General features: G+C 45.5%; 129 protein-coding genes and 1 tRNA gene (1 of these 130 running past the window's edge). 33 read left to right on the top strand and 97 right to left on the bottom strand.

The genetic code is table 11. From position 1 onward, the window contains the following. Positions 1-24: 24 nt before the first annotated feature. A complete protein-coding gene (locus tag AOC07_RS00940) occupies positions 25-555 on the top strand; it encodes a hypothetical protein (protein ID WP_251369655.1) in 531 nt (176 codons plus the stop codon). A 23-nt stretch (positions 556-578) separates the two neighbouring features. On the opposite strand, the gene lpxC is transcribed toward AOC07_RS00940, so the two are convergent. From lpxC to bioB, 19 genes are all read right to left on the bottom strand, one after another. After that, positions 579-1,493, bottom strand: coding sequence for a UDP-3-O-acyl-N-acetylglucosamine deacetylase (lpxC, locus tag AOC07_RS00935; RefSeq protein WP_215293544.1), 915 nt, complete (start codon positions 1,491-1,493; stop codon positions 579-581). Positions 1,494-1,541: 48 nt separating this feature from the next. Beyond that, positions 1,542-2,042 carry a peroxiredoxin gene (locus tag AOC07_RS00930; RefSeq protein WP_215357771.1) on the bottom strand — a complete coding sequence of 167 codons (501 nt, stop codon included), beginning with the start codon at positions 2,040-2,042 and terminating at the stop codon, positions 1,542-1,544. Positions 2,043-2,153: 111 nt separating this feature from the next. Then, positions 2,154-3,497 carry a cell division protein FtsZ gene (gene ftsZ / locus AOC07_RS00925; protein ID WP_215293542.1) on the bottom strand — a complete coding sequence of 448 codons (1,344 nt, stop codon included), beginning with the start codon at positions 3,495-3,497 and terminating at the stop codon, positions 2,154-2,156. 48 nt (positions 3,498-3,545) lie between these two features. Then, the gene (gene ftsA, locus AOC07_RS00920; protein WP_215293541.1) at positions 3,546-4,775 is read right to left on the bottom strand and encodes a cell division protein FtsA; all 1,230 of its coding nucleotides are present in this window, start codon (positions 4,773-4,775) and stop codon (positions 3,546-3,548) included. Positions 4,776-4,784: 9 nt separating this feature from the next. Next, positions 4,785-5,642, bottom strand: coding sequence for a cell division protein FtsQ/DivIB (locus AOC07_RS00915; protein ID WP_215357770.1), 858 nt, complete (start codon positions 5,640-5,642; stop codon positions 4,785-4,787). Beyond that, positions 5,639-6,625, bottom strand: a complete 987-nt coding sequence (locus AOC07_RS00910; protein ID WP_215358386.1) for a D-alanine--D-alanine ligase — start codon at positions 6,623-6,625, stop codon at positions 5,639-5,641. The genes AOC07_RS00915 and AOC07_RS00910 overlap by 4 nt, the downstream gene beginning before the upstream one ends. Before the next feature lie 19 nt (positions 6,626-6,644). Next, entirely contained in the window at positions 6,645-8,081 is a 1,437-nt protein-coding gene (gene murC, locus AOC07_RS00905) for a UDP-N-acetylmuramate--L-alanine ligase (protein ID WP_215357769.1), read from the bottom strand. Next, on the bottom strand, positions 8,078-9,127 hold the full coding sequence (gene murG / locus AOC07_RS00900) for an undecaprenyldiphospho-muramoylpentapeptide beta-N-acetylglucosaminyltransferase (protein ID WP_215358384.1): 1,050 nt from the start codon (positions 9,125-9,127) through the stop codon (positions 8,078-8,080). Before murG ends, murC begins: the two co-directional genes overlap by 4 nt. 20 nt (positions 9,128-9,147) lie before the next feature. Further along, positions 9,148-10,344 carry a putative lipid II flippase FtsW gene (gene ftsW / locus AOC07_RS00895; RefSeq protein ID WP_251369705.1) on the bottom strand — a complete coding sequence of 399 codons (1,197 nt, stop codon included), beginning with the start codon at positions 10,342-10,344 and terminating at the stop codon, positions 9,148-9,150. Between the two features lie 71 nt (positions 10,345-10,415). After that, on the bottom strand, positions 10,416-12,038 hold the full coding sequence (murD, locus tag AOC07_RS00890; RefSeq protein WP_215357768.1) for a UDP-N-acetylmuramoyl-L-alanine--D-glutamate ligase: 1,623 nt from the start codon (positions 12,036-12,038) through the stop codon (positions 10,416-10,418). A gap of 14 nt (positions 12,039-12,052) precedes the next feature. Beyond that, positions 12,053-13,222: a phospho-N-acetylmuramoyl-pentapeptide-transferase gene (gene mraY, locus AOC07_RS00885; protein WP_215293536.1), complete on the bottom strand. Its 1,170-nt coding sequence runs from the start codon at positions 13,220-13,222 to the stop codon at positions 12,053-12,055. Then, the gene (gene murF / locus AOC07_RS00880; RefSeq protein ID WP_215357766.1) at positions 13,213-14,661 is read right to left on the bottom strand and encodes a UDP-N-acetylmuramoyl-tripeptide--D-alanyl-D-alanine ligase; all 1,449 of its coding nucleotides are present in this window, start codon (positions 14,659-14,661) and stop codon (positions 13,213-13,215) included. The genes mraY and murF overlap by 10 nt, the downstream gene beginning before the upstream one ends. After that, a complete protein-coding gene (locus AOC07_RS00875; protein WP_251371682.1) occupies positions 14,661-16,199 on the bottom strand; it encodes a UDP-N-acetylmuramoyl-L-alanyl-D-glutamate--2,6-diaminopimelate ligase in 1,539 nt (512 codons plus the stop codon). The genes murF and AOC07_RS00875 overlap by 1 nt, the downstream gene beginning before the upstream one ends. Positions 16,200-16,207: 8 nt before the next feature. Beyond that, positions 16,208-17,980, bottom strand: coding sequence for a penicillin-binding protein 2 (locus AOC07_RS00870; RefSeq protein ID WP_215357762.1), 1,773 nt, complete (start codon positions 17,978-17,980; stop codon positions 16,208-16,210). Further along, on the bottom strand, positions 17,977-18,243 hold the full coding sequence (ftsL, locus tag AOC07_RS00865) for a cell division protein FtsL (protein ID WP_215293532.1): 267 nt from the start codon (positions 18,241-18,243) through the stop codon (positions 17,977-17,979). Before ftsL ends, AOC07_RS00870 begins: the two co-directional genes overlap by 4 nt. Next, on the bottom strand, positions 18,240-19,190 hold the full coding sequence (gene rsmH / locus AOC07_RS00860) for a 16S rRNA (cytosine(1402)-N(4))-methyltransferase RsmH (RefSeq protein WP_215293531.1): 951 nt from the start codon (positions 19,188-19,190) through the stop codon (positions 18,240-18,242). Before rsmH ends, ftsL begins: the two co-directional genes overlap by 4 nt. Before the next feature lie 12 nt (positions 19,191-19,202). Further along, complete coding sequence (mraZ, locus tag AOC07_RS00855; protein WP_215358382.1) at positions 19,203-19,631, bottom strand: division/cell wall cluster transcriptional repressor MraZ; 429 nt, start codon at positions 19,629-19,631, stop codon at positions 19,203-19,205. 315 nt (positions 19,632-19,946) lie between these two features. Beyond that, the gene (gene coq7, locus AOC07_RS00850) at positions 19,947-20,576 is read right to left on the bottom strand and encodes a 2-polyprenyl-3-methyl-6-methoxy-1,4-benzoquinone monooxygenase (RefSeq protein WP_215357760.1); all 630 of its coding nucleotides are present in this window, start codon (positions 20,574-20,576) and stop codon (positions 19,947-19,949) included. Positions 20,577-20,587: 11 nt separating this feature from the next. After that, positions 20,588-21,625: a biotin synthase BioB gene (bioB, locus tag AOC07_RS00845; protein WP_215357758.1), complete on the bottom strand. Its 1,038-nt coding sequence runs from the start codon at positions 21,623-21,625 to the stop codon at positions 20,588-20,590. 89 nt (positions 21,626-21,714) lie between these two features. Between bioB and bioA the strand changes: the two genes are divergently transcribed. From bioA to AOC07_RS00825, 4 genes are read left to right on the top strand one after another with little or no spacing between them, the layout of a single operon-like run. Beyond that, entirely contained in the window at positions 21,715-23,061 is a 1,347-nt protein-coding gene (gene bioA, locus AOC07_RS00840; RefSeq protein WP_251371681.1) for an adenosylmethionine--8-amino-7-oxononanoate transaminase, read from the top strand. Further along, the gene (locus AOC07_RS00835) at positions 23,058-24,296 is read left to right on the top strand and encodes an 8-amino-7-oxononanoate synthase (RefSeq protein ID WP_215357755.1); all 1,239 of its coding nucleotides are present in this window, start codon (positions 23,058-23,060) and stop codon (positions 24,294-24,296) included. The genes bioA and AOC07_RS00835 overlap by 4 nt, the downstream gene beginning before the upstream one ends. Beyond that, the gene (gene bioD, locus AOC07_RS00830) at positions 24,289-25,008 is read left to right on the top strand and encodes a dethiobiotin synthase (protein ID WP_215357754.1); all 720 of its coding nucleotides are present in this window, start codon (positions 24,289-24,291) and stop codon (positions 25,006-25,008) included. The genes AOC07_RS00835 and bioD overlap by 8 nt, the downstream gene beginning before the upstream one ends. 57 nt (positions 25,009-25,065) lie before the next feature. Next, entirely contained in the window at positions 25,066-26,262 is a 1,197-nt protein-coding gene (locus AOC07_RS00825; RefSeq protein ID WP_215357753.1) for a M20 aminoacylase family protein, read from the top strand. Positions 26,263-26,284: 22 nt separating this feature from the next. On the opposite strand, the gene AOC07_RS00820 is transcribed toward AOC07_RS00825, so the two are convergent. The 3 genes from AOC07_RS00820 to apaG form a co-directional block, all read right to left on the bottom strand. After that, complete coding sequence (locus AOC07_RS00820; protein ID WP_215357752.1) at positions 26,285-27,061, bottom strand: enoyl-CoA hydratase; 777 nt, start codon at positions 27,059-27,061, stop codon at positions 26,285-26,287. 28 nt (positions 27,062-27,089) lie between these two features. Next, positions 27,090-28,265 (bottom strand): murein transglycosylase A, encoded by a 1,176-nt coding sequence (locus tag AOC07_RS00815; RefSeq protein ID WP_371816719.1) that lies wholly within the window; start codon positions 28,263-28,265, stop codon positions 27,090-27,092. Between the two features lie 83 nt (positions 28,266-28,348). Further along, positions 28,349-28,723, bottom strand: a complete 375-nt coding sequence (gene apaG / locus AOC07_RS00810; protein WP_215293523.1) for a Co2+/Mg2+ efflux protein ApaG — start codon at positions 28,721-28,723, stop codon at positions 28,349-28,351. Positions 28,724-28,772: 49 nt separating this feature from the next. Here apaG and rpe point away from each other — a divergent pair, with 49 nt between their 5' ends. The 6 genes from rpe (at position 28,773) to AOC07_RS00780 (ending at position 33,883) form a co-directional block, all read left to right on the top strand. Further along, the gene (gene rpe / locus AOC07_RS00805; protein WP_215357751.1) at positions 28,773-29,498 is read left to right on the top strand and encodes a ribulose-phosphate 3-epimerase; all 726 of its coding nucleotides are present in this window, start codon (positions 28,773-28,775) and stop codon (positions 29,496-29,498) included. Beyond that, on the top strand, positions 29,498-31,003 hold the full coding sequence (trpE, locus tag AOC07_RS00800; protein ID WP_215357750.1) for an anthranilate synthase component I: 1,506 nt from the start codon (positions 29,498-29,500) through the stop codon (positions 31,001-31,003). The genes rpe and trpE overlap by 1 nt, the downstream gene beginning before the upstream one ends. Then, complete coding sequence (locus tag AOC07_RS00795; protein ID WP_215357748.1) at positions 30,987-31,553, top strand: aminodeoxychorismate/anthranilate synthase component II; 567 nt, start codon at positions 30,987-30,989, stop codon at positions 31,551-31,553. Before trpE ends, AOC07_RS00795 begins: the two co-directional genes overlap by 17 nt. Before the next feature lie 8 nt (positions 31,554-31,561). Beyond that, entirely contained in the window at positions 31,562-32,587 is a 1,026-nt protein-coding gene (trpD, locus tag AOC07_RS00790) for an anthranilate phosphoribosyltransferase (protein WP_215357747.1), read from the top strand. A 5-nt stretch (positions 32,588-32,592) separates the two neighbouring features. Further along, positions 32,593-33,396: an indole-3-glycerol phosphate synthase TrpC gene (trpC, locus tag AOC07_RS00785; protein ID WP_215357746.1), complete on the top strand. Its 804-nt coding sequence runs from the start codon at positions 32,593-32,595 to the stop codon at positions 33,394-33,396. A 136-nt stretch (positions 33,397-33,532) separates the two neighbouring features. Then, a complete protein-coding gene (locus tag AOC07_RS00780; RefSeq protein WP_215357745.1) occupies positions 33,533-33,883 on the top strand; it encodes a hypothetical protein in 351 nt (116 codons plus the stop codon). A 71-nt stretch (positions 33,884-33,954) separates the two neighbouring features. Here the strand turns inward: AOC07_RS00780 and ychF are convergent, their stop codons facing one another. Beyond that, the gene (gene ychF, locus AOC07_RS00775; RefSeq protein WP_215357744.1) at positions 33,955-35,049 is read right to left on the bottom strand and encodes a redox-regulated ATPase YchF; all 1,095 of its coding nucleotides are present in this window, start codon (positions 35,047-35,049) and stop codon (positions 33,955-33,957) included. Positions 35,050-35,089: 40 nt separating this feature from the next. Between ychF and AOC07_RS00770 the strand changes: the two genes are divergently transcribed. The 9 genes from AOC07_RS00770 (at position 35,090) to rmuC (ending at position 44,863) form a co-directional block, all read left to right on the top strand. Next, a complete protein-coding gene (locus AOC07_RS00770) occupies positions 35,090-36,364 on the top strand; it encodes an FAD-dependent monooxygenase (protein WP_215357743.1) in 1,275 nt (424 codons plus the stop codon). Further along, positions 36,357-37,073 (top strand): DsbC family protein, encoded by a 717-nt coding sequence (locus AOC07_RS00765; protein ID WP_215293514.1) that lies wholly within the window; start codon positions 36,357-36,359, stop codon positions 37,071-37,073. Before AOC07_RS00770 ends, AOC07_RS00765 begins: the two co-directional genes overlap by 8 nt. Positions 37,074-37,078: 5 nt before the next feature. Next, positions 37,079-38,860, top strand: a complete 1,782-nt coding sequence (locus tag AOC07_RS00760) for a M61 family metallopeptidase (RefSeq protein ID WP_215357742.1) — start codon at positions 37,079-37,081, stop codon at positions 38,858-38,860. A gap of 8 nt (positions 38,861-38,868) precedes the next feature. Further along, a complete protein-coding gene (locus tag AOC07_RS00755) occupies positions 38,869-39,630 on the top strand; it encodes a uracil-DNA glycosylase (protein WP_215357740.1) in 762 nt (253 codons plus the stop codon). Between the two features lie 280 nt (positions 39,631-39,910). After that, the gene (hemA, locus tag AOC07_RS00750; RefSeq protein WP_215357738.1) at positions 39,911-41,227 is read left to right on the top strand and encodes a glutamyl-tRNA reductase; all 1,317 of its coding nucleotides are present in this window, start codon (positions 39,911-39,913) and stop codon (positions 41,225-41,227) included. After that, entirely contained in the window at positions 41,228-42,307 is a 1,080-nt protein-coding gene (gene prfA / locus AOC07_RS00745; protein ID WP_215357736.1) for a peptide chain release factor 1, read from the top strand. 4 nt (positions 42,308-42,311) lie between these two features. Next, complete coding sequence (prmC, locus tag AOC07_RS00740) at positions 42,312-43,163, top strand: peptide chain release factor N(5)-glutamine methyltransferase (protein ID WP_215357734.1); 852 nt, start codon at positions 42,312-42,314, stop codon at positions 43,161-43,163. Between the two features lie 99 nt (positions 43,164-43,262). Next, the gene (gene grxD / locus AOC07_RS00735) at positions 43,263-43,571 is read left to right on the top strand and encodes a Grx4 family monothiol glutaredoxin (RefSeq protein ID WP_215293508.1); all 309 of its coding nucleotides are present in this window, start codon (positions 43,263-43,265) and stop codon (positions 43,569-43,571) included. A gap of 17 nt (positions 43,572-43,588) precedes the next feature. Then, complete coding sequence (gene rmuC / locus AOC07_RS00730) at positions 43,589-44,863, top strand: DNA recombination protein RmuC (RefSeq protein WP_215357733.1); 1,275 nt, start codon at positions 43,589-43,591, stop codon at positions 44,861-44,863. 78 nt (positions 44,864-44,941) lie between these two features. Here the strand turns inward: rmuC and AOC07_RS00725 are convergent, their stop codons facing one another. Then, complete coding sequence (locus tag AOC07_RS00725) at positions 44,942-45,526, bottom strand: phasin family protein (protein ID WP_215357732.1); 585 nt, start codon at positions 45,524-45,526, stop codon at positions 44,942-44,944. 174 nt (positions 45,527-45,700) lie between these two features. On the opposite strand from AOC07_RS00725, the gene AOC07_RS00720 reads away from it, so the two are divergent. Continuing rightward, positions 45,701-47,050: an MFS transporter gene (locus tag AOC07_RS00720; RefSeq protein WP_215357731.1), complete on the top strand. Its 1,350-nt coding sequence runs from the start codon at positions 45,701-45,703 to the stop codon at positions 47,048-47,050. A 98-nt stretch (positions 47,051-47,148) separates the two neighbouring features. Here the strand turns inward: AOC07_RS00720 and AOC07_RS00715 are convergent, their stop codons facing one another. The 8 genes from AOC07_RS00715 to petA all read right to left on the bottom strand — a co-directional run bounded on the left by AOC07_RS00715 (position 47,149) and on the right by petA (position 54,080). Next, the gene (locus AOC07_RS00715) at positions 47,149-47,826 is read right to left on the bottom strand and encodes a glycosyltransferase (protein WP_251371680.1); all 678 of its coding nucleotides are present in this window, start codon (positions 47,824-47,826) and stop codon (positions 47,149-47,151) included. Further along, the gene (locus AOC07_RS00710; protein WP_215357730.1) at positions 47,819-49,807 is read right to left on the bottom strand and encodes a tetratricopeptide repeat protein; all 1,989 of its coding nucleotides are present in this window, start codon (positions 49,805-49,807) and stop codon (positions 47,819-47,821) included. The genes AOC07_RS00715 and AOC07_RS00710 overlap by 8 nt, the downstream gene beginning before the upstream one ends. Positions 49,808-50,013: 206 nt before the next feature. Further along, a tRNA-Thr gene (locus AOC07_RS00705) sits at positions 50,014-50,089 on the bottom strand. A gap of 17 nt (positions 50,090-50,106) precedes the next feature. After that, a complete protein-coding gene (locus AOC07_RS00700) occupies positions 50,107-50,514 on the bottom strand; it encodes a ClpXP protease specificity-enhancing factor (RefSeq protein WP_215357729.1) in 408 nt (135 codons plus the stop codon). Between the two features lie 28 nt (positions 50,515-50,542). After that, positions 50,543-51,154: a glutathione S-transferase N-terminal domain-containing protein gene (locus AOC07_RS00695; RefSeq protein ID WP_028819209.1), complete on the bottom strand. Its 612-nt coding sequence runs from the start codon at positions 51,152-51,154 to the stop codon at positions 50,543-50,545. A 97-nt stretch (positions 51,155-51,251) separates the two neighbouring features. Beyond that, the gene (locus tag AOC07_RS00690; protein ID WP_371816718.1) at positions 51,252-52,025 is read right to left on the bottom strand and encodes a cytochrome c1; all 774 of its coding nucleotides are present in this window, start codon (positions 52,023-52,025) and stop codon (positions 51,252-51,254) included. A gap of 41 nt (positions 52,026-52,066) precedes the next feature. Continuing rightward, positions 52,067-53,467, bottom strand: a complete 1,401-nt coding sequence (locus AOC07_RS00685) for a cytochrome bc complex cytochrome b subunit (RefSeq protein ID WP_215357728.1) — start codon at positions 53,465-53,467, stop codon at positions 52,067-52,069. Positions 53,468-53,477: 10 nt separating this feature from the next. Further along, entirely contained in the window at positions 53,478-54,080 is a 603-nt protein-coding gene (gene petA, locus AOC07_RS00680) for a ubiquinol-cytochrome c reductase iron-sulfur subunit (protein WP_215293502.1), read from the bottom strand. 126 nt (positions 54,081-54,206) lie between these two features. Here petA and mscL point away from each other — a divergent pair, with 126 nt between their 5' ends. After that, the gene (gene mscL / locus AOC07_RS00675; RefSeq protein WP_215293501.1) at positions 54,207-54,626 is read left to right on the top strand and encodes a large conductance mechanosensitive channel protein MscL; all 420 of its coding nucleotides are present in this window, start codon (positions 54,207-54,209) and stop codon (positions 54,624-54,626) included. Between the two features lie 21 nt (positions 54,627-54,647). Continuing rightward, on the top strand, positions 54,648-55,826 hold the full coding sequence (locus tag AOC07_RS00670; RefSeq protein ID WP_215357726.1) for a trypsin-like peptidase domain-containing protein: 1,179 nt from the start codon (positions 54,648-54,650) through the stop codon (positions 55,824-55,826). 13 nt (positions 55,827-55,839) lie between these two features. Here AOC07_RS00670 and AOC07_RS00665 read toward each other — a convergent pair whose 3' ends face one another. The 6 genes from AOC07_RS00665 to AOC07_RS00640 all read right to left on the bottom strand — a co-directional run bounded on the left by AOC07_RS00665 (position 55,840) and on the right by AOC07_RS00640 (position 62,920). Beyond that, positions 55,840-56,574 (bottom strand): amino acid ABC transporter ATP-binding protein, encoded by a 735-nt coding sequence (locus tag AOC07_RS00665; protein ID WP_215357723.1) that lies wholly within the window; start codon positions 56,572-56,574, stop codon positions 55,840-55,842. A 36-nt stretch (positions 56,575-56,610) separates the two neighbouring features. Beyond that, a complete protein-coding gene (locus AOC07_RS00660; RefSeq protein ID WP_215357722.1) occupies positions 56,611-57,279 on the bottom strand; it encodes an amino acid ABC transporter permease in 669 nt (222 codons plus the stop codon). Positions 57,280-57,290: 11 nt separating this feature from the next. Further along, positions 57,291-58,082 carry an amino acid ABC transporter permease gene (locus AOC07_RS00655; RefSeq protein ID WP_215357721.1) on the bottom strand — a complete coding sequence of 264 codons (792 nt, stop codon included), beginning with the start codon at positions 58,080-58,082 and terminating at the stop codon, positions 57,291-57,293. A 60-nt stretch (positions 58,083-58,142) separates the two neighbouring features. Then, positions 58,143-59,063 carry an amino acid ABC transporter substrate-binding protein gene (locus tag AOC07_RS00650; RefSeq protein WP_215358377.1) on the bottom strand — a complete coding sequence of 307 codons (921 nt, stop codon included), beginning with the start codon at positions 59,061-59,063 and terminating at the stop codon, positions 58,143-58,145. Positions 59,064-59,228: 165 nt separating this feature from the next. Next, positions 59,229-61,517 carry a tetratricopeptide repeat protein gene (locus tag AOC07_RS00645; protein WP_215357720.1) on the bottom strand — a complete coding sequence of 763 codons (2,289 nt, stop codon included), beginning with the start codon at positions 61,515-61,517 and terminating at the stop codon, positions 59,229-59,231. Positions 61,518-61,642: 125 nt separating this feature from the next. Further along, positions 61,643-62,920, bottom strand: a complete 1,278-nt coding sequence (locus AOC07_RS00640; protein ID WP_215357719.1) for a porin — start codon at positions 62,918-62,920, stop codon at positions 61,643-61,645. 207 nt (positions 62,921-63,127) lie between these two features. Here AOC07_RS00640 and AOC07_RS00635 point away from each other — a divergent pair, with 207 nt between their 5' ends. Further along, positions 63,128-64,588 carry a tetratricopeptide repeat protein gene (locus AOC07_RS00635; RefSeq protein ID WP_215357718.1) on the top strand — a complete coding sequence of 487 codons (1,461 nt, stop codon included), beginning with the start codon at positions 63,128-63,130 and terminating at the stop codon, positions 64,586-64,588. Here the strand turns inward: AOC07_RS00635 and tatC are convergent. Genes tatC through hisB form a run of 10 tightly spaced genes read right to left on the bottom strand, consistent with a single transcriptional unit; the run spans position 64,564 to position 70,225 of the window. Next, positions 64,564-65,358, bottom strand: coding sequence for a twin-arginine translocase subunit TatC (gene tatC / locus AOC07_RS00630; protein WP_215293496.1), 795 nt, complete (start codon positions 65,356-65,358; stop codon positions 64,564-64,566). The two genes, AOC07_RS00635 and tatC, sit on opposite strands and share 25 nt — an antisense overlap. 27 nt (positions 65,359-65,385) lie before the next feature. Further along, a complete protein-coding gene (tatB, locus tag AOC07_RS00625) occupies positions 65,386-65,862 on the bottom strand; it encodes a Sec-independent protein translocase protein TatB (protein WP_215293495.1) in 477 nt (158 codons plus the stop codon). 49 nt (positions 65,863-65,911) lie between these two features. Next, complete coding sequence (gene tatA / locus AOC07_RS00620; RefSeq protein WP_215357717.1) at positions 65,912-66,133, bottom strand: Sec-independent protein translocase subunit TatA; 222 nt, start codon at positions 66,131-66,133, stop codon at positions 65,912-65,914. Between the two features lie 16 nt (positions 66,134-66,149). Further along, entirely contained in the window at positions 66,150-66,506 is a 357-nt protein-coding gene (locus tag AOC07_RS00615; protein ID WP_215357716.1) for a histidine triad nucleotide-binding protein, read from the bottom strand. Positions 66,507-66,512: 6 nt separating this feature from the next. Then, positions 66,513-66,914, bottom strand: a complete 402-nt coding sequence (locus AOC07_RS00610) for a phosphoribosyl-ATP diphosphatase (RefSeq protein ID WP_215293492.1) — start codon at positions 66,912-66,914, stop codon at positions 66,513-66,515. Between the two features lie 31 nt (positions 66,915-66,945). Further along, positions 66,946-67,353, bottom strand: a complete 408-nt coding sequence (gene hisI, locus AOC07_RS00605) for a phosphoribosyl-AMP cyclohydrolase (RefSeq protein ID WP_215357715.1) — start codon at positions 67,351-67,353, stop codon at positions 66,946-66,948. 33 nt (positions 67,354-67,386) lie between these two features. After that, on the bottom strand, positions 67,387-68,145 hold the full coding sequence (hisF, locus tag AOC07_RS00600) for an imidazole glycerol phosphate synthase subunit HisF (RefSeq protein WP_215357712.1): 759 nt from the start codon (positions 68,143-68,145) through the stop codon (positions 67,387-67,389). Further along, positions 68,145-68,906 carry a 1-(5-phosphoribosyl)-5-[(5-phosphoribosylamino)methylideneamino]imidazole-4-carboxamide isomerase gene (gene hisA / locus AOC07_RS00595; RefSeq protein WP_215357709.1) on the bottom strand — a complete coding sequence of 254 codons (762 nt, stop codon included), beginning with the start codon at positions 68,904-68,906 and terminating at the stop codon, positions 68,145-68,147. The genes hisF and hisA overlap by 1 nt, the downstream gene beginning before the upstream one ends. An 18-nt stretch (positions 68,907-68,924) precedes the next feature. Beyond that, complete coding sequence (gene hisH, locus AOC07_RS00590) at positions 68,925-69,587, bottom strand: imidazole glycerol phosphate synthase subunit HisH (protein WP_215357707.1); 663 nt, start codon at positions 69,585-69,587, stop codon at positions 68,925-68,927. A gap of 50 nt (positions 69,588-69,637) precedes the next feature. Continuing rightward, on the bottom strand, positions 69,638-70,225 hold the full coding sequence (hisB, locus tag AOC07_RS00585) for an imidazoleglycerol-phosphate dehydratase HisB (protein WP_215357705.1): 588 nt from the start codon (positions 70,223-70,225) through the stop codon (positions 69,638-69,640). 116 nt (positions 70,226-70,341) lie between these two features. Between hisB and hisC the strand changes: the two genes are divergently transcribed. Continuing rightward, positions 70,342-71,409, top strand: a complete 1,068-nt coding sequence (gene hisC, locus AOC07_RS00580) for a histidinol-phosphate transaminase (protein WP_215357703.1) — start codon at positions 70,342-70,344, stop codon at positions 71,407-71,409. Between the two features lie 35 nt (positions 71,410-71,444). Here hisC and hisD read toward each other — a convergent pair whose 3' ends face one another. The 16 genes from hisD to AOC07_RS00500 all read right to left on the bottom strand — a co-directional run bounded on the left by hisD (position 71,445) and on the right by AOC07_RS00500 (position 89,934). Next, complete coding sequence (gene hisD / locus AOC07_RS00575; protein ID WP_371816717.1) at positions 71,445-72,782, bottom strand: histidinol dehydrogenase; 1,338 nt, start codon at positions 72,780-72,782, stop codon at positions 71,445-71,447. A gap of 9 nt (positions 72,783-72,791) precedes the next feature. Further along, positions 72,792-73,418: an ATP phosphoribosyltransferase gene (gene hisG, locus AOC07_RS00570; protein WP_215293484.1), complete on the bottom strand. Its 627-nt coding sequence runs from the start codon at positions 73,416-73,418 to the stop codon at positions 72,792-72,794. A 20-nt stretch (positions 73,419-73,438) separates the two neighbouring features. After that, positions 73,439-74,713, bottom strand: a complete 1,275-nt coding sequence (gene murA / locus AOC07_RS00565) for a UDP-N-acetylglucosamine 1-carboxyvinyltransferase (protein ID WP_215357700.1) — start codon at positions 74,711-74,713, stop codon at positions 73,439-73,441. Positions 74,714-74,757: 44 nt separating this feature from the next. Beyond that, positions 74,758-75,006 (bottom strand): BolA family protein, encoded by a 249-nt coding sequence (locus AOC07_RS00560; RefSeq protein WP_215293482.1) that lies wholly within the window; start codon positions 75,004-75,006, stop codon positions 74,758-74,760. Between the two features lie 35 nt (positions 75,007-75,041). Continuing rightward, positions 75,042-75,830 carry an ABC transporter permease gene (locus AOC07_RS00555; protein WP_215357698.1) on the bottom strand — a complete coding sequence of 263 codons (789 nt, stop codon included), beginning with the start codon at positions 75,828-75,830 and terminating at the stop codon, positions 75,042-75,044. Further along, complete coding sequence (locus AOC07_RS00550; RefSeq protein ID WP_215293480.1) at positions 75,827-76,579, bottom strand: ABC transporter ATP-binding protein; 753 nt, start codon at positions 76,577-76,579, stop codon at positions 75,827-75,829. The genes AOC07_RS00555 and AOC07_RS00550 overlap by 4 nt, the downstream gene beginning before the upstream one ends. A 4-nt stretch (positions 76,580-76,583) precedes the next feature. After that, positions 76,584-76,841, bottom strand: coding sequence for a lipid asymmetry maintenance protein MlaB (locus AOC07_RS00545; protein WP_215293479.1), 258 nt, complete (start codon positions 76,839-76,841; stop codon positions 76,584-76,586). Between the two features lie 27 nt (positions 76,842-76,868). Beyond that, positions 76,869-77,510 carry a phospholipid-binding protein MlaC gene (locus AOC07_RS00540; protein WP_215293478.1) on the bottom strand — a complete coding sequence of 214 codons (642 nt, stop codon included), beginning with the start codon at positions 77,508-77,510 and terminating at the stop codon, positions 76,869-76,871. Positions 77,511-77,528: 18 nt separating this feature from the next. After that, complete coding sequence (locus AOC07_RS00535; protein WP_215357696.1) at positions 77,529-78,290, bottom strand: VacJ family lipoprotein; 762 nt, start codon at positions 78,288-78,290, stop codon at positions 77,529-77,531. Next, positions 78,287-78,769 (bottom strand): outer membrane lipid asymmetry maintenance protein MlaD, encoded by a 483-nt coding sequence (mlaD, locus tag AOC07_RS00530; RefSeq protein WP_215357694.1) that lies wholly within the window; start codon positions 78,767-78,769, stop codon positions 78,287-78,289. The genes AOC07_RS00535 and mlaD overlap by 4 nt, the downstream gene beginning before the upstream one ends. A gap of 21 nt (positions 78,770-78,790) precedes the next feature. After that, positions 78,791-79,588: a lipid asymmetry maintenance ABC transporter permease subunit MlaE gene (mlaE, locus tag AOC07_RS00525; protein WP_215357692.1), complete on the bottom strand. Its 798-nt coding sequence runs from the start codon at positions 79,586-79,588 to the stop codon at positions 78,791-78,793. After that, positions 79,588-80,439 (bottom strand): ABC transporter ATP-binding protein, encoded by an 852-nt coding sequence (locus AOC07_RS00520; RefSeq protein WP_215357690.1) that lies wholly within the window; start codon positions 80,437-80,439, stop codon positions 79,588-79,590. The genes mlaE and AOC07_RS00520 overlap by 1 nt, the downstream gene beginning before the upstream one ends. A gap of 10 nt (positions 80,440-80,449) precedes the next feature. Beyond that, on the bottom strand, positions 80,450-81,913 hold the full coding sequence (locus AOC07_RS00515; protein ID WP_215357689.1) for a glutamate synthase subunit beta: 1,464 nt from the start codon (positions 81,911-81,913) through the stop codon (positions 80,450-80,452). Between the two features lie 38 nt (positions 81,914-81,951). Beyond that, positions 81,952-86,697, bottom strand: coding sequence for a glutamate synthase-related protein (locus tag AOC07_RS00510; RefSeq protein ID WP_215357688.1), 4,746 nt, complete (start codon positions 86,695-86,697; stop codon positions 81,952-81,954). 183 nt (positions 86,698-86,880) lie between these two features. After that, a complete protein-coding gene (locus tag AOC07_RS00505) occupies positions 86,881-87,585 on the bottom strand; it encodes a transposase (protein WP_215293472.1) in 705 nt (234 codons plus the stop codon). A gap of 12 nt (positions 87,586-87,597) precedes the next feature. Continuing rightward, a complete protein-coding gene (locus tag AOC07_RS00500) occupies positions 87,598-89,934 on the bottom strand; it encodes a penicillin-binding protein 1A (RefSeq protein WP_215357687.1) in 2,337 nt (778 codons plus the stop codon). A gap of 135 nt (positions 89,935-90,069) precedes the next feature. Between AOC07_RS00500 and AOC07_RS00495 the strand changes: the two genes are divergently transcribed. From AOC07_RS00495 to aroB, 4 genes are read left to right on the top strand one after another with little or no spacing between them, the layout of a single operon-like run. After that, positions 90,070-90,768: a hypothetical protein gene (locus tag AOC07_RS00495; RefSeq protein ID WP_215357686.1), complete on the top strand. Its 699-nt coding sequence runs from the start codon at positions 90,070-90,072 to the stop codon at positions 90,766-90,768. A gap of 17 nt (positions 90,769-90,785) precedes the next feature. Further along, positions 90,786-91,886, top strand: a complete 1,101-nt coding sequence (locus tag AOC07_RS00490; protein WP_215293469.1) for a secretin and TonB N-terminal domain-containing protein — start codon at positions 90,786-90,788, stop codon at positions 91,884-91,886. Positions 91,887-91,898: 12 nt separating this feature from the next. Next, entirely contained in the window at positions 91,899-92,423 is a 525-nt protein-coding gene (locus tag AOC07_RS00485) for a shikimate kinase (RefSeq protein ID WP_215293468.1), read from the top strand. Positions 92,424-92,431: 8 nt separating this feature from the next. Continuing rightward, complete coding sequence (gene aroB / locus AOC07_RS00480) at positions 92,432-93,514, top strand: 3-dehydroquinate synthase (RefSeq protein WP_215293467.1); 1,083 nt, start codon at positions 92,432-92,434, stop codon at positions 93,512-93,514. On the opposite strand, the gene cyaY is transcribed toward aroB, so the two are convergent. Next, entirely contained in the window at positions 93,511-93,894 is a 384-nt protein-coding gene (cyaY, locus tag AOC07_RS00475) for an iron donor protein CyaY (RefSeq protein ID WP_215357684.1), read from the bottom strand. The genes aroB and cyaY overlap by 4 nt on opposite strands. Positions 93,895-93,941: 47 nt before the next feature. Between cyaY and AOC07_RS09370 the strand changes: the two genes are divergently transcribed. After that, positions 93,942-94,133, top strand: coding sequence for a lipoprotein (locus tag AOC07_RS09370; protein ID WP_215293465.1), 192 nt, complete (start codon positions 93,942-93,944; stop codon positions 94,131-94,133). Next, entirely contained in the window at positions 94,133-95,431 is a 1,299-nt protein-coding gene (gene lysA / locus AOC07_RS00470; protein WP_215357683.1) for a diaminopimelate decarboxylase, read from the top strand. The genes AOC07_RS09370 and lysA overlap by 1 nt, the downstream gene beginning before the upstream one ends. A 69-nt stretch (positions 95,432-95,500) precedes the next feature. On the opposite strand, the gene AOC07_RS00465 is transcribed toward lysA, so the two are convergent. Then, entirely contained in the window at positions 95,501-96,226 is a 726-nt protein-coding gene (locus AOC07_RS00465) for a cytochrome c (protein WP_215293463.1), read from the bottom strand. A 115-nt stretch (positions 96,227-96,341) separates the two neighbouring features. Between AOC07_RS00465 and yihA the strand changes: the two genes are divergently transcribed. Together yihA and hemB are read left to right on the top strand one after the other, a co-directional pair. Further along, positions 96,342-97,007 carry a ribosome biogenesis GTP-binding protein YihA/YsxC gene (gene yihA, locus AOC07_RS00460; RefSeq protein ID WP_215357682.1) on the top strand — a complete coding sequence of 222 codons (666 nt, stop codon included), beginning with the start codon at positions 96,342-96,344 and terminating at the stop codon, positions 97,005-97,007. After that, positions 96,991-98,010 carry a porphobilinogen synthase gene (hemB, locus tag AOC07_RS00455; RefSeq protein ID WP_215294247.1) on the top strand — a complete coding sequence of 340 codons (1,020 nt, stop codon included), beginning with the start codon at positions 96,991-96,993 and terminating at the stop codon, positions 98,008-98,010. The genes yihA and hemB overlap by 17 nt, the downstream gene beginning before the upstream one ends. Here the strand turns inward: hemB and AOC07_RS00450 are convergent. From AOC07_RS00450 to rplC, 31 genes are all read right to left on the bottom strand, one after another. Further along, positions 97,999-98,493 carry an MOSC domain-containing protein gene (locus AOC07_RS00450; RefSeq protein ID WP_251371679.1) on the bottom strand — a complete coding sequence of 165 codons (495 nt, stop codon included), beginning with the start codon at positions 98,491-98,493 and terminating at the stop codon, positions 97,999-98,001. The two genes, hemB and AOC07_RS00450, sit on opposite strands and share 12 nt — an antisense overlap. 5 nt (positions 98,494-98,498) lie before the next feature. Further along, a complete protein-coding gene (gene dsbD, locus AOC07_RS00445) occupies positions 98,499-100,172 on the bottom strand; it encodes a protein-disulfide reductase DsbD (RefSeq protein ID WP_215357679.1) in 1,674 nt (557 codons plus the stop codon). After that, positions 100,172-100,519, bottom strand: coding sequence for a divalent-cation tolerance protein CutA (gene cutA / locus AOC07_RS00440; RefSeq protein ID WP_215293460.1), 348 nt, complete (start codon positions 100,517-100,519; stop codon positions 100,172-100,174). Before cutA ends, dsbD begins: the two co-directional genes overlap by 1 nt. Positions 100,520-100,587: 68 nt before the next feature. Beyond that, the gene (gene rplQ, locus AOC07_RS00435) at positions 100,588-100,980 is read right to left on the bottom strand and encodes a 50S ribosomal protein L17 (RefSeq protein WP_215293459.1); all 393 of its coding nucleotides are present in this window, start codon (positions 100,978-100,980) and stop codon (positions 100,588-100,590) included. Positions 100,981-100,996: 16 nt separating this feature from the next. Next, positions 100,997-101,977, bottom strand: coding sequence for a DNA-directed RNA polymerase subunit alpha (gene rpoA, locus AOC07_RS00430; RefSeq protein ID WP_011901925.1), 981 nt, complete (start codon positions 101,975-101,977; stop codon positions 100,997-100,999). A 23-nt stretch (positions 101,978-102,000) separates the two neighbouring features. Beyond that, positions 102,001-102,624: a 30S ribosomal protein S4 gene (gene rpsD, locus AOC07_RS00425; protein WP_215293458.1), complete on the bottom strand. Its 624-nt coding sequence runs from the start codon at positions 102,622-102,624 to the stop codon at positions 102,001-102,003. 118 nt (positions 102,625-102,742) lie between these two features. Continuing rightward, positions 102,743-103,150, bottom strand: coding sequence for a 30S ribosomal protein S11 (gene rpsK / locus AOC07_RS00420; protein WP_088525623.1), 408 nt, complete (start codon positions 103,148-103,150; stop codon positions 102,743-102,745). 18 nt (positions 103,151-103,168) lie between these two features. Beyond that, complete coding sequence (rpsM, locus tag AOC07_RS00415) at positions 103,169-103,534, bottom strand: 30S ribosomal protein S13 (RefSeq protein WP_071464450.1); 366 nt, start codon at positions 103,532-103,534, stop codon at positions 103,169-103,171. A 24-nt stretch (positions 103,535-103,558) separates the two neighbouring features. Continuing rightward, complete coding sequence (gene rpmJ / locus AOC07_RS00410) at positions 103,559-103,675, bottom strand: 50S ribosomal protein L36 (protein ID WP_012357167.1); 117 nt, start codon at positions 103,673-103,675, stop codon at positions 103,559-103,561. A gap of 34 nt (positions 103,676-103,709) precedes the next feature. Beyond that, positions 103,710-103,928, bottom strand: a complete 219-nt coding sequence (infA, locus tag AOC07_RS00405; RefSeq protein ID WP_112202623.1) for a translation initiation factor IF-1 — start codon at positions 103,926-103,928, stop codon at positions 103,710-103,712. Between the two features lie 4 nt (positions 103,929-103,932). Beyond that, positions 103,933-105,267 (bottom strand): preprotein translocase subunit SecY, encoded by a 1,335-nt coding sequence (gene secY / locus AOC07_RS00400; RefSeq protein WP_215357677.1) that lies wholly within the window; start codon positions 105,265-105,267, stop codon positions 103,933-103,935. A gap of 17 nt (positions 105,268-105,284) precedes the next feature. Beyond that, positions 105,285-105,725 (bottom strand): 50S ribosomal protein L15, encoded by a 441-nt coding sequence (rplO, locus tag AOC07_RS00395; protein WP_215293456.1) that lies wholly within the window; start codon positions 105,723-105,725, stop codon positions 105,285-105,287. A gap of 24 nt (positions 105,726-105,749) precedes the next feature. Then, positions 105,750-105,938, bottom strand: coding sequence for a 50S ribosomal protein L30 (gene rpmD / locus AOC07_RS00390; protein ID WP_215293455.1), 189 nt, complete (start codon positions 105,936-105,938; stop codon positions 105,750-105,752). A gap of 24 nt (positions 105,939-105,962) precedes the next feature. Continuing rightward, the gene (gene rpsE / locus AOC07_RS00385; protein WP_011901917.1) at positions 105,963-106,481 is read right to left on the bottom strand and encodes a 30S ribosomal protein S5; all 519 of its coding nucleotides are present in this window, start codon (positions 106,479-106,481) and stop codon (positions 105,963-105,965) included. Between the two features lie 18 nt (positions 106,482-106,499). Continuing rightward, on the bottom strand, positions 106,500-106,853 hold the full coding sequence (gene rplR / locus AOC07_RS00380; protein WP_215293454.1) for a 50S ribosomal protein L18: 354 nt from the start codon (positions 106,851-106,853) through the stop codon (positions 106,500-106,502). 13 nt (positions 106,854-106,866) lie between these two features. Continuing rightward, positions 106,867-107,400 carry a 50S ribosomal protein L6 gene (rplF, locus tag AOC07_RS00375; protein WP_215293453.1) on the bottom strand — a complete coding sequence of 178 codons (534 nt, stop codon included), beginning with the start codon at positions 107,398-107,400 and terminating at the stop codon, positions 106,867-106,869. A 10-nt stretch (positions 107,401-107,410) separates the two neighbouring features. Beyond that, positions 107,411-107,806 (bottom strand): 30S ribosomal protein S8, encoded by a 396-nt coding sequence (gene rpsH, locus AOC07_RS00370; protein WP_068947700.1) that lies wholly within the window; start codon positions 107,804-107,806, stop codon positions 107,411-107,413. A 24-nt stretch (positions 107,807-107,830) separates the two neighbouring features. Beyond that, positions 107,831-108,136 (bottom strand): 30S ribosomal protein S14, encoded by a 306-nt coding sequence (gene rpsN, locus AOC07_RS00365; protein ID WP_011901913.1) that lies wholly within the window; start codon positions 108,134-108,136, stop codon positions 107,831-107,833. A gap of 9 nt (positions 108,137-108,145) precedes the next feature. Further along, entirely contained in the window at positions 108,146-108,688 is a 543-nt protein-coding gene (gene rplE / locus AOC07_RS00360; protein ID WP_215293452.1) for a 50S ribosomal protein L5, read from the bottom strand. Between the two features lie 16 nt (positions 108,689-108,704). After that, positions 108,705-109,013, bottom strand: coding sequence for a 50S ribosomal protein L24 (gene rplX / locus AOC07_RS00355; protein ID WP_011901911.1), 309 nt, complete (start codon positions 109,011-109,013; stop codon positions 108,705-108,707). Positions 109,014-109,022: 9 nt separating this feature from the next. Next, positions 109,023-109,391: a 50S ribosomal protein L14 gene (gene rplN / locus AOC07_RS00350; RefSeq protein WP_011901910.1), complete on the bottom strand. Its 369-nt coding sequence runs from the start codon at positions 109,389-109,391 to the stop codon at positions 109,023-109,025. A gap of 183 nt (positions 109,392-109,574) precedes the next feature. Then, the gene (rpsQ, locus tag AOC07_RS00345; RefSeq protein ID WP_215293451.1) at positions 109,575-109,844 is read right to left on the bottom strand and encodes a 30S ribosomal protein S17; all 270 of its coding nucleotides are present in this window, start codon (positions 109,842-109,844) and stop codon (positions 109,575-109,577) included. A 12-nt stretch (positions 109,845-109,856) separates the two neighbouring features. Beyond that, positions 109,857-110,051 carry a 50S ribosomal protein L29 gene (rpmC, locus tag AOC07_RS00340; RefSeq protein ID WP_088525613.1) on the bottom strand — a complete coding sequence of 65 codons (195 nt, stop codon included), beginning with the start codon at positions 110,049-110,051 and terminating at the stop codon, positions 109,857-109,859. A 14-nt stretch (positions 110,052-110,065) separates the two neighbouring features. Continuing rightward, complete coding sequence (gene rplP, locus AOC07_RS00335) at positions 110,066-110,479, bottom strand: 50S ribosomal protein L16 (protein WP_071464443.1); 414 nt, start codon at positions 110,477-110,479, stop codon at positions 110,066-110,068. A gap of 2 nt (positions 110,480-110,481) precedes the next feature. After that, entirely contained in the window at positions 110,482-111,309 is an 828-nt protein-coding gene (gene rpsC / locus AOC07_RS00330; protein ID WP_215293449.1) for a 30S ribosomal protein S3, read from the bottom strand. 8 nt (positions 111,310-111,317) lie between these two features. Further along, positions 111,318-111,650, bottom strand: coding sequence for a 50S ribosomal protein L22 (gene rplV, locus AOC07_RS00325; protein ID WP_215358374.1), 333 nt, complete (start codon positions 111,648-111,650; stop codon positions 111,318-111,320). A 7-nt stretch (positions 111,651-111,657) separates the two neighbouring features. Next, the gene (gene rpsS, locus AOC07_RS00320; protein ID WP_088525610.1) at positions 111,658-111,936 is read right to left on the bottom strand and encodes a 30S ribosomal protein S19; all 279 of its coding nucleotides are present in this window, start codon (positions 111,934-111,936) and stop codon (positions 111,658-111,660) included. Between the two features lie 20 nt (positions 111,937-111,956). Further along, complete coding sequence (gene rplB, locus AOC07_RS00315) at positions 111,957-112,787, bottom strand: 50S ribosomal protein L2 (RefSeq protein WP_215293448.1); 831 nt, start codon at positions 112,785-112,787, stop codon at positions 111,957-111,959. Positions 112,788-112,789: 2 nt separating this feature from the next. Further along, positions 112,790-113,104, bottom strand: a complete 315-nt coding sequence (gene rplW / locus AOC07_RS00310) for a 50S ribosomal protein L23 (protein WP_071464440.1) — start codon at positions 113,102-113,104, stop codon at positions 112,790-112,792. After that, entirely contained in the window at positions 113,101-113,721 is a 621-nt protein-coding gene (gene rplD / locus AOC07_RS00305) for a 50S ribosomal protein L4 (RefSeq protein WP_215293447.1), read from the bottom strand. The genes rplW and rplD overlap by 4 nt, the downstream gene beginning before the upstream one ends. An 11-nt stretch (positions 113,722-113,732) precedes the next feature. Then, positions 113,733-113,860: the 3' portion of a 50S ribosomal protein L3 gene (gene rplC / locus AOC07_RS00300; protein WP_215294244.1), read on the bottom strand. The gene runs 529 nt beyond the window's last position; only the last 128 of its 657 coding nucleotides appear in the window; its start codon lies off the right edge, out of view; the stop codon is at positions 113,733-113,735.

Genomic DNA, 113,860 nt, shown 5'->3' with positions numbered 1-113,860 from the left:
GGGATATTGAAGAAAATGAAGTCCTTGAGTTTATCACCCGCAACCCCATTTTTTATGAACTTTGCCCGCAAACCTTCTCGCAATCAAACAGCCCATGACTGGCTTGAATACCTGCGGGAGTCAAATGGTCTTGGGGGCATTTTGGCCAAGACAGAAGATCTGGCCAAAATAAAGGCGAAGCTCCATACGGCCTTGGAATGCCTGGATTTAGGTCACTTGAGTCCAAAAATTGAGGCGGGATGGCGCTCGGGAGCCCAAGATGAGCTTTTTTTACTAGTCAGTAGCGCCAGTATTGCTACCCGCTTACAGCAAACTTTACCTAGTTTAATCAATGAGTTAGGAAATATTGGGCTTCATTGCAAGGTGATTAAAGTCAAAGTTAAACCTGCCAGCCCCGACTGGGAAGTTAAACCAAGACAAAATCCCAAAAATGCAGCTCCTAAAGGTTTAAATGCAGTGGCACAAAAGTCTTGGCAAGACCTCTCAGAAAAACTTCCGCCAGACTCTGAACTGCGTAAGGCGGTTGAACGCCTCCTGCAAAATAAAACCAAATAAGCTGCTGGATTTTTTATGCCGCCCTAGAAAAAGAGGGGTTGGCTTTCTTGAGAATAAGCCCCAGGGGCTTTAGTTTCTGCAAAAGATTCTATTGCATAAGCACTTGGGTCTTCCAGTAGTTTGCGTAAAAGTGCGTTATTAAGAGCGTGGCCAGATTTTTCAGCCACATATGCACCCACAATAGGATGACCCACTAAATATAAATCACCGATGGCATCCAAAATTTTGTGGCGCACAAACTCATCTTCGTAGCGCAACTCTTCATTATTCAAGATGCGGTGCTCATCCAAAACAATTGCATTATCTAAACTACCGCCACGAGCTAGGCCCATTTCACGCAAAGCCTCTACTTCATGCGCAAAACCAAAGGTACGCGCGCGACCAATTTCGCTGCGGTAAGCATGCTCTGCAAAATCCACAATGAAACGTTGTCCAGTCTTATCAACCGCAGGATGTTTAAAGTCGATTGTAAAATCTAACTTGAACCCGAAGAAAGGTTCTAAGCGTGCGAGCTTATCGCCCTCACGCACTTCAACTACCTTCTTAATCACAACAAACTGACGTGGCGCAGCTTGTTCGATAATCCCAGCAGATTCAATTAAAAATAAAAAAGAGGCAGCGCTACCATCCATGATGGGCACTTCTTCGCCATCAAGCTCTATTAATAGGTTATCTAAACCCAAGCCTGCGCAAGCCGATAGTAAATGCTCAACCGTGGAAACTCGCACGCCGTCCTTTTGGATAACGGATGCAAGCCTGGTATCACATACAGCCAAAGCAGTTGCAGGAACAACAGACTGCTCTGGCGTATCAACTCGCACAAACTGAACCCCTGAATTTACTGGCGCCGGCTTAATAGAAATCGTCACCTTACGACCAGAATGCAACCCAATGCCAACAGTTTTCACTGGAGTGGCAATGGTTCTTTGTTTCATCATGGTGATATCTCTAAATTCAGGGGGTATTCGTTGCTTGATTAACTCAAATTACAGTTTTTTCAGAATTGAGGCCGCGTCACTCACCTCAAATTTACCAGGAGCCTCGCGATCCAAAGATTTCACTACACCATCCTCAACAATCATGGCATAGCGGTCTGAGCGCACACCAAAACCACGAGCAGTTAGATCCAACTCTATTCCCATCTTCTTGGTAAATTCTGCACTACCATCACCCATCATACGAATCTTTTTCCCAACTTTTTGATCGCGTCCCCAAGCACCCATTACAAATGGATCATTTACGGATATACACCAAATTTCATCAATGCCTTTTGCTTTAATTGCATCGTAGTGCTCAACATATCCTGGCACGTGCTTTGCAGAACAAGTTGGCGTAAATGCACCAGGCAATGCAAAGATAACAATTTTTTTGCCAGCTACAAGTTTCTCAACTTCAAAGGCATTTGGCCCCAAGGAGCAGCCTTCGCTCTCTTCATCAAAAAATTCATAAAGAGTAGCGTTAGGTAATTTTTGTCCTACAGAAATCATGACATCTCCAATAAGTAATTGTTAGTAAGCATGCCAACGCAAGCGCGGGATTCGTCGTCCGGAGGGGCGCCGCGCTGGCATTTTGCAATTACCTATTGTATTGAGCTTTACTTAGTCTGCTTGCTTACGTAAAAAGGCTGGAATTTCATAGTAATCAGCCCCTTTATCCAACATGGATTTAGCCTGAGGAGAGCTATCTGCACCTAAAGTAGGTGCAGGAGTCGCCTCACGGGAGCTACGAAATACCCGTGGCAAATCATATTGGCTGTAATCAACACTGCTGCTAGCTGCTGGTTGAGCTGCAATCGATGGAGTACTGCCAGATCCAGTCAAGGCCATACCTGAACTAGTGCTGAGAGCAGAATCCAGGCCTACTTTGCTCATGGCAGCAGATGCGCTAGCAGGGGCAAAAGTATTGAGATCTGCCATGGTTGGCATTGCATCACTAGTACCAGTAGCCTGTCTCCAAACCACTTCCGGCTGATTTGCTTTACGGGCTAGAGGATTATTCAAGCCAGTAGCAACCACAGTTACACGCAACGCATCACCTAAGCTCTCGTCATACACGGTACCGAAGATCACGGTTGCATCATCAGCAGCATAGCCACGGATCGCAGCCATTACTTCACGTGTTTCAGATAACTTTAAGGAGCGGCTAGCAGTAATATTTACCAACACGCCACGTGCTCCTGATAAATCAACGCCCTCTAGCAGCGGAGATGCAACTGCAGCTTCAGCAGCTAAACGTGCGCGATCCATGCCGGAAACAGTGGCCGTTCCCATCATGGCTTTACCTTGCTCACCCATAACGGTCTTTACATCCTCAAAGTCAACGTTGATCAAACCTTGAACATTGATAATTTCTGCAATACCAGAGACTGCGTTATGCAATACATCATCTGCACAAGCAAAAGCCTTATCAAACTCGGCATCCTCACCCATCACCTCAAAGAGTTTTTCATTGAGAACCACAATCAATGAATCTACGTAGGACTCGAGTTCGGCCGCTCCATTCTCGGCCACTTTCAAACGCTTCACACCTTCAAAATCAAATGGCTTGCTAATGACGCCTACGGTCAAAATGCCCATTTCTTTTGCTACTTGAGCAATGATGGGGGCTGCCCCCGTGCCAGTACCACCACCCATACCCGCAGTGATGAATACCATATGCGCACCTTGTAATGTATCTGCAATGCGTGCACGCGCTTGCTCAGCAGAGGCTGCGCCGATTTCTGGTTTGGCACCAGCACCTAATCCGCTAGAACCCAGTTGCAAATTCACAGATGCCTCAGAGCGCTGTAAAGCGCCAGCATCGGTGTTCATGCAAATGAACTCTACACCGTTAACGCCACGACGGATCATATGCTGGACAGCATTACCGCCAGCGCCACCGACTCCAACCACTTTAATAATGGTCTTGCCAGCTGTTTCTTGATCTAACATTTCAAATTCCATATACCCTCCTAGGTAAATTACTTACTACATTGACGACGACGAAAAAACTCAAAAATTTCCTGCAAACCATTCCTTCATGCGCGACATGACTCCTTGCAACGCGCCTGATTGAGAAACACGACGACCACGCAAGAACTGTGCTTGACCTTCCATAAGTAAACCAATGCTGGTTGCATACCTGGGGCTACGCAATACTTCATGTAAGTGGCCACGATATTCTGGAGTGCCAATTCGGGCCGGCCTTAAGAAAACCTGCTCGGCTAACTCAACCATCCCTGGCATTAAGGCTGTGCCACCAGTCAGAACAATTCCAGAAGAAACCATATCTTCATAGCCAGAATCACGCACAACCCCTCTAACTAAAGTAAAGAGTTCCTCAACCCTGGGCTCGATCACCGCAGCTAAAGCCTGCTTAGACATTGGACGTGGGTCACGATCACCCATGCCAGGGACGTCTATCATGGCGGTTGGATCGGCCATTTCTTGACGCGCAATTCCATGAGCAATCTTTAAATCTTCGGCATCAATGGTTGGCGTTCGCAATGCCATTGCAATATCGTTAGTAATTTGGTCGCCCGCAATTGGAATCACTGCTGTATGGCGAATCGATCCTTGGCAATAGATAGCAATATCTGTAGTGCCTCCACCAATATCGACCAAGACAACCCCGAGCTCTTTTTCATCATCAGTAAGTACAGCTAAACTTGATGCTAAAGGTTGCAGAATTAAGTCATTCACCTCGAGACCGCAACGGCGCACACACTTCACAATATTTTGCGCCGCACTTACGGCACCAGTCACAATGTGAACCTTTACCTCCAAGCGCAAACCACTCATTCCAATAGGCTCACGCACATCTTCCTGGCCATCGATGATGAATTCTTGAATAAGAATGTGCAAAATTTGTTGGTCTGTTGGAATATTGATCGCTTTAGCAGTCTCCAGCACACGCTCAACGTCACCAGCGCTCACCTCTTTATCGCGGATGGCAACCATACCGCTCGAGTTGAAACTCACAATGTGATTTCCAGCAATCCCTGTAAAAACCTGAACAATCTGACGGTCAGCCATCACTTCAGCCTCTTCCAAAGCCTTTTGAATTGACTGGACAGTTGCCTCAATGTTAACGACGACACCCTTCTTTAGCCCCTTAGATGCCGTTTGGCCAACGCCAACCACATTGAATTGCCCGTCAGGACCTAGCTCTGCAACCAAGGCTACTACCTTGGATGTGCCAATGTCTAAACCTACCAGTAGGTCGCGATTATCTTTACTCATTCACATTCCTCATTGCTTCAGCTCACTTTTTTTGCCGTCTACATCACTCTTCTTCAAACTTGCAGATGCAAGATGAACTGCAAAACCATTTGCATAACGTAGATCGACTGCATCGACTCGGTTAGCCCATTTCTCTTGCACTTGCGGCCAATACTTAAATAGACGTGCCACACGTTCTTCCGTTAAATTCCTATCAGAGCTCTCTTCATCGCGTCCAAATTCCACCTTCATGCCGTTCGACAGCTTGACATGCCATGCATAGCGCTCAGTCAAGGCCAAACTCACCACCTCAGTATTCCAGGGCTTAAACCAGTTATTTGCTTTTTCGTAAAGACTCATCACCTCTTTACTAGCATCATCAGGGCCCGAAAAATCTAACAAGCGCTTGTCGTCAACCAACTCCGAAACGCGACCAGCAAATAGCTCACCATGTGTATTCACCAAGGTATTACTACCATCGCCGCCCCAAGTAGCAAATGGCTTTTGCTCTTCAATATTTACAACCAAACCATTAGGCCAAACTCGACGAACATTAGCGTGGCGTACCCACGGCATACTCTCAAAGCCACGTTTTACATCCTCTAAACGCACACTAAAGAAATTGCCTTGCACGGTTTCTATTACCTGACGCTTCACGAGAGACTTATTAATATGATTTAGCGTTTGACCAGCAACGGGCTCAACCTGAATTTGCTTCAAAGTGAAGACAGGTCTCTGACTTAACCAGACCAAAACCCCAATTACCATCATCACAGTGAAGCAGCGGATTAAGAAGCGGCTAAGCTTTTGCATCCGCTCTGGATAGTTCCACAGTGGTGACATGATGACGGAGAAAATATCTCCAAACCGGTCTAAAAGAGTGTTCATGCAGCAGCACTCTCTTTTTGTTGCATAGTTTGGATCAGTAGCCACAACACTAAATCTGCATAAGCCACTCCAGCAGCCTTAGCTGCCATCGGCACTAATGAATGGGAGGTCATCCCTGGAGAAGTATTCATCTCTAGTAAGTAAGGCTTACCAGTTTTTTGATCAAGCATCACATCAGCACGACCCCACGTGCGACAACCTAATGCTTTATAAGCAGCTAAAGCCAACTCTTGAACGCGCTCATTGACTTCAGAGGCAAGTCCAGTTGGACATAAGTACTGGGTTTCATCTGAAAAGTACTTGTTATGGAAGTCGTAATTCGCCTGTGGCGGAATAATTTTGATTACAGGTAATGCTTCAGCTGTATCGCCCTGGCCAACCAATGGGCAAGTTAACTCATCACCCACAATGCAGGTCTCAGCGATTACTTTTTTATCCATTCCTGCGGCGAGTTGGTAAGCAGCAGGTAATTCATCTACAGACTTCACTTTGGTTAAGCCAAGCGAAGAACCTTCGTGCGCTGGCTTCACAATCAAAGGTAAGCCCAACTTCTTCACCACTGCATTCCAATCACTTCCTGCAGTAAGTTCTTCAAAATCTGGGGTAGATAAGCCATTGCTTAACCAAATTTGTTTAGTCGCAATCTTGTCAATTGCTAAAGCAGAAGCTAATACACCGCTACCGGTATATGGCAGATTTAACAACTCCAACAAACCTTGGATAGTGCCATCCTCACCATAGCGACCATGTAGAGAGATGAATACGCGATCAAATTTTTCTTTTACTAGCTCTGTTGGGCAACGTAAACCTGGATCAAAACTATGCGCATCCACACCCTTGGAAAGTAAAGCTTCCAAAACACCATTGCCTGACATTAGGGAAATCTCACGCTCACCAGAGCGTCCACCCAATAAAATGCCAACACGCCCAAGTGATTTCACATCCAGCCTAGATAACTGGTACTTCACGCGATCACCCCACATGCCGAGGTTTGCATTTACCTTAGACACTCTTTGCCTCCGCTAAGGTATGAGGTAGCGCAGAGATTGATCCCGCACCCATCGTGATTAGGACGTCACCATCTTTTAATACTTGAGATAACTTCTCTGGCATTTCGGCAACGTTTACTGCAAAGACCACCGCAGCAGAATTGAGAGTGCCTTTTATATACCTGTCTTCTGCAAGTGTAGCTTTCATTAAACTCTTACCATCCGCACCAGGAATCTTTGCCTCTCCAGCGGGATAAACCTCAGTTAATACCAAGGCATCAAAGTTTCTGAGGACTTGCACAAACTCTCCAAAACAATCACGCGTTCTAGTAAACCGATGTGGTTGAAAGGCTAGTACCAGACGGCGGTCTGGGAATGCGCCCCGAGCAGCAGACAAAGTTGCGGCCATCTCTACTGGGTGGTGCCCATAATCATCAATCAGCGTGAAGCTTCCCCCGGAAGCCAGGGAAATCTCACCATGTCGCTGGAAACGACGACCCACACCGCTAAATTCAGAGAGTGCTTTTGTAATTGCTTCATCACCAACTCCCAACTCTGTAGCAATACCAATTGCAGCCAAGGCATTTTGCACATTGTGCAAACCTGGTAAATTTAGCGTCACATTTAGTGGGCCCGGCTTAGCACCGTGTCTACGAACGGTACGGCGATCCACCGTAAAGTGCATACGAGTACCGTCGGCACGCACATTACTCGCCCGAATATCCGCATCATCAGAAAGTCCGTAACGCAAGATGGGTTGAGATACAAATGGAATAATGTCACGTACATTAGTATCGTCAATACATAACACTGCTACACCATAAAACGGCATGCGCTGAATAAATTGTACAAAGGCTTGTTTCAATCTCGCCATATCGTGTTGATAGGTATCCATATGATCAGCATCAATATTGGTGACCACTTCCATTGCTGGAAAAAGTTGCAAGAAAGAGGCATCAGATTCGTCGGCTTCAACGACGATGAAATCACCACGGCCCAAACGGGCATTAGCGCCAGCAGAATTCAGCTTTCCACCAATGACAAAAGTAGGATCTAAACCACCCTCAGCAAGTACTGACGCAACCAAACTGGTTGTAGTGGTCTTACCATGTGTGCCAGCAATAGCGATGCCTTGTTTTAAGCGCATCAACTCACCTAACATCACCGCCCGCTGAATCACCGGAATCTTTGCAGCACGTGCCGCCAGCACTTCGGGATTGTTTCCAGCGACAGCAGTGGAAATAACCACCGCTTCTGCAGTGCCAATATTTTTAGGATCATGCCCAATATGAATCGCTGCACCCAATTCCCGCAGACGCTTTGTTACTGGGCCTTCGGCTAAATCAGAACCAGATACTTGATAGCCCAAGTTCAATAAGACCTCAGCGATACCGCTCATACCGGCACCGCCAATACCGATGAAATGGATTTGTTGAACGATATGCTTCATACGCCTACCCCCGCACAATCTGCGCAAACCTCAGCTACTCGTTGAGTCGCATGTGGTTTAGCCAAAGCATGTGCACGCAAAGCCATATCTCTTAGGTCCGCACGGTTAAAGTTTTGAATCATTGATGCTAAATCCTGAGGGTTAAGGTATTGCTGGGGCAATAAAATCGCAGCATCTGCATCAGCTAAAAATTTTGCATTAGCAGTTTGATGATCGTCAATTGCGTATGGAAAAGGAATTAAGCAAGAAGCAACGCCGCAGGCTGCTAACTCTGAAACCGTCATAGCGCCAGCGCGACAAATCACGAGATCTGCCTGTGCATATGCAGATGGCATATCGTCAATAAAGGGAAGCACATCAGCTTCAACGCCCAAGTCGGTATAGCGCTTCTGCAAATCGGCTAAATGCTTATCGCCCGCTTGATGAATCACCCTAGGGCGTGCATCTTTAGAAATCAATGCCAAAGCCGCAGGCATACTTTCATTTAAAGCGGCTGCACCCAGACTACCGCCTACCACCAATATAGACAAAGGCCCTTGACGCTGTTCGTAGCGCAAAGTGGGCGCTGGAATGCGCTCAAACTCTTCACGAATAGGATTGCCTACCCACTCAGCATGCACCATCGTATTCGGAAAGCCAGTCAATGTGCGCATTGCAATTTTAGTAAGCGCGCGATTTGCGCTACCCGCTACAGAATTTGATTCATGCAGCACTAAGGGGCGCTTTAATAACTTACTTACCAAGCCACCTGGAAAAGTAATGTAACCACCCATACCCAAGACCACAGAAGGTTTTATGCGACGCATGATCTTCCAGCTTTGAAAGCAAGCACGCATTAAATTGATGGGCAACATCAACTTGGCCCTAAGACCCTTGCCGCGCAAACCACCAAACTCAACGGCTTCAAATGGAAAATCGCAAGACTTCACTAGTCGGTATTCCATGCCACTTTGGTTACCCAACCATGACACATTCCAACCGCAGATACGCAAATATTCAGCAACAGCAAGTCCTGGGAAAATATGCCCACCAGTACCACCAGCCATCACCAAAATAGAAGGTCTTGTCACAACTTCCCTCCGCGCATCAAAATACGATTCTCATAATCAATCCGCAGCAACATTGCAATCGCCACAACGTTCATCAAAATTCCGGAGCCACCGTAACTCACTAATGGCAATGTCAACCCCTTGGTTGGCAATAAACCGAGATTCACGCCCATATTGATAAAGGCTTGCCAGCCGATCCAAATTGCCACACCCTTAGCAGCAAGACCGGCAAAACTGCGATCTAATTGCAGTGCAGTACGGCCAATTAAGAACGCGCGTCGTACGATCCAATAAAACAAGAAGATCATCACAACTACACCAACGAAGCCTAGCTCCTCACCAATTACTGCCATGATGAAGTCGGTATGCGCCTCAGGTAAGTAATGCAATTTCTCTACGCTGCCACCCAGTCCAGTACCAAACCATTCCCCACGACCAAAAGCCATTAAGGAATGAGTTAACTGATAACCCTTATTTGCAGCGTTATCTACCTGCCATGGGTCCATGAAGGCGAGCATGCGGCCACGACGGAATGGTGAAAGTGCAATCATCGTTGCACCACTCATCAAACCCACGGCAATCAAGCCCCCAAAGAGCTTGGCATTAATACCACCCAAGAACAGGATGCCAAATGCAATAAATGCCACCACTACAAATGCGCCCATGTCTGGCTCAGCCATCAGAAGACAGCCAACCAATGCAACGGCTACACCCATTGGCAACATGCCCTTAACAAAGGAGTGCAAATACTCTTGACGTTGCACGGTGTAGCTTGCAGCAAAAATGACAGCTGCAAATTTCATTAACTCAGATGGTTGAAAATTCATTAAGCCGAGCGGAATCCAACGCTTTGCCCCATTCACACCCTTACCGATACCAGGAATCAGAACTGCGATCAATAGCAAGACGGTAAATCCAAAAATCAATGGAGAATAGCGATCCCATATCTTGGTTGGAATCTTGAAAGTCCAAATACCCACCCCTGCAGCAATCGCCAAAGAAATCAGGTGACGAATTAAGAAAAAATTACTACTGTAATTCGCGTACTTAGGTCCATCAGCCAGAGTAATTGAAGCGGAATACACCATTACCAAGCCAATCAACATTAAAGAAAGAACTGCCCATACGAGCAATTGATCGTATTCCATCATGCGTGAGCGAGTTTGCTCTACTCCAGATACAGCATCTCTCAAGCCAGTTCGGAAGTTATCAATACCCCCCCTTGAAAAATTCCAGAAGCGATCTAAGCCTAAGCGATTTTGAGGGAAAAATTTGTCTTTTAGATTCACGCTTTAGCCTCCTCAAAACGCATTCCCAACTCTTCAACCTCACCAATAAATACTTGGGCACGGACAATATAATCTTGAAACTGGTCAAAGCTCGCGCAAGCGGGAGAGAGTATTACCAAATCTCCAGACTGAGCTTGTTGTGCCGCAGCCTTAACAGCGGTTTCCAAGTTACCACTGATCGTGCATGGAATGTCCTTACCTATGGCCTCACCAATGGCAGCACCATCTTTGCCAATCAAGAAAACGCCTTTAACAAATCGTAAAGCAGGTTCGCGCAAGGGACTAAAGTCCTGCCCCTTACCATCGCCGCCCGCGATTAACCAAATTCTCTTACCGGATTCATTGCTACCTAAGCCATTAAGAGCGGCTACAGTAGCCCCCACATTAGTCCCTTTGCTGTCATCGACATATTCAACATCATTCACAATCGCAATACTCTGAACACGATGAGGCTCACCATGGTAATCACGCAAACCATGCAGAAGAACATTCATTGGTAAATTGGCAGCTCTCGCCAATGCCAGCGCAGCCAGTGCATTCAATGCATTGTGACGACCACGAATTCTCAACGCATCAGCAGGAATTAAACGCTTCAAGCGGAGCGGCTCGCTGTCTTCAATCACCGCAGATTTACGACGACGTTTTGGTTTAGGCTCAACATCCTCGTCTACCTCAGCCCATACCAGCCAGTCAATTCCGCCAGCACGCAAGTCATGCTCAATACCAAAGGCACCCTGCTCATCTGGACTATTAGAGCCAAAAGTCACAATCGATTTTTCTATTTTTTGATCATCAGAAATTAAATTCATCACTAAAGAGTCATCACGATTCAAAATACAAATTGTGTCGGGGCCAAATATCCTGGCCTTTGCATCTCCATATGCCTGCATATCACCATGCCAGTCCAAATGATCTTGGGTGATATTGAGTACGGTAGCTGCAGTTGCATTAAGGGTATGCGTATAAACCAATTGGAAGCTAGACAACTCAAGGACCCAGATATCCGGCATATCTTCAATTTGGTCTGCAGCGCTCAAGCAACTCATTAACTTATCTAATGCAGCAGGACTAATATTTCCAGCTACGGCAACCTTTTTCCCGGCACGCTCACAGAGTTGTCCTGTTAATGCAGTGGTAGTTGTTTTTCCATTCGTGCCGGTAATCGCCAACACTGCTGCTTCATGGTTTGATTCAGCTGCCTGCGCCATGCGAGTTAATGCCGCAATTGCGCGAGCAAAGAACTCGATTTCGCTCCAAACATCAATTCTGGCTTTTCTAGCCTTCACTAAAAATGATTGAGTGGGCTCCTGTAGCGGGGATAAACCAGGACTAACGCCGATAACATCAATATCTACTAACAATTCATCGACTAATGGTCCGAATTGAATATCTTTCAGTCCGGCCATTTTTAATTCATCAAGCCAAGCATTTTGGCGTTCAGAAAATTTAGACTGCTCACGGGTGTCTATTAGACGAACAGCCGCGCCATTACCCAGGCACCACTTCGCCATAGCAACTCCAGACTCGCCCAGACCCATAATCAAAAAACGATGTGGCGCTTGGTAGCCCGCATCTTCTATGAAGGCTGGATTAGCAAAAGTGTTTTCTATATTCAACATATTTATTCTTGGGCTCACCGCAATTTCAGGCTAGATAAGCCAATCAATACCAATAGGATGGTGATGATCCAGAAACGAACAACCACCTGTGTCTCTTTCCAACCGCCTAATTCAAAATGGTGATGGAGTGGCGCCATACGAAAAATACGGCGACCCTCACCATAATATTTTTTCGTCAATTTGAACCAAAACACCTGCAGCATTACTGAGACAGTTTCTGCAACAAAGATTCCACCCATCACAAAAAGCACAATTTCTTGACGCACAATAACCGCGATCGTCCCAAGTGCGCCCCCTAGAGCAAGTGCACCAACGTCACCCATAAATACTTGCGCTGGATGTGTGTTGTACCAAAGGAAGGCTAAACCTGCTCCACCCATGGCACCACAAAAAATCATCAATTCCCCAGCGCCTGGGATATAGGGAAACAATAAATATTTGGCATAGATTGCATTACCCATTACATAAGCGAATGCGCCTAACGCAGCTCCTACCAAAATGACAGGCATGATCACCAAGCCATCTAGTCCATCAGTGAGATTTACAGCATTACTGCTGCCAACAATGACTAAATAACTTAAGATGATGAAGCCCATCATGCCAAGGGGATAGCTAACCTCTTTAATGAAGGGTAAGAGTAAATTTGTTTTTGCTGGAAGATCTAAAGCAAAGCCACCTTTCAGCCATTCGTAAAAAAGTTGTAGGACTTTAAGATTATTCACCTCTGAGACTGAGAATGCCAAATAGATCGCTGCAAATAATCCAATCAAAGTTTGCCAAAAGAATTTTTCTCTGGAAGCCATTCCTTTAGGATCTTTGCGAGCCACCTTGCGATAGTCATCTACCCAGCCTATTGCACCAAATCCGAAAGTGACGATCATCACAATCCAGATAAAGCGATTGCTGAGATCTGCCCACAAGATACAAGAGACGAAAATACCAATCAAAATCAGCACGCCGCCCATAGTTGGTGTGCCAGATTTAACTAAATGGGTTTGTGGTCCATCAGTACGAACGGCTTGACCCATCTTCAAAGCAGTCAATTTACGAATCACCCAAGGACCGGCGGCTAAACCAATCAACAAGGCAGTTACCGTTGCCATGACCGCCCTAAATGTGATGTAGTTAAAGACTCGGAAGAAGCCAAAATCATCTTGCAGCCATTGCGCCAAAATTAAGAGCATGTTTTAGCCTCCTCTAACAAGGCTTGCACTACCCGCTCCATATGCATAAAACGTGAACCCTTAACCAAAATATTTAAATGCTCATCGCTACCAGTCGACTGGGCATGTAATGCATCTCTCAACTGCTCGATAAGACCACCCATTTCAGAAAAATGTTTTGCGCTAGCGGCAGGTAAGCCATTTTTCCGAACCTCATCAAAACCTTTAATGGCAAATTGACATTGCTCGCCCAAAGCAAATAATTGATTAACTCCTTGCTCGGCAGCGTAGGCACCAACCTCGCGATGAAATTGAGGGCCTTGATTACCGACCTCGCCCATATCGCCTAAAACTAACCATGACATATTGCCTGACTGCTTTAGAGTATCAATTGCTGCTCTTACTGAGTCTGGATTAGCGTTATAGCTGTCATCAATTAAAGTGTGCTTGGGATTAATCTTCTTGGCCTGCATACGGCCATCAACAGGTGAGAATGATTCAAGACCCTGTTTAATTTTCTCTAAACTCACACCTGCTGCTATGGCAACAGCACTAGCAGCCAATGCGTTACGTGCATTGTGACTGCCCAATGTATTGAGCTGGACCTCTATAGAGCCGAGTTCAGTTTGTACCTGTACGTGACCATTGCTTAATAAATGTCCCATCACTGCAGCCTGTGATTTTGAGTGGCCTGACATTAAAATAAAATCGATTACCTTGCGGCCAGCAGCTGCTTCGTGCCAGACACTTGTAAACTCTGAATCCGCTGGGAAAACTGCAATGCCGTCTTTAGGTAATGCACGAATTGCATCAGAGTGCTCTTGCGCAACTGCAGCTACAGTAGTCATAAACTCTTGATGCTCACGCTGTGCGTTATTAATCAATGCAATATTGGGCTTCGCAATATCGGCCAGGTGAGCAGTTTCACCAGGGTGATTCATGCCAAGCTCAACCACAGCAAGCAGATCTGCTGAACGCAGCTTTAATAGGGTCAGGGGCAAGCCAATATCATTATTCAGATTACCTATAGTCACCAAGGTATGTTCTTGACCAACTGCTGCTTTAAAAATAGAGGCAATCATCTCTTTTACGGTGGTCTTACCATTACTGCCAGTCACCAGTGCTAATGGAATTGGATGATTGCTACGCCAGGCTTTTGCTAATAAACCCAGCCCAATGCGAGTATCGGCAACGCAAACAGCAGGCAGATCCTTAGGGCACTTATCTTGATCACTAATAAGCGCTCCCGTTGCGCCTGCCCTAGCAACATCAGACAAAAAATCATGTGCATCAAAGCGCTCACCCGCCAGGGCAACGAATAACTCTTCGGGATCAATCTGGCGGCTATCTGTGCCAATTCTTGAAATATTTGATAACCGAGCATCTTGTGCGGAAATATTGATCAAAGCACTTCCAGGCAACATTGCATGGACTTGGGCAAGTGTTGTCATAACAGACATCAGACTATGCCTCCAGCAGCCAAGCGAATATGTTCCTGGTCAGAGAAATCAAATTTCTTGCCATTAATTTCTTGGGTATTTTCATGACCCTTTCCCGCTACTAATACGACATCTTGAGATGCGGCATTGCGCACAGCGGCCATGATCGCTGCGGCACGGTCAACAACCATTTGCACATTTGAATTTTCCCGGCTGATTCCGCCACGGATCATTTCCATGATTGCTAGCGGCTCTTCAGATCTTGGGTTATCACTAGTAATAATGACTTGATCAGCGTATTGCTGAGCTACCGCACCCATTTGAGGGCGTTTACCAATATCACGCTCGCCACCACAACCAAATACACACCATACTTTTCCGCCGCGCTGGCCTGCAATGGGACGCAAAGCCTGCAATGTCTTTTGAAGTGCATCAGGGGTATGGGCGTAATCAACCACAACCAGCAAACCCTCTGATTTTTGCTGTTTACCTACTTGAATGAATTCCATACGTCCAAGTACCGGACGCAATTGACTGACTTGCTTGCTTGCTTCATCACAAGTCAAACCTTGGGTTAGCAATACCGCCCATACCGCAAGCGCATTACTTAAATTGAATTCACCTAATAAAGGAATATATAAGCCATTACTTCCAATCCCCTCATACGTGAACACGGAGTCGTATCCCGCACCATTTAACGCACTATCTTTTGCATAAACGCGATGCAGACGATCGCCAAATTTTTCAAAGCCCTCAAGGACGTTTTGGTTGATTGTGTATGCCCAAACGCTAACGTCGCCTTTGGCTAAAAGCTTACTTGCAATCTCCCGCCCAAATGGATCATCTAAATTAATGACGGCATGCTCAAGCCCCGCGAGTTGAAATAGTTTCGCCTTGGCTTCTGCATAATCAGCCATACTGCCGTGATAGTCCAAATGATCTTGCGTTAGATTTGTAAGCACAGCGCAATTCAGTCGAGTGCCAGCTAGTCGATTCTGATCCAAGGCATGTGATGACACTTCCATTGCCACTTGCTTGGCACCAGCATTGAGCAATTCTTTAAGTTGGGTTTGTAACTTTGGCGCATCTGGAGTGGTATATCCGGTTTGCACCAAAGAACCTGGGAAGCCGGTGCCTAAGGTACCCAAGACTGCTGTTCGATGATTTGGCTCATCCAAAGCCTGAGTAAGCCACTGTGTAATGCTGGTTTTGCCATTGGTGCCCGTTACACCAATTAACTTTAATTGTTTACTTGGGTAGCCGTACCATTGCGCAGATAACTCACCAACTTTTGCCGCGAGGTTTTCAACCGCAATGCATTGTGGGTGATCTGCATATTGATTATCAAGACCTGCGGGGTCGAATACGACCGCTGCTGCACCGTTCCCTAGTGCGGCATGGATAAATTGACGGCCATCCCTTAATGCATTGCCATGGCCGACTGGGTAGGCAAAAAAGATATCGCCAGACTGGATCTGGCGACTATCCGCACTTACCTTAGCAGTGCTATTTGCTAAGGTGTGCAAATGGTCAATCAGATGATTGGGTTCTATATTCAACGCCGCCCTCATCTTTTCAGAACCACCTGCTGCGTCTGTACATTTGCAGTATGAATCTCTTCGGGACTCTTATCTTGCAAAACCATTTGCTTCGCTTTACTGTCGGGTGAAACATTAAGAGTGTTTAATGTTTCACTAACAATCGTTGAAAACACTGGTGCAGCAACATCACCGCCATAGTGACTTCCACTAGTTGGCTCATCAATCATCACTGCAACCACAATGCGAGGCGCGCTAATGGGTGCTAAGCCAGCAAAGTAAGCGCGATACTTATTGCCATAACTCTTACCCACTAATTTATGTGCAGTACCAGTCTTGCCGCCAACCCGAAAACCATCAGCCTGCGCTTTAATTGCCGTACCCCCTGGCTCGGTAACAGTTTCAAGCATGGTGCGCATTTCAATTGCAGTTTTAGCAGAGAGCACTCTTGTGCCCGGCTTGAATTCAGGACTGCGCTCAATAGTGAGCGGCACCAACTCACCATCACGCGCAAAAATTGTGTAAGCCCGCGCCACCTGGAAGAGTGAAGCTGAAATTCCATAACCGAATGCAATTCGTGCTTGATCAGTTGGAGTCCACTTCTTAAATGGATGCACAGTCCCAGCTACAGCTCCCGGAAATCCAATTTTTGGCACTTGCCCAAGACCGACGGCACTATAAAAATCCCACATCTCTTCTGCGGTGAGATTATTCATTGCAATTTTTGCGGTACCGATATTGCTTGATTTTTGAATTACCTCGGTTACAGATAAATTTGTACTAGGGTGAGTGTCTGTAATTGGCTTTGGTCCAACAAGATACTTAGCGCCAATTACCATATTGGTATTGGGCTTAATCGCACCTTTTTCTAAAGCAATTGCAATGGTTAATGGTTTGATTGTTGAGCCAGGCTCAAAGGTATCGGTCAATACCCGATTTCGTAACTGCTCGCCATTGAGATATTTGCGCTGATTGGGGTTATAGCTAGGGTAATTAGCTAATGCCAAAATTTCGCCAGTTTGAGTATCTAGAACTACGGCACCGCCTGCTTTTGCATGATGCTCCTCAACAGCACTTTTAACGGCGTTATAAGCCAAATACTGTATTTTGCTATCGATAGAAAGATTTAAATCTTTGCCATTTTGAGGCAACTGCAAGATGGCCATCTCTTCAACTACACGTCCTAATCGGTCAACCACCACACGTCTTTGCCCGGGATGGCCCGCAAGCTCTTTCTCTCTAGAAAGCTCCATTCCTTCTTGGCCGCGATCTTCGACGTTTGTAAAACCAACTACGTGAGCCATCGCCTCGCCTTCAGGATAAAAGCGACGATATTCATTATTCAATCCAATGCCTGGAATTTCTAATAGCTTAATTTGTTGCGCAACTGCCGGCTCGACCTGTCGCTTTAAGAAGATTTGCTTGCGATCTTCTTTCAACTTCTTTCGCAAATCCGATTCGCTCATTTGCAATAAGCTGGCAAGCTTGCGCACCTTGTCTGCTGACAAATCATCGGGGACTGTATCGTTATAGGCAATCACAGACTTTGCCTCCAAACTAGTAGCAATCACCTGGCCATTACGATCCAAGATTTTTCCACGACTTGCTGGCAACTCCAATTCACGCTGAGTTCCCCGCACTCCCTTAGCTTCATAAAAGGCATTTCCCGGACCTTGAATCCAAAAAGCACGCAATAGGAGAAGCATAAAAACAAAGAACAAAAGGAAGAGCATCAAGCGTGACCGCCACATGGGCAGACGCAACACTAAATTTGGTGTCGTAGAAAAACCAACCGACCTCATTTAGCCTCCTTTAAATACAAAGTACGTTCAGGAGAAATTGGGGACATGCGCAATTGATTACGCGCAACATCACGTATACGGGCAGACTTCGAAAGATTGCGTTGCTCGTACTCCAAGCGCAACCAATCTTGATTTAATTTACGCTCTTCAATGAGCGCGCGCTCCTGGGCAACAAATAATATACGCGTGCGTTGCTGCGCTGCCACTAGCGATAAGGCACAAATTAATAACAAAGCAAGCAAAGTCAGAGTAGCGCGATTCATGCTAAGGCCCCTACTCGTTTTTCTGCAACGCGCATGATGGCAGAGCGAGCACGTGGGTTTTCTAATATTTCTGCGTCACTTGGTTTCACGCGTCCAATAATTTCTAGAGCACTTTGTGGTAAGTCTTTTTCACGCACTGGCAAGCCACGAGGCACCTCAACTTTTGCATGTGCCTGCAGAAACTGTTTCACAATACGATCTTCTAGCGAATGAAAACTAATCACCGCAAGTCTTGCGCCCGGCTTCAATAAGTTCAACGCGGCTTTTAAGCCAAGTTCTAAATCTTCTAATTCGCGATTAATAAAAATACGCAATGCCTGAAAAGTTCTTGTAGCAGGATCTTGCCCAGCTTCGCGTGTGCGCACTATGCTAGCAACTAAACTTGCTAATTGAGTCGTAGTTTTTGGGGACAATCCTTCTTCTCGCTTTGCCACAATGGCTTTAGCGATCTGAAATGCAAAACGTTCTTCTCCGTAAGTCTTAATCACGTGCGTGATTTCCTCCTGCGGCGCCTGCTCCAGCCACTCTGCTGCCGTCATTCCCTGATCCGTATTCATCCGCATATCTAGCGGACCTTCGCGACGAAAGGAGAAGCCTCGGTGTGCCTCGTCCACCTGGGGTGAACTGATTCCTAAGTCCAATAAAATTCCATCGACTGTTTCCGCTGATGCATACTGATCCATGCACGCAAAGCTGTCGTGCACGATGGTTAAACGTGGGTCGCTGATGCTCTGCGCGACAGCAATCGCGTCTAAATCCTTGTCGAAAGAAATCATGCGAGCCGATGGAGGCAGCTGTTTGAGCAAAGCTTGCGTATGACCACCGCGCCCAAAAGTCCCATCGATTAGCAGAATATTGTTTGCTATGTTTTGTTTTTGAATGAGCGGCCCACTGATCAGCGCTGTCACCGCCTCGGCCAGCAACACTGGGCGATGAGTTATGTTCATAGCACCCTGTCATTAAAAATTAAATTGCTTGAGCGCTTCAGGCATACCTAATGCAATCGCCGCCTGTTCTTTCGCAGCATATGTTGCTGCATCCCACAACTCCAAGTGACTGCCCATGCCGAGCAAGATCACCTCTTTTTCAATTCCTGCTGCCGCACGCAATTCCGGACTCACCAAAACTCGACCGGCATTATCCAAATCGATCTCTGCAGCATTGCCGAGAAAAATTCTGCGCCACCAATGCGCATCCATAGGAAGTTGTGCAACCCTTGCTCTAAAGCCTTCCCATTCCGGCCTTGGAAATAGCAAAAGACAACCATCTGGATGTTTTGTGAGCGTAAGGCGGCCGTCGCCTTGAACCATCAAGGCGTCACGATGCTTGGCCGGAACTGACATTCGGCCTTTTGCATCTAAATTGAGAGCTGACGCACCTTGAAACACCATTTACCCCACTTTTTCACACTTCCTCCCACTTTAGAGGATCGCAATAGGGGGGTCAAGTGTTTTAAGGGATTTTTTTGGGAAATTCTCTAATGTTTACAAACACTTAGCGTCATGTGTTCAGAAGATAGTGATAATAAAATAGCTACTTGAAACAATGGCTTGGAAAATATACTTAAGAATAGGTCTTAGCTATATGACTAGATAATTCCTCAATATACTGTATTTAAAAACAGTAGTAATAAGAAAATATGTCAAAAGTTAATACAAACTTAAATTCTGGGATTAGCTTAAGCCAACTCCCTAATATCAATGTCAAATTTTGTAAGCAGTTGTTGTCATCGCCTGGGATATTGCTTGCATGATTTTTTGAATTGGCTCAGGTAAAGCCACCCCACCAGCATGCAGAGCTGCTTGCCCATGCTCAATTTCATCAATCCGCATTTGATCAACAATTGCACGTGAACGATGATCATCTTCGGGTAATTTTTTGAGATGACTTTCTAAATGATTCTCAACTTGTTTTTCAGTTTCAGCAACAAAGCCTAAACTCCACTGATCACCTGCTAAGCCTGCTATCATGCCGATCAAAAAGGATCCTGCATACCAAAATGGATTGAGATAGCTGGTGTGCGAACCAAGCTCTTTAAGACGAGTTTCACACCACGCCAAGTGATCCATTTCTTCTTGACCAGAGCGCTCAAGCATGTCTTGAATATCTGAATTTCTTGCAACTAATTTTTGCGATTGATACAAAGCTTGCGCACAAACTTCGCCAACATGATTAACGCGCATTAAACCCGCTGCATGTTTTCGTTGCTCAGAATCTAATGCACTATTTGCACCAGATTCTGAACCGGGAGTGGGTCTTTGAGCACTCGCTCCACCCACGACTGAACGAAGCGCGGTATCAAACTCAATAATGAAGCGGTCGATTAGCGCCATAGGCCGGAAAATTAGACTAAAACCTCAGCTTTACGGCTTTGCTTAGTCTTTAATCCCAGCTCTGCCAATAGCTCACGGTCCTCTTCCGCCTCTGGATTGCCGGTAGTGAGTAATTGCTCGCCATAGAAAATAGAATTCGCGCCAGCCAAGAAGCACATTGCCTGAACGGCCCGTCCAAGCGCTTGACGACCAGCAGATAAGCGCACACGGGCCTTAGGCATGGTGATGCGCGCAACTGCAATGGTTTTCACAAATTCAAGCGGGTCTAAAGGCTTCTGGTCTGCCAAGGGTGTACCTGCAATAGGTACCAGATGGTTGATAGGTACGGACTCAGGATAAGGACTTAAATTAGCCAAGCGGGCAAGGAAAGCCGCCCTTTGCTCACGCGACTCACCCATTCCGACAATCCCACCACAGCAAACAGACATACCGGCAGCACGCACATTGGAAATCGTATCAAGCCGATCTTGATAGCCGCGCGTAGAAATCACTGAGCGATAAAAATCTTCGCTGGTATCAAGGTTATGGTTGTAAAAATCCAGGCCGGCCTCTTGTAATGCCTGGGCTTGATCAGCCTCCAACATGCCTAAGGTGGCACAAGTTTCAAGCCCTAGAGCCTTTACACCCTTAATCATCGCTGCCACCTTTTCAATGTCGCGATCTTTGGGCTCGCGCCATGCAGCGCCCATACAGAAACGATTTGAACCGGCTGCTTTTGCAGCCCTAGCAGCTTCCAAAACCTCTGCCAAGCCCATCAGTTTCTCGGCCTTAACGTCGGTGTCATAGCGAGCAGCTTGCGGACAGTAGCCGCAATCCTCAGGGCAGCCACCGGTCTTAATGGACAACAAAGTAGCCAACTCCACATCACCCTCAGGGAAATTGACCTTATGAGTCTCTTGAGCTTGTAGCATTAATTCATTGAAAGGCATCGCAAAGAGTGCCTCGATCTGGGTAACAGTCCAATCGCCAGAGGCATCAACCTCTTTACGTAAATTAGCCTTAGATTTAACTAAGGTAAGCGGTTTTTCAGCAGTTTGGGCGTCCAACATAGGCAAATTCCAGAAAATAGATCAATTCAAGGCATAAACATAACAGATACATGCCGGAAATTGGAAAAACTAGTGGTCAAATATCAAACATGAAGGTTATTACTGATTTAAATCAACCCACTCTCGTTGATCGTAGCCTCACTGCCGTTTGGCACCCCTGCACTCAGATGAAACATCATGAGTCTTTTCCGCTGATTGCCATCACAAAAGGGCGGGGTCCATGGCTATATGACGAAAAAGGCAATGCTCTACTTGATTGCATTAGCTCCTGGTGGACCAATTTATTTGGCCACTCCAACCCACAGATTAATCAAGCAATAACGAATCAGTTAGAAAAAATTGAGCATGTCATGCTGGCTGGGTTTACGCATCCACCGGTTGTAGAGCTTTCTGAAAAACTCTCCACGCTCACGGGTGGAAATTTAGGTCATGTCTTTTATGCCTCCGATGGTGCGTCTGCAGTCGAGATTGCCTTAAAAATGAGTCATCATTTTTGGCAACTTAATGGCAAACCTAAAAAGAAAAAGTTTGTTTGCCTAGAGAATGGCTATCACGGAGAAACACTTGGCGCATTAGCCGTAACCGATGTTGCTATTTTTCGTGAAGCATATGGCTCACTCTTGCAAGATGTGTATACCGTCACATCACCCGATGCGCGCAAAGCAAAATCTGGTGAGAGCGCAATAGATGTTGCAAAACATGCTGCGGCAGAACTAGAAAAATTATTCAAAGAAGAACATCAACATATTGCTGCAATCATCATCGAGCCACTAGTGCAATGTGCAGGGCAAATGGCAATGTATTCACCAGAATATCTTCGCTTAGTAAGAGACTTATGCAATCGCTATGAGGTGCATTTCATAGCTGACGAGATAGCAGTAGGATGTGGGCGCAGTGGCAAGTTTTTTGCCTGTGAGCATGCCAGTATTTGGCCTGACTTTTTAACCTTATCCAAAGGCATCAGTGGTGGCTATCTTCCCCTCTCGCTATGCATGACCACCGATACGATTTACTGTACTTTTTATAGTGATAAAACACAACAGGGCTTCTTGCATTCGCATTCATACACCGGAAACCCACTAGCATGCGCAGCAGCACTAGCCTGCTTAAAGATTTTCGAAGTTGAACATGTTTTAGAAAAAAATATTGCTCGCTCGCAAGATTTAGAGAATGCATTTAGATGGGCAAAAACCGATTCTCGAACAGAGCATTGGCGCCAACAAGGAATGATTTTAGCCTTCGATATTAAAAATGAATACCTCAAGAATGCAAGCATCTTCCCTCGCGAATTATTTGCCAAAGGCATGGAAGAGGGCGTTCTCATCAGGCCCATTGGCAATACGATTTATGTAATGCCCCCATACATCCTATCTACCGAAGAAACCATGCAAATGGGTCAAGCTATCAGACGTGCAATCGAAAAGATACTCACATGACCAGTGCATTTAATGCCCTAAAACTTGCGCAAGAGCAAATTGCAGATTTAGATTTGCAATTACTAAAACGAAAATTGCGCATTACCGAATCCCCCTGCGATACCGATGTAACCATTAGCAATAGGCAGCTTAAGGCCTTTTGTAGCAATGACTATCTTGGGCTTGCCAATCACCCAGACCTCATTAAAGCGCTAGCGCAGGGTGGTGAAAAATATGGGGTAGGTAGCGGCGCTTCGCATTTAATCAGTGGTCATAGCGCTGCGCATGAGTTTCTTGAAAAGCAGCTGGCTTCTTTTCAAGAAAAACACATTCCCAATGCTCGCGCCTTATTCTTTAGTACTGGCTACCTTGCTAACCTAACAGCCATAACAGGCCTTGCTAGACTTGCCCAGCGTGGCGATCTGAGTATTTATTCGGCGAAGCTGAATCACGCATCACTGATTGATGGCGTTCGCTTGGCTAGCACACAAACCAATGCCGTAGTTCACTTGTTTGATCACACTCAGCTTACTTCTTTAACTGATACTCTTAAAAAAGATACTAAGTCTCTCAAGCTGATTGTGGCAGATGGAGTCTTTAGTATGGATGGTGATCTGGCGCCTGTTAAAGAGTTACTTCATATAGCAGAGCAATATGATGCCTTATTGATGGTAGATGACGCACATGGTTTTGGGGTACTTGGCAAACAGGGTCATGGCATCCTGGAGCAAGAGGGCATTCAATCTGATCGCATTATTTATATTGGGACTTTAGGTAAAGCTGCCGGAGTAAGCGGTGCTTTTATTTGTGCACAAGATTCTTTTATTGAATGGCTGATTCAAAAGGGTAGGCCTTATATCTACAGCACTGCAACCCCGCCCGCTATTGCGCATACCTTACTTAAAAGTCTTGAAATCATCGAAAGCGATGAGGGTGCAAAGCGTCGCGCGCAACTATGTGACCTCATTACCATTTGGCAAGATGAAATGACCTTCTCAGATTGGAAAAAAGTTTCTTCTTGTACACCAATTCAGCCGGTCATTTTGGGCGGCAACGCTACTGCACTCTTGGCGGCAAAGTTATTGGATGAAGCGGGTTACTGGATTCCGGCAATTCGTCCGCCAACAGTACCTCTTGGCAGTGCTCGTTTACGGATTACCTTTTCAGCAAACCATAGCGTTAATGAATTACGCAAACTCATCATGACTCTGAAAAGGATCGAGCAGCAAGTGAGTGAGAAAGTAAGTCATGACTAAACTAACCGGCTACTTTGTAGTAGGTACTGACACTGAGGTTGGAAAAACGCTTATTAGTGGTGCACTCATTCTCAAGCTACGCAAGCAAGGTAAGCAAGCTATCGGTTTTAAACCTGTAGCTGCTGGCACATATCAAAGTGCCAATGGCGATCTTCTCAACGAGGATCTAGAAACTTTACGCATTGTTTCCCAACTTGCGCCTGGCCAATTAAATTTATGCCCTTATGTTTTAGACATGCCAGTTGCACCCCATCTGGCCGCGGCAAATACGGGCACTACTCTTGACCTTGATACGATTATTCGAGCACTTAGTGAGGTTCAAAAACACAGCGATTGCATTATTGTGGAAGGGGCCGGTGGATTCTTAATTCCCTTGAATGAGCATGAAGATCTAGGCAATTTTGCGCAACAAATTGACCTACCAATCATCTTGGTAGTTGGTATGAAATTAGGTTGCATTAATCACGCCCTTCTTACCCAAGAGGCGATCAAAGCTCGTGGCTTGAAAATTGCAGGATGGGTTGCCAATTCCTTATCGAGCGAGATGCCTCTTCTAAAAGAAAATATCGCTACTTTGCAAAAAAAAATGGATGTGCCTTTTTTAGGATTGATTCCCTCTTTGCCAAAAGCGCTTCTAAAATTAAATAACAACCCTTATTCAATAGAAGCGCTTGATTTTGCTGCACAGCACATCCAAATAATGAGCAATTAAAGTCCCTATGGCAAGCCCTAGAGTGCAACTAATGGGACTTTCAGATAAGATGAAGGAATGCATTTACCCTCTGAAATCCTTGATTCTGCAGAAGCTATTCAAGACATTCGTCGCAATATTCATGCTCATCCTGAATTACGCTTCGAAGAGAATCGCACAGCCGATTTAGTTGCAGAAGCACTTTCTAGCTGGGGGATTACTGTTTATCGAGGCATGGGCAAAACAGGTGTTGTCGGTCGCCTAGACGGTGAATTGGGTTCTGGAAAAATGATTGGCTTGCGTGCCGACATGGATGCACTGCCATTACAAGAACATAATCATTTTGAGCATACCTCACGCAACGCCGGAAAAATGCATGCCTGCGGTCATGATGGTCACACTGCCATGCTTTTAGGAGCAGCGCAGTATTTATCAAATCATCGCTATTTCAAAGGCAGCGTTATTTTTATATTCCAGCCTGCTGAAGAAGGTGGCGCTGGTGCTAATGAAATGATTAAAGATGGACTCTTTAAACAATTTCCCTGCAATGCTGTTTTCGGTTTACACAATTGGCCAGGCTTAGCCGAAGGACACTTTGGCGTGACCTCGGGCCCGATGATGGCCTCTAGCAATACTTTTGAAATTACCATTACAGGCAAAGGTGGTCACGCCGCGCTTCCTCACAATAGCGCTGATCCGCTACTCACTGGAGCGCAAGTGGTGTTGGCACTGCAAAGCATCATTACTCGCAATAAGCGCCCTGTTGATGCGGCTGTGTTATCGGTCACACAGTTTCATGCAGGGGAAACTAGTAATGTAATTCCTGACAGCGCTTTTATCGGCGGGACCATCAGAACATTTACCTTAGAAGTACTCAATTTAATGGAGCAACGCCTGCGGGAGATTACCCAAAATATTGCAAGTGCATTTGATTGCCAAGTAGACATTACTTTCTCCAGAAACTATCCACCATTAATCAATCATGATGCCGAGGTTCAATTTGCTAGTGAGGTGATGGGCGAATTGGTGGGCAAACAAAACGTCAATGCCCATATTGATCCGACAATGGGCGCAGAAGACTTTGCTTTTATGTTGCTCGAGAAACCGGGTTGCTATGTGTTTCTGGGCAATGGGGACGGTGATCATCGGGCCGTTGGCCATGGCATGGGCCCATGCCATCTTCACAACCCTTCTTACGACTTTAATGATGCCTTGATTCCAATAGGCGTGAGCTATTGGGTAAAACTAGCGCAACGCTACCTCGAGAAAACCTAGATCTCTCGCGAAATCTTTACATTTAAGAGTTGGTAAATTTAGCTGGGCGTTTTTCTATAAATGCAGCCATACCTTCTTTTTGATCATTCGTTCCAAAACAAGCATGGAACAAGCGACGCTCAAAATGAATACCTTCTGAGAGCGTGGTTTCGTAAGCAGTATTCACCGCTTCTTTCACCATCATCGATGTTAGTAGCGGCATATCAGCAATCTCTTTAGCGATGGCTTTCACTTCCTTCATTAAATCTGCTTTTGGAAAAATACGTGACACCAAGCCAGAGCGCTCAGCCTCTGCGGCATCCATCATGCGCCCGGTCAAGGCCAAATCCATCGCTTTGGCTTTCGATACCGCGCGAGGCAAGCGTTGTGTGCCACCAGCGCCAGGAATGATTCCTAACTTCACTTCGGGTTGTGCAAACTTGGCGTTATCGGCAGCCATAATGGTGTCGCACATCATCGCCAGCTCACAGCCACCGCCAAGCGCATAGCCAGAGACTGCCGCAATTACCGGCTTACGAACTTTTCTAATCTCTTCCCAGTTGCGAGTAATAAAGTCACCGCGATAGACTTCCTGCAAACCATACTTAGCCATAGATGCAATATCAGCACCAGCAGCAAACGCTTTCTCACTACCAGTAATGATGATGCAGCCAACATTGTCATCAGCATCAAAACTAAGCAAAGCAGCACCTAGCTCATCCATTAATTGATCATTTAATGCATTGAGAACCTCAGGACGATTTAAGGTAATGATGGCAACTTTGCCATCCACTTCAGTCAAAATTGTTTTGTAGCTCATCAATTTCTTTCTCTTCAATATCCGTCAATTAACGTGGTAACAATAACCACATCTTGCCATTTTGTTTCATACGCCCTGCGGTTTCTCCTGCGGCCTCACCCGAACCCCAATAATAATCAGCCCTGACGCCACCTACAATCGCTTTACCAGTATCTTGTGCCATCACGAGCTTTTGCAAGGATTGATTACTTAAAGGCTTAGTAGTAGCCAAAAATACAGGTGCGCCCAATGGCAGAGCTTGTAAATCAACTGCAATGCTGCGTTCACCTGTTAATGGAACACCAAGTGCGCCATTAGGGCCTAGATCAGCATCAACATTGCTAGGCAACTCTTTAAAGAAAACAAAACGTGGATTAGCATTGAGCATTTCATTCACTCGATCTGGATTACGCTTAGCCCACTGAGAAATGCCCTGCATGGTGGCCTCACTGCGAGTAATCTCTTTGCGATCTAATAACCATTGTGCAAATGATTTAAAAGGCTGCTCATTAGTACCAGCAAAACCTAAACGCAATACGCGACCATCTTGCAGGCGAATTTTTCCTGAGCCCTGAATCTGCATAGATGCAGCAGCAACAGGATCTTGTACCCACGCGATTTCAGACCCTTGCAAAATCCCTGAGCTCATGAGTTCAGCTCGTGTTGGCCCTGGATTCGGTTTTGATTTTTTCCAAGCATTCGGATAGGCATAGAGCGGCACGCTGTAAGTGCTAGTGCGGGTTTGCGACCCATTCATTACTGGCTCGTAGTAACCCGTAATTAAACCTGTTTCGCTTCCAGCGCTATTGCGAATTTCATAAGCCTGGAAATTGCTTTCAAAATATGAGCGAATCGCTTGAGTATCACGAGCTGATACGTTAGCAGTTTGCGCACACACCTGGCGCCAATTCACCTCTCCGCTTCGCTTACGTAATGCATCACAACTTTTTAACCACGCCGGCCAAGCTTGTGACAAGTCATCATCTTGCCAACCGGGTAAAGCTTGCCAAGAAACTACATTAAAGCTAGCTATTGATGAGCTATAAGACGAGGGAGCTGCTCCAGAGCTGCTAGATCGATAGCCGGCGCTTCTGGTGGGTGGTGTCGAGCATCCAGCAACTAGGCTCGTAATCAGAATAGCGAATACACTTACTTCAAATAATTTAAATTTAGAAATCATGATCGCCAATTTACTCGATGAATACCCAATGCTGCTCTTTGTCATTGAAGGGGCTATTGCTTTGGGGCTATTGCTATTTATTGTCCTATGGACGGGCAAAGGGAAAAAATAGTTTTTCCAAGCCCCCCCTAATGGAGGGTTCGGGGCATCACCAGAGCAAATTCAGGGATTGGCGCCTGAAAAATCTGTGCTTCCTCGGTAACGCAAAAATATTCGCCTCGCATGGTTCCTGCTGGAGTGGGTAAAGTGGCCCAGCTGGTGTACTCAAATTGCTCCCCAGCGCGCAATAACGGTTGTTGCCCAACTACCCCTAAGCCACGGACCTCTTGGACATCATTATCCCCATCCGTGATGAACCAATGGCGGGCAATCAACTGAATACTGGCCGGACCAGTATTGCGAATGGTAACCGTATAAGCAAAGGCAAATTGGCGGTTATCGGGGTCAGATTGCTCTGGAAGGTACTGGGCTTTGACCGTAATGCTCATTTCATGGGGATTCATCCTCGAATTCTGCTCCATCCCAAGGCCAACTGCAAGCTAGAATCTAGGGATGGAAAGCCAAAAATCATCCTCAAATCGTGAATTCTTCATTGCCCCCTCCATTCTGTCGGCTGACTTTGCCTGCTTAGGCAAAGAAGTTCAGGATGTTCTTGCGGCTGGTGCTGATTGGGTTCACTTTGACGTGATGGATAACCACTACGTTCCTAACCTCACTATTGGTCCATTAGTTTGTGAGGCGATTCGTCCGCACGCCTTAAAAAATGGCAAGCCTGCAGTGATTGATATTCACCTCATGATTGAGCCCGTAGATCGCATCGTGCCTGATTTTGCAAAAGCTGGCGCTAATTTAATTAGCTTTCATCCCGAGGCTAGCCCGCACGTGAACCGCACGCTGAATTTAATTCGTGATCAAGGCTGTCAAGCAGGTCTCGCACTTAACCCTGCAACGCCACTAGATCATTTAGATCACACCTTGGAATTGCTCGACTTAGTTCTGCTCATGTCTGTCAATCCAGGCTTTGGTGGTCAATCCTTTATTCCAAGCACTCTTCATAAGATTGAACAAGTTCGCGTACGTTTAGATCGCTATGAAGCAGAAACAGGTCGCCATATTCGCCTTGAAGTTGATGGTGGAATCAAAGTGGATAACATTGCGCAAGTTGCCCAAGCAGGTGCCGATACTTTTGTTGCTGGGTCAGCTATTTTTGGAAAAGAAAATTACGCTCAAGTGATTGAGGCAATGCGCGCTGAGTTAGGAAAGACTGGAAAATCCTAATGCAGCGCGAAGAATTTAATGCCCTAGCAAAGCAGGGTTTCAATCGCATTCCCCTTGTGAAAGAGGTTCTTGCTGACTTAGAAACACCACTCTCGCTTTACGTCAAAATAAGTCAAGCGTTTGGCAAGAAAAACACTTACCTTTTGGAATCAGTTTTGGGAGGCGAGCGCTTTGGCCGCTTCTCGTTTATTGGCTTACCTGCCAAGACTATTGTCAGAGCGGTTGGCACTCCAACTTCACCGTTAAATGAAGTGCTTACTGATGGCAAAGCAGTTGAGACCAATACTGATAATCCACTAGATTTTGTAGATGCTTATTTCAAACGTTTTAAGGTTGCAGTTCAACCAGGTCTACCTCGTTTTTGTGGTGGTCTTGCTGGTTACTTTGGTTATGACACCGTTCGCTATATCGAAGCGCGTCTAGCGAAACATGATTTACCGGATGAACTCGGCGTGCCGGACATTCAACTCATGCTAACCGAAGAGTTAGCTGTGATTGATAACGTCGCTGGAAAGATTTACTTCATTGTTTATGCCGATCCAAGCATTCCTGATGGCTTTGAAAAAGCACAAGATCGCTTAAAAGAATTACTCACTTGTCTTAGTAAACCGGCGAATATGCCTGCATCATTGCCAAGTGCAAAAACTGATCTAATTCGTAAATTTAAGGCTGCGGATTTTGAAGATGCAGTTCGTAAAACCAAAGAATATATTTTGGCTGGTGACTGCATGCAGGTTGTGATTGGCCAACGAATTAGCAAACCATTTACTGACTCACCATTAGCTCTCTACAGAGCGCTCCGCTCACTGAATCCTTCGCCCTATATGTATTTCTATGATTTTGGTGATATGCAAATTGTGGGCTCATCTCCAGAAATTCTGGTTCGTCAAGAAAAACGTGCCGCAGAAAAAATTGTGACGATTCGCCCACTTGCTGGCACCCGTCCACGAGGTGCTAACCCAGAAGAAGATGAGCGCTTAGCCAAAGAATTGCTTGCAGACCCCAAGGAAATTGCCGAACACGTCATGCTAATTGATCTTGCTCGCAATGATGTTGGCAGAATTGCCAAAACGGGATCTGTCAAAGTCACTGATTCCATGTCGATTGAAAAATATTCTCATGTGCAGCACATTGTGAGTTCAGTAGAAGGCGATCTTTTAGAGAACATGAGCAATATGGATGTCTTACGAGCCACCTTCCCAGCAGGAACGCTTTCTGGTGCACCTAAAATTCGTGCCATGGAAATTATTGACGAAATGGAAATTGTGAAACGTGGCGTTTACGGCGGCGCAGTAGGTTATCTATCCTTCTCAGGGGACATGGATGTGGCAATCGCCATTCGTACTGGAGTGATTCGTGAGGGCATGCTGCATTCCCAAGCAGGTGCCGGTGTTGTGGCCGACTCAGATCCTACTGCCGAATGGAAAGAAACTGAAGCCAAGGCACGCGCAGTTCTGAGCGCCGCAGAATTGGTACAAGGAGGACTCGATGCTCCTAATGATTGATAACTACGATTCTTTTACTTATAACCTCGTGCAGTATTTTGCTGAGTTAGGTGAAGAGGTCAAAGTACTTCGCAATGATGAAATCGCGGTAGAAGACATTGCGAAGCTCAACCCGGCGCGTATTTGCATCTCTCCTGGGCCATGCAGCCCAGCTGAAGCTGGCATATCAGTGGCGACCATCAAATGCTACGCAGGACAGATTCCGATTCTCGGTGTATGTCTTGGACATCAAGCGATTGGTGAAGCTTTTGGCGGAAAGGTCATTCGTGCGCAGAAAGTCATGCACGGTAAGACTGACTCAATTCACCACACGGGTGTGGGTGTCTTCAAAAACTTACCGTATCCGTTCAAAGTTACTCGCTATCACTCACTCGCTATTGAAAAGAGTTCCTTACCAGCGATGCTAGAGGTAACTGCCACATCTTCTGATGGAGAGATCATGGGTGTGCGCCATCGCGAACTCGCTGTTCAAGGCGTGCAATTCCATCCTGAGTCCATTCTTTCTGAGCATGGTCATGCACTGCTCAAGAATTTCTTACTGAATAAGTAAACAGCACTATGCCAATTACTCCACAAGAAGCACTGCAACGCTGCATCGAACATCGCGAACTCTTTCATGATGAAATGACTGCAATGATGCGACTCATCATGAGTGGCGAAATGTCGCCTGAATTAGTTGCCGGGCTATTAGTAGCTCTGCGTACTAAAAAAGAGACTGTTGGAGAAATTGCTGCTGCTGCACAAGTCATGCGTGAATTTGCAACCTCAGTTAAGGTGGAAGATCGCACACATCTAGTTGACGTTGTGGGTACAGGGGGCGATGGCGCACATACCTTCAATATTTCCACTGCAGCGATGTTTGTTGCTGCAGCCGCTGGAGCCAAAATTGCTAAGCACGGTAATCGTAGCGTGAGCAGTAAATCTGGTAGCGCTGATGTACTTGAAGCTCTGGGTGTAAATCTAGGACTTTCCCCAGATCAAGTTGCCAAATGTATTGCTACTGTAGGTGCCGGCTTTATGTTTGCGCCCAACCATCACCCCGCCATGAAAAACGTGGTGCCCATTCGTAAGCAATTGGGTGTACGGACGATTTTTAATATCTTGGGGCCACTTACCAATCCTGCTGATGCAAAACGAATCTTGATGGGCGTATTTCATCCTGATCTTGTTGGCATTCAAGCCCATGTGCTGCAAGCCTTAGGCATGGAACACGCCCTGGTGGTTTATGGTTGCGATGGCCTCGATGAGATCTCCCTAGAGGGTTCTACTCTTGTGGGTGAACTTAAGAATGGTGTTGTCCGCGAATATGAAATCCACCCTAAAGACTTTGGATTGAATACCGCCCTCACGAATAGCTTCAAAGTAGCCAATGCGGAAGAATCAAAACAAATCGTATTGGATGTAATCGATAACAAACCAGGCGCGGCGAGTGATATTGTGTGCCTCAATGCAGGCGCAACTCTTTATGTTGCCGGTGTCGCTAAAGATATCGCTTCTGGGGTAGAAATGGCCAAAGCCGCAATTTCATCTGGGGCCGCACGCAAGAAGCTAGACGCATTTGTTGCAGCAAGCCAATCTAAATGAAACCCATGAGCGACATTCTCGGCAAAATTGTTGCAACCAAGAAGATTGAGATTGCAAACAACCTTAGGCAGGTCTCACTTGGGAACCAACGTGATATTGCCGAATTCAATAACAAAGATGCTCAGCTAAAGCCGCGTGGCTTTATTGCCTCAATTGAACAAAAAATCGCTGCCGGCAAAGCTGGCGTGATTACCGAAATTAAAAAAGCGAGTCCCAGCAAAGGAATTCTTCGAGAAAATTTTAAACCCGCAGAAATTGCTCAGTCTTATGAAAAGCATGGCGCCGCCTGTTTATCAGTGCTTACTGATATTGAATACTTTCAGGGCTGCAATGCCTATCTCCAAGAGGCCAGATCTGCTTGCAGCATTCCAGTACTTCGTAAAGATTTCACCATAGATCCATATCAAGTTTATGAGGCGCGTGCAATTGGTGCAGATGCAATTCTCTTAATCGCCGCCTGCTTAGAGATGAATCAAATGAAGGAGCTTGAGGCTTGCGCTCACGAGCTCGGCCTAGATGTTTTAGTTGAAGTCCACAATGCGCCAGAACTAGAGCAAGCACTTGAGCTTAGAACGCCTTTACTTGGTATCAATAACCGAAATCTCAAGACATTCGAGGTAACACTACAAACCACGCTCTCACTTCTAGCCATGGTTCCAAAAAATAAGACTTTGGTAACTGAATCAGGGATATTGGGCCGTACTGATGTGCAACTGATGCGCAACAATCAAATCAATGCATTCTTAGTTGGTGAAGCATTTATGCGAGCAGCCGATCCAGGAGCAGCTCTTCGCGAGTTATTTTTCTAAGCTACTTTAAGCAAGCTAGAGAATGCATCGATTATGAATGCTTTTTATAACTAATTTCGTTTGAAAAAGTGATGCTTAGGGAATACACTAGCCCTATAGCTAATAGCCCTTAAACTGGATTAAATACTAATAAATTATGGCCATACCGAAGCCCTCATCTTATCTTCGCTTTCTCAGTTTAATCGATGCTTTAGATCGAATTAACCCCGGCAAGAAACTCGATGCCATTGAAGAAAACTTATTAGATAAGATTGTTAACTGCGCACATTCAAAAACCCCTCTATTAGTGGGTGATTTAATTTCACTTTCAGATCTGGGTTCTCAAGCAACATTACATGGCCGCTTGAAAAACCTGAGTGCTATGGGCTACATCAAAATGGCATCAAATGCTGATGGGCGCAAGAAGGAGGTAGTGCCAACAAAGTTGGCCCTCAAGCGCTACGAAGAAATTTCGAAATGTCTTGAGAAGGCAGTGAAGTCGGCTTAAGTTTGTTTAAGTTCTAATAAAAAAGCCCTTATTGAAAGGGCTTTTTTATTAGTCAAAGATATATCGACTGCTTAAACATTGAACAAGAAGTTCAATACATCCCCATCCTTAACAACATATTCCTTGCCTTCAGCGCGCATCTTGCCAGCCTCTTTAGCTCCAGCCTCACCCTTAAATTGAATGAAGTCATCATAAGCAATAGTTTGCGCACGAATGAAGCCGCGCTCAAAGTCTGTATGAATAACGCCAGCAGCCTGCGGCGCAGTATCGCCTTGATGAATAGTCCAGGCGCGCACTTCTTTAACCCCGGCTGTAAAGTAAGTTTGCAAACCAAGCAATGAGTAGCCAGCACGAATAACGCGATCTAAGCCAGGCTCCTCCATGCCCAGGTCAGCCAAGAATTCTGTTTTATCGACATCATCCAAATCAGCAATCTCTGCCTCAATTGCTGCACAAACAGCAACCACTGGAGCCTTTTCTTTTGCGGCGTGTTGCTTTACTGCTTCAAGATGTGGATTATTAGTAAAGCCATCTTCCTTGACGTTTGCAACATACATTGCTGGTTTAGCAGTGATTAAACACAATGGCTTAATCAATAGAAGCTCTTCCTCGCTCAAATTCAGACTCCGCACTGGTAGCGCTAAATCAAGGTGAGCCTGGACTTTAGTAAGGACTGCAACCAAGGCTGCTGCCTCTTTGTCGTTACCAGACTTGGCAGCCTTACTAGAACGATTGAGTGTTTTCTCAACTGTTGCTAAATCTGATAGTGCCAATTCCGTATCGATCACACCAATATCGGCGATAGGGTCAATCTTGCCTGCGACGTGAATCACATTCGGATCCTCAAAGCAACGAACCACATGGGTAATTGCATCCGTTTCTCGAATATTGGCTAAAAATTGATTTCCGAGACCCTCACCTTTGGAGGCACCAGCTACCAAACCTGCAATATCGACAAACTCGACTGCGGCAGGCAGGATGCGCTCAGGCTTCACAATCTCAGCCAAGGAGGCTAGACGGGGGTCAGGAACCTCAACCACGCCTACATTGGGCTCAATCGTGCAGAAAGGATAGTTTTCCGCTGCGATTCCAGCTTTGGTAAGCGCGTTAAAGAGGGTAGATTTGCCGACGTTAGGCAGGCCGACGATGCCACATTTCAAAGACATAGCTTTATTGTAAAGGGCCTGGTTTCGATATCATCGAGTTATGTCAGAAGTTTACGCAAATAGCCCACCAAATTCCCCTACGCATTCGGCTAAAACCCGTTCTGTAGACGTTGTCGTAGTTGGCGGAGGTATTGCTGGCAAGGCCTGCGCGCTAGGCTTAGCCCAACTTGGCCTCAAAACCATTGAAATCGCACCTGATCTTGGTCAGGCCACGCCAAGCCCTCAGGGCCATCAATGGGGTAAACGTATCTATGCTTTTTCGCCCAGCAGCCAAAAACTGTTAGCTCATTTACAAATTTGGGATGCGCTAGATCACAGTCGCATGCAGTCAGTGCGCGATATGCGTATCTACGGTGACCGTGGTGAAAAAGATGATCAGCTTCACCTGTCTGCCTTCGAAGCAGGCACTCCGCAATTAGCCTGGATTGGCGAATCTAACCTCATTGAACACACGCTCGATCAAGCATCCCGTTTTCAAAATAAGTTGGAACGCATTAGTGATGCTATTGAAAGACTAGAAGTTGATGCTGATGGCGGTACGCTACATCTAAAAAATGGTGAGGCCATTCGTGCACAACTCATTATTGCTGCTGATGGCGCCAACTCTCCTATTCGCGCATCACTTGGCATCACTACCAGCGAAGAGAGCTACTCCCAAAGCGCTGTAGTTGCCAACTGGAATTGCACTTACCCTCATCTTGAAACAGCCTTTCAGTGGTTCTTACCCGGCGGCGATATTGTGGCGATGCTCCCCTTGCCCGGCAAACAACTATCAATGGTGTGGTCAACCTCCCCTGAGCATGCGATAGATTTATTAAAACTAGATCAAATCCAATGGCAAGAGCGATTTAGCTCGATTGCGAACGGTGCCATTGGCAAACAATTAGGTAAGCTCACCCTCAACTCGACCCCGGCGGCCTATCCACTAAGGAAGATTCAGGCTAAACGGTTTATTGGTCCAGAAGTAACGCCTAAAGTTATCCTTATTGGCGATGCGGCTCATGTGATGCACCCCCTGGCAGGGCAAGGCCTCAACTTGGGCTTGCGCGATGTTGCTGTCTTACTCAACATTCTTGGTAAACGCGAATCTTTCCGCTCACCAAGCGATGTAGTATTACTGCGTCGCTACGAGCGTCAACGCCAAGGTGATACAAGCGCACTCTTGTGGGTCACCGACAAACTCAAGAAACTATTTTCTGCAAGCAGCAATACTGAACAACAACTACGTAACTGGGGCCTTGGCTTAGTTAATAAAAGCCATTTTATTAAACAGCGCCTCATTGAACGCGCTCTAGGAGACATTGATTTTGATTAACTTGTTATCAGCACTAGCTTTTATCTCCTCCATCCTCCTCTTCACTGGTTCTGCGAATGCACAAGTTGAACAGCAAATCAAAATGGAGATACAAAAAAAGCTGGGTACAAATGTAAAAGTGAGAGGCGTGTCAGCAGCGCCAGTTCCAGGCTTGTATGAGGTATTGGTTGGTAATGAAGTTTTTTATACGGATGCCTCTGGGAAATATTTAATTCAGGGTGAAATCATTGAATTAGCGACTGGCAAAAATATTACTGAGCAAAGGCAGGCTGATATAAATCGCATTAAGTGGACTGACTTAAATCAAGCTAACGCTATCAAAACTGTGCGCGGTAATGGCAGCCGTCAGCTAGCTGTATTTTCGGATCCTAATTGTGGCTACTGCAAGCGTTTAGAAAAATCCCTGCAACAATTGGATAACGTTACCGTATATACCTACCTCGTTCCCATCCTGTCGCCCGACTCAGCCCAAAAATCAAAACAAATTTGGTGCTCATCAGATCCATACAAGGCATACATCGACTGGATGATTAACGGCATCAGCCCAAGTGGTAAAACTGATTGCGCTACTCCACTTGATAAGAATGTCGTTTTTGCAAAAACCTATGGCATCACAGGAACACCCACTCTTTTCTTTACTGACGGCAGCCGCTTCCCTGGCGCAGTTCAGATTGGTGATATTGAAAAGAAATTGAGTTCACTGAAATAAACATCATGAATACAGCAGATCTTCCAGAAATTCAATACACCGTATGGCCGGCAGACCTTCATGGTCATCGCTACCAAGTGAAGCTGCACATTGTAAATCCTGACCCAGAAGGGCAGATATTGCAGATGCCAACATGGATTCCGGGAAGCTATTTGATTCGAGACTTTAGTAAGCAGATTGAATCGATTGAGGCCTATTCAGTGAGTACAAAGAAAAAGCTTCCTTTAGAGAGACTCAATAACGATCAGTGGCGCTTACCAAAGGAAAATAGTGCAATTGAAGTGATCACGACGGTATATGCCTATGATTCCTCCGTACGCGCTGCTTATCTTGATACTGAACGCGGGTTCTTCAACGCAAGCAGCCTATGTCTTGAGGTCATAGGTCAAAATAATACGCCTTGCTCGCTTGCTATTGCGCCACCAGACGCCAGCTTTGCAGAGCATTGGTCAGTGCAAACAGGTTTAAGGGAAGCGAAAACCGACGAGCGTGGATTTGGTTTTTATCTTGCACAGAATTATGATGACCTTCTTGATCACCCCGTTGCCATGGGTGAATTTCAGATGGTTCGCTGGGAATCAAATGGCATTCCACACAGTATGGCGATTCAGGGATGCATTAATACAATTGACGCAAGGCGCCTTGCACAAGACTTGCAAGCTATTTGTTCTTGCACGATTAATTTATTTGACCCTAAAACTAATCAAGCTCCATTTGCAAACTATCTCTTTCTAGTCAATGCGGTACTGAATGGCTATGGTGGACTTGAACATCGCAACAGCACAGCACTACTATGCCGCCGCGACCAGATTCCGCAACAAGATGCACCGCTTGATGAAACTGTCTATCGTGAGTTTTTAGGTTTATGTAGTCATGAATATTTTCATGCCTGGTTAGTCAAGCGCATTCAGCCAAGAGCATTTCAGCCTTATGATTTAAGCAAGCGCAATCACACTGGCTTGCTTTGGCTGTTTGAGGGCTTTACTAGTTACTATGATGATCTCCAGCTGTTACGCAGTAAACGCATTGATCTCAAAACTTATTTAGGGCTAGTTTCTAATAATTGGAATAGCATCCTTCGCGGTCCAGGAAGACATAAACAGAGTCTGACAGATAGCTCGTTTGACGCCTGGACCAAGTATTACCAAGCAGATGAAAACACCCCTAATGCAGTAGTGAGTTACTACAGTAAGGGCGCCCTATTTGCGCTAGGTCTGGACCTACAAATTCGGACCTTCTCAAAAAATAAGAAATCACTAGATGACCTCATGCGTTTAATTTGGCAAAGACATGGCGTCACACTCGACGGTATTGCCGAGGATGGCTTAGATAGTTTGGTTGATGAATTACTTGGGGTTGGTTTTTTGAAAACCTGGACCGACATGAAAGCACGCTATATTTTTGGCACAGAAGATATTCCAATTCAGAAATGGATCACCTCTAAGTTAATTTCAGTAAAACAAAAAACGCACTCCAAATTAGAGAAGATCAAGCTGCAGCTTGGAATGCGACATTCCGATACCAATGGATGGCTAAAAGTAACGCATGTCTTGGATGGCGGAGCCGGACAGTTAGCGGGCCTGGCACCTGGTGATCTTCTTGCTAGTATCAATGGTCAACGCGTCACCAATACACGCCTAGATAAGATTCTTGCTGGCCTTACTGAAACGCAAAATATTCACTTTTGCTTCTATCGCGATGATTTAGAACATGAGCGCATCGCAAGCTTGCACGCAAGTCAACTACCTACGCAATATGAGCTCATCGCCAATAGCGCGAACTCTTAATTTCATAGATGTCCACTTTTTCTAAAGACGACATTCCGGGAGATTGGCGCAAATTACTGGGTGATTATTTTGACTCTACCGCCTGGCAAGAATTAGAAACCAATTTACAATCCGCCCTTGATGTAGATCCAAAAATCATCCGGCCAGAGCCGAGTCATTTTTTTCGAGCATTTGAATTAACTCCCGTTGAATCTGTTAAGGCTGTGATTCTGGGGCAAGACCCTTATCACTCACCGGGCCTTGCTCAGGGCTTGGCGTTCTCAATTCCCGCGAGTATCCCCATTCACTCTCGAGAATTTCCAAGCTCCTTACGCAACATTAGCAAAGCACTTGCTCTTGAGGGATTTGGTCACCTACCCAATGGTGATCTCCATGCCTGGGCAAAGCAAGGAGTGCTGCTTCTCAATACAGCCTTAAGTGTGAGATTAGGTGAGGCAGGTAGCCACGCTAACCTTGGCTGGAAGAGTTTGATCGATCGACTCATTTCTGCTTTGGCTGCACAGAGGCCGCAATTAGTTTGGATGCTCTGGGGCGGACACGCACAATCTAAATTACCGTTGATTGAATCTGGTATCGATCAATTCATTTTGCAGTCTTCCCACCCCTCTGGTTTAGGTGTTTACAAAACAGACAAGCCTTTTTTAGAGCCAGGGGCAAGAGCTAGCTGCGGGCATTTCAGCAAAACCAATAAATGGCTTAGGGAGCTGGGTAAAAAAGAAATTATTTGGGTTGGTGGAGCACCCCAGACAGACCTATTTGGCAAAAGCTGAGTAGATGCACCCCACCAGGCAAGAGGCAAAAATGGCACTTAGCCACTCCAACATCTGGCCAGGCTGAAAAAATCCCAAGTACTGGCCTAGGTATGAGCTCAGCAAGGCAGATATAAAGCCCATAAGCACCGCCAACAGAAGCTTTACCAGATTTGGCCCACTGGCTTGGCCTGGGTAAAAGATCCAGGCAGAAGCCCCAGAAACACCTCCAATTAGCAGAAAAGCTAAAAACCCCATTGATACCTCCATTAATGCCGTCATCAAATCTATAATCGCCATTATGAAGTTGTTGACACTCGGCATCAATCATCACACAGCGCCGGTCGCCATTCGGGAAAAGGTCGCCTTCGACCCTGAATTTCTTCAAGAAGCGTTGCATGATTTACGCCAACATTTGCTTGGCGCGAATCAGGCCGGGCTGCCTGAAGCTACGATTTTATCAACCTGTAACCGCACTGAGGTGTACTGCGCGGCAAATGATGCCAGCGCTGCCGACCTCCTTCATGAAGCCACTTTTGATTGGCTTTCTAAAACTCAACAGCTAGCTCCAAGTAGCCTTCAACCCCATATTTATTCCTTGCCACAATCTGATGCGGTTCGCCATGCTTTTAGAGTTGCTTGTGGATTAGATTCTATGGTGATTGGCGAAACTCAGATTTTGGGTCAAATGAAAGATGCGGTTCGCACTGCAAATGATGCAGGCGTGTTGGGAACCTATCTCAATCAACTTTTTCAGAAAACATTTGCTGTTGCTAAAGAGGTTCGTGGCTCTACTGAAATTGGCACGCATTCAATTTCAATGGCCGCTGCATCTGTTCGCCTTGCGGAGCGCATTTTTGAAAAGATCGCTGATCAGCGCATTTTATTTATTGGTGCTGGGGACATGATCAGCTTATGTGCTACACACTTTGTAGCACATAAGCCCAAAAATGTTGCAATTGCTAACCGGACTATTGAACGAGGCCAAGAATTGGCAGACTCCATCTCTGCGCAAGCTATAGAAGCCGAATCATTCAAACTCTCTGAGCTTCCAGGGCGTCTTCATGAATTCGACATTATTGTTTCCAGTACTGCCTCATCTTTACCTATCATTGGTTTAGGCATGGTGGAGAGCGCTCTTAAACAGCGCCGCCATAAACCGATGGTGATGATAGATCTTGCGGTTCCCCGTGACTTTGAGCCAGAAATCTCACGACTAGATGATGTGTATCTCTACACTGTAGATGACCTCGGCGTCATGATTCAGACTGGCGCTAATTTACGTCAAGCTGCGGTAAGTCAAGCTGAAGCCATCATTGAAGATCGCGTTGGCAACTTTATGCATTGGATGCAAGGACGCAATGCCGTGCCCATCATTCAGGATATTCAGCTGCAGGGTGAACGCTTAAGACAGCTTGAATTAGAACGTGCCATGAAACGCTTAATGCGTGGCGATGATCCACAAGAAGTACTGAATGCAATGGCTCAGGGATTAACCAACAAATTCTTGCATGGTTCTCTTCATGCATTACAACACTCCAATGGCGCTGAGCGTGATGCTCTGATTAAGCTCTTACCCAAACTATTTGCCTCACATACTAAGCCAGAAGATCATTAGATGAAGCCCAGCATGCGGGCTAAGCTAGATCATCTAGACACGCGCTTAGCCGAACTTAACTCCCTTTTAACCTCCGAAGAAGCCACCAAGGATATGGATGCTTATAGGAAGCTCACGCGCGAACATTCTGATATTGCTTCGGTTGTTGAGCAATTTGGTCTATACAAGCAAGCCGAGGCAGACGCACAAGCAGCAGAGGAAATGCGCAAGGATCCCGAAATGAAGGATTTTGCTGACGAAGAACAAAAGCAGGCTTTAGCCACCATGGAAGATCTTGCGGGAGCCCTACAAAAGCTCTTATTACCAAAAGACGTGAACGATGAGCGAAATGTCTTCCTAGAAATTAGAGCAGGCACTGGTGGCGATGAAAGTGCGCTGTTTGCAGGTGACTTATTGCGCATGTATACCCGCTTTGCAGAACGTCAAGGCTGGAAAGTAGAAGTGGTTAGTGCCGCTGAATCTGATTTCGGTGGTTATAAAGAGGTTGTGCTTCGCTTAGTTGGCCAAGCAGTGTACTCACGGCTGAAATTTGAGTCAGGCGGCCACCGCGTGCAACGCGTTCCCCAGACAGAAACTCAAGGACGCATTCACACATCAGCTTGTACTGTGGCGGTGATGCCAGAAGCAGATGAATTGGAAGCAGTAAAAATTAATCCCGCAGAGTTACGTATCGACACTTTCCGCGCCTCTGGTGCGGGTGGTCAGCACATCAACAAAACCGATTCTGCAGTTCGTATCACCCACTTACCGACTGGTACTGTAGTGGAGTGTCAAGATGACCGTAGCCAACATCGTAATCGTGAGCAGGCAATGAAGGTACTTGTGTCACGAATTATGGATGCACGCGAACGAGAGAAGCATCAGCTAGAGGCGCAAACCAGGAAATCCTTAATTGGCTCGGGCGATCGCAGTGATCGCATTCGCACCTATAACTTCCCACAAGGAAGAATTACCGATCACCGCATCAATCTGACGCTCTATAAGATAGATGCCATGATGGATGGGGATATTGATGATCTCTGCAATGCATTGGCATCTGAACACCAAGCAGAATTGCTTGCAGCACTGGGTGACAACTAAATCTGTGAGTGAAGATTTAAGCCTACGCTCCTTGCTGAGGGCCTCAGCACTTGCCCCTAATGAAGCCAAAATTTTGATGGCCTACATTCTTGAAAAGCACTACCAACTTCCACGCTCTGCCTTACTATCGCACGATGATTTAGGGCTTAATAGCCAGGCACTGGATGAGTGGAAGAGATTTGAGTCTAAGAGACTTCAGGGTGAACCGATTGCCTACCTTGTTGGCAAAAAAGGTTTTTACAATATCGAGTTATCTGTTGCTCCAGGTGTTCTAATACCGCGCCCTGAAACCGAGCTTCTGGTTGAAATTGGTCTGCGAGAAATTAAACGCTTGCAGGGTTCAGCATCAGTATTAGATTTAGGAACGGGGTCTGGAGCCATTGCTCTAGCAGTTGCACATTCAGCCCCTCATGTATTAGTAACAGCCGCCGATCATTCAGCCGAAGCTTTAGCTATTGCAAAAACCAATACCATACTTTTAGGTCTTGAAACTCAAGTTCAATTAATTGAGGGTAACTGGTATGAGGCTTTAAGTGATGAGAATCGCTTTGACATCATTCTGAGCAACCCGCCCTATATCAACAGCCAAGATCCCCACTTAAAACAAGGTGACTTGCGCTTTGAGCCCATCTCAGCGCTTACCGATCATGCTGGTGGACTGAGCTGCCTAAAAACAATTATTGATGGCGCTAAAGATCATCTCAATCTCAATGGCTTAATCGCTGTTGAACATGGCTTTGATCAATCGGATGCTGTCCTTGATCTGATGAAATCCGTTGGTCTATGTGATATTCAAACGCATTTAGATTTAGCGGGACATCGCCGAGTCGCCTCCGGTAGAAATTCAGGCGGGTAATGAGGCTTTAAATAACCTTTTTCCGCATATAGTCTTAAAATCTACCCAAGAGAATTGCAAACCCTTTTTACAGAATTACTGCTCGTTAAGAAAGAATTTATGGATACACAAGCCCAAATCAAAGAAATCGTTACCAGCCACCCAGTTGTACTCTTTATGAAGGGAACGGCGCAGTTTCCTCAGTGCGGCTTCTCTGGTAATGCTATCAATATCTTACGCGCTAGCGGTGTTGAAAAACTCCATACCGTGAACGTATTAGAAGATGCCGAAATCCGCCAAGGTATTAAGGAATATGCTAATTGGCCAACGATTCCTCAGCTCTATATCAATGGTGAGTTCATTGGCGGCTCAGATATCCTGACTGAAATGTTCCAGTCTGGTGAGCTGCAAAAATTAGTCAAGGCTTAAGTCTCTTCCATTTGCCCGTGACTTTTGATCTAAGCTCACTTCTGCTGTTTGGCCTGCCATTTGCTTTATGTGCAGGCCTTTTGGTTTATGCGCTGAACTTACGCTCTGCTCTAGCACGAACAGAGCAGCAAGCCCAAACAGAAGCAGCTCTTGCGATTGGTCTGCGGACAGAACGTGACCAAGCCCTACAGAATGCTATTGGACTTGAAGCAGAGTTAGACTCTGAGCGCAAACAGGGACTCGGAAGAATCGAGTCTCTCAATGAGGCCAAAGAGGCCCTCACAAACCAGTTTAAGAATCTAGCTAATGAGATTTTAGAAGATAAATCGAAGCGCTTTACCGAGCAAAATGCAGCAAGCCTAGATGCGCTACTAAAGCCACTACAAACTAAGCTTACTGAGTTTAAAGAGCAGGTAAGCACCTCTTATGGCAACGAGGCTCGCGAACGCTTTGCCCTTAAGAGCGAGATCGAGCGCTTAGCCAATCTCAATCTACGCATGTCTGATGAAACACGTTCTTTAACTCAAGCCCTTAAAGGCGATTCAAAAGTGCAGGGCAATTGGGGCGAGCTTGTTCTGGAGTCAATCCTCGAATCTTCTGGCCTACGCAAGGGTGAAGAGTATGTGGTGCAAGATAGTCATACTCAATCCGATGGATCTCGTCTTCAGCCTGACGTTGTCATTAAACTTCCTGAAGGCAGAAGTCTCGTGGTTGATAGCAAGGTATCCATTACTGCTTATGCAAGACATGCTGAGACTACTGATCCAGCTGTGGCAGAGCAAGAATTGGCAGCACACATCCAATCATTACGCCAACATATTCAAGGCCTTTCTGGAAAGAACTACAGCTCGCTATATGGCACTGGCTCAGTCGATTTTGTCTTGATGTTTGTGCCAATTGAGCCGGCATTTTTATTGGCACTAAAGACTGCGCCCAATCTCTATCAAGAAGCTTTAGCCAAAAATATCGTTTTGGTTTGCCCAAGCACTTTAATGGCAACCTTACGGACTGTGGCTCATTTATGGAGACAGGATCAACAAAACCGTAATGCACTTGAAATTGCAAAACAATGTGGCAATCTGTACGACAAGTTTGTGGGTTTTGTAGAGGATTTAGAGAAGCTTGGGCAACGTTTAGATCAAGCCCAAACCAGTTATCACGACGCCTTTAATAAACTGAAGTCTGGTAAAGGCAATCTCATTCGCTCTGCTGAGAAGGTTCGCGAGCTAGGCGTCAAGCCTAGCAAAAATTTATCCATGCCATTGATTGAATCTTCTGCAGATTCTGAATAAATCGCTATAAAGCAAAGCCCCGCCTAGTTCTGACCAAGCGGGGCCTTATTGAAAACCTACCTCTAAATCTGGACTTAATTAAGCAGATTTACGTGCACGTGATGCGGGTGTGGCAGATTTCTTAACCTGAGAGATTTGACCTTGCACGGCGTCGATTGCTTGATCAGCAGTTTTTTCTGCAGTAGCAAAAGCTTCTTTGCTAGCAGCGCGGAACTGTTCAAAGCCTTGCAACGCGCTACCGTAGACAGTCTTGAAGGAAGATAGAAATACGTCTGAGCCAGCAGGTGCATTAGCGGCAACAGTATTAATCCAATCCTGGAAACCATCCTGCAAATGGTCGATGCTTGCATCAACTACGTTTGCAAATTCTTTATTGCCGTCACGCAATACTTTAGTTACCTTCTTTTGATAGGCAACCGCTTGATCGCCGGCAGCTTGCAATGTTTCAGCATTGAGAAGTTCGGTCACTTCTTTTGGATCTTTAGCTGTCAAAACTTGTTGAATACCGTCTTGAGCATTTATCAAAACATCTTTAGAGGCTGCATAGTTCAATTCAGCCAATTTTTGAGCGTTTTCCAAAGCAGCTTCGCTTAAAGAAAATGAAGCCTCGAGGCCTTTGCTATTAATTTGGGACAATTTAGCGGCGATTTGGTCTTGGTTCATGTATTTCTCCATAAATTAAGTGGTACAACTAGTTCATTGGGTGCGCGATTTAGGGATCAGAAAAGTTTCGATACCCTAAATACTGCACTGCACCATCAAACTGTAACTGAACGAAAATGACAAATCAAGAACTTTTTGCTGCTTTGCAACAAATATTTTATAAAAAGAACTAAATTGAATAAAATCAATAACTTAGAAAAATTACAAGATTCTCATTCTTACCGAAAAATAGCGATTGCCGCCTGTTTTGGAACTTTTTTAGAGTGGTATGACTTTCTGACTTTTGCTACATTAGCGGTTGTTTTTGCCCCTCTCTTCTTCCCTTCCAGCGACCCAAGCGCAGGCCTATTAGCAAGCCTCGCCACTTTTGGCGTTGGGATGATAGTTCGCCCCATCGGTGCCGCCATTTTTGGCTCTATGGGCGATCGTATTGGTCGCAAACCAGTATTTATGATCACGATTGCCTTGATGGGATTTACAACTTTTTGCGTCGGTTTCCTGCCTACCTATGCCCAAGTTGGAATCTGGGCGCCAATATTGCTGGTTTGTTTGCGATTACTACAAGGATTCTCTGCCGGTGGTGAAATTGGTGGCAGCGCCGTATACCTAACCGAACATGCCGGCAACGAACACAGGGGATTCAAGACTAGCTTTCTACAACTAATGGGCCCACTTGGAATTCTGTTTTCTACTTTGCAAATCGCATTTCTGCGAAGTTATCTCTCACCAGAAGCATTCCAGGAATGGGGGTGGCGAGTGCCCTTTTGGATTTCTATTTTATTGTTGCTCATTGCATGTAAAGCGCGCATGGCGCTGGAGGAAACACCTGTATTTTTGGAGCTCAGTAAATGCAATCAAAAAACGGAGAATCCATTACTTAGTAATTTTCGAGATCCGGAAACGCGCAAGCGAATGTTTTTACTTTTCTTCTGCATCTCTGCTGGTGGAGCCGTACTATTTTTCTGCGTACAGGTTTACACAGCAATCTTTTTAAAGACTTCAGCAAAGCTTCCGCCAGAAGTTGTCGATGAGATAAGTATTTTTACAACACTAGCACTTTTTCCTTTGACGCTTTTTGCCGGCTGGCTTTCAGACAAAGCTGGGAGAAAGCCGGTTGTGATTGGTGGGCTTTTATTAGGCGCAGTCTTAATTCAGCCAGCGTTCCAAATGCTGCAATCTTTAAGTGGCCAATATCTCAAATCACCAGGCGCTAATACTCCCCTGATTTTGATTGGGCTGATTTTAACTCTTCTATCACTGGCTCTTGCATTGGTCATTGGCCCCCAAACGGCTTTATTAGCAGAGCTATTCCCAGCTAATACTCGCAATAGCGCTGCAACCCTTCCTCACAACCTTGCAGCCGGCTGGATAGGGGGATTGCTACCTCTAATCGTGACATGGCTAAATCAACAATGGGGGAGCGATTTGGCCGGCCTTTGGTATCCAACAATATTTTTGATAGTTGGGGCAATCGTTGCGCTAATTCATTTACCGGAAACCAAAAATCAATCTTTACTGGATTGAAGACAGCAGCACATCGTAAAAGGGTTTCAATCTAACTACTTACTCCTAAGAGTGTCCTACAAGCTTAGTTGATTCAAGAAGTATGTTTCTGTAATGCGCTAATCAAAACCTTCATTTACCCTCGAGTAACTATCATGCCAAGCTTTAGCCATAGACTGATTCGCATAATCTTTAAAACATGGCGTACCCAATGTGTAGTGAATCAATTGAGCGTTTGGGTTTTCTGGATACTCAATTGCAAGCCAGTTCCATTCTGGAGGGAGTTCGCCAATAGCAGCATCTTCTAGCCAAGAAAATCGATGAAGATAAGATCCTGGCTGGTTTTGTATAAATTCTGGGGTCAGGACTTTATTGGCAGGATGGGAGCAATTCCATAGAATTAGACTGGACCAATTTTTTCTTGGGTAATTTTCGTTCTTATTCCCAAGGTACTTTTTGTGGGCCTTGGTTTGATAATGATGCTTTACCACTTGAACCGCCATCTTTTCATCACGTAATGCCCACAACTCTGCAATATCGACTTCGCAAACCATATCTCCATCGGCAAAAATTGCCCAACCTGAAAAATCCATTAGATATGGTGTTAAAAAACGGGAATAAATGAACTTATTGCTTCCGTCGGTATGAACCTCTTTATATTCATTTAACGTGTTTTCAGCTAACGGCAAAAACTGAACTGGAATAGACGCCTTCTCAATAATGCTCTGACAGAACACATGGTATGCAATCGACTCTCTTTGATCAAAGCCCACTGCCAACACAATTTTTTTACTCAACGCATATCTCCCCCATAAATTCAGTCACCTCACTCATTACGCCTCCCCAATGACCTTGAGTTTTTTGATTAAAGATGCGTATAGATGGGTACCAGAGGCTATGATTATCGATTTCGTGCCAATACCAAAACCTCCCCGTTTCAAACGGAAGAATCAGAATTGTGCGCTTTCCAATTGCCCCTGCTAGGTGAGCAATTGAGTTACTTGACGTTACCACCAGATCACATGCATTTACAAGCGATATGGTCGAATCCAGATCCTCAAACAAATCAATATTTGAAAAATGATGAATTTGTGTATTGTTCGAGCGAGCCAACTCTTGCAACTGACTTCCGGCATCGCCATGCTGCAAATTTACAAATGTAAATTGATTCAGTTGTAGCAATGGTAAAAGTGCCGTAAGAGGGAAATTTTTGTCATTACCAAGCATTCGATTGGTGCTGTTACAAGCCACCCCGCATATTATTTTTTTTGGATTTTGTAATTGACTTCTTAATTCATTGCTCAATTGAGCATTACAAATTAAATAGGGAAACTTTGTCTTTTTAAAGTCATCAACATTACGCCTGAAATTTTTTGCTAAACTCCCAATCGGGATATACTTATCTACAGCATCACTGGTAATTGATTTTTCGACATCAATGAATTCAAACTCGGGAAAGGATCTTTCGTAAATAGGAATTAACTTCTTTTCTAAGGAGATAGTTATTTTTTGGTTTAATCCATCCAACTCATTAAAAACAGAACTAAAAAGTACCTGGTCGCCTATTCCCTGCTCCGCAGCAATTAAAAGTCTGCCGTCAGAGCTAACCCCGTTCCAAAACGGTTTATCAGGGAGCCGGGATAGTGGTTGGCTACTTAACTTCCACCGCCACTCGTACTTTTCCCAGCCCAAATCAAAAGACATTTGCTTGAGCGCTATTGCACCCATTTCATAATGAGCTTCTGCACACATTGGGTCAATTTTCACCGCCCTCTCTAAGAGAGCAAACGATGCATCAATATTGCCCATGGCTTTAATCACACGACTATTATTAAGATAGGCCCCAATATTTTTGGGGTCGAGATCGATTGCTTTTTCAAAACTTTCTGATGCCTCTTTGAATCGATTTAATTTTTCTAGTGCAACGCCCTTATTGCTATGAATCTTAGAGTCATCGGGGCTTATCGATATCACCTTTTCGTATTCGACTAAAGCTTTTCCATGCTCCTGAAGTTGCATAAAAATATTGCCCCTACCAATGAACGCATCAGTGTAATCAGGCTGCATTTCTATTGCCTTGGAATACGCGTGTAGCGATAACTCTGTCTTATTTAATGCCTGAAAAGCAAATGCTTTTTGAATCAAAATCTCAGCGGAATCCGGTTGGATGTTTAGCGCTTGGTCAAAAAAATAAAGCGCCTCGTCAAATCTATTTAGCGCAAATAAATTTTTTCCTTTATGAAGCAGCATTTTAAAATCACTGGGATCAAGATTTAAAGCTTTTTCACAGCTAAATAAAGCCTCTTCATAACGATTCAACTCTGTATAAATCAATGCTTTATTTGCCCACACTTCTATTAGATTCTCGTTAGCAGCTAGAGCTTCATCGTAAACAGCAAAGGCTTTATCAAATTTTTCAAGTCGCGCAAGGCTTGTCGCATAACCCAATAAACAGGAAATGTTATTCCTATTTAGTTGCATTGCCTTTTCATAAATTGGTATTGATTCGGCGTGGTTATTATTATCAGACAGTGCTTTTGCAAGGTTGTAGAGAGTGGCTGGATTTTGTGAATTTATCTTGACGGCCTTTTTGAGATGCTTAATTGCCTCGGCGTAATCATTATTACTGGCCTTGATAAGGCCAAGAATTTCTAGCGCCGGCAAATTATTTGGCTCTATCTTTAATACCCGCATCAGCAAATTTTCTGCCTGGCTATGGGATCCACCCTGAAGATGTTGAATTGCCTGCTGAATGTTTTGTTGTATTAAAGGTGTCATTTGTATTTTGATATCACACTCAGTTATTGCTTCCAAAAAACCATGGGCAGTAAACGGGTCAATGAAATTGCAAAGACCTTAAGGAGGAACAGAGTGATTTTAGGTGAATACATTAGAAAGTGTATTTTCGAGCTTCAACTCGACCACTAATCCAAGCGTAATACACGATTCTGACAAGGCACATCTTGGCCTGAGATTGAAAGTTATGGTGCCCCTTGTCCGACTCGAACAGACCACCTACTGATTACAAATCAGTTGCTCTACCAGATGAGCTAAAGGGGCAACGGAGATATTTTAGCCTATTTCACAATCTTCAAGGAAGGCCGGGTGGTTTTAGGCTTTTCAGGGGGTCCATCTGATAAATCAGCGATATGCAAGTCACGCGCCTGCTTCGGATCAAATGGAAAAGACATTCCCTGTCCATTTTCTCGAGCGTAAATAGCCAAAACATGGCTCACCGGAACCATAATCTTTCTTAGAATACCCCCAAAACGCGCCTGAAAGCTAATCCAATCGTTCTCCATCTGCAATTGATGGCATGCCTCCAAGGCGAGGTTTAAAACGATTTCATCATTCTTGACAAACTCCATCGGTACTTCAACCCTGGCATCCACAAACACCGCTATAAACGGCGTAAAACCAAAATCCGTGCACCACTGATGTAGAGCACGGATTAGATAGGGTTTATTACTTGGAACGTCAGGCATGCCGACTGAAATGAACCGCTAGGATTGCTTAGCGGCGCATTACCTTTTCTGAAGGGGTCAAAGCTTCGATATAAGCCGGTCTGCTGAAAATACGCTCAGCGTATTTCAACAGAGCTGCAGCATTGCGAGAAAGATCAATGCCGTAGTGCTCAAGACGCCATAACAATGGAGCAATCGCGACATCCAGCATGGAGAATTCATCGCCAAGCATGTACTTATTCTTAACAAAAATTGGAGCTAATTGAGTCAAACGATCACGAATCGCTAAACGCGCCTTCTCATGAGTCTTTTCAGCAGCTTTACCTTTTTCATTTTCCAATGCGGCAACATGAACAAACAACTCTTTCTCGAAATTAAACAAGAATAGGCGTGCACGTGCGCGAGCTACAGGATCAGGCGGCATTAATTGTGGATGAGGAAAACGCTCATCAATGTACTCATTGATGATGTTAGATTCATACAAAATTAGATCGCGTTCAACCAAGATCGGAACTTGGCCATAGGGATTCATTACCGAAATGTCTTCTGGCTTGTTGAACAAGTCAACATCGCGGATTTCAAAATCCATGCCTTTTTCAAAAAGCACCAAACGGCAGCGTTGCGAGAATGGGCAATTAGTACCCGAGTACAACACCATCATAAATTTATTTCCTTAAATTTCTACTTCATACAACAAACGCACAACAGCGTTAAATCTTTCACTTACGAGCCCCAGCTACAGGGCCCATCAAATTCAATTAGTGAATATCTTTCCAGTAAGCCTTATTTAAGCGCCACGCTAAGAGTGTAAAGATCGCTAAAAACAAAAGCACTACAACACCAAGACGCTTACGCTCAAGCTGAACTGGCTCGGCCATCCAAGACATGAAGGCAACTAAATCAGCGATATTGTCGTCATACTCTTGCGACTTCATAGTACCTGGGGTCAACTGCTCAAAGCCCACGAATACCTTTTCCATTCTGCCTTCATCATGCGGGTCTTTATGCTCTTCAAACTTTGCCGCACGCTCACCCTGTAACTGCCATAGTACATGTGGCATCCCTACGTTTGGATAGACCATATTATTCCAACCGGTTTGAGTAGAGTCGTCTTTATAGAAAGTGCGGAAGTAGGTGTAGAGCCAATCCGTTCCACGGGCACGAGCCTCAACAGAGAGGTCTGGCGGCGTCTTACCAAAGAAAGCCTTGCCTTCTTTTGGCGTCATTGCGATAGTCATCAAATCGCCAACCTTAGCATCAGTAAGAATTAGGTTGTCTTTAATTTGCTGGTCGGTCAAGCCAATATCGCGCAAGCGGTTGTAACGCATGCTAGAAGCTGCATGGCAGTTTAAGCAGTAGTTCACAAAAATCTTTGCGCCATTTTGCAAAGAAGCATTACTGCTGACGCGGTCTGGAGCCTTATCCAAAGGAAAGCCGCCTTCATTTGCATCGGCAGCAACCGCAAAGCCAAGGGCGGCAACGAATACTGTTGCCTGGCAGACGCCCATCAATGTTTGAAGAATTCGTTTCATACTAGTTCCTAATGTCTTTTTACCAATATCAGAGGCGTGAATTAATGAGCCTCAAAAGTAACGCGGGTTGGAACTGGCTTGAAAGTACCAAGTTTGCTCCAGAATGGCATTGCTAAGAAGAAACCCAGGTAGTAGATAGTACAAATCTGAGAAATCTTTTCAAATACCGGTGATGGCGGCTGAATTCCCAAGTAACCCAAGATCACAAAACTGACCACAAACACGCCATAAATATATTTATGGAACTGTGGGCGATAGCGGATGGATTTAACAGGAGAATGATCAAGCCAAGGCAAGAAGAACATGATCACGACCGAACCGCCCATGATCACTACGCCCCAGAACTTCGCATCAAACAAATAGAAGCCGCCAGCCAATACCACTGCAATGGCAGCACAAACACCTTTGATCTTGATGTCTTTGCTGCTCTTAGCAAACATTCCAAGAATGACTGCTAAGAAAATCCAAAGTGGTAACAAGAAGTTTGAAGTGGTCGCACGCAACATTGAGTAGAACGGCGTGAAATACCAAACAGGTGCTATGTGCGATGGTGTTACAAATGGGTTTGCTGGTATGAAGTTATTGGCTTCTAGGAAATATCCACCCATTTCCGGGGCAAAAAATACAACACAAGCAAATACCATCAAGAAGCCGCCCAGATACATCACATCATGAACGCTGTAATAGGGATGGAATGGAATGCCGTCAACAGGATGCCCGTTAGCATCGAGTGTATTTTTAATTTCAACACCGTCTGGATTATTTGAACCAACTTCATGCAAAGCAAGAATATGAGCCGCAACCAAACCAATCAATACCAATGGAATTGCAATCACGTGGAATGCAAAGAAGCGGTTCAGAGTTGCATCACCCACGACATAATCACCGCGCAACCAAAGGGATAGGTCTGGGCCAATGAATGGGATTGCGGAGAATAAGTTCACAATTACCTGAGCGCCCCAGTAGGACATTTGACCCCATGGGAGCAAGTAACCGAAAAATGCTTCACCCATTAAGCACAAGAAGATTGCGCAACCAAAGATCCAAATGAGCTCACGTGGCTTGCGATAAGAACCGTATATCAAGCCGCGGAACATATGCATGTAAACAACTACGAAAAACATCGAAGCGCCAGTGGAATGCATGTAACGAATCAACCAGCCAAAAGGAACTTCGCGCATGATGTACTCAACGGACTCAAACGCCTTGGCGGCATCAGGCTTGTAGTTCATGGTTAAGAAAATACCGGTAAGTATTTGGTTTACCAACACCACGATAGCTAATGCACCAAAAATGTAGAAAAAATTTAGATTTTTTGGGGCATAGTACTCACTCATATGCCGTTTGAATGCTTCTGTTACCGGGAGACGTGAGTCAACCCATGCCATCAGCTTTTGAGTCGCAGAGGCGTCCGCTGGGACTTGTTTTTCTTGAAATGCCATTTATCTCTCCTTAGGCCTTCTTATCATCGCCAACGAGAATCTTGGTATCGCTCAAATACATATGTGGCGGAACTTCAAGATTATCTGGGGCTGGTTTATTTTTATAGACACGACCTGCCATATCAAAGGTAGAGCCGTGGCAAGGGCACAGGAAACCTCCTGGCCAGGTATTTGGCAAAGAGGGTTGTGCACCCGCTTCAAATTTAGGCGTTGGAGAGCAGCCCAAGTGAGTGCAGATACCAACCACTACCAAGTACTCAGGCTTGATTGAGCGCCATTGGTTTTGGGCATAAGGAGGCGTGAATTGAGATGGATCACGCAATGAATCTGGGTCAGCCAATTCGCTATCAATTTTTGACAATTCGGCGACCTGCTCTGGGGTGCGACGAACAACCCACACTGGCTTGCCGCGCCATTCAACCATGCGCATTTCATCTGGCTTCATGCCAGTAATATCAATCTCTACAGCGGCACCAGCGGCTTTAGCACGCTCAGAAGGCTCAAAACTGTCAACAAAAGGGTAAAGGGCTGCGGCTGCACCTACGCCTCCAACTGCCGAAGTGGCGATCAGCCAATTACGGCGATCCTTATCCATACTGGGCTTGTCACTCATTTACAAAATTCCTAGAAAGGGTATTTATGGGTGGAAATTGCTTAAAGGTAGGATTTTAAAGTAAAAAGTGGGGTAAGCAAGAAAGTTATGGGGTTAATCAGGTTCTAAACAAAAAGTGGGGGTTAAATGAGCGTTTTAAAGGAATTTCGGGACTTTGCCGTAAAGGGCAATGTCATTGATTTGGCAGTGGGCGTGATTATCGGCGGAGCCTTCGGGAAAATTGTCGATTCGCTGGTAAATGACATTGTTATGCCGGTTATTTCGACCCTTTTGGGGGGACATATCGACTTTACAAACCTATTTGTTGTCCTGGGCCATATTCCAGATGGGGTGCCCAGAACCTTCGATGCCCTCAAAAAGGCTGGGGTGCCCATTTTTGCTTATGGCAATTTCATCACCATTTCAATTAATTTTATTTTGTTAGCCTTTGTGATTTTTCAAATGGTGAAGATCGTCAACAAGATTCGCATAATGGATACACCGCCGCCGCCAACCCCAGAAGATGTTGTATTACTACGCGAGATTCGCGACAGCCTCAAAAAATAACCTCGCAAAGAAAACCAAAAAATGTTTAATCGCCTATGGTTGCTTTTTGCACAAACGGTAACTATCCTTCTTGCTGCATGGTTTATCGTTATTACCCTAAAACCAAGTTGGATATCTGATGAAGGCTTCGAGGCGATAGTCGACAGGGTTACCTTAAAAGAGGGCTCATATGACAGCAGCACTCTAAGTCCTGGCTCGTATCACGATGCAGTCAAAAAATCGATGCCAGCTGTTGTCAATATCTTTACTAGCAAAACTTCTGTAAAGACAAAAGCGCGAAAAGGCAATAAACAAAATCCTGCCGATCCTTTATTTAAATTCTTTTTTGGTGATCAGCCACCAGATGAGGAGCCTAGCTCCAGCCTGGGCTCGGGGGTTCTAGTCAGCCCAGAAGGAATCATCCTCACCAACCATCACGTCATTCATGATGCGGATGATATTGATGTAGCTCTTTCTGATGGCCGCAAAGTTAAAGCAAAAATAATTGGTAGCGATCCAGAAACAGATATTGCCGTTTTGAAAATTGATACCAAACAGTTACCGACTCCAATTACCCTCGGAAAAATTGAGTCTGTCCATGTAGGTGATGTTGTACTAGCCATTGGGAATCCATTTGGCGTTGGTCAAACAGTTACCTCTGGTATCGTTTCTGCGATGGGGCGTGACCATGTCGGTATTAATACATTCGAAAATTTTATACAAACAGATGCTGCAATTAATCCAGGAAATTCTGGTGGCGCACTCATTGATACACGCGGCAATCTGATAGGAATTAATACTGCAATTTTCTCTAACAATGGTGGATCCATGGGCATTGGCTTTGCAATTCCAGTAAATCTTGTCAAACAGATCATGGAGTCCATTATTGGCAATGGCAGTGTTACAAGAGGTTGGATTGGCGTAGAACCGCAAAATCTTTCTATAGAACTTACGGAGTCTTTGGGACTTCCTGGCAACACTCAGGGAGTGCTTTTATCTGGAGTACTGGAAGGTGGTCCTGCAGCCCGGGGTGGTGTAAAACCTGGAGATGTGCTAACTGCTGTAAATGGGTATAAAACTAAGGACGTTACACAACTTTTGAATCAAATTGCGCAAATTGGCCCCGGCAATGAGGCTAATCTGAAAATCTTGCGCAAAGATAAAGAATTGGTGCTAAAAATTCAAACTGGGAAGCGCCCAAAGCCAAAAATACCTAATTAGTCAATCACAAGTCTTAGCTAGCCAATATCTTGGATAAGAAATCTTTAGCCCTTGGTGAGCGAGTTTCAGGATTGCCAAAAAATTCATCTTTACTGCAATCCTCAATGATGCGACCTTGATCCATAAAAATGACACGATTACTAACCTTACGAGCGAAGCCCATCTCGTGAGTAACGCAACACATTGTCATACCCTCGTTAGCAAGCTTCACCATCACATCCAATACCTCACCAACCATCTCTGGATCTAGAGCCGAAGTAGGCTCGTCAAATAGCATCAATATCGGATCCATACTTAGGGCGCGAGCAATCGCAACTCTCTGCTGCTGCCCTCCAGATAATTGGCCAGGAAATTTATCCTTTTGTGCCATGAGCCCAACACGCTCGAGATACCTAAAGCCTTGCTTTTTAGCTTCATCGTTTGAGCGGCCCAAGACTTTCATTTGAGCTAAAGTCAGATTATCGGTAATGCTTAAGTGCGGAAAGAGCTCAAAGTTTTGAAATACCATGCCAACCCGAGCCCGCAACTTCGAAAGATTTGTTTTGGGGTCATGCAAGTTAACACCATCAACTGTGATTTCACCTTTCTGAAACGGTTCAAGGGCATTGATCGTTTTAATCAAGGTGGACTTGCCTGAACCCGAAGGGCCACAAATAACAACCACCTCGCCCTTATTGATTGAAGTGCTGCAATCAGTCAAGACCTGAAAGGAGTCATACCATTTGGAAACATTTTGAAGTTCAATCATGATGGTCTATGTAATTTACGGCGTTGAATAAAATGTTTAACGAATGATGGCAACTTTGGCCTGAATCGCACGAACCGCCTTGGAAAGCGAGAAGCAAATCAGAAAATAGGTTGCCGCAGCCAATATATAAGTTTCGATTGGGCGACCGTAATTCTTACCAGCAATCTCAAAACCTTTTAACAAATCATATGCGCCAATGGCATAAACCAAAGAAGTATCTTGAAACAAAATGATCGTCTGGGTCATAAAAACAGGAACCATGTTCCTAAATGCTTGAGGCAAAACAATTAAACGCATGTTCTGTCCATAGGTCATTCCTAAGGCTTCACCAGCAAACATCTGACCTCTGGGAACCGACTGAATTCCAGCCCTAACAATTTCCGAGAAGAAGGCTGCTTCAAAGGCAATAAAAGTAATCGTTGCTGACAAATCAGCGCCTATCGATCTGCCAATTAACATCGGAATCAACAAGAAAAACCAAAGAATGACCATGACCAGGGGTATAGAGCGCATCGTATTGACATAAAACGTTGCCGGATAAACTAAAGCAGGCTTTCCAGACAGTCTCATAAGAGCTAAAAACGTTCCAACTACGATTCCGCCTATCGTTGCAATGACAGTAAGCTGCACACTAAATACCAGCCCCTTGAAAATGTAATGAGAAAATAAGTCCCAGTTATAGAAACTTAAGTCTAGGCTCAGCATATGATTTCCATTTAGTGAGCCAAACTAGCGCCACTAGATGCAGTAATGAATCCAGGAATACGGCTACGCTTTTCTATCAGTGCCATGACGCGGTTTACCGTAAAAGCAGAAAGAGCATAAAGCCCAGTAACTGCCAAATAAATTTCAACGCCATGAGAGGTTTCCTCTTGAGCCTGCATAGCAAATAAAGTGAGCTCTGGAACCGATACCGCAAAAGCTACTGAAGAATTTTTAATTACATTCATACTCTCAGATGTAAGTGGTGGCATCACAATGCGCAAAGCCATCGGCAAAATGATGTAGCGATAAGTTTGCGGCGTTGTTAGCCCTAGCGCAGTTGCTGCAGCACGTTGCCCACTTGGCAAAGACAGAATGCCCGCCCTTACCTGCTCTGCAATACGAGCTGAAGTAAAAAATCCCAATGCAATGCTGACCAACCAATACGATGGCAGCGCCTTTAAGGGCAAGAAAAATGCAGGGATGACGTGATACCAAAGAAAGACTTGCACGAGCACTGGGATATTTCTGAATAACTCCACCCAATCTGTTGATAAATGAACTAGGACTCTATTCAGCCTACAACTGTTTGGAAGTGTGCGCAGCGTACCTATAACCGCACCAACAACCAGAGCAATCATTAGGCCCAAGCCCGCCACCGCCAAGGTCCAACCCCATGCCTTCATCAACCAATCTAAATAACTAGGGTCGGCATTATGGCCGAGCCCAAAGAGGGCGGAAAAGCAGTATTCAACTACCTCTCCGTCGAGGGTGCTTTTACAAAAAACACCCATATCTAAAGCCATCCGCTTACTCGCCTTAAAGAATGAATGAAGTAAAAATTATGCGAGTGATAACTTAATTGCTTATTTCTTTTGCTGATAATCTTCAGCAGGTTTATTATTTGGATTAGCCCAAGCATTTTTAGTGGCTGGCGACAACTCCAAACCTACAATAATATTTTTTGGCGGGATTGGTGCAAGGAACCACTTACTCCACAATCCAGTCATTTTTCCACTAGCGACAATTTTTGCAATCGCTGCATTTACATCCGCCAAGAACTCAGGATCATCTTTACGAACCATAATTGCAATTGGTTCGGTACTCAGTACTTCACCAACAATTTTGTAATCTTTTGGATTTTTAGAGTTGGCGATATTGCCGGCCAAGATTGAACCGTCCATTACGAAGGCATCAGCGCGTCCAGACTCCAAGAGCAAGAAGCTATCTGCATGGTCTTTGCCATACACTTCATCAAAATTCACGCCATTGGCTTTTTCATGTTTACGCAAAAGCTGCACAGAAGTTGTACCAGTAGTGGTAGCCACCTTTTTGCCTGCCAATTGAGAAATAGAGGTAATTCCAGAATTGGCTTTAACCGCAATACGAACTTCTTCTACATACAGAGTATTGGCAAAGCTGACATCTTTTGCTCTACTAGCATTATTGGTAGTAGTGCCGCACTCAATATCGACTGTACCGTTTTGTACCAATGGCACTCGATTTTGTGAGGTTACTGGCTGATAGTTAATGCGCAGCGTGCTCATGCCAAGCTTAGCTTTAATATCATTCAGTATCATTCGACAAACTTCAACGTGATAGCCATCAAAACGGCTATCACCAGTGGTGTATGACATTGGAATAGATGATTCGCGAACCCCCATTGTCACTGCCCCAGTAGATTTAATCTTATCCAAAGTAGCGCTAGAAGCAAATGCGGGTGTAGCGCAAATAAATACTGCTGATAAGGCAACTACTACCGAAGAAAGTAATGCTGATTTGCTCATTTTCATGTGGGTCCTTTTTTCAAACCAATTATTTACATAAAACAGCTTTTAAATCTGACGCTCTTTTTTAGCAGATTTTTAGGTTTTAATCTAGTAACTCGGGGTAAACGAGCGCCTACCACCACATTTCATAGGGTGTTGCGCTAGATGGTTATGTAAATAAAACTACACAAAAATATGCCCCGGAGCCAAATCTGCCTGATAGCGTTCATACATCTTCAAATAAGCTGTCTCAAGATGCTTGGTATAGAGCTCGGTATTAAATAGGGGCTTTGTCAAACGATTAAGCTTAAGCCGCTCCTTGAATTCCTGCAGCTTTTCAGGATGGGTTGCCAATTTCACCGCTAATGCCTCATATTCTTCTGAAGTACTAGTAATCAGCTCAGGTAAATCAATCGCATTTAATAGACTTGCGGCTACCCTACTAGCAAATGTTTGCCCCATGCGAGTTAAAACTGGCAGTCCAGCCCATAGGGCATCACTAGCTGTCGTGTGCGCGTTGTAGGGCCAAGTGTCCAAGAAAAGGTCTGCTGCTGCATGCCGAGCTAGATGCTCGGAGGTCTGCAGTCGACCAGCAAATATCAAGCGATCTGAAGCGATATCCCTTTTTTCCAACTCTGCCATTAAATTATTTTTTGCACTTGGATTGTCTTCTAGCAGCCATAAAACACTTCCTGGAACCTGGGATAGTATTCTGGCCCAACTATCCAATACCTCTGGATTAATCTTAAAGTTATTATTAAAGCAGCAAAAAATAAATCCTTGATCAGGCAGACCAAGCTCTGACTTAGAAAATACTTTAGTTGCCACTTGGCGCTTACGATCATTGGGTTGGTAGGTATCAGGTAAATACACCACTTTTTCCGAAAAGAACTTTTGACTTGATTCTGGAATTACGGTCGGATCAGCCACAATGTAATCCATATAGGAGGCCCCCATCGTCCCGGGGTAGCCCAAGTAATTGACCTGAATCGGAGCTGCTCGGCAAGCGAAGATGCCTGTGCGAGCAAATTGCGTATATCCACCCAAGTCGATCGCAATATCAATCTCTAAGTCTCTAGCTAATTGAGCAATTTCCTGATCTGTTTTATTTTCAACTTCATAAAAATTCTCGAAAGAATTTTTAATACGAGTGCGATATTTACTATCTTGCGCCGAATCATAAAAGGAAAAAGCGAATAATTCAAAACGAGAGCGGTCATGGAGTTCAAATAACTCGGCAGTCAATTGTGCGGTTGGATGCTCTCTATAATCTGCAGAAAAATAAGCAATTCTGATTTTTGGATGTTTGTATTTTTTTGAAATTTTTCCAAAAGTATGAGCTTGTGGAAAACTATCGAGGGAATAAATTTCAGCGCACTTTTTCTGAATTCGGGCGTCATCCTGTAATGCCAATAATTTAAAGGGATTGATAATTTTTTGAAGTTTATTGACTTTTTCAACCAACATCTTAATGCTGCTTTGATAGCCATCCCAAAAGCACACTTTCATTCTTGAGTCTATCAGATCCCCTAATGCCCATTCGATATTCGGATCAATACTTAAGATTTTTTCATATTGAATAATCGCCTCTGGATAAAGCTTCAACATGTTCAGTATTGCCCCTTTATTTGACCAGGCCTCTGCATAGCCGGGATTCAGGCATAGTGACTTGTCATAACAGGCGATGGCTTCTGCATATCGTTTCAGTTCATTAAGGGTATTGCCTTTATTTGACCAGGCTTCGGCAAAATCTGGATTGAGCTCTAGGGCTTTGTTGTAAGTATTGAGCGCCTCATCGAAGCGTTTCAGTTCTTGTAAGGTGATGCCTTTATTTGACCAGGCCTCTGCATAGCCGGGATTCAGGCATAGTGACTTGTCATAACAGGCGATGGCTTCTGCATATCGTTTCAGTTCTTGTAAGGTGATGCCTTTATTTGACCAGGCTTCGGCAAAATCTGGATTGAGCTCTAGGGCTTTGTTGTAGTTTGCTAACGCTTCATTAAACTGCCCATTAGCAAATAAGGCTTTACCATAGTTATTATGCGCCTGGAAATAATCTGGATTAAAATACAAGGCTTTCTCATAATATTGGGATGCCCTTTCAAACCGACCCAAGTCACACAAAATATTGGCGGTATTGAACCATAAAGCAGCAAGCTTTGGTTCTAGTGTTAACGCCCGCTCTAATGCGTTAAGGGCTTGATCATTCTGCCCCAAACGAGTTAGACATGAACCCCAATTTGATAGTGCAGCTACACTAGAAGGATTTATTTGAAGCGCCTTTTTATAGCATTCATTTGCTTCAGACCACCTATCTAGGTTTGCGTAAATAATTGCCAAAAGATGGAAGGCATCAAAATGATTTGGAGTGGCGCCTAAGTAACTAAGTAGAGCTTGCTCTGCAGCACTAAAGTCTCCCACATGAAAAGACTGTATAGCACGTTGAAATAGTATTTGATTCTGAGAACTCATGTATCTTTTTTATTGTACGCACTCTCTAGCGCCGAACAAGAAATGAAAAAAACACCCGCTATTTCTAGCGGGTGTTTATGTACTGCTTTTCAAACTACGCCAGTAAAGCGTACCTTAAAAACTTCTTAGAAAGTGTGACGTACACCAACTGAGTAGTTGTTTTGGTTGCCTGATACTGGGTTAGAAGTAGCTGAAGTATTAGAGTAATTGCTTGTAGCTGTCTGACCGTAGATTGCGTACAAGTTTGAACGCTTGCTCAACCAGTAGTTTGCACCAAGCTGGAATGCATTGAGGTTAGCACTGCCAGGCATGTAAGTAGTAGCGCCAGCAGTTCCTGTCAAGGTTGGGTAAGCATAGTACTTGCCCATAGCTGCAGAACCCCAAACTTCAACAGTTGGAGTTACGAATGAACGAACACCGATCTGTTGAGCTGTGTACTTTTGGAAGAAAGCAGTATTGGTGTCATTAGAAACTTTACGATTAATGTACTGACCGAAAGCTTTCAAGATACCAAAATCATAGGTAGCAGCATAGTACTGACCTGCATCTCTAGAGTTTGTCGCTGCAGTTGTTACGCCACCTGGTGAGAACAATGTTGGAGTAGTGCTAACTGTATTTAGTGTGCTTGTTGCTTTAAATGACTGATAGTTTGCAGTAACCAACAATTTTTGCCATGTATAGTCAGCGCCAATACCAAAACCAGATTGGTTATTGGTTGTAGAGGCTGTTCCGACAGTAGATAGAACACCAGAACCACCTACACCAGCTGTAGTAGCGGTATTAGTGGTTGTTTCTGTCGTGTTAGCGGCAGAAGCCAGAATTAATGCACGAGCAGTGAAACCTGAGAAGTTATCAGTCTTGATAGAAGCAGTATTTGCTAAACGAGTTGCATAAGGCTGGTTAGTTGCTACGCCAGATCCAGAAGGCAATGCACCCTGAGGGCCCTTGCTAGATGTAGTTACCAAGTTACCAGCGATGTTGTTAACAGCACCTGGATCTGATGACAATACAGCGTCATAGATTGGAGTGTTTTGTGTACCAGCAGCAATAGAGCCCCAGCCATTTTTCTTTACACCAACAAATGCTTGGCGAGCTGTTGACCAACCAGCTGTGGAATCGTTGTCCATCTTGATTTCATAGGTGAAAAAAGCAGACAGACCGCCGCCCAAATCTTCGTTACCCTTGAAACCTAAACGACTAGTAGATTGGTTACCAGATGTAAATCCAAGACCGGTTGACTTAATTACACCGCTTGAAGTGTTAACGGCGCCGCCGTTGGAAACTTGTGTATTACCACCAGAAAGGCCTTCATCAATAATACCGTATACGGTTACGCTTGACTGAGCGTGTACAACGCCAGACAGTGCACCTACAGCAGCTAGTGCGAATAGTGATTTTTTCATTCTTTAAATCTCCAAAAATTAAAAGTAATGCCCGATAAAACCGGGACCATCAGATTTTGCTGGTTTTGCCCTTGTGGACTGGGGGTAAGGGTATTTAGGAGATCTTTTTGCTTGTCAAAAGGTAGTTTTTTGGCTTTCTTCGTTGTATCTCGGCAACAAGGGTTCTGATTTCTATCTTTTAGGGCCTCTAGATGACAAAATTGTCATATGGCAAGTCGCGAATTCCTAAAAATCCTCAGTTCTGCCCGCTTAGGTGATGTATTGGCGCAACAAAAATTAGCGGAAGCCTACATGACTGGGGCATTTAAAACCCCCATTCAACCCGGTAATGCACTGATTTGGCTAGAAAAATCTTATTTTTCTATTAAAAATCAAACACTTGATGACCAACACTCAATAACTTACGAAATTTCTGAACTTTTCACACAAGTGGCCAATATTCCATTGGTAGAGACATTTAATAGCCCCGCCTTTGGATTCGGCTGGACTTTATTTTGGCAATTGGCAGAAAAAACAGTTCAAGATCAGTCCAGCCTTGCGGCGAAGTGGCAACTAGCCAATCTTTTAATCAACCCAATTTACCAAGAAACCCAATCACAGCTGGTTGACTGGATAAACAAATCAACGACAGTCCCCGCACTTGAACAGATCGTTAATCTAGATTTCGCAGACCTGCAAAAATTGGCTCGGGACTACCTACAAGAACTTTCTGAAATAGATTCTCCACTCACAGTCTCTGCAAAAGAACTGTTGATTAAATTACAACCAAAAAATGAAGCGCTCTCTTCTTTATGGAACGCGTGGCTCGACAAGCAAGACGAAGAAGCTCTGGTGCAAGCAGCCGAGCGGGGGCTGACCATTGCAAAACTGACATTAGGTTTGCGCCTTGCACAACTAGATGGCAGCGATACTAAGTCAAATGCCTCTCTTAAGAAAGCCGCGCACTGGTTGGAGCTCGCAGCTAAAGATGGTGATCGCGATGCTTGGTATGTACTTGGTGAAATTTATCGCCGTCCACAATTTTCTGGCTACAACGCCGCAGAAAGTGATCGCTGCTTTGATCGTGCTGCCGATCTTGGTCACGCAGAAGCCCAGTTGCGGAAAGGCGCCAATCTTTGGCGCAAACGTGAAAAGTCCGAAGAAAAAGTGCGCGGCTTGCAAGCGTCGTATTGGGTATGGCAGGCACACCAACAAGGCGTAGTAGAAGCAAAAGAATTACTCAGCAAAATTTTAGAGAGCTGCCCCAATATCAAATCCAATGAGTGGTTTGAACTGGCGCAATATGCTGAACACGCTATCAACCATCATGCTGAACATAAATTGGATGAAGATTGGCTGCTCTTATGCCACCGCATCGTCATCGCCAATCAATTTAATTTCAGCAAAGCAGAATTGCTACTCTGCGACGTAGGTCAGCTGCAACATGAGCACTGTGTAGTGGTTGATATTCGCTGGGAACTCCCAAAGATCTTGCCGCGACTCATTCAGATTGAAACAATTCAGCAGCGTCGCGCCTTATTGGCAGCAGGTAAAGCATTTGCTGGTTCTGATTTAGAGATAGAAGGTAACTTACGCCAAAGACGTTACCGTTTTGATCGCGTTACCAATTGGCTAATAGCTACTTTTTCTAAGGGCTCTAAAAATCAAGCCGATGCTGAGCTGGCTTGATCTTCTTTGCTAGCCCCATCATCGGCAGGCTTGGGCACATAAAAGCGCGCAACCAATAGGCCTAACTCATAAAGTAAGGTCATCGGAACAGCCAGCAGCAGTTGTGAGAGTACGTCGGGTGGCGTAACGACTGCAGAGATCACAAAGGCGCCCACAATCACATAGGGACGGATCTCTTTCAACTTGGCCAAAGGCACCATGCCCATACGCACTAAGACAACTACCACTACAGGAACTTCAAAAGTAATACCAAAGGCCAAAAAGGTATTCATAGCAAAGCTGAGATATTTATCGATATCAGTGGACATCTCTGCACCCAGCGGTGCGTTATAGCTGGCCATGAAATTAAACACGGTCGGAAATACCAAAAAATAGGCAAATGCCATGCCGAAGATAAATAAGCTATAGCTACTTACAACCAATGGAATTACCAATTTGCGCTCATGCATGTACAAGCCTGGCGCAATAAAGGCCCACAACTGATACATGACTACTGGCAATGCAATGATGAAGGCAACGAGCATAGTGACCTTCATGGGCACAAAGAAAGATCCCGTGACATCCGTCACGATCATCTTGCCGCCCACCGGTAATGAATCTAGCAGTGGCTGTGAAAACAAATGGAAAATATCTGGCGCCCAATACACCAGGCAAACAAACACAACAATAATTGCTATAGCAGATTTGATGACACGATCACGCAACTCAAATAAATGCGAAAGAAAAGATTCTTGCAAGCCTGAATCTTCAGTGGAATTATTTTCTGACATACGAAAGTATTTTTATTCTGGCTTTATTTATTTGATACTGCTGTGATGAAAGCGCTTCATTCTGGCAGCGCCCGATTGAACGCGTGTCCGCACACCTGCCGAGCGCTTGAACCAGATTGGTCTAGCCGCACGTCTGACGCCCCAGCTGTTGCGACCTTGGCGTTTAGTCTTATCCCACACAGCTCTCTCATCAAGTGGCAATTTCTCAAAACTGGTTTCAAAAATATCAGCCTGATCACTGAGGTGGGTATTAGCCTCTTGAACGGTTGAATGAATACTGTTCTCAACCTCTTTGAGAGCGGATGCACTCTCTTCGCGGAACTTTTTAAATTCCTCAACTTCCATCTGGCGATTCACCTCGGATTTAATGTCGGCCATATAACGCTGTGCACGACCAAACAAATTCCCCGCCATACGGGCAATTTTTGGTAGGCGCTCTGGGCCCACTACGACTAAAGCAACTACTGCGATAAGCGCAAGTTTTGAAACCCCAAGATCAATCATTTCAGCAGTCTTCTATAAACCACATGGGTTTCTATTGCGCCATCAAGAATCACTTGTTGAGGTCTTTGGCTTGCACGTCAACAGTCTTTTCTGCTGTTGCACTACTTTGCTGAATTTGTTCCTTAGGCTCTTCGGATGTCTTCATACCGTCTTTAAAGCCTTTTACAGCGCCGCCTAGATCTTGGCCGATATTACGCAATTTCTTGGTACCAAATACCAACATCACGATGACCAAAACAATTAACCAATGCCAAATGCTAAATGAGCCCATCTTAAATCTCCTTGGATTATTTTTTCCAGGGGCGCGGACCGCCCATCACATGCAAATGCAAGTGATAAACCTCCTGCCCTCCATCGACACCATTATTCACCATTAACCTAAAGCCGCCATCCTTACCAGGACGGCAACCTTGCTCTTTGGCAAGACGCGGCGCTAATTCCATCATTCTACCCAGCAAAGGGGCATCAATGCTTTCTGCCGACTCCAACATAGGGATATGTTTCTTGGGAATCATTAGAAAATGTACCGGCGCTGCTGGATTGATATCCTTGAAAGCATAGATTTCCTCATCCTCATACACCTTCTGGGATGGAATTAAGCCTTGTGAAATCTTACAAAATAGACAATTCGGATCGTGTTGCATGGCTACCTATTCCTTACCTGATGCTTTTCTGGCTGCCTTCTCTTCTATCCCCGATGTTCCTAAGCGACGATCTAACTCTGCAATAACGTCTTCTGGCCGCAAGTTAAATTGCGACAAGGCAATGAGACAGTGAAACCACAGGTCTGCCATTTCAGCCACTAACAGCTTTTGCTGCTCGGCGGCCAAGTTGGAGTTACGAGCATCTTTAGCAGCCATGACTGCCTCAGTTGCTTCTTCGCCAATTTTCTTCAGAATTCCGTCATCGCCCTTTGAGAAAAGCAAAGCTGTATAGGAAGTCTTGGGGTCAGCTTGTCCCGCCTTAAACGCATCACGACGTTGATCTACAACATCGGCTAAATGCGCGAATGCAGAATCTAAATTAGAGGGTTTATTGGTTGAACAAGTCATTGCTTCATTTTATGTGTTTTATCAAGCAGGTCTACTTTTTGGATTCATCAACCCAAGCAGATTTAGCAGAGTCCCATTGCAAAAAGAAACAGCTGTGTTCACCGGTATGACAAGCGATTCCGTCCTTTTGCTCAACCATCAATAAGATCGTATCGCCATCGCAATCTAGGCGAATTTCTTTTACCTTTTGAGTGTGACCAGATTCTTCGCCTTTATGCCAAAGCTTTTTTCGAGACCGCGTCCAGTAAATGGCCTCGCCTAAACGCAGGGTAGCTAATAAGGCATCGCGATTCATCCAGGCCATCATCAAGATATCTTTACTGCCGACTTCTTGTGCGATTACTGGAACTAAACCTTGCTCATTCCATGCCACAGCATCAAGCCAAGCGCCGGCTTGTAACGACTGGGCATGGGTGAAGGTGCTCTTGAGATTGCTCATGCCCTAACTTTACAGCGAATCTAGAAATACAGCCTAAATACGAACGGGAATTCCTTGGGCAGCCATATATTCTTTTGCCTGCCCTACGGTGTACTCACCATAATGAAAAATGCTGGCTGCCAATACGGCATCGGCATGGCCTTTAGTAATCCCATCGACTAAATGCTGTAAATTGCCAACGCCACCCGATGCGATCACCGGCACAGATACTGCATCGCTCACGGCCGCAGTTAAGGCTAAATCAAAACCGTCTTTACTACCGTCACGATTCATACTGGTCAGCAAAATTTCACCGGCGCCACGTTTGGCAACCTCGCTGGCCCACTCGACCACATCAATTCCAGCCGCTGTTCTGCCACCATGGGTAAAGACCTCCCAATTGCCAGCAGCAGTTTGTTTGGCGTCAATTGCGACCACAATGCATTGGGAGCCGTAATAAGCGGCAGCATCAGAAACTAAATCTGGGTTAGCAACTGCAGATGAATTCATGCTGACTTTATCTGCGCCAGCATTGAGCAGTCGACGCACATCAGCGACTGCGCGTACACCTCCACCAACAGTTAAAGGAATAAATACCTGAGAAGCAACATCTTCAATGATGTGCAAAATAAGATCACGGCCATCGGATGTAGCAGTGATATCTAAGAAAGTAAGTTCGTCAGCACCCTGGGTGTCATAACGTTTAGCGATTTCCACAGGATCGCCTGCATCGCGCAAACCAAGGAAGTTGACACCCTTAACAACCCGCCCTGCAGTGACATCGAGGCAAGGAATGATTCGCTTCGTTAACACTAGATAATTTTCTTTGCGTACTGGAGGGTTAACTCGTCCGCATATTTTTGAGCGGCCGCAAGATCAAGATCTCCAGCATAGAGAGAGCGACCTGCAATAACACCCATGACACCCTCTTCTTCCGCCTTGCAGAGTGCTTCGATATCTTTATTATTCGAGAGGCCGCCACTCGCAATGACTGGAATACGAATAGCCTGAGCGAGCTTAATGGTGGCCTCAATATTGACACCCTTGAGCATGCCATCACGACCAATGTCGGTATAGATGATCGCCTCAACACCCCAGTCTTCAAACTTCTTAGCAAGATCAATCACTTCATGTCCGGTGATCTTGCTCCAACCATCTGTAGCCACCTTGCCGTCACGTGCATCTAAGCCCACCATGACATGGCCAGGAAATGCAGTGCATGCGTCTTGTACAAAACCAGGATTCTTCACTGCGGCAGTGCCAATGATCACAGTACTAATGCCATCATCCAATAAACGCTCAATTGTTTCGAGATCACGAATGCCGCCACCCAATTGCACAGGAATCTCATCGCCAACTGCTTTAAGAATCGATTTGATGGCAGATTCGTTTTTAAGCTTGCCTGCAAATGCGCCGTTAAGATCGACTAGATGTAAACGACGCGCGCCTTTACTAATCCAGTGTGCAGCCATGGCACCAGGATCCTCAGAGAAAACCGTGGCTTTATCCATATCGCCTTGTTCAAGTCGAACGCAGTGGCCGTCTTTGAGATCAATTGCAGGAATCAGCAGCATAACTAAAGGTTAAAAGTATTAAGGTTGCCAAGAAACAAAATTTTGGTAAAGCTTTAATCCGTATTCTGCACTTTTTTCTGGATGAAATTGTGTAGCAAAAATATTATCTCGCGCAACTGCAGAAGTAAACCAATCGCCGTACTCGGTAGAGCCTGCAATATCTTCTTTGCGTTGCGGCACAACATAGTAGCTATGGACGAAATAAAAACTCGTAAGATCAGGAATACCGCTCCACAAGGGGTGTTTAGAGTCTTGACGCACCTGGTTCCAACCCATATGTGGCACTTTATAAGCAGAACCATCAGCCTGCTTTTTACCAGCCAACTCAAAACGGCGAACTTCGCCGGGAATCAAGCCTAAACACGGAGTCCACTGATTCTGCTTTGTTGTTCGCACTTCAGCGCTTTGATCAAAAAGCATTTGCTCCCCTACACACACTCCGAGTAGGGGCTTGTTTTTTGATGCCTCTAATAGGGCCTCCAATAAACCAGACTCTGCGAGATGCTTCATGCAATCTGGCATTGCACCTTGACCGGGCAAAACAACACGATTTGCAGAACGAATTTCTTCAGGATTGTGGGCAATTAATACATTGTCATCCGGAGCTACATGATGAAATGCTTGATATACAGAACGGAGATTACCCATTCCATAATCAACGATCGCAATAGTTTGCGCCAATTTAGCTTATCTTTCGCTGTTGTCTGCAGAGCAACTATGGGGTGTCTAAATTAGAGACTGCCTTTAGTTGAAGGAACGGCACCAGATGCCCGTGAATCAATCACTACAGCCATGCGTAAAGCGCGGCCAAAAGCCTTGAACACAGTTTCAATTTGATGGTGCGCATTGATGCCACGCAGATTATCAATGTGCAAAGTCACTCCCGCGTGATTTACAAAACCACGGAAGAACTCAATGCTGAGATCAACATCAAAGTCGCCTACCCGGGCACGAGTAAATGGCACGTTGAATTCCAATCCTGGGCGGCCAGAAAAATCAATAACGACACGCGAGAGGGTTTCATCCAAAGGCACATAGGAATGGCCATAACGGGTAATACCCGCTTTATCGCCTACCGCCTTAGCAAAGGCCTGACCCAAGGTAATTCCTACATCTTCTACGGTGTGGTGATCATCGATATGGGTATCGCCATTTGCGACTACTTTGAGATCAATCATGCCGTGACGGGCAATCTGATCCAACATATGATCTAGAAAAGGAACACCAGAGGCCAGCTCAGCCTTACCAGTACCATCTAAATTGATGGAAATTTGAATTTTGGTTTCCGAAGTGTTTCGGGTAACGTCGGCTTGCCGCATGCTTCATTGCGCCGCGAGGCGAAGTGTTGATTGAAGCCTCATAATATCATTCCTAGAAGAGAAATAAATGCAGATACTGCTTCACTTTTATTCTGATTTTTGAGCTGAGTACCCTAATGAGCCGTTTTTGGAGCCCCGTTGTTCAAACCTTAACCCCTTATGTCCCGGGGGAGCAGCCTCAAATGCAGCGGCTGGTAAAACTCAACACGAACGAAAGCCCATATGGTCCCTCGCCCAAGGCTCTTGCCGCGATTGAGGCACAGAACAACGAAGATTTACGCCTTTATCCTGATCCAGAGGGCGCTGCGCTTAAACAGGCTATTGCTAAATTGCATGGTCTGAACCCAAACCAAGTGTTTTTAGGAAACGGCTCTGATGAAGTCCTGGCCCATGTTTTTGCAGGCCTTCTCAAACATAACAAGCCAGTTCACTTTCCCGACATCACTTATAGCTTCTACCCTGTCTACTGCAAACTATTTGGTATTGAATACAAAATGGTGCCACTAGCAAATAGTTTTGAAATCGAGATTGCTGACTACAGCGCTCCAAATGGTGGAATTATTTTCCCCAACCCAAATGCGCCCACTGGTCGATCTATTCCCCGTTCTGAAATCGAATCCTTACTCGCTCGAAACAAAGACTCTGTCGTGGTGATTGATGAAGCGTATGTCGATTACGGTACAGAGTCTTGCATTCCGCTATTGCGTGGTGACGCTTGCCCAGAAAATCTTCTAATCGTTCATACCCTTTCTAAGTCACGCGCACTTGCTGGTTTGCGCGTTGGTTTTGCAGTTGGGCACCCCGTCTTGATAGAAGGTTTAGAGCGCGTCAAAAATAGCTTCAACTCCTATCCCCTGGGTCGCCTTGCACAAGCAGGCGCCATTGCTGCCATCGATGATCAAGCCCACCTTGAGCAAACCTCTAAGAAGGTTATACAAACACGCACTAAGTTAGTGAGCGAGCTAAAGGCTTTAGGCTTTGAAACGCTGCCGTCAACTGCAAACTTTATCTTCACTCGCCACCCGCAACATGCTGGAGTAAAACTCTATCAAGCCCTGCGAGATCGTGGCATCATCGTGCGCCACTTTAAGCTACCACGCATAGAAGATTTCTTGCGCATTACGATTGGCACGGATGTACAAAGCGGCGAACTCGTCGCCACTTTAAAAGAAATTCTAGCTTAATTTAATTCGAGTTTATTTTCAAAATGCGTCTGGATTTATTTCTTCAGACGCATTTCAGCTGCACGCGCATGGGCCTGCAAGCCTTCGCCGTGGGCCAGAGTACTTGCAACTGATCCTAGAGTCTGAGCACCGGCCTCACTCACTTCGATCATGCTAGAGCGCTTAATAAAATCGTACACGCCTAATGGCGATGAGAAACGGGCTGTGCGGGCTGTCGGTAGGACGTGATTCGGGCCAGCACAGTAATCACCAAGGGACTCACTCGTGTAGTTACCCATAAAGATCGCACCGGCATGACGAATTTTCTCTGCCCACTTGCGAGGATCGGCCGCGCAAATTTCTAAATGCTCTGCGGCGATCGCATTGGCGATTTCGCAAGCTTCACCCATATCCCTGACCTGAACGAGGAGTGCGCGATTAGTCAAAGACGCCTCAATTACTTTAGCTCTTGGCATCTCGGGAAGAAGCTTATTCATACTGGCTTGCACTTGTTCAATAAACGCAGCATCTGGACAAAGCAAAATAGACTGGGCCTGCTCATCGTGCTCTGCTTGAGAAAACAGATCCATCGCAATCCAATCGGGATTAGTTGAGCCATCGCAAAGGACCAAAATTTCTGAAGGGCCCGCAATCATGTCGATGCCGACAATCCCAAATACTCTGCGCTTAGCTGCAGCAACATAGGCATTACCCGGACCAACAATCTTATCTACCGATGGGATAGTCTCAGTGCTATAGGCCAACGCACCAACTGCCTGCGCCCCACCAATCGTAAAGACACGATCTACACCTGCCAAATAGGCAGCAGCCAATACCAATGGATTGCGTGCGCCCTCGGGCGTTGGCACAACCATGATGACTTGCTCAACGCCAGCCACTTTCGCCGGAATGGCATTCATCAAAACAGATGATGGGTATGCAGCCTTACCGCCGGGAACATAAATTCCAACCCGATCGAGTGCAGTCACTTTTTGGCCTAAGCGGGTACCATCTGCCTCTTCATATTCCCAGGAGTGACAACCCGCTTCAATCTTTTGTTTTTCGTGATATGCGCGCACTCGTTGTGCGGCAATATCCAATGCGCTCTTTTGCTCTGCTGATAAAGACCGATAAGCCTGCTCTAAGTCTTTAGAGGGAATCTCTAACTCAGAAACGCTAGCAACATTTAAACGATCAAATTGATTGGTGAAGTCCAAGACTGCTGCATCACCCCTCCCCTTGATTGCTAAAAGAATCTTAGCGACGGCAGCATCAATTGCCTCATCGTCAGCCATAGGCAGCGAAAGGCTGGAGAGCAAGATTTCTTTAAAACCCGTATCTTGGCTATTGAGGCGCTTGACTTTGATTTGTGCAGACATTTCAGTAGGAAACAATATTGCGTTTTACTTCAGCAACTCAAAAATAGGTTGCAGCTGAGCGCGTTTGCGTTTGTATGAAGCTTGGTTCACCACTAGGCGCGCACTGATATCCGCAATTGGCTCGACTTCAACCAAGCCATTCGCCTTAAGCGTGTTGCCCGTTGAAACTAAATCCACAATCGCATCTGCTAAACCTACAAGCGGGGCCAACTCCATAGAACCATAAAGCTGAATCGTATCGATATGCACACCCTTATTAGCAAAGTGTTCGCGTGCACAGTTAAGGTACTTCGTAGCCACCTTTAAACGGGAGCCCTGCTTCACTGCTGCTGCATAGTCAAAGCCTTCACGCACAGCAACCGACATGCGGCACTTAGCGATATTGAGATCGTATGGTACGTAAAGACCGTCGGTCCCTTTTTCCATCAGCACATCTAAACCTGCGACTCCGAAATCAGCACCCCCAAATTGCACATAGGTAGGCACATCCGAGGCACGCACAATGATCAAACGTACATCCGGATTTGAGGTCTCAATAATGAGTTTGCGCGACTTTTCTGGATCTTCCTTCGGCACAATGCCGACCTTGGATAGGATCTCTGCAGTTTCTTCGAAGATGCGCCCCTTGGAGAGGGCTAAAGTCAATTTCATGGACCAATTATCCATCAGGCTTACTTTATGCGCTCAATCTTTGCGCCCAATAGTGTCAATTTCTGCTCCATGCGGTCATAGCCACGATCTAAATGGTAGATCCGGTCAACCTGAGTTTCACCCTGAGCCGCTAAGCCAGCAATCACTAAACTAGCGGAGGCGCGCAGATCAGTCGCCATCACAATTGCGCCCGAGAGCTTTTCTACGCCCTGCGCAATTGCAGTATTTCCCTCAATCGCGATGTCAGCGCCCAAGCGATTTAACTCTTGAACGTGCATAAAACGATTTTCAAAAATTGTTTCAGTAATCGTTGAGCTACCTGCTGCGACAGCATTTACAGCCATCAATTGTGCCTGCATATCCGTTGGGAAGGCCGGGTACTCTGAAGTACGAAAACTCACAGCCTTGGGGCGACTCTGCATCGATGCCTTAATCCAATCAGGGCCAACCTCCATTTGTAAGCCAGCGTCTTTTAATTTCACCATCACTGCATCTAGTGTGTCAGGGCGGCAATGCTTCACAAGCACTTCGCCACCGGCAGCAGCAACCGCGCACAGGAATGTGCCTGCCTCAATACGATCTGGAATGACTGAATGCTCAGCGCCATGAAGTTTTTCAACGCCCTCAATTACTAAACGGTCAGTGCCAATCCCAGAAATCTTTGCGCCCATCTTCACTAACAACTCAGCAAGATCGCCAACTTCTGGTTCGCGGGCCGCATTTTCGAGAATCGTTGTGCCTGAGGCTAAGGTCGCAGCCATCAATAAATTTTCTGTGCCCGTTACGGTAATCATATCGGTCAAAATCGATGCACCCTTTAGGCGATCTGTTGGTGACTTTGTCTCAGCTTGGATATAACCACTCTGAATCTTGATGCTTGCACCCATAGCCTTTAGGCCCTTGATGTGCTGATCTACAGGGCGAGCGCCAATAGCACAACCTCCCGGCAAAGAAACCTTAGCACTATACATTCTGGCTAAAAGTGGACCTAGAACCAAAATGGAAGCGCGCATGGTTTTCACCATCTCATACGTTGCTTCTGAACTCTTAATCACCGCTGCGCTTAGCACTAAATGACTGCGATCATTCGCATCAGGAAAATTGATGGTGACACCAATTTCTTGCAAGAGTTTGAGCATCGTGCGCACGTCCTGCAAGTCTGGGACATTACGTAGCACCACTGGTTGATCAGTTAGTAAACATGCGCAAAGAATTGGCAGAGCCGCATTTTTAGCCCCCGCGATCACTACCTCACCTTTGAGGGGTGTGCCGCCAACCATTCGTAATTTATCCATGAAACGATTCCACTAGAGACTTATTGAGTTCTGTTATTAATATTTTAGGTGGCGGAGTTTTGAGCAAACTCTTCTGGGGTAAATACTTTCATCGATAAAGCATGTACCTCTGCTTTCATGCGATCACCCATAGCACCATATACCAATTGGTGACGCTGCACCAAACGCTTGCCCTCAAATTCTGGGCTAACAATGGTTGCAAAGAAATGCTGGCCATCGCCTTCGACTTGAATATGGGTGCAGACAATTCCTTGCTGAATGTAGCCCTCAATTTGTTCTGGGGTTGGCAACATACTTCTCTCCTAATAAAACTAAATAGTGCAAATCATTAATGGCGGAGCTTGTAGCCCTTTTGTAACAGGCGCAAAGCAATCACTGAAACGACAATAAAGAAGCAAGCAACGATTGCCAAACTATTCCACGGAGAAATATCAGAAATCCCGAAGAAGCCGTAACGGAAACCATCAATCATGTAAAAGAATGGGTTGAAATGGGACACCGCCTGCCATGCTGGCGGAAGAGAATGAATTGAGTAGAAAACACCTGACAACATGGTGGCGGGCATGATGATGAAATTTTGAAAAGCAGCCAGTTGATCGTATTTATCGGCCCAGATGCCAGCAATCAATCCTAAACTACCTAAAATAGCGGCACCCAAAAATGCAAAAGTCAAAATCCACAATGGGAACTCTATTGCTGGCAAGCCATACCAAGCGGTAATCAAAAACACGCCGAAGCCCACCACTACACCACGAAATACAGCCGCCAAAATATAAGCTGCATAGAATTCAAAATGGCTCAAGGGGGCAAGCAAAACGAATACCAAGTTACCCGTAACCTTAGACTGTATTAAGGATGAGGAGGTATTTGCAAACGCGTTTTGCAAAACGCTCATCATGACCAAGCCGGGTATTAGAAATGCCGTGTAACTTAGACGGCCATACACTTCTCTGCCTTCGAGTACATGACCAAAAATCATGAGGTACAAAATGGCCGTTAATACTGGAGCAGCTACAGTCTGAAATCCGACTTTATAAAAGCGCAGTATTTCCTTGCGCAACAATGTTGGAAAACCACTGCCGTACTCTAAGGAAGGTCTACTTAGCCCATGCTTCACAAAGCACCTCCGGACATAATATTGACAAAGACCTCTTCCAAATCTGTCTTACCTTCGCCATCTTTTTTTACTGAACCATAACGAGTCAACAGGTTGGCAGTGGTATCTAAGGCAACAATCTTGCCTTGCTTAAGCATGGCAATGCGCTGACATAAGGCTTCTGCCTCTTCTAGGTAATGGGTAGTCAACACAATTGTGTGGCCATCTTGATTGAGTCGGCTAATAAATTGCCATAGAGACTGGCGCAACTCCACATCTACGCCAGCAGTAGGCTCATCCAAAATAATTACTGGTGGCCTGTGTACCAATGCCTGGGCAACTAAGACACGACGCTTCATACCACCAGACAATGAGCGCATATTGCTATCTGCTTTTGCTGTGAGATCAAGGTTTGCAATGATCTCGTCGATCCAGTCATCGTTATGACGAATACCAAAATAACCCGATTGAAAACGCAAGGTTTCACGAACAGTAAAGAAAGGATCAAATACCAATTCTTGAGGAACAACGCCCAACATGCGGCGAGCCTCACGAAATGCCCTCTGAACATCTGCGCCCATAATGGCTGCATGACCCTTGCTTGGAGTAACCAAGCCTGCCAAGATAGAAATCAGGGTAGTTTTACCAGCACCATTGGGGCCGAGTAAGCCAAAGAATTCACCCGGCTCAATGGCCAAAGAAACATCATCCAGAGCCTGAAGTGCTCCGTAATATTTAGATATATTTTTAATTGAGATTGCTGGATGCATGCTGTTACAAGCCTAGCAATGCAGATACACCGTAGACACTGGCCAAGACTTTTAACTTTTCAGGGGCATGCTCAATAACAAGGGAGCGTCCATCAGCCTGTAATTTCTTTTGCCATGCCAATAGAACAGTTAATACAGTGGAATCAAAATCTTTTAGTGAATCGCAATCAATTGCTCGTAGATTAGGCAAATTTAATAAGCCTTCTTTTTCAAGCTGCAGGGCATTTTCCTGCGTTACTGTCTTAGGCAAAGAAAAAGTCATTGTCAAATGTCTAAATGAATCTTGCTATTAATTTGTTGGCTTAGCGCTAGCCAACTGCTTATTGCGATCTTGCAAGAACTTTACGAGACCATCAATTCCATTTTGGCTAATTTGGTTTGAAAACTGATTTCGATAAGCCTCAACCAACCAAACGCCCATGATGTTCATGTCATAGACTTTCCAGCCCTTCTCTGTTTTCTCAAGGCGGTAATCCAAGGGCACTGGGTCTCCACGACCAAGGACAACGGTTTTGACAACCACTTCCTTATCGTCAGGGGCGGCACGAAGCGCCTTAAATTGCACAGTTTGGTCACGCAATTGACTCAAGGCACCAGAATATGTGCGAATCAAGAGATTTTTAAATTCCATCACCAATTGGTTCTGTTGTTCAGGGCTTGCTTTTTTCCAATTAGGGCCCATTGCCATTTCTGTTGTACGACGCATATCTGTAAACGGAACAATTTTCTTCTCAACCAAGTCCACAATCTTTGGAATATTGCCCTTCTGAATATCAGGGTCAGCCTTCACAGAAGCCATGACATCGGTCACCACCATTTTGATTAAGGCGTCTGGAGCAGTCGCTTGATCAGGGGTTTGAGCAAAAACTGCGCCAGAAATAAGAAGCAAGCCTGCTACCAAATGCTGGGAAATTATTTTGTAACTTTTCATATACACCTGTCTCACTATTTATTCGTATGGATTCTGGTAAACCGGCATCGTAGGCTCTTCATCATCTCGCCCTTCATTAATCTGATACTGACGACGCTGAATGTAAGCATCACGCATAAAGCTGTATTTATCTATTGCAGCCCCATCCAATAAATCACCAGCTTCGTAATAGGTATTGCGAGCATTCACTACACGTAACCCAGTAAGGCTGTTACGCAAACCCACTGGATGGATGTATTTGAAGAAGTAATCCGTCTCCAAGTCGGCAACGGTACCGAAGGTATCGCGTACGTTACTAGGCCCAAAGAATGGCAACACTACATATGGGCCAGCAGGAACACCCCAGACGCCAAAGGTTTGCCCCCAGTCTTCCTTGTGTTTATCTAAACCGCCCGGAGTGGCCATATCAATAAAACCGCCCAAACCAAAGGTGGTGTTGACGACGACGCGCATCAAATCATTAAAGGCATAGTCAGGCTTACCCTGCAACATGTTTTGCAAAGCTGTGTAGATATCGTTGTAGTTGCTGAAGAAGTTGTAAATACCTTCGCGGACAAATTCAGGCAAAACGAAACGATAGCCAGCAACAACTGGCTTCAAGACATAGGCATCCAGCCCCTCGTTAAATTCAAAGACCGAACGATTAAAGGGCTCCCAAGGATCTTGTGGTGAGCGCTCAACGCCTGCAGGTATTGAGGCACAGCCTACTAGGACTGTTGCCAAGCCCAGTAATGCTAGGCGCTTGAGCTTATGCTGCAGACCAGAGGGCCATAACTTCATTTTGCCGCGCCCTTATCTTGACCGCTATCTGCAGCCTTGTTGTAAAGGAATTGACTAATAAGGTTTTCTAAAACAATCGCCGATTGAGTCTGGGAAATTTTTCCACCATCCGCCAAAAAGTCATCTGAGCCACCCGCTTCTAAGCCGATGTATTGCTCACCCAATAATCCTGAAGTCAAAATTTTGGCCGCAGAATCTGTGGGGAACTTATAAGACTCTTCAATGGTCATCACGACAGTTGCTTGATAGGTTTTATCATCAAAAGAAATATTGGCAATACGACCAACCACCACGCCAGCACTCTTCACGGGCGCACGAGGCTTTAAACCACCGATATTGTCAAAGCGTGCAGAAATTTTGTAAGTTGGTGCAAATGACACTGCATTCATATTGCCAACCTTTAGTGCAAGAAATAAAGCTGCCAACAAACCAATGGCAACAAAAATTCCTACCCAAATATCAATTGCACTTTTTCTCATAAGAGCCCCAGTTTATTCTTTCTAGTTCGAGAACATCATTGCGGTTAGCAGGAAATCCAATGCTAAAACCGATAAAGAGGAAATCACCACCGTCCGAGTGGTGGCTTGTGATACGCCCTCAGGCGTAGGCTTCGCTTCATAGCCTTGATAAAGGGCAATAAAGGTCACTGCTACACCAAAGACCATGCTTTTGATTAGGCCATTGCCAATATCTGAAAAGAGGTCTACTCCACCCTGCATCTGGGACCAAAAGGCCCCAGAATCAACGCCAATCAAGGGGACGCCAACAAAATAGCCCCCCATCACGCCTACCGCGGTAAAAATCGTTGCCAAAATTGGCATGGAAATAATGCCAGCCCAAAGCCGAGGGGCAATCACCCGACCCAATGGGTCAACCGCCATCATTTCCATTGCACTGAGCTGTTCGCCAGCCTTCATCAAACCAATTTCTGCGGTCAATGAAGTCCCAGCACGACCAGCAAACAATAGAGCAGTAATCACTGGGCCTAATTCACGAGTCAAGGAAAGTGCCACCAATAAACCCAATGCCTGCTCTGAGCCATACCGATTTAAGGTGTAGTAACCCTGCAATCCCAGCACGAATCCCACAAATAAACCGGAAACCGCAATGATCACAAAAGAGTGATTGCCAACAAACAGGATTTGATCTACGACTAACCGAGGTCTTTTGAGCAAAAATCCCGAACGCAAAATCACTGCTACAAACATTCTCGCTGCAAGACCAAGGCTACTTAAGTTACGGCGAACAAAAAATCCAAGGTCACCGAATAAATCGAGAAGTTTATGAAGGGCAACCATTAAACACTGACCCCAAAATCTTCTGCCAAGCTTTGGCCTGGATAATGGAAGGGTACCGGACCATCAGGTGCTGCATCCAAAAACTGCCTCACAAATGGATCTGTAGAGCGACTTAATTCATCCGGCGTACCTTGCGCACCAATGCGGCCATTCGCAATAAAATACACATAGTCAGCAATTTCAAAAGTTTCTTCAACATCGTGGGTAACCAGTAAACTCGTGGCTCCCAGGGCGTTATTAAGATCCCGTATCAAGCGTGCGGTAATTCCCAGGGAAATTGGATCTAAGCCTGCAAAGGGCTCGTCATACATGATGAGCGGAGGATCTAAAGCGATGGCGCGCGCAAGTGCAACACGTCTCGCCATGCCACCAGAAATTTGTGATGGCATTAAATCACGGGCGCCGCGCAACCCGACTGCATTTAACTTCATCAATACTAAGGAGCGCAAAAGGGCTTCGCTTAGATCGGTGTGCTCACGCAAAGGAAAGGCGACATTTTCAAAAACACTGAGATCGGTAAATAATGCGCCAAACTGAAATAGCATGCCCATACGGCGGCGAGCAGCCATTAATTGATCGCTATTCATCTTGCCAATATCTTTACCTTCAAACAATACTTGGCCAGATTGAGCAGTAAATTGACCGCCGATTAAACGCAGAATAGTAGTTTTGCCGCAGCCTGATCCTCCCATGACCGCGACTACTTGGCTGCGACGAAACTCCATATTGAGGCCCGACAAAATCTGTCGCTCACCTGGAGCATAAGAAAAGTCCACATCCTGAATAGAAACGACAACTTCGCCTACTGATTGCGTGCTTGGATCCAAAGAGTTTAGGTAGACAGTGTTCATATCCCCGATATTATCGGGGTAAAACAGATGACCCCATTAAATACTCATCTACTGCCTGAGCACATTGACGCCCCTCACGAATTGCCCAAACCACCAAAGACTGTCCGCGACGCATATCACCAGCTGCAAACACCTTTGGAATGTTGGTTTGGTAAGCATTTTGGCCATCTACTGTAGCTTTGGCATTACCACGGGCATCTTTTTCAACACCAAAAGCATTGAGAACCTGTTGCACTGGAGATACGAATCCCATTGCCAACAGTACTAAATCTGCCTTGATCTCAAATTCAGAGTTGGGAACTTCAGCCATCTTGCCGTCTTTCCATTCCAAACGGACACCAATCAGCTTTTCTACTTTGCCGTTTTTACCCTCAAAACGCTTTGTGCCTACCGACCAGTCACGATCACAGCCCTCTTCATGGGAAGAAGAAGTGCGCAATTTTGTTGGCCAATAAGGCCATACCAAAGGCTTGTTCTCCACTTCCGGAGGCTGTGGGAGCAATTCAAACTGGGTAATTTTTGTAGCGCCATGGCGGTTCGATGTGCCAACGCAATCTGAACCAGTGTCGCCACCACCTATGACTACAACATGTTTATCAGTAGCACGAATTTCATTTTTGAAGTCGCCAGCATTCTCTTTATTTTGCGGAATCAAAAACTCCAATGCATAGTGCACACCCGCCAACTCCCGACCTGGAACAGGTAAATCGCGTGGCTGCTCTGCACCACCGGTAATGACTACCGCATCAAAATCCTTCATTAATTGCTCAGGCGAAACGGTTTTTGTGGAGTAATTTTTTACTTCGGCGCCCATGGCTTCTTTGCCAACAAAAACACCCGTTTCAAATTTCACGCCTTCAGCTTGCATTTGTTCCACGCGACGATCGATCAACCACTTTTCCATTTTGAAATCAGGAATACCGTAGCGAAGCAAACCGCCAACACGGTCATTCTTCTCAAATACAGTCACATCATGACCAACACGCGCCAATTGCTGAGCGGCTGCCATACCTGCAGGGCCGCCACCAACGATAGCGATTTTTTTACCGGTCTTAGTTTTGGATAGCTGAGGCTTAACCCAACCATTCTCCCAGCCCTTATCAATAATCGCATGCTCTATGGATTTAATTCCAACCGCATCATTGTTAATACCGAGGGTGCAAGCAGCCTCGCAAGGCGCCGGACAAATACGACCAGTGAACTCTGGGAAATTATTGGTTGATTGCAAAACATCTAAAGCATTCTTCCAGTCGTTATGAAATACCAAATCGTTGAAGTCAGGAATGATGTTGTTAACCGGGCAGCCGTTATTACAGAACGGAATGCCACAATCCATACAGCGAGCACCCTGAACTTTTGCTTCTTCATCAGTTAATGCGGCAACGAACTCTTTGTAATGGTGGAGACGTTTAACGGGCGCTTCGTATGTTTCATCGACGCGCTCAAACTCCATAAAACCAGTGACCTTACCCATATCTAATCCTTAGTATCTTTTCTTAATATCCGTATTAATTAAGCGGCGACAGCTTTATTTTGTGCCTTATCCCATAACTCACCTAGAGCACGTTTGTACTCAGTTGGGAGGACTTTTACAAAACGGCCACGGGCATTTTCCCAATCGGCTAATAGCGCTTTAGCACGCTCTGAACCGGTGTAACGGAAATGACGCTCGATTAAGCCCTTCAAAATTTGCTCGTCTGTTAAACGTTCGCCACCATCTTTTACATCAACTGGGGCATGCCACTCAGACTGAGGCATCTTGGCAATTTGCTCTGCTGAAGGCAGTACTTTCTCTAAGCTTGCCATGCTGGTATTGCAGCGCTTATCGAACATACCATCTTCGTCATATACATAAGCGATGCCACCGCTCATACCAGCAGCAAAGTTACGGCCAGTTGAGCCGAGCACAACCACAGTTCCACCTGTCATGTATTCACAGCCGTGGTCTCCAGTACCTTCTACAACCGTAGTGGCTCCAGAATTACGCACTGCAAAACGCTCGCCAGCAACTCCATTAAAGAAGGCATCACCAGCAATCGCACCGTATAAAACAGTATTGCCAACAATGATGTTCTGAGCTGTATCACCACGGAACTCGTGAGGAGCACGGACAATCACGCGTCCGCCAGATAAGCCCTTGCCAACATAGTCATTGCCATCACCAACCAAATCCAAAGTGATGCCACGCGCCAAGAAGGCCGCGAAGCTCTGGCCAGCAGTGCCATTCAATTGAATATGGATAGTGTCGTCAGGCAAGCCAGCATGACCGTAACGCTGCGCCACTTCGCCAGAGAGCATTGCACCCACAGTGCGGTTTACGTTCTTCACTGGAACGATGAATGACACTTTCTCGCCACGCTCTAAAGCAGGCTCACTCTTCTCAATCAGGATATTGTCGAGAGCACTTGCCAAGCCGTGTTCTTGTGTCAATACTTGATACCGCGGCACCTCTGCAGCTACTTGTGGCGCAGCAAAGATCTTGCTGAAATCCAAGCCATGAACCTTCCAGTTCTCAATGCCTTTGCGGGTATCTAACAAATCAACGCGACCGATCAAGTCATCAAACTTACGAATACCCAATTGCGCCATGATCTCTCGAGCCTCTTCAGCAATGAAGAAGAAGAAATTCACAACATGCTCTGGCTTGCCAGAAAACTTCTTACGCAGTTCTGGGTCTTGAGTAGCAACGCCTACAGGGCAGGTATTCAAATGACACTTGCGCATCATGATGCAACCTTCAACCACTAATGGGGCAGTTGCAAAACCAAATTCGTCTGCACCTAACAATGCGCCGATGACAACGTCACGACCAGTCTTCATTTGACCGTCAGCCTGCACACGAATGCGGCTACGCAAACCATTCAGAACCAAGGTTTGTTGGGTTTCAGCCAAACCGAGTTCCCATGGTGAACCAGCATGCTTAATAGAAGATAGTGGTGATGCGCCAGTACCGCCATCATGGCCAGCAATTACAACGTGATCTGCTTTTGCCTTCGCAACACCAGCTGCAACTGTACCAACACCAACTTCAGATACCAACTTCACAGATACATCTGCTTTTGGATTGACGTTCTTTAGGTCATGAATCAATTGTGCAATATCTTCAATTGAGTAAATATCGTGGTGTGGAGGAGGAGAAATCAAACCCACTCCTGGCACGGAGAAGCGCAATTTACCAATGTAATCGGATACTTTTCCGCCCGGCAATTGACCGCCTTCACCTGGCTTAGCACCTTGTGCCATCTTGATCTGAATTTGATCAGCAGAGCGCAAATATTCAGTGGTTACACCAAAACGACCAGATGCAACTTGTTTAATTTTTGAACGCAAGGAGTCACCATCCAATAATGGAATATTCGCCTCAACAACATCGCTACCCAAAACACTTGCCAGGGTTTCACCCTTCTTAATTGGAATACCTTTGAGTTCATTCACATAGCGGTTTGGATCTTCGCCGCCCTCGCCAGTATTGGACTTACCGCCAATACGGTTCATTGCAATGGCCAAAGTAGCATGTGCTTCAGTAGAAATTGAGCCCAAAGACATTGCGCCCGTAGCAAAACGTTTCACGATTTCTTTTGCAGACTCCACTTCATCCAATGGAATTGCTTTTGCTGGATCAATCTTGAACTCAAACAAGCCACGCAAAGTCATTTGGCGTTTAGTTTGGTCATTGATGATGTTGGCGTACTCTTTATAGGTCTGGTAGCCCTTCTCTGCACCAATGCGAGTGGAATGCTGCAATTTCGCAATTGTGTCCGGTGTCCACATATGGTTCTCACCACGGATACGGAAAGCATACTCACCACCAGCATCAAGCATGTTGGTTAATACCGGGTCATTGCTAAACGCGGCGGCATGCATACGCAAAGCTTCTTCAGCCACTTCAAATACACCAATACCACCTACGTTAGATGGGGTGCCCTTGAAATACTGATTAATGATTTCGTGGTTCAGTCCAATTGCTTCAAAAATCTGAGAGCCGGTATAAGACATATAGGTAGAGATGCCCATCTTGGACATGACCTTTTGCAAACCTTTACCAACCGCCTTAATGAAATTCTTAACGGCCTTCTCACTAGACAAATCACCTGACAAGCCTTTAGCCATTTCGGTCAAAGTTTCCATAGCGAGGTATGGGTGAATGGCTTCAGCGCCGTAACCTGCCAAGAGTGCAAAGTGATGTGTCTCACGCGCGCTACCAGTTTCAACAACGAGACCTACGCTAGTACGTAATCCTTTTTCAACCAAATGTTGATGAATTGCAGAGGTCGCCAATAAAGCTGGGATAGCAACATGTTTCTCATCGACTTGACGATCGCTGACGATCAAAATGTTGTAGCCGGAGCGCACTGCATCCGCCGCTTCTGCACACAAAGATGCCAAGCGTGCTTCGATGCCAGCCTTACCCCATGCTGCTGGGTAGCAAATATCTAATTCGTATGAGCGGAACTTGCCGTTGGTGTAGTGACCAATATGACGAATCTTCGTGATGTCATCAAAATCTAAAATTGGCTGACTCACTTCCAAGCGCATTGGAGGATTAATGTTGTTGGTGTCTAACAAGTTTGGCTTTGGTCCGATAAAGGAGACCAAAGACATCACCATGTTTTCGCGGATTGGATCAATCGGAGGATTGGTGACCTGTGCAAATAACTGCTTGAAGTAGTTATAAAGAGGCTTATTTTTATTTGAGAGAACAGCCAGGGGACTATCGTTACCCATTGAACCAATAGCTTCTTCGCCATTCATAGCCATTGGAGCCATGAGGTACTTGATGTCCTCTTGGGTGTAGCCAAATGCCTGTTGGCGATCTAATAATTTAGCCGCTGGACGAATTGTGGTTTTTTCATCTATCAAGTCCGCTTTGCTGGCATCAACTTCATCCAGCTTGACGCGAACTGCATCGATCCAACTCTTATAAGGCTTCGCTTTTGATACAGCATTCTTGAGCTCAACATCATCAATGATGCGACCTTGTTCCATGTCGATCATAAACATCTTGCCTGGCTGCAAACGCCATTTCTGAACAATTTTATTTTCAGGAATTGGCAATACACCAGCCTCTGAGCCCATGATGACCAAGTCATCATCAGTTACGTAGTAACGCGCAGGACGTAAACCATTTCGATCTAAGGTTGCGCCAATTTGACGACCGTCAGTAAAGGCCATTGCTGCTGGACCGTCCCACGGCTCCATCATCGCCGCATGATATTCATAGAAAGCACGGCGATTGTCATCCATCAACGCATGCTGTTCCCAGGCCTCAGGAATCATCATCATCATGGCTTGTGCCAATGGATAGCCAGACATCACCAACAACTCTAAGCAGTTATCGAAGCAAGCAGTGTCAGATTGACCCGGATAAATGAGTGGCCACAATTTTTTCAAATCATCGCCTAGCACTGGAGAGCTGATTGCTCCCTCTCGTGCATTCACCCAATTGACGTTACCCTTAACAGTATTGATCTCGCCGTTGTGCGCAATCATGCGATATGGATGGGCCAATTCCCACGCAGGGAAAGTATTGGTAGAAAAGCGTTGATGCACTAATGCAAGTGCTGATACTGTGCGCTTATCTTGTAGATCTTGGTAATATGCGCCCACTTGGTTCGCTAACAGCAAACCCTTATAAACAATGGTTCTCGCAGACATTGAAGCAACGAAATATTCTTTACCGTGCTTCAAATGCAAATCCTGAATTGCATGGCTTGCCGTTTTACGTATGACATATAACTTACGCTCAAGAGCGTCTGTTGTCATGATGTCGCGGCCACGGCCAATAAAAATTTGACGAATGAATGGCTCTGTCATTTGCACTGTTGGAGACATCGGCAATTTCACGTCAACCGGTACATCTCTCCAACCCAAAACAACCTGACCTTCTAAACGTACAGTGCGTTCTAATTCTTGTTCGCAAGCTAAACGGGACGCATGCTCTTTTGGCAAGAAAATCATGCCGACGCCATATTCACCGAGCGGCGGTAATGTCACACCTTGCTTTGCCATTTCCTCGCGATACAAAGTATCTGGAATCTGTATCAAAATACCAGCGCCATCACCCATTAACGGATCAGCACCGACCGCACCCCGGTGATCTAAGTTCTCCAGAATCTGCAAGCCTTGAGCAACAATCTCGTGGGATTTCTTACCCTTGATGTGCGCTACGAATCCTACGCCGCAAGCATCATGCTCATTACGGGGGTCATATAGACCTTGAGCAATTGGGCGAAGATCAGAATTAAATTGTGTAGTCATAGTGTTTCCGAGTGGCATCAATGGCCTGATTACTTTTGGAGGATCAAATATAGGTGAATACCCATACCGATGCAATAGAAATAAAATGTGTCTGTCCCATTTTTTAACTAACCGCACCAAAATGAATTATTTAAATAGGGACAGAGTCATTCAGAAGTCAAGCAGAGGCACAGCAGAAAGAATCTAAGTAATTGAATTTATTGAGTTAATTTTTCTAGGGCGTCCACGGTATCGAATTTTAGCAATATCTGGATTTTCCTTAAAAAGCTTGTTTGCGTAGATATCACTTACCCAAGGCTTAGATCGAAGCAAGGATTCGGTGATCTGTCGGTCTTCCCAGTGAGGTGCACCATCCTTGACAAACTCTGCCCATTTCATTTGCCTCTCAAAAGGGGTGTTTCCGAGCTTCCAAAAAACCTGATGATCCACCAGCCATGGATCCGCCTTACCGCCGATATGGGTGGCAAAGCTAGTCCACCCTGAATTTTGAGGACTTGATTCATAGCCAGCCCTCACCGGGTTCAGTTCAATGTAGCGCATACAACGCAAAAAATAATCCGGGTCAATCAAGGAAGAGCGATAGCGGCCCTCCCAAATTGTTCCCGACCGGTGGTGTTGTTGATTGAAGTACTGCGCATAGCGCCTACCTAGAGATTGCATTGTTTTAGCAAGTGAATCTTCATATTGTGGCGTCATCAGCAAATGCACATGGTTAGGCATTAAGGCAAATGCATGGACTGCACAGGCAAATTGTCTTGCCGCTTCTCGCAACCACTCCAAATAAATGTGACGATCTTCTGGGTTAAAAAAAAGAGTTTCTCGATTATTGCCGCGCACCATGACATGCATTGCTTGGCCAGGTATTACAGTGCGCGCTTGCCGAGCCATGTTGAAAACGAACTATTGCAGTTCGCGTGGGCCACCGCTACGAGAAAAGTCAGGAATAAACCAGTCTCCATCGGATTGTGTCACACCCTCTGGAACCACGCGGGACTCCTGCGGCACATCCCTCAGAGCTACTGACATATAGGATATCCACATTGGCAAGGCAAGACCGCCACCAGTCTCACGATCACCCAGGCTGGCCGGCTTATCAAAACCAATCCAAGCGATCGCAACTACTTTTGGGTTGTATCCAGCAAACCAAGCATCATGTGAATCATTGGTAGTACCAGTCTTTCCGGCAATATCATTACGACTGAGCTTAGCTCTAGCAGATGCTGCAGTGCCTGTCTTAGTAACCTCTTGCAACATACTGTCCATTACAAAAGCAGTGCGGGCATCCAAAACACGATTGGCGCCGTCACCAACACGGGCAGGCTTTGCCTCGAACAAAACTGTTCCTTTGGAGTCAACCATCTTATCGATCAAGAAGGGGTCAACGCGGTAGCCACCATTTGCAAATACGCTATAGGCCGACGCCATTTGCAATGGCGTCACCGAACCTGCACCCAAAGCCATTGTCAAATAAGGTGGGTGTTTTTCAGGCTCAAAGCCAAAACGCTGAATATATTCTTGTGCATAAGAAGGGCCAATCGCACGAATAATGCGAACAGAAACTAAGTTCTTCGATTTAGCCAAAGCATTGCGCAATCGCATCATGCCCTCATATTTACCATCGTAGTTTTTTGGCTCCCAAGCTTGACTTCCAGTCTCCATGCTGCCAATCGATAAAGGCGCATCATTCACCATGGTGCTTGGCGTAAAGCCTTTTTCAATTGCCGCTGCATAGATGAAAGGCTTAAAGGATGAGCCTGGCTGACGCAGCGCTTGAGTCACGTGATTGAATTGATTGCGACGGAAGTCAAAGCCACCTACCAAGGACAAGATCGCGCCGGTCTCTGCATTCATTGAGACGAAAGCTGCTTCGACTTGAGGCAATTGTGCTAACTTCCAAACCCCACCATCCAAAAGCAATCTCACGACAGCGCCTGGACGTAAGCGTTTTTTAGGCTGGGTGCTATCAGTGATCGATGCCGATGCTAATTTCATACCTTCACCCTTCAAGGTAATCGTATCGCCCGTAGCAATCATGACTTGCATTTCTTTTGGCTTTACATCCAGCACAACCCCTGATTGCAAATCATCCAACTGTGGGTAAGCAAGTAAAGCCTCATCAATGGCACGCTGACGCTTCACCCGATCCTCAGGAAGGTCGATAAAACCCTCTGGACCACGATAAGCATGACGCAGATCATACTCAAAAATACCGCGACGGACTGCCTTATAGGCAGCATCTTGATCTGCTTTTAAGATTGTTGTGTAAACATCTATTCCTTGCGAGTAAATGGCCTCACCGTATTGAGTAAACAAAAGCTGACGCACCATTTCTGCTGGGAAATCCGCGCGCACCGCAAATTCATTGCCAAGGCCGCGAATATGCAACTCCTCAACCATGGCTTTTTGATAGTTTTCCGATGAAATGTATCCTAGATCCCGCATGCGCTGCAAAATATATTCTTGACGAATTTTGGCGCGACGGAAATTGCTTACGGGGTTATATGCCGAGGGAGCCTTAGGTAAGCCAGCCAACATTGCAGACTCAGCAATTGTGATGTCTTTTAATTCTTTACCAAAATAAATCTGGGCTGCACTTGAAAAGCCATAGGCCCTTTGCCCTAAGAAAATTTGATTCATGTAAATTTCAAGAATCTTGTTTTTTGTTAGCTGAGACTCAATTTCCCAGGCCAACAACACTTCATAGATTTTTCGACTAAACGTTTTCTCATTGCTCAAAAAGAAGTTTCGCGCTACTTGCATGGTGATGGTTGAAGCACCCTGAGATAAATGCCCACGCAAATTAGTCAGGGCGGCCCTCAAAATGCCTACATAGTCGACTCCGCCATGAGAGTAGAAGCGATCATCCTCAATAGCTAGAACAGCATTGCGCATGCTAAGCGGTATTTCGTCCAAAGGAATAACCTTACGGCGCTCTTCGCCAAACTCACCAATTAATACCTTATCTGCCGTATAAATCCGGAGTGGTGTTTTTGGGTTGTAGTCTGTTAATGCCGAGATTTTCGGTAAGTTCGGTTTTGCCACCAAAAAGGCATAACCCATTAAAAGCATTACTACCAAGGCAAATGCCACGCCAATAATTAGCATGGCCTTCACTAAAGGATTGCTAGAAGATTTACGAGGTGAGCCAGGCCCTACTCGTGGATGCCGTGGACTTCTGTCGAACTGACGGACTGGTCGCTGGTTTTGTGGCGGCTTATCTTTTGGTGGGAGGGCCATAAGCTCAAATTATAGGGTGCTTGGGTAATTTTCTTAAAAGCTCCAAAACCCTTGTTTTTGGGTTTTTTAACTGATCTTTCCCGACATAAGGTTCAAACCATGCTGATGGCAATCCATTGCTTAAGTATAAAAAATATGGTGATGCCATCCCGCCATATTTCCCCCCGTTCTTTCGATGAAATCTTGAGTGAGCTTGGTGACGATCCAGCTATTCCTGATCCAAACGGAATCCGCAAAACAAGCTCCCCAAAAATCGATCGCCCCGAGCATCAAAACCAGAATAATGGGCAGCCAAAACTGGAGGATTTAAAAAAATTAATCCCGCCCATTCAAGTGCATAAATTAGGGGGTGCTTTCGCTTTAGGGTTATGCGCAATCGCTGTTGGCATAGCGTTATTAATGGCCTATGAGTCCCTAAAAAGAAGTTCTGAAGTCCTAGCTCAAGACTCCCCTAAGGAGATATCTGAACTCAAAAAAGCGTTTGCCCTATTGCGCACTGATCTGGAACGTGATCAAGATGATCTATATGAAGTAATAGAATTAATAGAAGTAAGTATTCACTCATTAAAGGAAAATAAGCCAATCAGCAGGGCTGTTGCTAAGCCCAAGACCCATCCTCATGAGTCAGAACTTCGACGCTGGCGTTATTTAGGGGTAAGTCAAATGGGTGGCGCCCACCAAGGGTTTTTCCAAGCCGGTAGGAGCAACGCGATGTTTGAAACAGGTGCGCTCGTTTTGGGCGATTGGCGATTGACGCAGCTTGAAAAAGACTTTGCCGCTTTCACCCACCCTCAGGGCAAAACTGTCATTCTCAGACCCTCCAAATCCGAATGAAACAAAGCCTAAAACACATGAATAAACAAATAAGAAAATTCGGCTTTTGTATTAGTCTTTTACTCACTTTTTTAGTTGACCCCACTCAGGCAAACATGCCTAAACAAAATTTAGTGGATGCTCCCATTAGTCTGCAATTTACCGATATTGAAGTCGTCGAACTTTTACAGATCCTTGCCAAGCTTGGCAACACTAACTTTTTATTGAGCGAATCGATCAAAGGGAGAATTACTGTTGAGCTCAAGAATACCCCGTGGCAAACAGCGCTTCACTCGATTCTGGCGAGCAGGGGGCTGCGGCTAGTTCGCAACGGGGATATTTACTGGATCGGCCCCCATGCAGAAATTGCTGCATTCCAAAAGCATCGGCGTGAAGATGCCGCTCTGCCCTTTGGTGGCGACCATATTAATAGTCCAAGACAAATCCTCATAGAGGCCCGCATTGTAGAAGCAGATGAGCGCTTTGCCCGCGAGCTGGGAGTCAAGCTTGGTTACCAAGCAAACTCTTTAGGCATTAGCCCAGATAAAAAACTATCTAGTAATGTTGATTTGGGTGGGTCGGGATTAAGCGGCTTTAATCCAGCAACAGTCGCCGCAACTCTCGTTTCAAAAAGCGGGAGCCGTCTTTTGCAAATGGAGCTATCTGCCCTTGAGTCCGACGGTCAAGGCAAGATCCTCTCCAATCCACGCATCATGACCGGAGATCAGGTAAAAGCTACGATCGAGCAAGGTACTGAGCTCCCCTATCAAACCACCTCCCAAAGTGGCAGCAAATTGCAATTTCGGAAGGCAAATTTACGTTTAGAGGTTTTGCCAAAAATTCATCCTGATGGAAAGATCTCCATGCTGGTTGGCATCAACAAAGACACCATTGGGATGAAAACTGAACAAGGGTACGCAATTGATACGAAAAGCCTGAGTTCTGAGGTTACCGTTGAAAACGGTGGCACAGCCATCATTGGGGGCATTTTTCAAACCACAGAACGAGAGGATGAAGTCAAAGTGCCTTTACTGGGAGATATTCCGCTCATTGGCCACTTATTTCGCCATAAATCTAAATTACAAGATAAAACCGAACTACTGGTCTTCCTAACCCCTACCGTTCTCGACAAACCCTAATAAAATCGAAGGGTGAACTCTTCGAAAAACAATATCTTTCTAATCGGCCTCATGGGCGCCGGAAAGTCAACGGTCGGAAAAGTGTTGGCCAAAAAATTAGGGCGCCGCTTTTTAGATGCCGATCATGTGATTGAAGAACGCTGTGGTGTAAAGATTCCGGTTATCTTTGAAATGGAAGGTGAAGAAGGGTTTCGCAAACGCGAGGCTCAAGCCATTCGAGAAATTACCAGCGAACATGACATTGTTCTTGCCACCGGAGGCGGAGCAGTTTTGCTTCCTGAAAATCGTCAAGCCCTCAGCGAATACGGTACCGTGATTTATCTACATGCAAATCCAACCGAGCTTTGGCATCGCACCAAGGGTAGTGAAGGACGCCCCCTACTTCGCAATGGTGACGCTAAAAAAGTTCTAGAAAATTTATATATCATTCGCGACCCGCTTTATCGCGAAATTGCTGATCACGTTATTGAAACTGGCAAGCCCAGCGTCAATCAACTGGTCAACACCCTAATCATGCAACTTGAACTCTCCGCTTGAAAACTATAATGAAAACACTTGAAGTTGATCTTGGCAACCGCAGCTATCCAATCTACATTGGCACCGACCTGATTGATCAGCCCAGCTTATTTTCTGCCTGCGAAAAAGCAACTTCAATTTATATCGTTACTAATACTACGGTTGCGCCACTCTATGCTGCACGCCTTTCTAAGACCATAGAAATATTCGGAAAACCTGTCAGGACGATTACTCTGCCTGATGGGGAGTCATACAAAGACTGGAAAAATCTGCAGCTTATTTTTGATGATCTTTTGAAGTTTGGTGCCGATCGCCAAACCATGTTGATAGCCTTAGGCGGTGGCGTGATTGGAGATATGACGGGCTTTGCTGCGGCCAGTTTTATGCGAGGCATTCGATTCATTCAAGTTCCCACTACTTTGCTAGCCCAGGTTGATTCTTCGGTTGGAGGGAAGACTGGTATCAATCATCCTTTGGGCAAGAACATGATTGGGGCTTTTCATCAACCTGTAGCCGTCATTGCAGATCTCAACACGCTCAAGACTTTGCCCCCCAGAGAGCTCTCGGCTGGGCTTGCTGAAGTAGTGAAACACGGTGCAATTGCTGATGCTCAATTTTTAGATTGGATCGAAGCAAATGCATCGGCTTTACTTGCTTGCGATACCGATGCAATGGGTCACGCAGTACTTCGTTCATGCGAAATTAAATCCACAGTAGTCTCTGCCGATGAACGAGAGGGCGGCATTCGTGCAACCCTCAACTTTGGCCACACCTTTGGACATGCAATAGAGGCTGGCATGGGTTACGGGGAATGGCTACATGGCGAGGCCGTTGGCTGCGGTATGGTGATGGGCGCTGATTTATCTTGTCGCTTAAGCCTCATCAGTAAAGCGGAGCTGGAGCGCCTCACAAAAATTATCAAGTCAATGAACTTGCCAACCATTCCACCAAAATTTGGCGCAGAACGCTATATGGAACTAATGCAGGTTGATAAGAAAACTGAGGGCGGCCAAATTCGCTATGTGCTCTTGGAAAAAATGGGTAAGGCTCAAATCAAGAGCGTGCCTGATATCCAGGTAATCGAAACCTTGGCCGCTACTGGCGCAGTCTAAGGATTAAGCAATCCAATCTTGACCGCTTGACCAGCTTGTACGCTGGCGAAATTAGTCAAATCACTCAGCAATTCTTTGCCGGTTTTGGTATCAAGCCACAAAGGCTTAGCTAGGGTTCCTGACCATCGGTAGTGATAGCCGCCAGACTTAGCTGCCACCCAAATTTCATGCAAAGGTGGCTGCGTATTGACCACAATCACGCTTTTATCCCGAAAGCGGATAGTGATGACGTTGCCCCCCTGGCGCTCCACATCCAAATCGAGATCCAGTTCATCGTCAGCGGCTTCTAAAGCCACCTCAATAGACTGCAATAAATTGCTACCCAGTTGATGAAACTGCTTGTCATCAATGGTTTCCACGCTCAAATTATTTGGATTCATACCCGAGTCCTGCATGCTATATTCAATCATTCGTTTTAGAGACATTCATGATAGCGATTCTCAATAGAGCCCTCTGTATTGCCCTCCTAATAGCCCTTGCTGGATGTGGGGTTAGGGGTCCTCTATTTATTCCAAATGTACCAAATGTGCCGCCAGCCCCAACGGAGCCGGAACCAAAAGGCAAGCTCTATCCACCACAAACTCCTGCTGATACCAGCAATTCATCATCGGCCAAGTAATGACAAGTAAGGCAATTCCACTTCCCAAATTATCTGGATTTACTGAGCGTGAAGGTCATTGGTATGCCGAAGAAATTCCGCTTGCAGACTTAGCAAAAGAATTTGGTACGCCGCTCTATATCTACAGCAAAAAGGCGCTGACTGAGGCCTACCAGGCCTATGACAAGGCTTGCATTGATAGCAATGGCAAGCGCCGTGCACGCGTGCATTACGCCATGAAAGCCAATAGTAATTTGGCGGTGATTGATTGCTTCAAAAAACTCGGTGCGGGATTTGACTTAGTGAGTGGTGGTGAATTAGCTCGTGCTCTCGCGATTGGCGCCGATCCTAGAAGTCTCGTATTCGCCGGCGTTGGTAAATCTGCTGTTGAAATCGCCTCTGCGCTTCAGGTTGGAGTGAAGTGTATCAATGTGGAATCCATTGCCGAGCTTCACAATATCAATCGTGTCGCAAGCAAATTGAACTGCCGCGCTCCAATTTCTTTGCGCGTTAATCCAGATGTCGATGCGCAAACACACCCTTACATTTCTACCGGCTTAAAAGGAAATAAATTTGGCATTGCCTATCACGAGGTTTTGAAAACTTATCGTGAGGCTAGCCAACTCTCACAGATTGATGTGGTTGGAATTGACTGCCATATTGGCTCCCAAATTACCACGACCGCGCCCTACCTAGACGCCTTAGATAAAGTCTTAGATTTAGTCGAGATCCTCAAGAAAGAAGGCATTGTGATTCATCATCTTGATCTGGGTGGCGGCCTCGGAATCTCCTATAGCGATGAAATACCTCCTGATATTACTGAGTTCACCAATACTCTTTTGAACCATGTAGCAGATAGAGGTTTTGCTCATCTAGATGTTGTTCTTGAGCCAGGCAGATCCTTGGTAGGCAATGCCGGCGTACTGCTCACCACTGTTGAGTACCTCAAACCTGGTGTCGAGAAAAACTTCTGCATTGTTGATGCTGCCATGACTGAACTGATGCGCCCAGCCTTATATGAAGCGCATCATGGCATTGTTCCTGTTGAAACCAAAGAGGCTAAGAGCTTGACCTACGATGTTGTTGGGCCTGTCTGTGAATCTGGTGATTGGCTTGGTAGAGATCGCAAACTTGCAGTGGAGGAGGGTGATCTTCTAGCAATTCTTTCTGCTGGCGCTTATGGTTTTGTGATGGCATCGAACTACAACACTCGCCCAAAACCAGCAGAGATTATGGTTGATGGCAAAAGTGCTTATGTCATTCGTGCCCGTGAAAAAACATCAGACCTGTTTTCAAGCGAAACAATGCTACCAAACTAATTTCCGAAAAGTAGAAGCAAATAAAAAGCCCGCTTCATGAGCGGGCTTTTTATTGAAACTCAGAATTTGTTAATGCAAGCCAGCGATGTAGTCGGCAACAGCTTTCATTTCTTTATCAGAAAGTTTGGTCGCAATCGTTGTCATTTGGCTACTATTTTTACGAACGCCTTCACGGAACGCAAGCAGCTGTGCATTTGTGTAATCAGCCCATTGGCCACCTAACAATGGGTATTGAGCAGGAATACCAGCGCCTGTAGGGCTATGGCAAGCAGCACAAGCTGGAACGCCCTTGGCAGCAATACCACCGCGGTAAATACTTTGACCCAGCTCAATCGTTTCTTTGTTTTGTGCAACGCCTTGTGAGATCACTTGCTTAGACAAGAAGGCAGAAATGTTTTGCATATCTTGTTCTGTCAATGTTGCAGCCATACCCATCATGATTGGGTTAGCACGAGTGCCTTCTTTAAAATTCTTCAATTGCTTAGTGGTATATGCAGCGTGTTGCGCAGATAACTTAGGCCATGTACTAACTGCGCTTTGGCCTTTCGGGCCATGGCAAGTAATACAAGCGGTTACACCACGGGTCGCGTCTCCATTGGAGTAAAGAGCCTCACCAGCAGCCGGATCAGCCTTTGGTTTGCCTGGCACTGCAGCCTTGGCTTCAACTGCTGGAGCCATTGGAGCGGCATCAGAAGCAATGGCAGCCCCAGAAATACCAATCAGAGCGAAAATAGAAAGAACCGCAAAACCAGCACGTAAGCCAGTTAATTTGGAGATTTGGGAGCTTTGACGCATTATGTTTACCTTGGCAAAAATTCCTAAAAGTGTTTGGGCCCTGCATTTACAACCTTTTTACCCAACACCATGAGATATTTCATGATTTTGCGTGATTTTACAATAGCTTCAGGACATGTCTAAACTCTTTCAAGCCCGATTTGCCACCACAGTCAATGACACCCATTGTCTGCCTGCCACGCCCCTGCGTGAGGTAGCCTTTGCTGGCCGCTCAAATGCTGGCAAATCCAGTGCTATTAACGTCCTTTGCAATCAGAAAAGGCTCGCTTTTGCCAGTAAAACGCCTGGTCGCACCCAACATATCAACTATTTTGGCCTTTTCGCTAAAGATGACCTTTTAGCCTATTTGGTGGACTTGCCAGGCTACGGCTATGCCGCTGTTAACCATGAAACCAAATACCACTGGAATAGCCTTCTAAGCGACTATTTGCAAGAGCGGGAACAATTGGTCGGCATGGTCCTGATTGTGGATGCCCGGCGCGGGATTACCGACCTAGATGAGCAAATGATTCAGTGGTTTGTGCCAACTGGCAAGCCAATCCACATTTTGCTGAGTAAATGCGACAAATTGAATAAAAGCGAATGCAAACACGCTCTTGAGGCTGTTAAGAAGCAACTGCAGCAATATGATCCAGCATTACCTGATGGCACGGGCGACTCCAAGCAACTTACGGCACAATTATTTTCAAGTACAAAACGTATTGGCCTTGAAGAGGCAGATAATTTAATTATTAAATGGCTATTTGAAGCAGAAACTCATGAAGATGACATCACCAGCTAACTCGTTGCTTAATTTTCCGGGGCATCGCCCTCGCCGCATGCGTCGTGATGAGTGGTCACGTCGCCTCATGCAAGAGAATTCTGTTTCAGCAAGCGATCTGATTTACCCTGTTTTCTTGCTCGAAGGCGAAGGCAAATCAGAAAGTGTTGCCTCAATGCCTGGCGTGAGTCGCATGTCCCTAGATTTACTCTTTCCAGTTGCGCAAGAGTGCGTGGATCTAGGGATTCCTGTATTAGCATTATTTCCAGTCATTAATGCAGCATTAAAAACTCCAGACGGCAAAGAAGCCTCTAATCCTAAAGGACTCATTCCTGCTGCAGTCCGCGAACTCAAAAAACGCTTCCCCAATTTAGGCATCATGACAGACGTTGCGCTTGACCCGTACACAAGCCATGGTCAAGATGGGGTGCTTGATGATCAAGGTCGCATCCTCAATGATGAGACGACTGTAATATTGGTTCAGCAAGCGATTACTCAGGCTGAGGCCGGCGTCGATATCGTTGCACCATCAGACATGATGGATGGACGCATTGGAAAAATTCGTGAAGCGCTCGAACAAAAGCAATTGATTCATACGCGCATCATGGCTTATTCAGCCAAATACGCCTCTGCGTTTTATGGCCCCTTTAGAGATGCAGTAGGTTCAGCAAAGAACCTAGGCAAGGCTGATAAAAAAACCTATCAAATGGATTGTGCTAATAGCGACGAGGCTTTACGGGAGATTGCTCTGGATATTAGCGAAGGTGCTGATATGGTCATGGTCAAGCCAGGTATGCCCTATTTAGACATCGTGCGCAGAGTTAGGGAAGAGTTTAATTACCCCACTTATGCTTATCAAGTAAGCGGTGAATATGCCATGCTTAAAGCAGCCGCACAAAATGGTTGGCTCGATCACGATGCCGTCATGATGGAGTCATTGCTAGCATTTAAACGTGCAGGTGCTGATGGTATTCTCACTTACTTCGCACTTGAAGCGGCAAGACTCATTCAGTCAAGCAAGTAAAACATCCTTGAATTGATCGCCAACTCTGATTTCACCAGAGTCTAAAACTTGAGCCCTAATACCGCCTCTATTTTTAAAGGTAGAAATAAAATTGGGCTTCCCACTTAGGCTTGCCGGGCGCTCGCAAGGAACGCATAACTCTGTAGCTCTTAGCCTAATTGAGCCCAGAAAAAATTCTTTCCCAACTAACTGATTGAGATCTTCTGGGCTGATGCCCTCTATAACGATATTTCTTCTTGCTTCACTTGGAAGATATGTTTTTAATCCACTCGCTACTAACTCTTCGTTAGCAGATTCAATACCTGTAAGTGCGATAAGAGAGATATCTCTGATCTTTGCCGGGATTGAGCCTGAGAATGCGCCAATACCCAGAGCATATCTATCTCCCTCAATACCAACTCCAGCGGTAAGCCTTGCGCTATCCCTTTTACTCATGAGATGACCAGCCTGGGAAGCAATATAAATCGAGTGTATTTTAAACATCGTCATTATTTCCGCAGTAATTTTTGCAAGCGCTCAATAAAACGCTGAGGTGGCATATAGCCAATCACGCGTTGATCCGCCTGCTCTTGCGAATTTAGATTAAAGATCAGAATACCTGGCGGCCCAAACAGCCCATAGCGCTTTAGCAGTGCTTGATTTTCTTGGCTATTTGCAGTCACATCAGCTTGCAGCAAAACAAATTGTTTTAATGTCTCGCTGACTTCTGGATTAGCAAAAGTATTTACCTCCATCTCCTTACAGCTGATGCACCAATCCGCATAGAAATCGAGCAAGACTAATTTGTGATCTTGCTTAGCTTTAATTAGCTGTGCATCCAACTCTGCTAGCGAATAAATTACTACAAAAGACAAGTCGCCGCTTTGATGGATTTTTTGTCCATTCACTGTTTTTACAGACCCAGCAGGCTCATTTTTTTGGATCAAAGGAGATGCGATCCAAGCAGCAGTAGCCACAAGTAAAACGCCCAAGGTGCGCTGTAGCCATATCATCCAAATGCCGGTCGACGGAATCAAAATGCGCGCTTCAATCGCAATAAAAAGAAGTGGCAGCCCCATTCCTAAGGCCATGACAAATAGCAATCCAGCCCCTAGGCTCATAGACCCTGTTTGGGCGATAAAGGCTAAAACACCCGCTAAAGGAGCTGTAATACAGGGGCTAGCAACCAAGGTGGAGATTCCGCCCAAGGCAAAGGCTCCAAGCACGCTACCCCCCCTTTGACGACCCGCCAACTTATCGACATGGTGATGCCATGAGCTTGGCAGGCGAAGCTGATAGAGGCCGAATAGACTGCCTGAGAGAGATAGCAGCAATAGGGCAAAGGCAGCTAATGCAACCGGGCTTTGCAAGGCCCTTTGTACGCTACCTCCAAGTGCCGCCATTAAGGTTCCCGCTAATGCATAGACCATAGCCATACCTAAAACATAAGAGAGCGCCAAAAGGCTTGCGCGTCCTTTAGAAATTGTTTTGCCACCTTGGGAACCGAAGATTACGCTCGACAAAATCGGGAGCATTGGTAACACGCAAGGCGTAAATGCCAAGGCCAGTCCCAATACAAAAAAGGCTAGGAATAAATACCCAGTAGCTGTGCTTTCTAGGAAACGACTAATCGCATTAATATCGTCTCGTTCACGCCATAAATCAGCCAAGCTAAATTCAACTGAAGCACTAACGCTAGCTTGTACACCATCCAATATTTCAGGTAGTGGCGCTGCCTTAACAACAGGCCCTGCTAATAAAAACTTCAAGGTCATGGGTGGATAACAAATGCCGGCTTCTGCGCATCCCTGCAGAGTCACCTCTGCATAGATAGGCTTACCTGTAATCGGCTTAACATCCAATAGCGCCATAAAGGGCTGCTTGTATATCTGCAATTTTTTCTGAAAAGTTTCATCGAACTTTTCAATACCAGACGGTAATGCAGGTCTTATATTATGTAGGTTTCCGGGCCGAGCACCAGCCTGGAATTTAAGGGATTCTTGGTAGATGTAATAGCCCTTGGCAGGAATCAATTCGATCTCAATTTGATTAGCATTTTCTAACCAAGAAGCTTCTACCCGAAATGCTTTCTCTGGGGGTAAAAAATCGGGTGCTGCAAATACTTGCCCAGAAAGCAAAATTAGTAGCGCAAAAATCTTCACCAGAAAAAAGTAAGCTCTCATTACCTCGAATTTACCTCAGAGCGGACCCACTGACCATACTGTTGCTCATATTGTTCTGGTGAAAATGCCAAAACCTCAGGTAAATCATACGGGTGACTTTCTTTAATAAACGCACAAATTTCTTCCCATTGATGCAATACCGTTTTGGCTGACAAGAGCACCTCTTGCTCTTCACAAATCTTTCCTTCCCACCGATAAACCGAATACAGCCCTTCGCTAATTTGGACACAGGCTGCGAGATGGGTCTCAACCAAGGCTTTAGCCAAAGCCGTGGCTGCCTCCATATTTGGAAGACTAGTAACAACTACTAATAGCTTATAAGAATTGACTGAGAGAGCTTGAGGCATACCATCTTTATAACTCGTAAATGAAAAAAGCCAGACCGAAGCCTGGCTTTCTTTTGCAAGCTAGAGACTTAAGCCTCTTCAGTTGCTGCTGTTTCTTCAACTTCTGGGCGATCTACCAACTCAACCAAAGCCATAGGCGCATTATCGCCATGACGGAAGCCAAACTTCAAAATACGAAGGTAGCCACCTGGACGTGTTGCATAACGTGGGCCGAGCTCTGTAAAGAGTTTGGTCACGATATCGCGATCACGAGTGCGGTTAAATGCCAAGCGCCGGTTTGCTAAGTTGTCTTTTTTACCCAAGGTAATTAAAGGCTCAACAACCATACGCAATTCTTTTGCTTTTGGCAAAGTGGTTTTAATCACTTCGTGCTCCAAAAGAGAATTGGACATATTGCGCAGCATCGCCAGGCGATGTGAAGATGTTCTGTTTAGTTTGCGTAAGCCGTTTCCGTGACGCATGATGCTTCCTTTCTAATTATTTCTCGAGGTTAGCTGGAGGCCAGCTTTCGAGTTTCATGCCAAGACTTAAGCCACGAGCAGCCAATACGTCTTTGATTTCATTCAAAGACTTACGACCCAAATTAGGCGTCTTCAACAATTCATTCTCTGTACGTTGAATCAAGTCACCGATGTAATAGATGTTCTCAGCCTTCAAGCAGTTTGCAGAGCGAACTGTGAGCTCGAGGTCATCTACTGGACGCATCAACATAGGATCAACCATTGAAGAGCGGCTTGGTGCTAAATCACCAGAAACTTCACTGCTCTCGAGAGCTGCGAATACAACCAACTGATCTACCAAGATACTAGCTGCTTGACGAATCGCTTCTTCAGGTGACAACACACCATTGGTTTCGATAGTCATAACGAGACGATCAAGGTCAGTACGTTGCTCAACACGAGCGGATTCAACAGCGTAACTAACACGGCTTACTGGGCTAAATGAGGCATCCAACACAATACGACCAATAATCTTAGTAGTCTCATCGTTGTATTGACGCACGTTACCTGGCACATAGCCACGACCTTTTTCAACCTTGATCTGCATATCCAGCTTGCCACCAGCAGACAAGTGAGCAATTACGTGGTCAGGGTTCATGATTTCTACATCGTGCGGAAGATCGATATCTTTTGCTGTAACGACGCCTGGGCCTTCTTTACGCAAATTGATCGTGACTTCATCACGTGACTGCAACTTAAATACGATACCTTTGAGGTTCAATAAAAGGTTTACTACATCCTCTTGAACGCCATCCAAAGTGGAGTACTCATGAACAACACCTGCAATTGCTACTTCAGTTGGCGCGTAACCAACCATTGAGGATAAGAGTACGCGACGTAATGCATTTCCGAGTGTGTGGCCATAGCCACGCTCGAACGGCTCCATAACAACCTTAGCTTGGTTGGCGGTAAGCGCTTCAACAGAAATAATTTTGGGCTTGAGCAAATTTGTTTGCATATTTTTTCCTTGAGAGTGCCTAATTAGCGTGAATACAATTCGACGATCAAACTTTCATTAATTTCGCCGCTGATATCTTCGCGGTCGGGCACTTGCTTAAATGTTCCTTCCAGCTTAGTAGCGTCAACTGAAACCCAGGTAACTGCAGACATTTGCTGAACTAAATTCAATGATTCTGTAATACGCGCTTGCTTCTTCGCTTTTTCACGAATTGCAACAACATCACCAGGCTTAACCTGAATAGATGGGATATTCACTGGACTACCATTGAGCAAAATTGCACAATGAGAAACCAACTGACGCGCTTCAGCACGGGTTGAACCAAAGCCCATGCGATAAACCACGTTGTCGAGACGTGACTCAAGCAACTGGAGCAATGTTTCACCAGTATTGCCCTTACGACGCTCAGCTTCTGCGAAGTAACGACGGAATTGACGCTCTAAAACGCCATAAATACGCTTAACCTTTTGCTTTTCACGCAATTGATTGCCGTAATCCGATGTTCTTGAGCCAGATGTACGACCATGTTGACCAGGCTTAGTATCTAACTTGCACTTGTCTGACAGGGCGCGACGTGCGCTCTTTAAAAATAAGTCGGTACCTTCCCGACGTGCTAATTTGGCCTTAGGCCCTAAGTAACGTGCCACGATGCTTTCCTTTCTTTGCCGCAGTCTTGCGACCGGCGGTGAGTTCACCCTTTAAATCAGATGAACAGTGGGCTTTTAATAAAAAAACTACTAAAACTTGTACTGCCAACTTCCTAGCTTAGATACGACGACGCTTAGGAGGACGGCAACCATTGTGTGGAACTGGAGTGACGTCTTGAATCTCAGTGATCTTGATGCCCAAAGAGTTCAAAGCGCGAACTGCTGATTCACGACCTGGGCCCGGGCCCTTGATCTGAACTTCCAAATTCTTGATACCGCATTCAACTGCAGCTTTACCAGCAACTTCTGCAGCTACCTGAGCAGCAAAAGGTGTTGACTTACGCGAGCCCTTGAAGCCCTGGCCGCCAGAAGTTGCCCATGAAAGCGCATTTCCTTGACGATCAGTGATCGTAATGATGGTGTTATTAAAAGAAGCGTGAACGTGTGCAATACCGTCAGCAACGTTCTTTTTAACTTTCTTTCGAGTGCGCTGTGATGCGGCGGAAGCGGATTGTTGTTTTGCCATGTCAATAAACTTTCTTGATTATTTCTTCAGTTGCACGCCAGACTTGCGTGGGCCCTTACGGGTACGCGCATTAGTCTTAGTACGTTGACCACGTACAGGCAAGCCCTTGCGATGGCGTACGCCACGGTAGCAACCTAAGTCCATCAAACGCTTGATGCTCATAGTTACTTCACGACGAAGGTCACCTTCGGTAATGAACTTACCTACTTCATCACGTAACTTTTCCAAGTCAGCGTCAGTAAGATCTTTAACTTTTTTATTGATTGCAACACCCGTGGTTTGACAAATTTTGTTAGCACGAGTTGTGCCAATACCAAAAATTGCTGTTAAACCGATAACAGTATGTTGATGATTTGGGATGTTTACCCCAGCGATACGTGCCATGAGATTTCCTCTTAATTAACCAGATCAGCCTTGACGCTGCTTATGACGTGCGTCTGAAGAACAGATCACGCGCACAACGCGTTTGCGCTTAATGATCTTGCAATTTCTGCAAATACACTTAACGGATGCTAAAACTTTCATAACTCACCTCTTAAAAATAGGTACTACTTAATCTTTACTTCGCCCGGAATATGATTCTGGCGCGCGTCAGGTCGTAAGGAGTCATCTCCACCGTTACCTTATCTCCCGGCAAAATGCGAATGTAGTGCATCCGCATCTTTCCAGAAATGTGCCCAAGAACCACGTGTCCGTTTTCTAGCTTCACGCGAAACATCGCATTCGGCAAATTTTCTACAATCTCACCCGCCATCTGAATTACATCGTCTTTAGACATTCAGTTAGGCGCCCATCTTAAAGTTAGCTTTTTTCATCAAAGAACCGTACTGCTGCTGCATCACAAATGACTGAACTTGAGCCATAAAATCCATCGCAACAACAACAATAATCAACAATGAAGTACCGCCAAAATAGAACGGCACGTTGTACTTCAAGACTAAAAATTCTGGTAGCAAACAAACCAAAACCATGTAAATCGCACCAGCCAATGTCAAACGCACCAAGATCTTGTCGATATAGCGCGCTGTTTGATCACCCGGGCGAATACCTGGAACGAATGCACCACTCTTCTTCAAATTCTCAGCAGTCTCGCGGCTGTTAAACACCAAAGCGGTATAGAAGAAACAGAAGAAAATAATCGCTGCTGCGTAAAAAATGGTGTACACAGGCTGACCTGGAGCTAAGGTTGCCGCCAAGTCCTTAATGATTCTGCTGACGATATTGCCTGGTTCGCCTGATGTGAACCAACCAGCAATCGTTGCAGGGAACAAAATAATGGATGAAGCAAAAATTGGGGGAATAACACCTGCCATATTTAGCTTCAATGGAAAATAAGAAGACTGGCCGCCATAAATCTTATTGCCAACCTGACGCTTAGCGTAGTTCACCAAGATACGGCGCTGACCACGCTCTACAAATACTACAAAATAAGTTACTGCTACGCAAATTACAACAATCAGCAATGCAGAAATGATATTCATCGAACCAGTACGAACTAGCTCTAATAAGCTTGCCAATGCATTCGGCAAGCCGGAAACGATACCGCCAAAAATGATGATGGAGATGCCGTTACCTAAACCGCGCTCAGTGATTTGTTCACCTAGCCACATCAAGAACATCGTGCCAGTGACCAAAGTCACTACGGTATTGAGTTCAAACATCAAACCTGGATTTACTACTAAGCCTGGCTGAGCTTGCAAAGCAACGGAGATTCCCAGTGCCTGGAAAGTTGCTAAAAATACTGTGCCATAACGGGTGTACTGAGTAATCTTACGTTGACCCGCTTGACCTTCTTTTTTCAAAGACTCTAATGAAGGCACAACGATAGTCATCAACTGCATGATGATCGATGCAGAAATATAGGGCATGATTCCCAGGGCAAATACAGTAAAGCGAGATAACGCGCCGCCTGAGAACAAGTTAAACATTCCCAAGATGCCGTCTTTTTGGCCAGCAAATAATTGTGCCAGTTGGTCTGGATCGATACCAGGAACTGGAATATGTGCACCTAAACGGAACACGAGCAAAGCCAACACCAAGAAAATCAAGCGTTGACGTAATTCGCCAAACTTGCCTCCTGCTGCAGTGCCTGTGTTATTGGTAGGTGCTAAAGCCATATTAAATAAAAGATCGATTAAGCCGCTTCAAGCAATTTGCCGCCAGCTGCTTCGATAGCTGCTTTTGCACCAGCAGTCGCTGTAATGCCCTTAAGGGTTACGGCAATCTTGAGTTCACCTGTCTTAACAACCTTAACAGCATTGATTTGCTCGCCAGCAAAACCATGTGCTTTCAAAACCAATAAGTCCACCTCTGGCAAATTGATTTTTGCTAGGTCGTTCAATGTAATTTGACCAACGTGACGACGTGTCAAAGATACGAAACCGCGTTTTGGCAAACGACGGTACATAGGCATCTGACCGCCCTCGAATCCAACCTTGTGGAAGCCGCCGGAACGGGATTTTTGACCTTTATGACCACGGCCAGCAGTTTTGCCAAGACCAGAACCAATGCCGCGACCTACGCGACGACGGTTTTTCTTGGAGCCCTCTGCGGGCTTAAGTGTATTGAGTTCCATAATATTTGCCTATTTGCTTGCTAGTTAGCTAACAACTTTAACTAGATAAGAAACTTTATTAATCATGCCGCGAACAGCTGGAGTGTCTTCCAATTCAGAAACTGAATTGATACGACGAAGGCCTAAGCCTCGTACAGTTGCACGGTGGCTTTCGCGTGTACCGATCAAGCTGCGCACTAATTGCAGTTTGACTTTGGAGTTAGATGTTGTCATTTGTAGATTCCTAATCTTTTGGTCTTAGCCGAGAATCTCTTCAACTGACTTACCGCGCTTCGCAGCAATCTCAGCAGGAGTACTCATCTTGCTCAAACCATCAATGGTTGCACGAACCAAGTTGTACGGGTTTGTAGAGCCAAGTGACTTAGCAACCACGTTAGTTACACCCATTACGTCGAAAATTGCGCGCATTGGGCCGCCAGCAATAATTCCAGTACCGTCTTTAGCTGGTGAAATCAAAACGCGTGACGCGCCATGTTGACCAGTAACAGTGTGCTGCAAAGTACCTTTGCGCAAAGTTACTTTGATCATCTTGCGACGAGCTTCATCCATTGCTTTTTGAACAGCAACTGGAACTTCTTTTGATTTGCCTTTACCCATGCCGATGCGGCCATCGCCATCGCCAACAACAGTGAGTGCAGCGAAGCCGAGAATACGACCACCCTTAACCACCTTAGTTACACGGTTAACAGCGATCATCTTCTCGCGAAGACCATCATCACGCTCTTCGTTTTGCATCTTAGTTTGCATTTTTGCCATGTTTTTTCCTAAACCTTATTAGAACTTCAGGCCGGCTTCACGCGCAGCTTCAGCTAAGGCCTTAATACGGCCGTGGTAACGATGACCGGAACGATCAAATGCAACATCAACAATGCCTGCTTTAACAGCACGCTCAGCAACTAATTTGCCGATTTGTTTTGCCGCTTCAGCGTTGCCGCCGTTTTTGATCGCTTGGCGCAATTCTTTTTCCATTGTTGAAGCGGCTGCTACAACTTTGGTTCCGCATGGGCTATATACCTGTGCAGAAATGTGTGTGTTGCTACGGATAACTGTTAAGCGATTTGCCAATGCTTCGGCAATGCGAATACGAGTCTGCCGAGCGCGTCTTTGTCTGGATTCGTCTTTATTCATTTTCTAATCTCGCTTACTTCTTCTTGGTTTCTTTCAGATGCACAACCTCATCCACGTAGCGAACACCCTTGCCTTTGTATGGCTCTGGTGAACGGTATGCGCGAACTTCGGCTGCGACCTGGCCAACTTGCTGCTTGTTGGAGCCTTTAATAATGATTTCGGTTTGCGATGGAGTCTCCGCCTTTACACCCTTTGGAAGGTTGTAAATAATGTCGTGTGAGAAACCCAACTGCAATTTCAATGTTTCACCTTGAGCAGCAGCACGATAGCCAACGCCTACCAGGCTGAGCTTGCGCTCAAAGCCAGTAGTTACGCCGACAACCATGTTGTTTACCAAAGCACGGGCTGTACCTGACTGTGCACCAGCTTCTGGTGAGTCGTTATTCAAAACAACTGTCAATACGCCATCTGCTTGTTTCAAACCAACAGAAGGGTGCAAGTTATGCGTCAAAGTACCCAATGGGCCTTTAACAGTCACGTTTGCACCATTGATATTGATTTCAGCGCCTTTAGGAACTGTAATTGGTGATTTACCTACGCGGGACATATTTCGCTCCTTAAGCTACGTAGCAAATAACTTCGCCGCCCACGCCTGTTGCACGTGCTTTACGGTCTGTCATTACGCCTTGAGGGGTTGAAATAATTGCAATGCCCAAGCCATTCATTACTTCTGGAATGTCATGACGGCCTTTATAGATACGTAAACTTGGTGTCGATACACGGTCAATACGCTCGATAACAGGACGGCCTGCATAGTATTTGAGATCAATGTGGAGCACTGGTTTAGCTGCTTCGCCTTTGATTTCAAAACTTTCGATATAGCCTTCATCTTGCAAAACTTTTGCGATGGCTACTTTAACTTTTGACGACGGCATTGTGACTAGTGGTTTCTGCACTGCTTGCGCATTGCGGATCCTGGTCAACATGTCGGCGATTGGATCGCTGATACTCATGAGTTCTCCTAATTCTTTCGCCGCTTACCAGCTGGCCTTGGTTAAACCGGGGATTTCGCCGCGGAAGGCGATTTCACGAATCTTGCTACGAGCCAAACCGAACTTACGGAATGTGCCACGTGGGCGACCGGTTAATGAACAACGATTTCTTTGACGAATCGGGCTTGCGTTACGTGGAAGTGCCTGTAGTTTCAAGCGAGCTTCATAGCGCTCTTCATCGCTGCGTGATTGATCAGCAATGATTGCTTTCAGTTCGGCACGCTTTACAGCGTACTTCTCTACAGTTTTAGCGCGCTTATTCTCGCGCTCAATTAGGGATAGTTTTGCCACGTTAGCCTCTTAATTGCGGAAAGGGAATTTGAATGCTGCCAACAAAGCTTTTGCTTCTTCGTCGGTTTTAGCAGTCGTCGTAATACTAATGTTGAGGCCACGGAGGGCATCAATTTTGTCGTATTCGATTTCAGGGAAAATGATCTGTTCTTTAACGCCAATGTTGTAGTTACCGCGGCCATCAAATGCTTTGCCAGAGATACCGCGGAAGTCACGTACGCGTGGCAATGCAACAGTAACGAAACGATCCAAGAATTCGTACATGCGTGAACCACGCAATGTCACCATGGCACCGATTGGGTAGCCTTGACGAATTTTGAATCCAGCAATCGCTTTTTTAGCTTTAGTTACTACTGGCTTTTGGCCCGCAACTTTAGTTAAATCACCCACTGCATTTTCGATAATTTTCTTGTCATTCACCGCATCGCCCAAGCCCATGTTCAGGGTAACCTTGGTGATACGTGGAACTTCCATTACCGACTTGTAACCAAACTTGGCAATCAAATCAGCAACAACCTTTTCTTGGTAGTGTTCTTGGAAACGTGTGCTCATAATTTCTCCGTGCCCCTTATGCGCTTAAAGTTGCGCCAGTGGTTTTGAGGAAACGCTGCTTTTTACCGTCAACGAGTTTGATACCAACACGTGATGGTTTGCCGTTACCGTCAACCACAGCCACATTAGAAATGTGAACAGGCATAGTCTTGTCAATCATGCCGCCGGTTACACCTGCAGCTGGGTTTGGCTTAACGCTCTTTTTATAAATATTTACGCCTTCGATCACTAATTTGTTCTCGAGAACGGCCGTTACAGTTCCTTGCTTGCCTTTATCGCGGCCAGTCAACAAAACTACGGAATCACCTTTACGAATCTTTTTCATATCAGCCTCTTAAATCACTTCGGGGGCGAGAGAAACGATCTTCATGAACTTCTCAGTACGCAATTCGCGTGTCACTGGTCCGAAGATACGTGTGCCAATTGGCTCTAACTTAGCGTTGAGCAATACCGCAGCGTTTGCATCGAACTTAATCAATGAACCGTCTGGACGGCGAACACCCTTAGCTGTTCTCACTACAACAGCGTTATAAATATCGCCTTTTTTTACACGGCCACGTGGAGCAGCTGACTTAACGCTGACTTTGATGACATCACCGATACTGGCGTAACGACGCTTAGAGCCGCCCAATACCTTGATGCACAAAACTTCACTGGCGCCTGTGTTATCGGCGACCTGCAATCTACTTTCGGTTTGTATCATTTCTAATCCCCAACTTATTGGCCAAAGGCAAACAGTCTTGGTTCCGTCTATGGGCTTTAACGAAAGTTAAAACCCGGAATTAATGAAAAACACTGATTCTCCAATAAAACCAGAGAAGCCTTCTATTCTACTACGTAAATCAGGGATTTGGGAAGAATCTTCACAAATCCCCTAAAAAATACCTTAAATACCCTTTGAACCCTCAACTAAACGGGTCACAACCCAAGATTTAGTACGTGAAATTGGCTTAGATTCAGCAATTTCAACGGTATCACCCATCTTGTATGTGCCAGCTTCGTCATGAGCATGGTACTTTTTGGACTGGCCAACATACTTACCAATCACTGGATGCTTAACTTGACGCTCAACTAACACCGTCACAGTTTTTTGCATTTTGTCGCTAACAACGCGGCCCACAAGGGTGCGGCGTAAGGGTTTAGATAATTCTGTCATAGCCCTTTTTCCTTATTTCTGTGCCGTCTTTTGGGTGATAAAAGTCTTTACACGAGCGATGTCGCGTTTAGTCTTACCCAATTGGCTGGTATTAGTGAGTTGCTGAGTGCCTTTTTGCATGCGGAGCTTAAAGTTAGTCTTTAAGAGCTCTGTCAATTCTGCGTTCAAGCCAGTCAGATCTTTAGCTGCTAATTCTTTATTTTTCATAATCTCTATCCCGATCAACCTAAGTGGCGAATCACGAAAGTGGTCTGCAAAGGTAATTTAGCGGCAGCAAGCTTGAAAGCTTCGCGCGCCAAAGTTTCATCCACACCATCCATCTCGTAAAGCACTTTGCCTGGTTGAATTTCAGCTACGTAGTACTCTGGGTTACCTTTACCGTTACCCATACGTACTTCAGCAGGTTTTTGTGAAATTGGCTTATCTGGGAAAATACGAATCCAGATACGACCACCACGTTTAATATGACGGGTCATTGCGCGTCGTGCCGACTCGATTTGACGAGCAGTTAAACGACCACGGCCAACGGCCTTCAATCCAAAGTCACCAAAGGCTACAGAGCTACCGCGTGTTGCCACGCCAGTGTTACGGCCTTTTTGTTCCTTACGATACTTACGACGCTTTGGTTGTAGCATGCTTACTCTCCTGACTTCTGCGTATCTGCGGCAGGTGCTTCGACCTTACGCACACGCTTTACTGCTGGTTTAGCAGCAACTAATGGCTTGTCAGTGCCAGCAGCTGGTTTACGAGCAGCTGTTTTGCTTGGAGCACGACGAGTTTTCTTTTCTTCGGCAGCTGGTTCTGTAGATGGAGCAGCTACTTGAGCTTCTGCACCACGACCCAATGTATCGCCTTTGTAAACCCAAACCTTTACGCCGATGATGCCGTAGGTTGTTTCAGCTTCTGATGTTGCGTAGTCAATGTCCGCCTTCAATGTATGAAGTGGAACACGACCTTCGCGGTACCATTCGCGACGAGCAATTTCTGCGCCGTTTAAACGACCGGATGACATGATCTTGATGCCTTGCGCGCCAAGACGCATTGCACTTTGCATTGCACGCTTCATTGCACGACGGAACATGATGCGCTTCTCTAACTGTTGAGTAATAGAGTCAGCAATCAATTGCGCATCAACTTCTGGCTTACGAATTTCTTCAATATTGACGTGAACTGGAACACCCATGCGCTTTTGTAATTCGCGACGGAGAACTTCAATATCTTCGCCTTTTTTACCGATTACAACACCTGGACGTGAGCTATAGATTGTGATACGTGCATTCTTAGCAGGACGCTCGATCACTACTTTGCTAACAGATGCATTCTTCAACTTCTTCTTCAGATAGATGCGGACATCAACGTCCTCTTTCAGCATCTTTGCAAAATCAGTATTGTTTGCATACCAACGTGATGTCCAATTCTTCGTTACCGCGAGTCGGAATCCGGTTGGGTTTATCTTTTGTCCCATATCTTTCCTTAGTTACTCAAGGTCACGCTAATGTGACAAGTTTGTTTTTCGATTTGATTGCCACGGCCCTTAGCGCGCGCAGTGAAACGCTTCAAGGATGTGCCTTTATCAACGATTACCGCCGATACCTTGAGCTCATCAATGTCGGCACCTTTATTGTGTTCAGCATTTGCAATCGCTGATTCAACTACTTTTTTCACAATGAAGGCAGCTTTCTTGGGGCTGAAATTCAAAATGTTTAATGCGCGTGCAATCGGCAAACCACGAATTTGGTCGGCGACCAAACGTGTCTTTTGCGCTGAAATGCGGGCGCTCTTGTGAATAGCTTTAACTTCCATCATCATCCCCTTACTTCTTCACAACTTTCTTGTCAGCAGCGTGACCTTTGAAAGTACGGGTCAAGGCAAACTCGCCTAACTTATGACCCACCATGTTTTCTGATACATAAACCGGAACGTGTTGACGACCGTTGTGTACAGCAATTGTCAGACCGATAAAGTCTGGAAGAATTGTTGAACGGCGTGACCAAGTTTTGATTGGCTTCTTGTCTTTGTTGGCTTGTGCGACTTCAACTTTATTTACCAAGCTGGCTTCGCAAAATGGGCCTTTTTTAGCTGAACGTGTCATATCTATTTTTCCTTAATCGCTTAGCGCTTTTGACGGCGTTGAACGATCATCGATGTTGTACGCTTATTGCGACGTGTACGATAACCTTTGGTTGGAGTTCCCCATGGAGATACAGGTACGCGGCCTTCGCCAGTCTTACCTTCGCCACCACCGTGTGGGTGATCTACTGGGTTCATTGCCACACCGCGAACGGTTGGGCGGATACCACGCCAGCGGTTTGCACCAGCTTTACCAATCACGCGCAAGCTATGCTCTTCGTTACCAACTTCACCAATAGTAGCGCGGCACTCGATCAGAACACGGCGAACTTCACCGGAGCGCAAACGCACTTGAGCGTATACACCTTCACGAGCTAACAACACTGCTGAACCACCGGCGGAACGAGCAACTTGCGCACCTTTTCCTGGCAATAATTCAACACAGTGAATAGTGCTACCAACTGGAATATTGCGAATAGGCAAGTTATTACCAGATTTGATCGGTGCTTCGGAACCATTCATGATGGCTTGGCCAACAGTCATGCCTTTAGCAGCCGGAATGTAGCGACGCTCACCATCCACAAACACGATCAATGCAATATTTGCACTGCGGTTTGGATCGTATTCCAAGCGTTCTACTTTAGCTGGAATGCCATCTTTGTCGTTACGTTTGAAATCAACAACACGATAGTGATGCTTATGACCACCACCTTTATGACGGGTAGTGATGTGACCATTATTGTTACGACCCGCTTTTTGAAACTGTGGCTCTACTAACGCTGCAAAAGGTTTACCTTTATGCAGGTCAGGATTGACCACCTTGACCATTGAGCGACGACCTGGTGAGGTCGGTTTTGTCTTCATCAAAGGCATGATTAATTCGCCTCCGCTTCAAAGTTAATTTCTTGACCTGGCTTCAAATTCACATAGGCCTTCTTAGTGTGGTCACGACGACCTTCAAAACGGCCATAGCGCTTAGGCTTACCCTTTTGATTCACGATTTGAACTGAGTCAACTTGCACTTTAAAGAGCAATTCAACTGCTTGTTTTACATCGAGCTTGTTAGCATCGCGAGCTACTTGGAACACTACTTGTTCGTTTTTCTCTGCAACCATAGTTGCTTTTTCAGAGATAACCGGTCCAAGCAGAACCTTCATTAGATTGTGATCGTTTTTACGGACTTGGCTCATTTCAGCAACTCCTCAATTTTTGCGATCGCAGCTTTGCTAACCAATACTTTTTTGTATTGAACCAAAGCTAATGGATCAGCATGCTGTGGCTCACATACAGCAACCTTATGCAAATTGCGTGATGCCAAGAACAAATTCTCGCTAACCTGATCAACGATGATCAAAACTGAATCCAAGCCCATTGCCTTAACTTTGTCAGCTAAAACTTTAGTCTTTGGAGCGTCAAGATTAAATTGATCAACAACATTCAAGCGACCTTCGCGAGCTAACTGAGACAAAATCGATCTCATACCAGCGCGGTACATTTTCTTGTTTACTTTTTGGCTGAAATTCTCTTCTGGAGAATTCGGGAATATACGACCACCTCCACGCCATAGCGGGGAAGAACTCATACCAGCACGTGCACGACCAGTGCCCTTTTGACGCCAAGGCTTCTTGGTTGTGTGCTTTACTTGCTCACGGTCTTTTTGTGCACGGTTTCCACTACGTGCATTTGCTTGGTATGCCACTACCACTTGGTGTACCAATGCTTCGTTATATTCGCGCTCGAATACTTCTGGCGAGGCTTGTACGCCTGCACCTAAAGTACCGTTGTCTTGGAGAAGCTTAAGTTCCATATTCGCTCTCCTTATTTCTTCTTCAACGGTGTCTTCACCGCTGGAGTAACAATAACTTTACCGCCCGGGGCGCCTGGTATAGCGCCTTTAACCATGATGAGATTACGTTCTGCATCAATGCGTGCGATGACTAAATTTT

It is taken from the genome of Polynucleobacter sp. UB-Raua-W9 (assembly GCF_018687435.1).
In the GTDB taxonomy this organism is placed as follows: domain Bacteria; phylum Pseudomonadota; class Gammaproteobacteria; order Burkholderiales; family Burkholderiaceae; genus Polynucleobacter.
The sequence above is the reverse complement of the archived record's forward strand: the minus strand, read 5'-3'. Positions and strand labels throughout refer to the sequence as shown.

Coding starts and splice junctions, on each gene's coding strand:
- trpE (WP_215357750.1), top strand. CDS start 29,498: ATGCAGCGCGAAGAATTTAATGCCCTAGCAAAGCAGGGTTTCAATCGC.
- bioA (WP_251371681.1), top strand. CDS start 21,715: ATGAAGGTTATTACTGATTTAAATCAACCCACTCTCGTTGATCGTAGC.
- murG (WP_215358384.1), bottom strand. CDS start 9,127: ATGGCTGGTGGTACTGGTGGGCATATTTTCCCAGGACTTGCTGTTGCT.
- rpsM (WP_071464450.1), bottom strand. CDS start 103,534: ATGGCACGTATCGCTGGGGTAAACATCCCAAATCATCAACATACTGTT.
- AOC07_RS00725 (WP_215357732.1), bottom strand. CDS start 45,526: ATGAACCAAGACCAAATCGCCGCTAAATTGTCCCAAATTAATAGCAAA.
- AOC07_RS00645 (WP_215357720.1), bottom strand. CDS start 61,517: ATGAGTTCTCAGAATCAAATACTATTTCAACGTGCTATACAGTCTTTT.
- hisB (WP_215357705.1), bottom strand. CDS start 70,225: ATGCGGCAAGCCGACGTTACCCGAAACACTTCGGAAACCAAAATTCAA.
- mscL (WP_215293501.1), top strand. CDS start 54,207: ATGAGCGTTTTAAAGGAATTTCGGGACTTTGCCGTAAAGGGCAATGTC.
- murF (WP_215357766.1), bottom strand. CDS start 14,661: ATGTCTGTTATGACAACACTTGCCCAAGTCCATGCAATGTTGCCTGGA.
- mlaE (WP_215357692.1), bottom strand. CDS start 79,588: ATGGTTGCCCTTCATAAACTTCTCGATTTATTCGGTGACCTTGGATTT.
- AOC07_RS00770 (WP_215357743.1), top strand. CDS start 35,090: ATGTCAGAAGTTTACGCAAATAGCCCACCAAATTCCCCTACGCATTCG.
- AOC07_RS00755 (WP_215357740.1), top strand. CDS start 38,869: ATGTCCACTTTTTCTAAAGACGACATTCCGGGAGATTGGCGCAAATTA.
- AOC07_RS00760 (WP_215357742.1), top strand. CDS start 37,079: ATGAATACAGCAGATCTTCCAGAAATTCAATACACCGTATGGCCGGCA.
- rplO (WP_215293456.1), bottom strand. CDS start 105,725: ATGGAACTCAATACACTTAAGCCCGCAGAGGGCTCCAAGAAAAACCGT.
- ychF (WP_215357744.1), bottom strand. CDS start 35,049: ATGTCTTTGAAATGTGGCATCGTCGGCCTGCCTAACGTCGGCAAATCT.
- rpsE (WP_011901917.1), bottom strand. CDS start 106,481: ATGGCAAAAATGCAAACTAAGATGCAAAACGAAGAGCGTGATGATGGT.
- AOC07_RS00690 (WP_371816718.1), bottom strand. CDS start 52,025: ATGAAACGAATTCTTCAAACATTGATGGGCGTCTGCCAGGCAACAGTA.
- tatC (WP_215293496.1), bottom strand. CDS start 65,358: ATGTCAGAAAATAATTCCACTGAAGATTCAGGCTTGCAAGAATCTTTT.
- AOC07_RS00650 (WP_215358377.1), bottom strand. CDS start 59,063: ATGAGCAAATCAGCATTACTTTCTTCGGTAGTAGTTGCCTTATCAGCA.
- AOC07_RS00520 (WP_215357690.1), bottom strand. CDS start 80,439: ATGAACACTGTCTACCTAAACTCTTTGGATCCAAGCACGCAATCAGTA.
- ftsA (WP_215293541.1), bottom strand. CDS start 4,775: ATGAGTAAAGATAATCGCGACCTACTGGTAGGTTTAGACATTGGCACA.
- rplE (WP_215293452.1), bottom strand. CDS start 108,688: ATGAGCACACGTTTCCAAGAACACTACCAAGAAAAGGTTGTTGCTGAT.
- AOC07_RS00505 (WP_215293472.1), bottom strand. CDS start 87,585: ATGGCTCGGCAAGCGCGCACTGTAATACCTGGCCAAGCAATGCATGTC.
- bioD (WP_215357754.1), top strand. CDS start 24,289: ATGACTAAACTAACCGGCTACTTTGTAGTAGGTACTGACACTGAGGTT.
- AOC07_RS00550 (WP_215293480.1), bottom strand. CDS start 76,579: ATGCATCCAGCAATCTCAATTAAAAATATATCTAAATATTACGGAGCA.
- AOC07_RS00670 (WP_215357726.1), top strand. CDS start 54,648: ATGTTTAATCGCCTATGGTTGCTTTTTGCACAAACGGTAACTATCCTT.
- cutA (WP_215293460.1), bottom strand. CDS start 100,519: ATGCCTCAAGCTCTCTCAGTCAATTCTTATAAGCTATTAGTAGTTGTT.
- murC (WP_215357769.1), bottom strand. CDS start 8,081: ATGAAGCATATCGTTCAACAAATCCATTTCATCGGTATTGGCGGTGCC.
- yihA (WP_215357682.1), top strand. CDS start 96,342: ATGTCTAAACTCTTTCAAGCCCGATTTGCCACCACAGTCAATGACACC.
- tatA (WP_215357717.1), bottom strand. CDS start 66,133: ATGGGCTCATTTAGCATTTGGCATTGGTTAATTGTTTTGGTCATCGTG.
- rpe (WP_215357751.1), top strand. CDS start 28,773: ATGGAAAGCCAAAAATCATCCTCAAATCGTGAATTCTTCATTGCCCCC.
- hisC (WP_215357703.1), top strand. CDS start 70,342: ATGAGCCGTTTTTGGAGCCCCGTTGTTCAAACCTTAACCCCTTATGTC.
- ftsZ (WP_215293542.1), bottom strand. CDS start 3,497: ATGGAATTTGAAATGTTAGATCAAGAAACAGCTGGCAAGACCATTATT.
- rplX (WP_011901911.1), bottom strand. CDS start 109,013: ATGAAAAAGATTCGTAAAGGTGATTCCGTAGTTTTGTTGACTGGCCGC.
- AOC07_RS00930 (WP_215357771.1), bottom strand. CDS start 2,042: ATGATTTCTGTAGGACAAAAATTACCTAACGCTACTCTTTATGAATTT.
- AOC07_RS09370 (WP_215293465.1), top strand. CDS start 93,942: ATGATAGCGATTCTCAATAGAGCCCTCTGTATTGCCCTCCTAATAGCC.
- AOC07_RS00825 (WP_215357753.1), top strand. CDS start 25,066: ATGCATTTACCCTCTGAAATCCTTGATTCTGCAGAAGCTATTCAAGAC.
- bioB (WP_215357758.1), bottom strand. CDS start 21,625: ATGTTGGACGCCCAAACTGCTGAAAAACCGCTTACCTTAGTTAAATCT.
- AOC07_RS00500 (WP_215357687.1), bottom strand. CDS start 89,934: ATGGCCCTCCCACCAAAAGATAAGCCGCCACAAAACCAGCGACCAGTC.
- petA (WP_215293502.1), bottom strand. CDS start 54,080: ATGAGTGACAAGCCCAGTATGGATAAGGATCGCCGTAATTGGCTGATC.
- apaG (WP_215293523.1), bottom strand. CDS start 28,723: ATGAATCCCCATGAAATGAGCATTACGGTCAAAGCCCAGTACCTTCCA.
- rplQ (WP_215293459.1), bottom strand. CDS start 100,980: ATGCGTCACGGAAACGGCTTACGCAAACTAAACAGAACATCTTCACAT.
- rpsC (WP_215293449.1), bottom strand. CDS start 111,309: ATGGGACAAAAGATAAACCCAACCGGATTCCGACTCGCGGTAACGAAG.
- infA (WP_112202623.1), bottom strand. CDS start 103,928: ATGTCTAAAGACGATGTAATTCAGATGGCGGGTGAGATTGTAGAAAAT.
- AOC07_RS00465 (WP_215293463.1), bottom strand. CDS start 96,226: ATGCGTCAAAGCTCCCAAATCTCCAAATTAACTGGCTTACGTGCTGGT.
- AOC07_RS00695 (WP_028819209.1), bottom strand. CDS start 51,154: ATGATGGTGTTGTACTCGGGTACTAATTGCCCATTCTCGCAACGCTGC.
- AOC07_RS00915 (WP_215357770.1), bottom strand. CDS start 5,642: ATGAACACTCTTTTAGACCGGTTTGGAGATATTTTCTCCGTCATCATG.
- AOC07_RS00870 (WP_215357762.1), bottom strand. CDS start 17,980: ATGAGGTCGGTTGGTTTTTCTACGACACCAAATTTAGTGTTGCGTCTG.
- rpmD (WP_215293455.1), bottom strand. CDS start 105,938: ATGACAACATCTAACTCCAAAGTCAAACTGCAATTAGTGCGCAGCTTG.
- rplR (WP_215293454.1), bottom strand. CDS start 106,853: ATGAATAAAGACGAATCCAGACAAAGACGCGCTCGGCAGACTCGTATT.
- rplF (WP_215293453.1), bottom strand. CDS start 107,400: ATGTCCCGCGTAGGTAAATCACCAATTACAGTTCCTAAAGGCGCTGAA.
- AOC07_RS00660 (WP_215357722.1), bottom strand. CDS start 57,279: ATGCTGAGCCTAGACTTAAGTTTCTATAACTGGGACTTATTTTCTCAT.
- hisA (WP_215357709.1), bottom strand. CDS start 68,906: ATGCTGCTGATTCCTGCAATTGATCTCAAAGACGGCCACTGCGTTCGA.
- AOC07_RS00610 (WP_215293492.1), bottom strand. CDS start 66,914: ATGACTTGTTCAACCAATAAACCCTCTAATTTAGATTCTGCATTCGCG.
- rpsK (WP_088525623.1), bottom strand. CDS start 103,150: ATGGCAAAACAACAATCCGCTTCCGCCGCATCACAGCGCACTCGAAAG.
- AOC07_RS00820 (WP_215357752.1), bottom strand. CDS start 27,061: ATGAGCTACAAAACAATTTTGACTGAAGTGGATGGCAAAGTTGCCATC.
- rsmH (WP_215293531.1), bottom strand. CDS start 19,190: ATGAACATAACTCATCGCCCAGTGTTGCTGGCCGAGGCGGTGACAGCG.
- hemA (WP_215357738.1), top strand. CDS start 39,911: ATGAAGTTGTTGACACTCGGCATCAATCATCACACAGCGCCGGTCGCC.
- AOC07_RS00495 (WP_215357686.1), top strand. CDS start 90,070: ATGGTGATGCCATCCCGCCATATTTCCCCCCGTTCTTTCGATGAAATC.
- rplD (WP_215293447.1), bottom strand. CDS start 113,721: ATGGAACTTAAGCTTCTCCAAGACAACGGTACTTTAGGTGCAGGCGTA.
- rplW (WP_071464440.1), bottom strand. CDS start 113,104: ATGAGCCAAGTCCGTAAAAACGATCACAATCTAATGAAGGTTCTGCTT.
- rpsH (WP_068947700.1), bottom strand. CDS start 107,806: ATGAGTATCAGCGATCCAATCGCCGACATGTTGACCAGGATCCGCAAT.
- AOC07_RS00560 (WP_215293482.1), bottom strand. CDS start 75,006: ATGTTGCCAACCCCAGAACAAATTGAGGGCTACATTCAGCAAGGAATT.
- AOC07_RS00540 (WP_215293478.1), bottom strand. CDS start 77,510: ATGAAAAGTTACAAAATAATTTCCCAGCATTTGGTAGCAGGCTTGCTT.
- AOC07_RS00535 (WP_215357696.1), bottom strand. CDS start 78,290: ATGAAGTTATGGCCCTCTGGTCTGCAGCATAAGCTCAAGCGCCTAGCA.
- mraY (WP_215293536.1), bottom strand. CDS start 13,222: ATGCTCTTAATTTTGGCGCAATGGCTGCAAGATGATTTTGGCTTCTTC.
- rpmC (WP_088525613.1), bottom strand. CDS start 110,051: ATGAAAAATAAAGAATTAGCAGCTAAAGATCTGACTGGCTTGAACGCA.
- mlaD (WP_215357694.1), bottom strand. CDS start 78,769: ATGAGAAAAAGTGCAATTGATATTTGGGTAGGAATTTTTGTTGCCATT.
- AOC07_RS00545 (WP_215293479.1), bottom strand. CDS start 76,841: ATGACTTTTTCTTTGCCTAAGACAGTAACGCAGGAAAATGCCCTGCAG.
- AOC07_RS00665 (WP_215357723.1), bottom strand. CDS start 56,574: ATGATTGAACTTCAAAATGTTTCCAAATGGTATGACTCCTTTCAGGTC.
- secY (WP_215357677.1), bottom strand. CDS start 105,267: ATGGCTTTAGCACCTACCAATAACACAGGCACTGCAGCAGGAGGCAAG.
- AOC07_RS00450 (WP_251371679.1), bottom strand. CDS start 98,493: ATGTTTAAAATACACTCGATTTATATTGCTTCCCAGGCTGGTCATCTC.
- dsbD (WP_215357679.1), bottom strand. CDS start 100,172: ATGAGAGCTTACTTTTTTCTGGTGAAGATTTTTGCGCTACTAATTTTG.
- rplP (WP_071464443.1), bottom strand. CDS start 110,479: ATGCTACAACCAAAGCGTCGTAAGTATCGTAAGGAACAAAAAGGCCGT.
- coq7 (WP_215357760.1), bottom strand. CDS start 20,576: ATGGCGCTAATCGACCGCTTCATTATTGAGTTTGATACCGCGCTTCGT.
- AOC07_RS00780 (WP_215357745.1), top strand. CDS start 33,533: ATGGCCATACCGAAGCCCTCATCTTATCTTCGCTTTCTCAGTTTAATC.
- rplV (WP_215358374.1), bottom strand. CDS start 111,650: ATGATGGAAGTTAAAGCTATTCACAAGAGCGCCCGCATTTCAGCGCAA.
- AOC07_RS00490 (WP_215293469.1), top strand. CDS start 90,786: ATGAATAAACAAATAAGAAAATTCGGCTTTTGTATTAGTCTTTTACTC.
- AOC07_RS00700 (WP_215357729.1), bottom strand. CDS start 50,514: ATGCCTGACGTTCCAAGTAATAAACCCTATCTAATCCGTGCTCTACAT.
- AOC07_RS00640 (WP_215357719.1), bottom strand. CDS start 62,920: ATGAAAAAATCACTATTCGCACTAGCTGCTGTAGGTGCACTGTCTGGC.
- AOC07_RS00655 (WP_215357721.1), bottom strand. CDS start 58,082: ATGGCTTTAGATATGGGTGTTTTTTGTAAAAGCACCCTCGACGGAGAG.
- AOC07_RS00710 (WP_215357730.1), bottom strand. CDS start 49,807: ATGACACCTTTAATACAACAAAACATTCAGCAGGCAATTCAACATCTT.
- hisG (WP_215293484.1), bottom strand. CDS start 73,418: ATGAAATTGACTTTAGCCCTCTCCAAGGGGCGCATCTTCGAAGAAACT.
- tatB (WP_215293495.1), bottom strand. CDS start 65,862: ATGATTGATCTTGGGGTTTCAAAACTTGCGCTTATCGCAGTAGTTGCT.
- ftsL (WP_215293532.1), bottom strand. CDS start 18,243: ATGAATCGCGCTACTCTGACTTTGCTTGCTTTGTTATTAATTTGTGCC.
- rpsS (WP_088525610.1), bottom strand. CDS start 111,936: ATGACACGTTCAGCTAAAAAAGGCCCATTTTGCGAAGCCAGCTTGGTA.
- murD (WP_215357768.1), bottom strand. CDS start 12,038: ATGTTGAATATAGAAAACACTTTTGCTAATCCAGCCTTCATAGAAGAT.
- prfA (WP_215357736.1), top strand. CDS start 41,228: ATGAAGCCCAGCATGCGGGCTAAGCTAGATCATCTAGACACGCGCTTA.
- lpxC (WP_215293544.1), bottom strand. CDS start 1,493: ATGATGAAACAAAGAACCATTGCCACTCCAGTGAAAACTGTTGGCATT.
- cyaY (WP_215357684.1), bottom strand. CDS start 93,894: ATGAATCCAAATAATTTGAGCGTGGAAACCATTGATGACAAGCAGTTT.
- trpC (WP_215357746.1), top strand. CDS start 32,593: ATGAGCGACATTCTCGGCAAAATTGTTGCAACCAAGAAGATTGAGATT.
- AOC07_RS00910 (WP_215358386.1), bottom strand. CDS start 6,625: ATGTGGGGTGATCGCGTGAAGTACCAGTTATCTAGGCTGGATGTGAAA.
- AOC07_RS00795 (WP_215357748.1), top strand. CDS start 30,987: ATGCTCCTAATGATTGATAACTACGATTCTTTTACTTATAACCTCGTG.
- rpoA (WP_011901925.1), bottom strand. CDS start 101,977: ATGCAAACAAATTTGCTCAAGCCCAAAATTATTTCTGTTGAAGCGCTT.
- AOC07_RS00515 (WP_215357689.1), bottom strand. CDS start 81,913: ATGGGTAAGGTCACTGGTTTTATGGAGTTTGAGCGCGTCGATGAAACA.
- rplB (WP_215293448.1), bottom strand. CDS start 112,787: ATGCCTTTGATGAAGACAAAACCGACCTCACCAGGTCGTCGCTCAATG.
- rpmJ (WP_012357167.1), bottom strand. CDS start 103,675: ATGAAAGTTTTAGCATCCGTTAAGTGTATTTGCAGAAATTGCAAGATC.
- lysA (WP_215357683.1), top strand. CDS start 94,133: ATGACAAGTAAGGCAATTCCACTTCCCAAATTATCTGGATTTACTGAG.
- murA (WP_215357700.1), bottom strand. CDS start 74,713: ATGGATAAATTACGAATGGTTGGCGGCACACCCCTCAAAGGTGAGGTA.
- AOC07_RS00510 (WP_215357688.1), bottom strand. CDS start 86,697: ATGACTACACAATTTAATTCTGATCTTCGCCCAATTGCTCAAGGTCTA.
- rpsQ (WP_215293451.1), bottom strand. CDS start 109,844: ATGACAGAATTATCTAAACCCTTACGCCGCACCCTTGTGGGCCGCGTT.
- trpD (WP_215357747.1), top strand. CDS start 31,562: ATGCCAATTACTCCACAAGAAGCACTGCAACGCTGCATCGAACATCGC.
- hisI (WP_215357715.1), bottom strand. CDS start 67,353: ATGAGCAATCTCAAGAGCACCTTCACCCATGCCCAGTCGTTACAAGCC.
- AOC07_RS00685 (WP_215357728.1), bottom strand. CDS start 53,467: ATGGCATTTCAAGAAAAACAAGTCCCAGCGGACGCCTCTGCGACTCAA.
- aroB (WP_215293467.1), top strand. CDS start 92,432: ATGAAAACACTTGAAGTTGATCTTGGCAACCGCAGCTATCCAATCTAC.
- AOC07_RS00815 (WP_371816719.1), bottom strand. CDS start 28,265: ATGACAAAGAGCAGCATTGGGTATTCATCGAGTAAATTGGCGATCATG.
- AOC07_RS00615 (WP_215357716.1), bottom strand. CDS start 66,506: ATGCAACACGATCCGAATTGTCTATTTTGTAAGATTTCACAAGGCTTA.
- hemB (WP_215294247.1), top strand. CDS start 96,991: ATGACATCACCAGCTAACTCGTTGCTTAATTTTCCGGGGCATCGCCCT.
- grxD (WP_215293508.1), top strand. CDS start 43,263: ATGGATACACAAGCCCAAATCAAAGAAATCGTTACCAGCCACCCAGTT.
- AOC07_RS00835 (WP_215357755.1), top strand. CDS start 23,058: ATGACCAGTGCATTTAATGCCCTAAAACTTGCGCAAGAGCAAATTGCA.
- rplN (WP_011901910.1), bottom strand. CDS start 109,391: ATGATACAAACCGAAAGTAGATTGCAGGTCGCCGATAACACAGGCGCC.
- AOC07_RS00635 (WP_215357718.1), top strand. CDS start 63,128: ATGGCAAGTCGCGAATTCCTAAAAATCCTCAGTTCTGCCCGCTTAGGT.